General features: G+C 35.3%; 102 protein-coding genes and 9 pseudogenes (1 of these 111 only partly in view). 87 read left to right on the forward strand and 24 right to left on the reverse strand.

Annotated features, from left to right (window positions below):
* On the reverse strand, positions 1-1,030 hold the 5' portion of the coding sequence (gene gapN, locus ACUN26_RS01130) for an NADP-dependent glyceraldehyde-3-phosphate dehydrogenase (RefSeq protein WP_000213650.1). It extends 410 nt beyond the left edge of the window; 1,030 of the gene's 1,440 nt are visible here — the first part of the coding sequence; the start codon lies at positions 1,028-1,030; its stop codon lies off the left edge, out of view.
* A 645-nt stretch (positions 1,031-1,675) separates the two neighbouring features.
* On the opposite strand from gapN, the gene ACUN26_RS01135 reads away from it, so the two are divergent.
* From ACUN26_RS01135 to ACUN26_RS01155, 5 genes are all read left to right on the forward strand, one after another.
* The gene (locus ACUN26_RS01135; RefSeq protein WP_000493209.1) at positions 1,676-3,436 is read left to right on the forward strand and encodes an ABC transporter ATP-binding protein; all 1,761 of its coding nucleotides are present in this window, start codon (positions 1,676-1,678) and stop codon (positions 3,434-3,436) included.
* Positions 3,433-5,433 carry an ABC transporter ATP-binding protein gene (locus ACUN26_RS01140; protein ID WP_000116601.1) on the forward strand — a complete coding sequence of 667 codons (2,001 nt, stop codon included), beginning with the start codon at positions 3,433-3,435 and terminating at the stop codon, positions 5,431-5,433. Before ACUN26_RS01135 ends, ACUN26_RS01140 begins: the two co-directional genes overlap by 4 nt.
* Before the next feature lie 279 nt (positions 5,434-5,712).
* On the forward strand, positions 5,713-6,510 hold the full coding sequence (locus tag ACUN26_RS01145; RefSeq protein WP_000732848.1) for an amino acid ABC transporter substrate-binding protein: 798 nt from the start codon (positions 5,713-5,715) through the stop codon (positions 6,508-6,510).
* Positions 6,497-7,195: an amino acid ABC transporter permease gene (locus ACUN26_RS01150; protein ID WP_000281495.1), complete on the forward strand. Its 699-nt coding sequence runs from the start codon at positions 6,497-6,499 to the stop codon at positions 7,193-7,195. The genes ACUN26_RS01145 and ACUN26_RS01150 overlap by 14 nt, the downstream gene beginning before the upstream one ends.
* Before the next feature lie 28 nt (positions 7,196-7,223).
* On the forward strand, positions 7,224-7,958 hold the full coding sequence (locus tag ACUN26_RS01155; RefSeq protein WP_000623596.1) for an amino acid ABC transporter ATP-binding protein: 735 nt from the start codon (positions 7,224-7,226) through the stop codon (positions 7,956-7,958).
* A 50-nt stretch (positions 7,959-8,008) separates the two neighbouring features.
* On the opposite strand, the gene sasP is transcribed toward ACUN26_RS01155, so the two are convergent.
* The gene (sasP, locus tag ACUN26_RS01160) at positions 8,009-8,212 is read right to left on the reverse strand and encodes a small acid-soluble spore protein, SasP family (protein ID WP_000013349.1); all 204 of its coding nucleotides are present in this window, start codon (positions 8,210-8,212) and stop codon (positions 8,009-8,011) included.
* A 527-nt stretch (positions 8,213-8,739) separates the two neighbouring features.
* Here sasP and ACUN26_RS01165 point away from each other — a divergent pair.
* Positions 8,740-8,985, forward strand: coding sequence for a hypothetical protein (locus ACUN26_RS01165; RefSeq protein WP_000510453.1), 246 nt, complete (start codon positions 8,740-8,742; stop codon positions 8,983-8,985).
* A gap of 16 nt (positions 8,986-9,001) precedes the next feature.
* Here ACUN26_RS01165 and ACUN26_RS01170 read toward each other — a convergent pair whose 3' ends face one another.
* Positions 9,002-10,462 carry a YheC/YheD family endospore coat-associated protein gene (locus ACUN26_RS01170; RefSeq protein ID WP_000658085.1) on the reverse strand — a complete coding sequence of 487 codons (1,461 nt, stop codon included), beginning with the start codon at positions 10,460-10,462 and terminating at the stop codon, positions 9,002-9,004.
* Positions 10,463-10,482: 20 nt separating this feature from the next.
* Positions 10,483-11,535 carry a YheC/YheD family endospore coat-associated protein gene (locus ACUN26_RS01175; protein ID WP_000242729.1) on the reverse strand — a complete coding sequence of 351 codons (1,053 nt, stop codon included), beginning with the start codon at positions 11,533-11,535 and terminating at the stop codon, positions 10,483-10,485.
* Positions 11,536-11,669: 134 nt separating this feature from the next.
* On the opposite strand from ACUN26_RS01175, the gene ACUN26_RS01180 reads away from it, so the two are divergent.
* The 4 genes from ACUN26_RS01180 (at position 11,670) to alsD (ending at position 16,018) form a co-directional block, all read left to right on the forward strand.
* Entirely contained in the window at positions 11,670-12,806 is a 1,137-nt protein-coding gene (locus ACUN26_RS01180; RefSeq protein WP_023441161.1) for a DUF445 domain-containing protein, read from the forward strand.
* A 143-nt stretch (positions 12,807-12,949) separates the two neighbouring features.
* On the forward strand, positions 12,950-13,303 hold the full coding sequence (locus ACUN26_RS01185; protein ID WP_000164615.1) for a YlbF/YmcA family competence regulator: 354 nt from the start codon (positions 12,950-12,952) through the stop codon (positions 13,301-13,303).
* Between the two features lie 251 nt (positions 13,304-13,554).
* Entirely contained in the window at positions 13,555-15,243 is a 1,689-nt protein-coding gene (alsS, locus tag ACUN26_RS01190) for an acetolactate synthase AlsS (RefSeq protein WP_000103538.1), read from the forward strand.
* A 16-nt stretch (positions 15,244-15,259) separates the two neighbouring features.
* The gene (gene alsD / locus ACUN26_RS01195; protein ID WP_000215002.1) at positions 15,260-16,018 is read left to right on the forward strand and encodes an alpha-acetolactate decarboxylase; all 759 of its coding nucleotides are present in this window, start codon (positions 15,260-15,262) and stop codon (positions 16,016-16,018) included.
* 179 nt (positions 16,019-16,197) lie between these two features.
* Here alsD and ACUN26_RS01200 read toward each other — a convergent pair whose 3' ends face one another.
* Complete coding sequence (locus ACUN26_RS01200) at positions 16,198-16,815, reverse strand: DNA-3-methyladenine glycosylase (RefSeq protein ID WP_001148788.1); 618 nt, start codon at positions 16,813-16,815, stop codon at positions 16,198-16,200.
* Between the two features lie 134 nt (positions 16,816-16,949).
* On the opposite strand from ACUN26_RS01200, the gene ACUN26_RS01205 reads away from it, so the two are divergent.
* The 4 genes from ACUN26_RS01205 (at position 16,950) to ACUN26_RS01220 (ending at position 25,669) form a co-directional block, all read left to right on the forward strand.
* Entirely contained in the window at positions 16,950-17,822 is an 873-nt protein-coding gene (locus tag ACUN26_RS01205) for a Cof-type HAD-IIB family hydrolase (RefSeq protein ID WP_000640435.1), read from the forward strand.
* A 393-nt stretch (positions 17,823-18,215) separates the two neighbouring features.
* Complete coding sequence (locus ACUN26_RS01210; protein WP_041488054.1) at positions 18,216-22,097, forward strand: MSCRAMM family protein; 3,882 nt, start codon at positions 18,216-18,218, stop codon at positions 22,095-22,097.
* Positions 22,098-22,238: 141 nt separating this feature from the next.
* Complete coding sequence (locus tag ACUN26_RS01215) at positions 22,239-23,729, forward strand: coproporphyrinogen III oxidase (RefSeq protein ID WP_002007015.1); 1,491 nt, start codon at positions 22,239-22,241, stop codon at positions 23,727-23,729.
* 383 nt (positions 23,730-24,112) lie between these two features.
* Positions 24,113-25,669 carry a fatty acid--CoA ligase gene (locus ACUN26_RS01220; protein ID WP_000281986.1) on the forward strand — a complete coding sequence of 519 codons (1,557 nt, stop codon included), beginning with the start codon at positions 24,113-24,115 and terminating at the stop codon, positions 25,667-25,669.
* 35 nt (positions 25,670-25,704) lie between these two features.
* Here the strand turns inward: ACUN26_RS01220 and ACUN26_RS01225 are convergent, their stop codons facing one another.
* Complete coding sequence (locus ACUN26_RS01225) at positions 25,705-26,169, reverse strand: hypothetical protein (RefSeq protein ID WP_000955010.1); 465 nt, start codon at positions 26,167-26,169, stop codon at positions 25,705-25,707.
* 187 nt (positions 26,170-26,356) lie between these two features.
* On the opposite strand from ACUN26_RS01225, the gene ACUN26_RS01230 reads away from it, so the two are divergent.
* The gene (locus ACUN26_RS01230) at positions 26,357-27,826 is read left to right on the forward strand and encodes a SulP family inorganic anion transporter (RefSeq protein ID WP_000486661.1); all 1,470 of its coding nucleotides are present in this window, start codon (positions 26,357-26,359) and stop codon (positions 27,824-27,826) included.
* 115 nt (positions 27,827-27,941) lie between these two features.
* Here ACUN26_RS01230 and ACUN26_RS01235 read toward each other — a convergent pair whose 3' ends face one another.
* Complete coding sequence (locus tag ACUN26_RS01235; RefSeq protein ID WP_000247544.1) at positions 27,942-29,300, reverse strand: O-antigen ligase family protein; 1,359 nt, start codon at positions 29,298-29,300, stop codon at positions 27,942-27,944.
* Positions 29,301-29,720: 420 nt separating this feature from the next.
* Between ACUN26_RS01235 and ACUN26_RS01240 the strand changes: the two genes are divergently transcribed.
* The 3 genes from ACUN26_RS01240 (at position 29,721) to ACUN26_RS01250 (ending at position 31,458) form a co-directional block, all read left to right on the forward strand.
* Positions 29,721-30,509 (forward strand): enoyl-CoA hydratase, encoded by a 789-nt coding sequence (locus ACUN26_RS01240; protein ID WP_000454188.1) that lies wholly within the window; start codon positions 29,721-29,723, stop codon positions 30,507-30,509.
* A gap of 132 nt (positions 30,510-30,641) precedes the next feature.
* Positions 30,642-30,953, forward strand: a complete 312-nt coding sequence (locus ACUN26_RS01245; RefSeq protein ID WP_000720138.1) for a hypothetical protein — start codon at positions 30,642-30,644, stop codon at positions 30,951-30,953.
* A 178-nt stretch (positions 30,954-31,131) separates the two neighbouring features.
* On the forward strand, positions 31,132-31,458 hold the full coding sequence (locus ACUN26_RS01250; RefSeq protein WP_000109210.1) for a nucleoside triphosphate pyrophosphohydrolase: 327 nt from the start codon (positions 31,132-31,134) through the stop codon (positions 31,456-31,458).
* Between the two features lie 21 nt (positions 31,459-31,479).
* Here ACUN26_RS01250 and ACUN26_RS01255 read toward each other — a convergent pair whose 3' ends face one another.
* A complete protein-coding gene (locus tag ACUN26_RS01255) occupies positions 31,480-31,659 on the reverse strand; it encodes a hypothetical protein (RefSeq protein WP_001027088.1) in 180 nt (59 codons plus the stop codon).
* A 127-nt stretch (positions 31,660-31,786) separates the two neighbouring features.
* Here ACUN26_RS01255 and ACUN26_RS01260 point away from each other — a divergent pair, with 127 nt between their 5' ends.
* The 3 genes from ACUN26_RS01260 (at position 31,787) to ACUN26_RS01270 (ending at position 34,813) form a co-directional block, all read left to right on the forward strand.
* Complete coding sequence (locus ACUN26_RS01260; RefSeq protein WP_000930090.1) at positions 31,787-32,836, forward strand: M42 family metallopeptidase; 1,050 nt, start codon at positions 31,787-31,789, stop codon at positions 32,834-32,836.
* Between the two features lie 69 nt (positions 32,837-32,905).
* Positions 32,906-33,619 (forward strand): hypothetical protein, encoded by a 714-nt coding sequence (locus ACUN26_RS01265; RefSeq protein ID WP_000735161.1) that lies wholly within the window; start codon positions 32,906-32,908, stop codon positions 33,617-33,619.
* A 240-nt stretch (positions 33,620-33,859) separates the two neighbouring features.
* Positions 33,860-34,813 carry a TRM11 family SAM-dependent methyltransferase gene (locus ACUN26_RS01270; RefSeq protein ID WP_000064982.1) on the forward strand — a complete coding sequence of 318 codons (954 nt, stop codon included), beginning with the start codon at positions 33,860-33,862 and terminating at the stop codon, positions 34,811-34,813.
* Between the two features lie 125 nt (positions 34,814-34,938).
* On the opposite strand, the gene ACUN26_RS01275 is transcribed toward ACUN26_RS01270, so the two are convergent.
* Positions 34,939-35,160 (reverse strand): YflJ family protein, encoded by a 222-nt coding sequence (locus ACUN26_RS01275; RefSeq protein ID WP_002038052.1) that lies wholly within the window; start codon positions 35,158-35,160, stop codon positions 34,939-34,941.
* A gap of 234 nt (positions 35,161-35,394) precedes the next feature.
* On the opposite strand from ACUN26_RS01275, the gene ACUN26_RS01280 reads away from it, so the two are divergent.
* The 11 genes from ACUN26_RS01280 to ACUN26_RS01330 all read left to right on the forward strand — a co-directional run bounded on the left by ACUN26_RS01280 (position 35,395) and on the right by ACUN26_RS01330 (position 47,439).
* Complete coding sequence (locus tag ACUN26_RS01280) at positions 35,395-35,748, forward strand: DUF3870 domain-containing protein (protein WP_001225458.1); 354 nt, start codon at positions 35,395-35,397, stop codon at positions 35,746-35,748.
* Between the two features lie 503 nt (positions 35,749-36,251).
* Positions 36,252-37,190: a glutarate dioxygenase GlaH gene (gene glaH, locus ACUN26_RS01285; RefSeq protein WP_000022846.1), complete on the forward strand. Its 939-nt coding sequence runs from the start codon at positions 36,252-36,254 to the stop codon at positions 37,188-37,190.
* 211 nt (positions 37,191-37,401) lie between these two features.
* Positions 37,402-38,604 (forward strand): L-2-hydroxyglutarate oxidase, encoded by a 1,203-nt coding sequence (lhgO, locus tag ACUN26_RS01290; protein WP_000271848.1) that lies wholly within the window; start codon positions 37,402-37,404, stop codon positions 38,602-38,604.
* 317 nt (positions 38,605-38,921) lie between these two features.
* Complete coding sequence (locus ACUN26_RS01295; protein WP_445540867.1) at positions 38,922-39,974, forward strand: proline racemase family protein; 1,053 nt, start codon at positions 38,922-38,924, stop codon at positions 39,972-39,974.
* Positions 39,975-40,142: 168 nt separating this feature from the next.
* Positions 40,143-41,120, forward strand: coding sequence for an ornithine cyclodeaminase family protein (locus ACUN26_RS01300; RefSeq protein WP_000960269.1), 978 nt, complete (start codon positions 40,143-40,145; stop codon positions 41,118-41,120).
* Between the two features lie 183 nt (positions 41,121-41,303).
* The gene (locus tag ACUN26_RS01305) at positions 41,304-42,893 is read left to right on the forward strand and encodes an ABC transporter substrate-binding protein (protein ID WP_000823575.1); all 1,590 of its coding nucleotides are present in this window, start codon (positions 41,304-41,306) and stop codon (positions 42,891-42,893) included.
* 177 nt (positions 42,894-43,070) lie between these two features.
* Positions 43,071-44,021: an ABC transporter permease gene (locus tag ACUN26_RS01310; RefSeq protein WP_000278782.1), complete on the forward strand. Its 951-nt coding sequence runs from the start codon at positions 43,071-43,073 to the stop codon at positions 44,019-44,021.
* A 6-nt stretch (positions 44,022-44,027) separates the two neighbouring features.
* Complete coding sequence (locus ACUN26_RS01315) at positions 44,028-44,879, forward strand: ABC transporter permease (protein ID WP_001065314.1); 852 nt, start codon at positions 44,028-44,030, stop codon at positions 44,877-44,879.
* A 26-nt stretch (positions 44,880-44,905) separates the two neighbouring features.
* A complete protein-coding gene (locus ACUN26_RS01320) occupies positions 44,906-45,898 on the forward strand; it encodes an ABC transporter ATP-binding protein (protein WP_001291165.1) in 993 nt (330 codons plus the stop codon).
* A complete protein-coding gene (locus ACUN26_RS01325) occupies positions 45,891-46,862 on the forward strand; it encodes an ABC transporter ATP-binding protein (RefSeq protein WP_000544127.1) in 972 nt (323 codons plus the stop codon). Before ACUN26_RS01320 ends, ACUN26_RS01325 begins: the two co-directional genes overlap by 8 nt.
* Positions 46,863-47,058: 196 nt before the next feature.
* Positions 47,059-47,439 (forward strand): BA_1872 family lipoprotein, encoded by a 381-nt coding sequence (locus ACUN26_RS01330; RefSeq protein ID WP_000771813.1) that lies wholly within the window; start codon positions 47,059-47,061, stop codon positions 47,437-47,439.
* A 181-nt stretch (positions 47,440-47,620) separates the two neighbouring features.
* On the opposite strand, the gene ACUN26_RS01335 is transcribed toward ACUN26_RS01330, so the two are convergent.
* The gene (locus ACUN26_RS01335; RefSeq protein WP_000418483.1) at positions 47,621-48,406 is read right to left on the reverse strand and encodes a hypothetical protein; all 786 of its coding nucleotides are present in this window, start codon (positions 48,404-48,406) and stop codon (positions 47,621-47,623) included.
* Between the two features lie 300 nt (positions 48,407-48,706).
* Here ACUN26_RS01335 and ACUN26_RS01340 point away from each other — a divergent pair, with 300 nt between their 5' ends.
* The 23 genes and pseudogenes from ACUN26_RS01340 to ACUN26_RS01450 all read left to right on the forward strand — a co-directional run bounded on the left by ACUN26_RS01340 (position 48,707) and on the right by ACUN26_RS01450 (position 61,052).
* Positions 48,707-49,336 (forward strand): hypothetical protein, encoded by a 630-nt coding sequence (locus tag ACUN26_RS01340; RefSeq protein WP_000913413.1) that lies wholly within the window; start codon positions 48,707-48,709, stop codon positions 49,334-49,336.
* A gap of 250 nt (positions 49,337-49,586) precedes the next feature.
* Positions 49,587-49,883: a WXG100 family type VII secretion target gene (locus ACUN26_RS01345; RefSeq protein WP_000918602.1), complete on the forward strand. Its 297-nt coding sequence runs from the start codon at positions 49,587-49,589 to the stop codon at positions 49,881-49,883.
* A 160-nt stretch (positions 49,884-50,043) separates the two neighbouring features.
* On the forward strand, positions 50,044-50,319 hold the full coding sequence (locus ACUN26_RS01350) for a TIGR04197 family type VII secretion effector (protein ID WP_000529667.1): 276 nt from the start codon (positions 50,044-50,046) through the stop codon (positions 50,317-50,319).
* A 40-nt stretch (positions 50,320-50,359) separates the two neighbouring features.
* Positions 50,360-50,722 (forward strand): DUF3958 family protein, encoded by a 363-nt coding sequence (locus tag ACUN26_RS01355; RefSeq protein ID WP_000373345.1) that lies wholly within the window; start codon positions 50,360-50,362, stop codon positions 50,720-50,722.
* A complete protein-coding gene (locus ACUN26_RS01360; RefSeq protein WP_000056074.1) occupies positions 50,719-52,098 on the forward strand; it encodes a T7SS effector LXG polymorphic toxin in 1,380 nt (459 codons plus the stop codon). Before ACUN26_RS01355 ends, ACUN26_RS01360 begins: the two co-directional genes overlap by 4 nt.
* Position 52,099: 1 nt before the next feature.
* Positions 52,100-52,768: a hypothetical protein gene (locus ACUN26_RS01365; RefSeq protein WP_000742403.1), complete on the forward strand. Its 669-nt coding sequence runs from the start codon at positions 52,100-52,102 to the stop codon at positions 52,766-52,768.
* 129 nt (positions 52,769-52,897) lie between these two features.
* The gene (locus ACUN26_RS01370; RefSeq protein WP_001160635.1) at positions 52,898-53,161 is read left to right on the forward strand and encodes a DUF4176 domain-containing protein; all 264 of its coding nucleotides are present in this window, start codon (positions 52,898-52,900) and stop codon (positions 53,159-53,161) included.
* A gap of 36 nt (positions 53,162-53,197) precedes the next feature.
* Positions 53,198-53,379, forward strand: a pseudogene (locus ACUN26_RS01375) (ornithine cyclodeaminase family protein); the annotation flags it as partial.
* 150 nt (positions 53,380-53,529) lie between these two features.
* Positions 53,530-53,850, forward strand: coding sequence for a hypothetical protein (locus tag ACUN26_RS01380; protein WP_000675567.1), 321 nt, complete (start codon positions 53,530-53,532; stop codon positions 53,848-53,850).
* Positions 53,851-53,907: 57 nt separating this feature from the next.
* The gene (locus tag ACUN26_RS01385) at positions 53,908-54,579 is read left to right on the forward strand and encodes a hypothetical protein (protein WP_000748155.1); all 672 of its coding nucleotides are present in this window, start codon (positions 53,908-53,910) and stop codon (positions 54,577-54,579) included.
* Complete coding sequence (locus ACUN26_RS01390) at positions 54,580-54,735, forward strand: hypothetical protein (RefSeq protein ID WP_000412691.1); 156 nt, start codon at positions 54,580-54,582, stop codon at positions 54,733-54,735.
* A 36-nt stretch (positions 54,736-54,771) separates the two neighbouring features.
* Positions 54,772-55,110 carry a hypothetical protein gene (locus ACUN26_RS01395; RefSeq protein ID WP_000188068.1) on the forward strand — a complete coding sequence of 113 codons (339 nt, stop codon included), beginning with the start codon at positions 54,772-54,774 and terminating at the stop codon, positions 55,108-55,110.
* A 257-nt stretch (positions 55,111-55,367) separates the two neighbouring features.
* Positions 55,368-55,559, forward strand: coding sequence for a DUF4176 domain-containing protein (locus ACUN26_RS01400; protein ID WP_170959438.1), 192 nt, complete (start codon positions 55,368-55,370; stop codon positions 55,557-55,559).
* 117 nt (positions 55,560-55,676) lie between these two features.
* Positions 55,677-56,078 (forward strand): hypothetical protein, encoded by a 402-nt coding sequence (locus ACUN26_RS01405; protein ID WP_000238713.1) that lies wholly within the window; start codon positions 55,677-55,679, stop codon positions 56,076-56,078.
* 151 nt (positions 56,079-56,229) lie between these two features.
* Positions 56,230-56,397, forward strand: coding sequence for a hypothetical protein (locus ACUN26_RS01410; protein WP_000490950.1), 168 nt, complete (start codon positions 56,230-56,232; stop codon positions 56,395-56,397).
* A gap of 385 nt (positions 56,398-56,782) precedes the next feature.
* Positions 56,783-57,079 carry a WXG100 family type VII secretion target gene (locus ACUN26_RS01415; RefSeq protein WP_000918591.1) on the forward strand — a complete coding sequence of 99 codons (297 nt, stop codon included), beginning with the start codon at positions 56,783-56,785 and terminating at the stop codon, positions 57,077-57,079.
* A gap of 174 nt (positions 57,080-57,253) precedes the next feature.
* The gene (locus ACUN26_RS01420; RefSeq protein WP_000529651.1) at positions 57,254-57,529 is read left to right on the forward strand and encodes a TIGR04197 family type VII secretion effector; all 276 of its coding nucleotides are present in this window, start codon (positions 57,254-57,256) and stop codon (positions 57,527-57,529) included.
* Between the two features lie 41 nt (positions 57,530-57,570).
* On the forward strand, positions 57,571-57,933 hold the full coding sequence (locus tag ACUN26_RS01425) for a DUF3958 family protein (protein ID WP_000076124.1): 363 nt from the start codon (positions 57,571-57,573) through the stop codon (positions 57,931-57,933).
* A complete protein-coding gene (locus ACUN26_RS01430; RefSeq protein WP_000056139.1) occupies positions 57,930-59,567 on the forward strand; it encodes a ribonuclease in 1,638 nt (545 codons plus the stop codon). Before ACUN26_RS01425 ends, ACUN26_RS01430 begins: the two co-directional genes overlap by 4 nt.
* 33 nt (positions 59,568-59,600) lie before the next feature.
* Positions 59,601-59,942 carry a type II toxin-antitoxin system toxin gene (locus ACUN26_RS01435; protein WP_000877045.1) on the forward strand — a complete coding sequence of 114 codons (342 nt, stop codon included), beginning with the start codon at positions 59,601-59,603 and terminating at the stop codon, positions 59,940-59,942.
* Between the two features lie 113 nt (positions 59,943-60,055).
* A pseudogene (locus tag ACUN26_RS01440) lies at positions 60,056-60,286 on the forward strand (hypothetical protein); the annotation flags it as partial.
* A gap of 100 nt (positions 60,287-60,386) precedes the next feature.
* The gene (locus ACUN26_RS01445) at positions 60,387-60,563 is read left to right on the forward strand and encodes a hypothetical protein (protein ID WP_002038067.1); all 177 of its coding nucleotides are present in this window, start codon (positions 60,387-60,389) and stop codon (positions 60,561-60,563) included.
* Between the two features lie 18 nt (positions 60,564-60,581).
* Positions 60,582-61,052: an SMI1/KNR4 family protein gene (locus ACUN26_RS01450; RefSeq protein WP_000694781.1), complete on the forward strand. Its 471-nt coding sequence runs from the start codon at positions 60,582-60,584 to the stop codon at positions 61,050-61,052.
* A 152-nt stretch (positions 61,053-61,204) separates the two neighbouring features.
* Here the strand turns inward: ACUN26_RS01450 and ACUN26_RS01455 are convergent.
* A pseudogene (locus ACUN26_RS01455) lies at positions 61,205-61,347 on the reverse strand (tyrosine-type recombinase/integrase); the annotation flags it as partial.
* An 84-nt stretch (positions 61,348-61,431) separates the two neighbouring features.
* Positions 61,432-62,754 carry an MFS transporter gene (locus ACUN26_RS01460; protein WP_000079862.1) on the reverse strand — a complete coding sequence of 441 codons (1,323 nt, stop codon included), beginning with the start codon at positions 62,752-62,754 and terminating at the stop codon, positions 61,432-61,434.
* A gap of 225 nt (positions 62,755-62,979) precedes the next feature.
* Here ACUN26_RS01460 and ACUN26_RS01465 point away from each other — a divergent pair, with 225 nt between their 5' ends.
* The 20 genes and pseudogenes from ACUN26_RS01465 to dnaB all read left to right on the forward strand — a co-directional run bounded on the left by ACUN26_RS01465 (position 62,980) and on the right by dnaB (position 93,088).
* Positions 62,980-64,569, forward strand: a complete 1,590-nt coding sequence (locus ACUN26_RS01465; RefSeq protein ID WP_000749567.1) for an ATP-binding protein — start codon at positions 62,980-62,982, stop codon at positions 64,567-64,569.
* A 19-nt stretch (positions 64,570-64,588) separates the two neighbouring features.
* Positions 64,589-65,266, forward strand: coding sequence for a response regulator (locus ACUN26_RS01470; protein ID WP_000921506.1), 678 nt, complete (start codon positions 64,589-64,591; stop codon positions 65,264-65,266).
* Positions 65,263-66,231, forward strand: coding sequence for a tripartite tricarboxylate transporter substrate binding protein (locus tag ACUN26_RS01475; protein WP_000746638.1), 969 nt, complete (start codon positions 65,263-65,265; stop codon positions 66,229-66,231). The genes ACUN26_RS01470 and ACUN26_RS01475 overlap by 4 nt, the downstream gene beginning before the upstream one ends.
* 137 nt (positions 66,232-66,368) lie before the next feature.
* Positions 66,369-68,219, forward strand: a complete 1,851-nt coding sequence (locus ACUN26_RS01480; protein ID WP_000386138.1) for a PDDEXK-like family protein — start codon at positions 66,369-66,371, stop codon at positions 68,217-68,219.
* 69 nt (positions 68,220-68,288) lie between these two features.
* Positions 68,289-68,704 (forward strand): annotated as a pseudogene (locus ACUN26_RS01485) (hypothetical protein).
* 90 nt (positions 68,705-68,794) lie between these two features.
* Positions 68,795-69,739 carry a helix-turn-helix transcriptional regulator gene (locus ACUN26_RS01490; protein ID WP_002156268.1) on the forward strand — a complete coding sequence of 315 codons (945 nt, stop codon included), beginning with the start codon at positions 68,795-68,797 and terminating at the stop codon, positions 69,737-69,739.
* 210 nt (positions 69,740-69,949) lie between these two features.
* Positions 69,950-70,984: a hypothetical protein gene (locus ACUN26_RS01495; protein ID WP_001154400.1), complete on the forward strand. Its 1,035-nt coding sequence runs from the start codon at positions 69,950-69,952 to the stop codon at positions 70,982-70,984.
* 99 nt (positions 70,985-71,083) lie between these two features.
* Positions 71,084-73,624 (forward strand): MrcB family domain-containing protein, encoded by a 2,541-nt coding sequence (locus ACUN26_RS01500; protein ID WP_023441164.1) that lies wholly within the window; start codon positions 71,084-71,086, stop codon positions 73,622-73,624.
* Entirely contained in the window at positions 73,599-76,043 is a 2,445-nt protein-coding gene (locus ACUN26_RS01505) for a restriction endonuclease-like protein (protein ID WP_141546171.1), read from the forward strand. Before ACUN26_RS01500 ends, ACUN26_RS01505 begins: the two co-directional genes overlap by 26 nt.
* A 26-nt stretch (positions 76,044-76,069) precedes the next feature.
* Positions 76,070-77,059: pseudogene (locus ACUN26_RS01510) on the forward strand (PD-(D/E)XK nuclease family protein).
* 124 nt (positions 77,060-77,183) lie between these two features.
* Positions 77,184-77,728 (forward strand): annotated as a pseudogene (locus ACUN26_RS01515) (restriction endonuclease subunit S).
* A 25-nt stretch (positions 77,729-77,753) separates the two neighbouring features.
* A complete protein-coding gene (locus tag ACUN26_RS01520) occupies positions 77,754-79,346 on the forward strand; it encodes a type I restriction-modification system subunit M (RefSeq protein ID WP_023441168.1) in 1,593 nt (530 codons plus the stop codon).
* Positions 79,336-80,592: a restriction endonuclease subunit S gene (locus ACUN26_RS01525; RefSeq protein WP_023441169.1), complete on the forward strand. Its 1,257-nt coding sequence runs from the start codon at positions 79,336-79,338 to the stop codon at positions 80,590-80,592. Before ACUN26_RS01520 ends, ACUN26_RS01525 begins: the two co-directional genes overlap by 11 nt.
* Positions 80,593-80,613: 21 nt before the next feature.
* Positions 80,614-83,772 (forward strand): type I restriction endonuclease subunit R, encoded by a 3,159-nt coding sequence (locus tag ACUN26_RS01530; protein ID WP_023441170.1) that lies wholly within the window; start codon positions 80,614-80,616, stop codon positions 83,770-83,772.
* Positions 83,773-86,583 (forward strand): AbiH family protein, encoded by a 2,811-nt coding sequence (locus ACUN26_RS01535; protein WP_098853874.1) that lies wholly within the window; start codon positions 83,773-83,775, stop codon positions 86,581-86,583. It abuts the gene before it with no gap.
* 539 nt (positions 86,584-87,122) lie between these two features.
* Positions 87,123-88,073, forward strand: coding sequence for a HamA C-terminal domain-containing protein (locus tag ACUN26_RS01540; RefSeq protein WP_000085613.1), 951 nt, complete (start codon positions 87,123-87,125; stop codon positions 88,071-88,073).
* Positions 88,074-88,078: 5 nt separating this feature from the next.
* Positions 88,079-90,241 (forward strand): DEAD/DEAH box helicase, encoded by a 2,163-nt coding sequence (locus ACUN26_RS01545; RefSeq protein WP_000384032.1) that lies wholly within the window; start codon positions 88,079-88,081, stop codon positions 90,239-90,241.
* Between the two features lie 176 nt (positions 90,242-90,417).
* Positions 90,418-90,744: pseudogene (locus tag ACUN26_RS01550) on the forward strand (nucleoside triphosphate pyrophosphohydrolase).
* Between the two features lie 197 nt (positions 90,745-90,941).
* Complete coding sequence (locus ACUN26_RS01555; protein ID WP_000312039.1) at positions 90,942-91,802, forward strand: DnaD domain-containing protein; 861 nt, start codon at positions 90,942-90,944, stop codon at positions 91,800-91,802.
* Positions 91,799-93,088 carry a replicative DNA helicase gene (dnaB, locus tag ACUN26_RS01560; RefSeq protein ID WP_000027366.1) on the forward strand — a complete coding sequence of 430 codons (1,290 nt, stop codon included), beginning with the start codon at positions 91,799-91,801 and terminating at the stop codon, positions 93,086-93,088. The genes ACUN26_RS01555 and dnaB overlap by 4 nt, the downstream gene beginning before the upstream one ends.
* A 215-nt stretch (positions 93,089-93,303) precedes the next feature.
* On the opposite strand, the gene ACUN26_RS01565 is transcribed toward dnaB, so the two are convergent.
* On the reverse strand, positions 93,304-94,683 hold the full coding sequence (locus ACUN26_RS01565) for an aldehyde dehydrogenase (RefSeq protein WP_000227310.1): 1,380 nt from the start codon (positions 94,681-94,683) through the stop codon (positions 93,304-93,306).
* 473 nt (positions 94,684-95,156) lie between these two features.
* Entirely contained in the window at positions 95,157-96,044 is an 888-nt protein-coding gene (locus tag ACUN26_RS01570; RefSeq protein WP_000776051.1) for a DMT family transporter, read from the reverse strand.
* 303 nt (positions 96,045-96,347) lie between these two features.
* Here ACUN26_RS01570 and ACUN26_RS01575 point away from each other — a divergent pair, with 303 nt between their 5' ends.
* On the forward strand, positions 96,348-96,503 hold the full coding sequence (locus ACUN26_RS01575) for a hypothetical protein (RefSeq protein ID WP_000394779.1): 156 nt from the start codon (positions 96,348-96,350) through the stop codon (positions 96,501-96,503).
* Between the two features lie 172 nt (positions 96,504-96,675).
* On the opposite strand, the gene ACUN26_RS01580 is transcribed toward ACUN26_RS01575, so the two are convergent.
* Positions 96,676-97,251 carry a TetR/AcrR family transcriptional regulator gene (locus tag ACUN26_RS01580; RefSeq protein WP_000999303.1) on the reverse strand — a complete coding sequence of 192 codons (576 nt, stop codon included), beginning with the start codon at positions 97,249-97,251 and terminating at the stop codon, positions 96,676-96,678.
* A gap of 142 nt (positions 97,252-97,393) precedes the next feature.
* Here ACUN26_RS01580 and ACUN26_RS01585 point away from each other — a divergent pair, with 142 nt between their 5' ends.
* Entirely contained in the window at positions 97,394-98,869 is a 1,476-nt protein-coding gene (locus ACUN26_RS01585) for an MDR family MFS transporter (RefSeq protein ID WP_000367678.1), read from the forward strand.
* Positions 98,870-98,951: 82 nt separating this feature from the next.
* Here ACUN26_RS01585 and ACUN26_RS01590 read toward each other — a convergent pair whose 3' ends face one another.
* The 6 genes and pseudogenes from ACUN26_RS01590 to ACUN26_RS01615 form a co-directional block, all read right to left on the reverse strand.
* A complete protein-coding gene (locus ACUN26_RS01590) occupies positions 98,952-99,152 on the reverse strand; it encodes a hypothetical protein (RefSeq protein ID WP_000042278.1) in 201 nt (66 codons plus the stop codon).
* A gap of 95 nt (positions 99,153-99,247) precedes the next feature.
* Positions 99,248-99,448 (reverse strand): annotated as a pseudogene (locus tag ACUN26_RS01595) (sortase domain-containing protein); the annotation flags it as partial.
* On the reverse strand, positions 99,447-99,974 hold the full coding sequence (locus tag ACUN26_RS01600) for a permease (protein ID WP_001004194.1): 528 nt from the start codon (positions 99,972-99,974) through the stop codon (positions 99,447-99,449). The gene ACUN26_RS01600 and the pseudogene ACUN26_RS01595, both read right to left, overlap by 2 nt.
* Positions 99,971-100,453 (reverse strand): hypothetical protein, encoded by a 483-nt coding sequence (locus ACUN26_RS01605; RefSeq protein ID WP_000606980.1) that lies wholly within the window; start codon positions 100,451-100,453, stop codon positions 99,971-99,973. The genes ACUN26_RS01600 and ACUN26_RS01605 overlap by 4 nt, the downstream gene beginning before the upstream one ends.
* Positions 100,446-100,787 (reverse strand): PadR family transcriptional regulator, encoded by a 342-nt coding sequence (locus ACUN26_RS01610; RefSeq protein WP_000683179.1) that lies wholly within the window; start codon positions 100,785-100,787, stop codon positions 100,446-100,448. The genes ACUN26_RS01605 and ACUN26_RS01610 overlap by 8 nt, the downstream gene beginning before the upstream one ends.
* Positions 100,788-101,039: 252 nt before the next feature.
* A complete protein-coding gene (locus ACUN26_RS01615) occupies positions 101,040-101,165 on the reverse strand; it encodes a YjcZ family sporulation protein (protein WP_000540377.1) in 126 nt (41 codons plus the stop codon).
* 277 nt (positions 101,166-101,442) lie between these two features.
* Between ACUN26_RS01615 and ACUN26_RS01620 the strand changes: the two genes are divergently transcribed.
* From ACUN26_RS01620 to ACUN26_RS01660, 9 genes are all read left to right on the forward strand, one after another.
* The gene (locus ACUN26_RS01620) at positions 101,443-101,682 is read left to right on the forward strand and encodes a hypothetical protein (protein ID WP_000013684.1); all 240 of its coding nucleotides are present in this window, start codon (positions 101,443-101,445) and stop codon (positions 101,680-101,682) included.
* 813 nt (positions 101,683-102,495) lie between these two features.
* Positions 102,496-104,262 (forward strand): N-acetylmuramoyl-L-alanine amidase, encoded by a 1,767-nt coding sequence (locus ACUN26_RS01625; protein WP_002038078.1) that lies wholly within the window; start codon positions 102,496-102,498, stop codon positions 104,260-104,262.
* A gap of 419 nt (positions 104,263-104,681) precedes the next feature.
* On the forward strand, positions 104,682-105,038 hold the full coding sequence (locus ACUN26_RS01630) for a DUF4259 domain-containing protein (RefSeq protein ID WP_000501500.1): 357 nt from the start codon (positions 104,682-104,684) through the stop codon (positions 105,036-105,038).
* Positions 105,039-105,294: 256 nt separating this feature from the next.
* Positions 105,295-106,143, forward strand: coding sequence for a BglG family transcription antiterminator LicT (gene licT / locus ACUN26_RS01635; RefSeq protein WP_001219852.1), 849 nt, complete (start codon positions 105,295-105,297; stop codon positions 106,141-106,143).
* Between the two features lie 270 nt (positions 106,144-106,413).
* On the forward strand, positions 106,414-108,306 hold the full coding sequence (locus ACUN26_RS01640) for a beta-glucoside-specific PTS transporter subunit IIABC (RefSeq protein WP_000873021.1): 1,893 nt from the start codon (positions 106,414-106,416) through the stop codon (positions 108,304-108,306).
* 95 nt (positions 108,307-108,401) lie between these two features.
* The gene (locus ACUN26_RS01645) at positions 108,402-109,841 is read left to right on the forward strand and encodes a 6-phospho-beta-glucosidase (protein WP_000048727.1); all 1,440 of its coding nucleotides are present in this window, start codon (positions 108,402-108,404) and stop codon (positions 109,839-109,841) included.
* 159 nt (positions 109,842-110,000) lie between these two features.
* Positions 110,001-110,459, forward strand: coding sequence for a MarR family winged helix-turn-helix transcriptional regulator (locus ACUN26_RS01650; protein WP_000198621.1), 459 nt, complete (start codon positions 110,001-110,003; stop codon positions 110,457-110,459).
* The gene (gene pssA / locus ACUN26_RS01655) at positions 110,452-111,036 is read left to right on the forward strand and encodes a CDP-diacylglycerol--serine O-phosphatidyltransferase (protein WP_000042023.1); all 585 of its coding nucleotides are present in this window, start codon (positions 110,452-110,454) and stop codon (positions 111,034-111,036) included. Before ACUN26_RS01650 ends, pssA begins: the two co-directional genes overlap by 8 nt.
* 22 nt (positions 111,037-111,058) lie before the next feature.
* Positions 111,059-111,430 carry an ATP synthase subunit I gene (locus ACUN26_RS01660; RefSeq protein ID WP_000620622.1) on the forward strand — a complete coding sequence of 124 codons (372 nt, stop codon included), beginning with the start codon at positions 111,059-111,061 and terminating at the stop codon, positions 111,428-111,430.
* A gap of 520 nt (positions 111,431-111,950) precedes the next feature.
* Here ACUN26_RS01660 and ACUN26_RS01665 read toward each other — a convergent pair.
* Positions 111,951-112,058 (reverse strand): YjcZ family sporulation protein, encoded by a 108-nt coding sequence (locus ACUN26_RS01665; protein ID WP_000505673.1) that lies wholly within the window; start codon positions 112,056-112,058, stop codon positions 111,951-111,953.
* Between the two features lie 233 nt (positions 112,059-112,291).
* Positions 112,292-113,185 carry a helix-turn-helix domain-containing protein gene (locus ACUN26_RS01670; RefSeq protein WP_000393592.1) on the reverse strand — a complete coding sequence of 298 codons (894 nt, stop codon included), beginning with the start codon at positions 113,183-113,185 and terminating at the stop codon, positions 112,292-112,294.
* A 733-nt stretch (positions 113,186-113,918) separates the two neighbouring features.
* Between ACUN26_RS01670 and ACUN26_RS01675 the strand changes: the two genes are divergently transcribed.
* Positions 113,919-114,056 (forward strand): hypothetical protein, encoded by a 138-nt coding sequence (locus ACUN26_RS01675; protein ID WP_002038086.1) that lies wholly within the window; start codon positions 113,919-113,921, stop codon positions 114,054-114,056.
* 146 nt (positions 114,057-114,202) lie between these two features.
* Here ACUN26_RS01675 and ACUN26_RS01680 read toward each other — a convergent pair.
* A pseudogene (locus ACUN26_RS01680) lies at positions 114,203-114,666 on the reverse strand (Branched-chain amino acid permease); the annotation flags it as partial.
* Positions 114,667-115,343: the final 677 nt, after the last annotated feature.

A 115,343-nucleotide genomic window follows, 5' to 3' on the forward strand; every position in this document is an offset into this window, starting at 1 on the left:
CGTCAACTAAGCCTTGAACGAAGTCAGCAGATTTATCGTCAATTAATGGAACGATTGTGCTGTCTTGTTCTGGAGATCCAACTGATAGTTTAGCTACTTGCGCTTTTACTAATTCAACAAGCTCGTCCGCTACGTTTTCGTGTACAAGTACACGTTTAATAGCTGTACAACGTTGACCAGAGTAAGAGAATGCACCGCTTACGATATGGTTTGCAGCATCTTGTAAGTCAGCATCTTCACGAACGATACCAGGGTCTTTCCCACCAAGTTCTAGTACAAGTGGAATCATTGAAGCTTTTTTCGCTAAATGTTTACCTGTGTTTGTACCACCTGTGAACGATACCATATTGATACCTTCGTGTTCTACTAAGTAGTCACCAATTACAGAACCGCGTCCTGTAGCTACGTTTACAAGACCTTTTGGAAGGCCAGCTTTATGAAGTGCTTCAACCATTTTAATACCGCTAATTGCACCTTGAGTTGCTGGTTTGAAAATAACAGCGTTACCCATAATTAATGCTGGTGCAAGTTTTGCAGCAGATAAGTTTACTGGGTAGTTAAACGGTGCGATTGCTAATACAACACCAAGTGGTGCACGTTGGATAATCGCAAGTTTTGATTTTGTTCCGCCAGGGAAGCTATCGCCCATCATGCTTTCTCCGTGCATATGTAGAGCTTCTTCAATTGTGTAACGAATGAAATCAGCTGTACGAACAACTTCTTTCTTCGCATCTTTATATCCTTTACCGACTTCTTTCATAATAATATCGGCAATTTCATCTTGCATATTTACGAGCTCATCAGCCCATTTATATAAATATTTTGCGCGATCTTGTAGAGAAGCTTCAGCCCATGATTTTTGAGCTTCTTTTGCAGATGCAATTGCTTCATCTACTTCTCCGCGAGTAATTGCTTGTACTTGACCAATTACTTCGTGTAAGTATGGAGATGGAATGTCGATTGTTTGTCCTGAAGAGCTTTCTCTCCATTCTCCGTTTAAATAAAATTTGTACGTATTGCTAGTTGTCATGATTAGTCCTCCTAAAATAGCAACTTGTAAGAGTGAGTATAAGGTGATTGTAGGGGGTTTGATAATATTTTTCAAATGAAATGTTTGTGAAAACGATTTCTTATTCTTTTTTTATTTTGTATGCCCTTTCTTACAGAAGATTCCCTTATTTCAAACTGCTTTATCTCGTCATAAATCCTCTTCATTTTATCGTGATTGGTATCTATTTTCTTCAATTTGCAAAAAAAACAATTGACAGAATACTCAAAGAAGTTATAAGATTATAAATGGAAAATAAATGAAAGGGGTGTGCGTAATGATTGTAATCGTAAATGTAATGGGCTTAGCTCTGTTAAATAACGGAAAACATTCATATCATTACGCAACCCGTACGGATATATAGGGCATTTTTGTCTTATAAAAAGCGTACGTTGCGTATATCGTAACGTACGCTTTTATGCATTTTTGTGCATATCGTCAAGCGACGGTATGCTTTTTTTTGTCCAATTTGCTTGTTTCCATACTTTGTATGGTTACTATAAAACTGAAATTTGGAAGGTGGAAAAATGTGATGAGATTGTATGGGTTACGAAATGTAAATGTGATTGGTTTGGATAGCGGATAAAGAAATGAGAGTGGAACGAAAACGAGAAGGGAGAGGTTACATTGTTTTCAGTATTACTAAAGTTAAGATGGTTTTTTAAAGAGCATTGGAAGAGATATAGTATCGCAATTGGTGCGCTTTTAATTGTAAATATAGTTGAAGTCATTCCCCCAAAAGTACTAGGGGTTACGATTGATAATATAAAAACAGGAACGTTAACGAATGCAGCAATTATGGAGTCTATTCTTATTTTAATAGGAGTTACGATAGTTGGATATGGCCTTACTTTTGTTTGGCAGCATCAATTATTTGGAGGTGCGTTCGTACTTGAGAAGACGATGCGCTCGAAATTTATGGGGCATTTACTCAAGATGACACCGACGTTTTATCAAAAAAATCGTACTGGCGATTTAATGGCGAGAGCAACAAACGATTTAAAAGCAATCGCTATGACAGCTGGTTTTGGTATATTAACGCTTGTAGATTCTAGTTTATATATGCTTACAATCGTTTTTATGATGGGATTTACAATAAGTTGGGAGCTTACATTAGCGGCCCTTATACCGCTGCCAATTATGGCATATGCGATGAATATATATGGAAAGAAATTGCATGAAAGGTTTACAGTTGCGCAAGATGCGTTCGGTGATATGAATGATAAAGTACTTGAATCAATTGCTGGCGTGCGCGTGATTCGTGCATACGTACAAGAGAACGCAGATCAGGAAAGATTTCATCATTTAGGAGATGACGTCTACGAAAAGAATATGAAGGTAGCAAGAATCGATGCGTTATTCCAACCAACTGTGAAAATGCTTGTCGGTCTTAGTTATTTAATTGGTTTAGTGTACGGTGCATACCTTGTATTTCAATCAAAGGTGACACTTGGCGAACTAGTTTCCTTTAACGTGTATTTAGGGATGATGATTTGGCCGATGTTTGCAATTGGCGAATTAATTAATGTTATGCAAAGAGGAAATGCTTCGTTAGATCGTGTGAATGAAACGTTAGCATATGAACCAGATGTAAAGAATCCGAAAAATCCAAAGCTTGTACAAGATCCTGATTATATTCAGTTTGATGAAGTTTCTTTTTCCTATCCTTCATCAGCTGAAGAAAATTTAAAAAAGGTTTCTTTTACATTAAAACAAGGAGAAACGCTAGGGGTTGTCGGAAAAACAGGAAGCGGAAAAACGACGCTCGTACGTCAGCTTCTTCGTCAATATCCGCTTGGAGAAGGGGATATTGCAGTTTCTGATGTGACATTAGATAAAATGACGAGTGATAATGTACTCGGGTGGATTGGATATGTACCTCAGGAGCACATTTTATTCTCAAAAACAGCGAGGGAAAATATTTTATTCGGAAACAGGGAAGCGACTGAAGAAGAGCTCGAGAAAGCCATTGAAATTGCTGCGTTTACAAAAGACTTAGAGTTTTTACCAGAAGGATTAGAAACGCTCGTTGGAGAGAAAGGTGTTTCGTTATCAGGAGGGCAAAAGCAAAGGATTTCGATTGCGAGAGCGGTTATTCAAAATCCAGAAATATTAATTTTGGACGATTCGTTATCAGCTGTCGATGCTCGTACGGAAGCGGCGATCATTGAAAATATAAGAACGGAAAGAAGCGGAAAGACGACGATTATTACGACGCACCGTTTATCTGCCGTACAACATGCAGATTGGATTCTCGTTATGGATGACGGCGAAGTTATGGAAGAAGGCACGCATGACCAGTTACTTCGAAACGGAGGCTGGTATGCTGAGCAGTTTGAAAGACAACAAGGTGAAAATGAGAGTGCGGATAGTGGGGTGAAAATATGAGTGTTTCAAAACGATTGTTTCAATATGCGATGAAAGTAAAAGGGACGATTTTTGCAGCGATGGCGATGTTATTTATTTTCGTTATCGCTGAGCTTGCCGGTCCGTTCGTCGCTAAAACGATGATTGACGATCATATCGTCGCGATAGAAAAATCTTGGTATGAGACAGAAAAGAGTGAAGATGCTGTTGCATATAATGGCGCCTATTATAAGCGAAGTGATCGCTTTGAACAAGGTGAAAAAAAAGGAAAAGAAGTACGCGTGATGCAAGTCGGTTTTCAATATTACTTTGTACCAAATAAAGTAAATATTGAAGGGTCACGTTCTGTGAAAGGGGATATGATTACCATTCAAAATGGTAAGGCGGTGCAAGTGTATAAAGCGAAAGCATTAACGAAGGAAGAAGTGTTTGCGTTTTATAAGCCAGAAATAAACCCCCTACTGTTACTTGGTGGAGGCTATTTTGCTCTATTAGTAATTGTGTCATTATTTGCATATGGAAAGCAGTTTTTCTTACAGAAGGCAGCAAACAAAATTATTCAAATTATGAGGGAAGACGTCTTCTCTCATATTCAAACGTTACCGATTAGATACTTTGATCATTTACCAGCAGGGAAAATCGTTTCGCGTGTAACGAATGATACAGAGGCGATTCGGGATTTATACGTAACAGTGCTTGCGACATTCGTCTCTAGTTTCATTTATATTATCGGGATATTTGCAGCGCTATTTTTACTCGATGTGAAACTTGCGTCGTTCTGTTTATTAATTATCCCGATTTTAATTGTTTGGGCGATTTTATATAGAAAGTATGCATCTGTATACAATCATAAAATGCGTTCACGTTTATCCGATATTAACGGTACAGTGAATGAATCGATTCAAGGGATGCCAATTATTCAAACGTTCCGTCAAGAGCGTGAAACGAAAAAAGAGTTTGAAGAATTAAATGGCGATTATTTTAAGTATCAAAATAAAATTTTAAATTTAAATGCAGCAACTTCGCATAACTTAGTGTCTGTATTACGAAATATCGCTTTCACAGGTGTGATTTGGTATTTCGGGGGAGCTTCATTAAGTGCTTCAGGCATCATTTCTCTAGGGATACTGTATGCGTTCGTCGATTATTTAACGAGATTGTTCTCACCAATTACAAATATGGTAAATCAGCTTGCTAACTTAGAACAATCGCGCGTTGCATCAGAGCGTGTCTTCGAATTGCTAGAGGAAAAGGGAGAGGCAGTGGAAGAAGAGCGCATGCCTCGCTTACAAGGAAATGTGAAGTTTGATAATGTTTCGTTTTCTTATAATGGAAAAGATGAAGTGCTAAAAAATATTTCTTTTGAAGCGAAACAAGGCGAGACAGTAGCACTTGTCGGTCATACTGGATCAGGAAAAAGTTCCATTATGAATGTACTCTTTCAATTTTATGAGTTTGAAAAAGGGAAGCTTACGATAGACGGTCACGATGTAAAAGAAATGCCGAAACAAGCAACTCGTGAGCATATGGGAATCGTATTACAAGATCCGTTTTTATTTAGCGGGACGGTCGCTTCCAATGTAAGCTTAGAGAACGAAAAAATTTCAAAAGATCGCATCGTAAAAGCATTACGTGATGTGGGTGCGGAAAGGTTTGCGAACAATATAAACGAAGAAATTACGGAGAAAGGAAGTACACTTTCAACCGGAGAACGCCAGCTTATATCGTTTGCTAGGGCACTCGCTTTTGATCCAGCCATTTTAATTTTAGATGAAGCAACATCTAGTATTGATACAGAGACAGAGGCAATGATTCAACAAGCGCTAGAAGTTGTGAAAAAAGGGAGAACGACGTTTATTATTGCTCACCGTCTTTCAACAATTAAAAGTGCGGATCAAATTATTGTACTCGATAGAGGAACAATCTTAGAAAAAGGCTCTCATGATGAATTGATGAAAAAGCGTGGGCGTTATTACGATATGTACAAAACGCAAATGGAAGGAAACCAGAGCGCTTAATGCGGGGAAGAACTTGCGATTGTCGCAAGTTCTTTTTTGTTAGCAAAATGTCGGCGATAAAGGTACATAATAAGAAGTATTATTTTACCTTTCCTACAATTAATGCTATATTAAAAAATGTTACTTATTTTTTGTATGTAGCGTTATTTTTCCATTTTGTTTGATTATGAAGAAAAAGGATAAACTAAATAAGAACATTTTCATTGAAAAATTGTTCAAGATTGCATACAATCAATATAGTTTTTAAATTCCTATCAGAATACTTGGAGGATTACCATCATGAAAAAATTATTTTCAGTGCTTGCAGTAACTACATTAGCGATCGGGATTGTAGCCGGCTGCGGTAAAGAAGAGAAAAAAGATACAGCTAGTCAAGACGCATTACAAAAGATTAAACAAAGCGGTGAACTTGTAATTGGTACAGAAGGTACATACCCACCATTTACGTTCCACGATTCAAGCAATAAATTAACTGGATTTGACGTTGAATTAGCAGAAGAAGTTGCAAAACGTTTAGGTGTAAAACCTGTATTTAAAGAAACACAATGGGATAGCTTACTTGCTGGTTTAGATGCGAAGCGTTTCGATATGGTTGCGAACGAAGTTGGTATTCGTGAAGATCGTCAAAAGAAATATGATTTCTCTAAACCATACGTTTCATCTTCAGCAGTATTAGTTATTGCAAAAGATAAAGATAAACCTGCTACATTTGCTGATGTAAAAGGGTTAAAAGCAGCGCAATCTTTAACAAGTAACTATGCAGATATTGCTAAGAAAAATGGTGCGGAAATTACTAACGTAGAAGGCTTTAGCCAAGCGGCAGAATTGTTAAACACTGGCCGTGTTGATTTCACAATTAATGATAAGTTATCAGTATTAAACTACTTAGAAACGAAAAAAGATGCAAAAATTAAAATTGTAGATACAGAAAAAGAAGCTTCACAAAGTGGATTCTTATTCCGTAAAGGTAGCGATAAGCTTGTACAAGAAGTTGATAAAGCGTTAGAAGATATGAAAAAAGATGGTACGTACGACAAAATAGCGAAAAAATGGTTCGGTGAAAATGTATCTAAGTAGTGCATTGGTTTCAGATCGATTGTCTACTTGGATAGATATTATGCAGTCTTCCTTCATGCCTATGCTGAAGGAAGCTGTCTTTACGACAATTCCATTAACGCTTATTACATTCATTATCGGAATTATACTGGCGACGTTAACAGCGCTCGCGCGTATTTCAGGTAGTCGTATTTTACAATGGATTGCTCGTATCTATGTATCTATCATTCGCGGAACGCCACTTCTTGTACAGTTATTTATTATTTTCTATGGTCTTCCAACTCTTAATATTGAAGTTGAGCCGTATACAGCAGCAGTTATTGGATTTTCATTAAATGTTGGTGCGTATGCATCTGAAATTATTCGTGCTTCTATCCTTTCAATTCCGAAAGGACAGTGGGAAGCAGCTTATACAATTGGGATGACATATCCACAAGCATTAAAACGTGTTATTTTACCGCAAGCAACGCGCGTATCAATTCCGCCGCTTTCGAATACATTTATTAGCTTAGTGAAGGATACTTCATTAGCATCGTTAATTTTAGTAACAGAAATGTTCCGAAAAGCGCAGGAAATTGCGGCAATGAACTATGAGTTTTTAATTGTTTATTTTGAAGCAGGTCTTATTTATTGGGTTATTTGTTTCTTATTATCAATCGTACAACAGATGTTAGAAAAGCGTTCAGAACGCTACACATTAAAATAATCCTTTTACAAAAGGAGTTTTTGTTTTTATGATTTCAATTCAGCACTTACAAAAAAGTTTCGGAGATAATACCGTACTAAAGCATATAGATCTATCAGTTGAGAAGGGTGAAGTTGTTGTTATTATCGGACCTTCTGGATCTGGTAAAACGACGTTTCTACGTTGCCTAAACGTTCTAGAAACACCGAACGCTGGTAGCATTCGTATCGGCAATAAAGAGCTTGATTTCGCTCAAAAAGTATCGAAGAAAGATATTGTAAATCTTCGTACACAAACAGGAATGGTGTTCCAACATCATAACTTATTCCCGCATTTAACAGCCATTCAAAATGTAATGGAAGGGCTCGTTACAGTGAAAAAGATGGGGAAAGAAGAAGCGAAGAAAAAAGCAAACTATTTCCTTGAAAAAGTTGGTTTAGCAGATAAAGTGGATTTATATCCGTTCCAATTATCAGGCGGACAACAACAGCGCGTTGGAATTGCTCGCGCGCTTGCGATGGAGCCGGAAGTGTTACTATTTGATGAACCGACGTCAGCACTTGATCCTGAACTCGTTCAAGAAGTTCTAAAGGTAATGAAAGAACTTGCTAAAGAAGGCATGACGATGGTTATTGTAACGCATGAGATGCGTTTTGCTCATCAAATTGCGAATCGCGTTATTTTTATGGATGGCGGTGTCGTTGTCGAACAAGGTACACCAGAAGATGTATTTACAAATCCAAAAGAAGAACGCACGAAGAAATTTTTACAAATGCTTCAATAATTAAGAAAGGTCTCAAGGCATATGCCTTGAGACCTTTTTGCCATATATATTTATTTTTGGAATCCGCCAAGGCTTTGCTCAGCCATTGCAACTAGACGTTTTGTGATTTCTCCACCAACAGAACCGTTAGCACGAGCCGTAGAATCTGCTCCTAATTGTACACCAAATTCTTGAGCGATTTCGTACTTCATTTGATCGATTGCAGCTGTTGCTCCTGGTACTACTAATTGATTGTAAGAACTTTGGTTTGCCATAGGAATATATCCTCCTTAGAGTTATAAAAATTTTTTTGGTTGGACTAGCTGGATTTGAACCAGATATTATCGCCCCGTTTGGCGCTAATCCATCGGTAATTAAGTTTGTACTCATAGTATGGATGTTACCTAGAAAGATATACAAAATAATAATTTGTAAATTTTGTCAAAAAAACGTAGTGATTTCGTAAATTATGAAATAAGAGTAATCGTTGTATTTTTAAGAAAGAAGGCTAAACTAAGAGCGATATTAAATATGGTGTTCTCTTTGAACCCTACTATGTTAGGGCTAATAATTAGCTTTTTATTGATGGTTTATGAAAGTGAGATACATTACAATTGCAGCTTAGTAATATAAAAACTAAAAAGGCATTAACTTCTCATTTCTGGTTTAACTAGGGATGGGGCATGGAAAGGGAAAGGGAAAGAAAGGAACTGACCGTATCTACTCATGGCTAGATGCTTTCTTCAACCTAAAAAGAAAGAACTTTAAATGATGTTAAACGATAATGTATGGAGGAATCATGATGGGGATTTGCCCGCTTTGCAACGCATTCGAATCACAAACCTATTCTTGTCAAAATTGCCAAGGTATACTCCAAGATTATGGGAAAACTGTAGATTACATAGACGATTATAGTGCGTATATGGATCAGGAATTATTAAGTGAGGTAGATGGATTAACACATAATCATTCACAAGAATATTGCAATCATATTTTTTATTGCGGAGTATGTAACGTGGAAACTGAGGTTGTAGTAAAACTTGTGTAAATAGAAAACTTCCACCTTATGAATGAGGTGGAAGTTTTTGTTTTCGTATTTGTGAGTGAATCATAGGAGAAGGGATATGTTCGGTGTTTGATGAAGTCCCTAATTTCATTTGGGACATTTTTTCTTTTGCATCGCGCAAAGAATGTTCAGTTAAGTAGATAGCATATTCGTAAAATAATTGGCGCGTCAGTTCACTTTGTTCTTTTAACTTTTCATCTTGGAATACAGTTCGCCCAGGTTTTGAATTTGCTTCAAATAGCCACGGATTTTCCTGCATGTCTAAACCAATATCAAAACCGATTTCTCCAATGTTCCCAGTTACTTGCCCATCGAGCGCGTAACTTATTTGCAAGGCTGTTTGTTTTAATTTATTTTCAATTTGAACTTGTTTCGTTGAATCTGGAAAAAGTTCTTGTAGTAATTTTGTATCACCACCGCTATTTACATGTGTGGTTAAGCTACCTTTGCCAGCAATTTTGGCGACGATGGCACTGACGACCCAATTACCGAAATGGTTTTTATTTGTATGAATGCGAAAATCAACAGGTTGCCCGTCGAAGCGAAGTAAAGAAATACCTTGCTGTACGATAAACTTCTTTAAATCATGTCCTTTTAATACGTGGTTCAGAAGTGTTTCTAATGATTGATACTTTCTTAGTTTATTCTCTTCATTTTCGCGATAACGACAGTAGTAGCAATTCTCTGTTTGAGAATAAAATAGTTGATGAATATTTCTTCCGAAGCTACCGTGTATCGGTTTCATGTAAATTGATTTATATGTGCCAAGAAACCGTTCTACTTGTTCGAAGTGCTGAAATGTCTCTGTGTTTGGTAATAAAGGCACAATTGAATCGTCCTTCATGAGAAGTTGATGAACGTCCCATTTATTAAAAAATCCTGGGTTAAACCATGGAATGTTATAGTCATGTTCTAATTTCCTTTTTGCTCTAACGATTGGTTTATAATTTTCTGCTTTACGATTTGGTAGTCGATCGTAAATGACATTTGGCAAAGGAACTTTTTTCTTTAGCCATTTTCCTTCTTGAAAGAAATACCCATCAATCGTTTCTTCTTCCCAGTTTATATGTTGAACGCCAAAAACGAATACGAACGGTCGTAATGTAAATGGTGGTGTTAGCAACTCACTGAGAGATGTGGAACGGTTTCCTAAAGGAATAGGTGAGTCATCGTTAAAACCAGTTGTGAAAATACCGACTAATGGTCCGAAAATAATTGTTTCATTTTGTGTAAAGGCATGAATGGTAGTGGAATGAGGGAGTAAAAGTTTTTCTGCAATTCGTTTTCCAATCATAATTTCACGAGTAAAGGAATAATGAATTTTTACCTCTTCACTTGCAACATGGCGTCTGCCGAAGGAAAGGGATGTAATAGGTGGTGTAATAGAAAAAATGTAAGGTAAAGTAATACTATTTGGATGCTCATCTGAAATGTTTAATGTATATATGTGCTCTTTCAAAATGGGATTCCCTCCTTTCGTTATGGTGTAAAGCGGCTAAATTTTAGTGGTCCGTGAAAGATCTTTTCAGCTAACGAATCATTATGATGAATGTAACGTTCGTAAGGGGGAATCGTGTTGACATACATAAGCCAAATCGCCCCTTTTTGATCCATAATTGTGGAAAGTTCTAGTTCGAATAAAGAAGAATAAGATTGATCTAATGTTTGAAACACTTCATTTATAATGTCGTGTAAAGCGTCTTGTAATAGTTGCACACCGGTATTAGATAGTACATATTTAATTTTTGATAATGAATGCAGCGAGGAATCATCCGTTACGGAAAGTAAAAATTGATTCGGAAATGAGCTTTTTTGTATAAATTGACCGATAACGTTCCATTTTTGTTCTTTATTTTTTTGCAAAATGGTTCGAATGTGGAGTGGATACGTTAGTTGGTTCGGTGGTTGTAGCATCGTATGGGCGATATAACGTGTTGATTGTATGTTAGATTTGTACCAAGATATAAACTCATCTGTCCGTTTGATTGGAGTAGAAGTATGATATGCGTCATGTATTGTATCGATATGAAACGTTTTATTTTTATAAGCGATCCGGTACAGACTTTCATTGGAATGTGTATGAGTAGGACGTATAATAATATCTTTTGTTTTTAATAAAAGTTTGAAAATGTTGTGTATCGTTGCTATTTCAAATTTTGGTATATAAGGAAATAATTTTTTATTAGTAAGAAATAAATCATGTAGTTCGCTTAAGTCAATAAGTGTGTTATTTAAAAAGGTAGTGGAAGGACGGTTGTGTAATGAATGAATAATTGATTTAGCTTTTTCAAAGTCTGTATCCTCGTTAAAAGAAGAACGATCGTATATATAAGAAGGAATAGGGAATGTTTGCTCTTTCCATTTTCCTGTATCTGTATCATAAATAAGACCAGAAACAAGGTCTGTTTTAGGATCAATACAAAATGGTGTAAACTGGGCAACGACATTATGATAAAGCCGAGCGCGTTTGGCGATTTCGGTGTAATACGTTTGCTCATAATGAGGCCGGGAAGTTAAAATACCGAGAACCAACGAAATCACTCCTTTACTAACAAAGTGTTGGCATAATAGGCGAAGCTATATATTGCAAATACATTTTTATACCATTATACTTTTGTCCGTATGATGATATGCTATAGTTTTGGAGAAGCGAAAGGTTGATTGTAATGAATATATGGTTGAATATGTTAACGACGACAGGGCTCGGAGCGATTATTGGAGGATATACGAACCACTTAGCGATAAAAATGTTATTTCGTCCCCATCGTCCTATTTATATTGGAAAGTTTCAATTGCCATTTACACCTGGATTAATTCCGAAGCGACGTGATGAGCTTGCTGTTCAATTAGGGAAAATGGTAGTCGAGCATTTGTTAACGCCAGAAGGAATCGGAAAAAAGCTAACAAATGAAGAGTTTCAAAAAAGTTTAATTCACTGGGTGCAAGTGGAAGTGGATAAAGTCATTACGAATGAACAATCACTGCGACATATGTTAGAAAAATGGAATGTAGCACATGTAGAAGAAGAGGCGACCGGGAAAATCGAGCATGTGATTACAAAAAAAGTTCAGGAATTTTTAGCGGAGTACTATACATATACATGGGAACAAGCTTTACCTCATTCTGTACATGAAAAAATAGAGAATGCAATTCCAAATGTCTCGGCTTTTATTTTAGAGCGAGGAATTGAATTTTTTGAAAGTGAAGAAGGGAAAGCGCGCCTTTCAAAAATGATTGATGATTTCTTTGCTTCTCGTGGAACATTACTTAACTTAGTCGGGATGTTTCTAGGGAATGTAAGTGTAGTGGATCGTGTGCAGCCAGAGGTAATTAAATTTTTAGGTCAAGATGGTACGGAAAAGCTTTTAACTAATGTACTGCAAAAAGAGTGGGAAAAGTTAAAGGGAAGAGATGTAAAAGAATTAGAAACGTTTGTAGAAAAAGAAATGATTGTAAGCTCCATATTGTCTGCAGTTAAAGTTGAGGAAACAGTGAGTAAGTTTTTAAACCAATCTGTACAGCAAGTGTGTGCGCCAGTTCGAGAAACAATCATTGAAAAAGTGGTTCCAAGCGCAGTAACGAAAGGCTTGAAGTGGGGGACAGAAAATGTAGAGACCATACTAAATAATCTACATCTTGCGGAAATTGTCCAGCAAGAAGTGTCTACATTTTCAACAGAGAGACTAGAAGATTTAGTTCTGTCCATTACAAAAAATGAGCTGAAAATGATTACGTATTTAGGTGCCTTATTAGGCGGAATGATTGGACTCGTGCAAGGGTTGTTACTGTTGTTCCTTAGGTAGTAAAGATAAGTACATAGAAATAAGAGTGAAATTTCTTCACATCTCTTGCATAGTTTGATATGGTAAGAAGAGGTGCGTATGTAAATGCACTTAAAAGGCAGTGTGAGCGAAAAGCGCTAGCCTTCTAAAGGAGGAAAAATAAAATGACAAAAAACATTCATGATGTAGCATATGAATTACAAAAAGCAATCGCTGAAAACGAAGACTTCAAAACTTTAAAAGAGAGCTATGCGGCAGTACAAGGAGATGCAGCTTCAAAGAACTTATTTGAAGAGTTCCGTACGATGCAACTTAGCCTACAACAAAAAATGATGCAAGGCCAAGAAATCACTGAAGAAGACAACCAACAAGCACAAGAAGTTGTAGCTCGCATTCAACAAGATGCTAAAATCACAAAATTAATGGAAACTGAGCAACGCCTAAACGTTGTAATCGGTGACGTTAACAAAATTATCATGAAGCCACTTGAAGAATTATATAGCGCGCAACAAGCGTAATAGTGGAAGACGCTCCTTTATGGGGCGTCTTTTTTGTTTAGGGAATTAAGTTTAAAAGTAAATGTTATTTTAAAAAACAAATTAATTGTAAGCGTATTCTTTAAGGGTTGTCAAAATACTGTCAAATTCATATTGTTGGAAAAATAATGCATTTGTAATATAATGATACATGATACTTCACCATATTAATTAACTAGGTGAAATTAAAATCTTTATTACACACATTATGAAATAAAGGGATGATTAGTTTGATGAGTACAGGTGTAAAAGCAAACGACGTGAAGACAAAAACAAAAGGAGCAGATCTTGTTGTTGATTGTTTAATTAAACAAGGTGTTACACATGTTTTCGGTATTCCAGGAGCGAAGATTGACTCTGTATTTGATGTATTGCAAGAAAGAGGACCAGAGTTAATCGTTTGTCGTCATGAACAAAACGCAGCATTTATGGCAGCTGCTATTGGTAGATTAACAGGGAAACCGGGTGTGTGTCTTGTGACTTCAGGACCAGGGACATCAAATTTAGCGACAGGTCTTGTTACTGCGAATGCGGAGAGTGATCCCGTTGTTGCTTTAGCTGGTGCAGTTCCACGTACGGATCGATTAAAACGTACCCATCAATCTATGGATAATGCTGCACTATTCGAACCAATCACAAAATATAGCGTAGAAGTAGAGCATCCGGATAACGTACCAGAAGCACTATCAAATGCATTTCGAAGTGCTACCTCCACAAATCCGGGAGCAACTTTAGTAAGTCTTCCGCAAGATGTTATGACTGCGGAAACGACTGTAGAGTCTATCGGTGCGCTTTCTAAGCCACAGCTTGGAATCGCTCCCACATATGATATTACATATGTGGTAGAAAAAATAAAATCAGCGAAATTACCAGTTATTTTACTCGGTATGAGAGCGAGCACAAATGAAGTGACGAAAGCTGTTCGTGAATTAATTGCTGATACAGAACTTCCTGTCGTTGAAACGTATCAAGCAGCTGGTGCAATTTCACGTGAGTTAGAAGATCATTTCTTCGGCCGCGTTGGATTATTCCGTAATCAACCAGGTGATATTTTACTAGAAGAAGCGGATCTCGTTATTTCTATCGGTTATGATCCAATTGAGTACGATCCGAAATTTTGGAATAAACTTGGGGACAGAACGATCATTCATCTTGATGACCATCAAGCAGATATCGATCATGATTACCAACCAGAGCGTGAATTAATTGGCGATATCGCTTTAACTGTAAATAGCATTGCAGAAAAATTACCGAAACTTGTATTAAGCACGGAATCAGAAGCAGTGTTAGAACGATTACGCGCGAAGTTATCAGAGCAAGCAGAAGTTCCAAACCGCGCTTCTGAAGGTGTTACGCATCCGCTTCAAGTCATTCGCACACTTCGTTCTTTAATTAGTGACGATACAACTGTTACGTGTGACATCGGTTCCCATTCTATTTGGATGGCGAGATGTTTCCGTTCTTATGAACCACGTAGACTATTATTTAGTAACGGTATGCAAACGTTAGGTGTTGCACTACCTTGGGCAATTGCCGCTACTTTAGTTGAACCGGGAAAAAAAGTTGTTTCCGTGTCAGGTGATGGTGGTTTCTTATTCTCTTCGATGGAGTTAGAAACAGCGGTACGTTTAAATGCACCGGTTGTACATCTCGTTTGGAGAGACGGTACATATGATATGGTTGCGTTCCAACAAATGATGAAATACGGTAGAACATCAGCTACAGAGTTTGGCGATGTTGATCTTGTGAAATATGCAGAAAGTTTCGGAGCCATAGGTCTTCGTGTCAATACACCAGACGAATTAGAAGGTGTATTGAGAGAAGCATTAGAAGCAGAAGGTCCTGTCATTATTGATATTCCAATTGACTACCGTGACAACATTAAACTAAGTGAAAAACTATTACCAAACCAATTAAACTAATGGAGGCATGGTTGAGATGACTGTTGCGCAATTCATTGATATTGATGCAAAAAAAACAAAAATGAGTAATGAAGTATATCAAACATCTACAATGCTTGCGCTATTAGATGGTATATATGATGGTGTGATTAGCTTTGAGGAACTAAAAGAACATGGTGATTTTGGCATCGGCACATTTGATCAATTAGATGGTGAAATGATTGCATTTGATAATGAATTTTATCATTTACGTTCAGACGGTTCAGCGGAAAAAGTAGAGCCAGAAGAAACAACGCCATTTGCGACTGTAACGTTTTTTGAAAAAGAAATGAGTTATACGGTAGAGCGTCCGATGAATCGTGAAGAAGTTGAAGCGTTATTACATGAATTAATGCCGAGTAAAAACTTATTCTACGCTATTCGAATGGACGGTACGTTCCGTGAAGTAAGGACGAGAACTGTTCCAAGACAAGAAAAACCGTATACACCGCTCGTTGAAGTGACGAAATCACAACCAATCTTTTCGTTTAAAAATACAGAAGGTACACTAGCTGGATTTTGGACACCAGATTACGCGCAAGGCATTGGTGTAGCTGGGTTCCACTTACATTACATTGATGGTGAAATTCGCGGGGGCGGACATGTTTTCGACTATGTTATAGAAAACTGTACGATCCAAATTTGTCAAAAAGCTCATATGCATTTAGCACTTCCAGAAACAGCTGACTTTATGGCGGCTGAATTATCAAGAGAAAACTTAGAAAATGATATTGCGACTGCGGAAGGTGCAGAGTAAGAGGGAAAGACTGTTCCATTTTGGAACAGTCTTCTTTTATTCGTAATGTTATTATTTGTCGATAAATCGATATTTCTTGTCGAACCGTTGATATATTGTAAGTTACGATAGATATATTCGAAAAATCGTTGATATATTGTAAGTTACGATAGATATATTTGAAAAATCGTTGATATCGCTTATTTCTTTGAAACAAACCGATGCCCCTCATAATAAAACCGCCACGGATAATGCACAGCTTCTTCTGCATAGTCGATATTAATACGAGGTCCTGCTGTTATTTTATATTGTGATGACATATGTTCTTCTTCTGGAACGAGTTCAATATGTAACGTATCACTTTGTAATGATACGCCGCGTTCTTCTAAAGTAATTCCGAGTGCACGGCATAGTTTGCCAGGACCGTTTGTTAAATTTTTGTACTGTGCTTTCGTAATGTCTGTTTTGTTGTAGCGCGCTAGTTTTATTTCTTCAATCCCATCTACAGGTTCAAGCGCTCGAATGAGAACGCCTTGCGGGGTGCCAACTGGCGCTGTAATGACGTTAAAACAATGATACATACCGTAAATTAAATATACGTAAGCATGCCCCGGTGCGCCAAACATGACCTCTGTACGATCCGTTCGTCTGCCGCCATAACTATGTGCGGCCTTATCATCTGGGCCTTTATATGCTTCTACTTCCACAATGATGCCGCTTCGTTTTATTCCGTCTACAATATGAACGAGTTTTTGGCCGAGTAATTTCTTTGCGACTTCTAACGTGTCGCCTTCGTAAAAAGAAGGTGGTGCCTGCATTGTACTATCTCCTTTACTGAGTGTATATGTATATAGTAAACCAAATTTTCAGTAGTAATTCTAACTCGTTCTATTTGCTACATTTATTTCATAAATTATGGATAGAGTACAACAGCGAAGAGGGGGAGTGCGACATGATTTATCGCTTACTAGCTCTTAATATAGATGGGACACTACTATACAATAACGGAAAAATCGCAAAAGGATTACGAGAAACAATTGAATTTGTGAAAAGAAAAGATGTATACGTTACATTATTTACGAGTCGTAATTTTCAATCCGCTCATAAAGTAGCAAAGGCGTTAAAATTAGATTCTATATTAGTGACACATGGTGGTGCTTTCGTTTCAGCAACGTTAGATAAGCCTTACGTTCAAAGAAGATTATCTGAAGAGAAGACTTTTAACATTGTGCAAGTGTTAGAGCACTTTGATTGTAATGTACGCATTTCTCATGAGCGGTTTTCAATCGGAAACCGGGAGAGAAATACACCAAACTTAATTGCGCGTACTGTATTATCAAGCGCAGATCCGTTATTTTATCCAGTTCAATTTGTAGATTCGTTAGGCGATGCGCTTCGTGATCATCCGGTAGCGGCACCAAAAATTGATGTTGTTTTCCATAGTAAAGGTGAAAAGGAAAGAGGGCTAACTACGCTAAGAAAAGCATTCCAAGATATAGAGTATGTTGAATGTGACGCAAAACGAATAGAAATTTTGCCGCAAAATGTATCAAAGTTACGCGGATTACAGTTGCTTGGAGAGCATTTAAATATTTCGCTAAATGAAATGGTTGCGATTGGGGATAGCATGGAAGATTTAGAGGTCATTGAAAACGTTGGACTTGGGGTAGCGATGGGGAATTCGCCTGTAGAGTTAAAGCAAGCGGCAGATTGGATTACACGTTCAAATAGTGAGAACGGTGTAGAGTATATGATTAAAGAGCATTTCCGTAAGCAATTCCCACTTCCGTTTTTGAAAAACCATAAAAATACACCGAAACGATGAAAGAAAAACGTAGCTTTGTGGCTACGTTTTTTTGTTGAACTTACTAAAAGGAATGAAAGCGTTTTAGGTTGTGAATTGTGTATGAAATCTATACAATTCACTTGAATCCTTTAGAAAACTAATATAAAGTGGATGATGTTCCCAAAATAGTTACACCACATGAAATATTCTTCAGATAAATTTTATTGGGCTCCCGTATGTAAAACATTTCCGCATGATAGTGTAGTTCACGTATTATTTCAAAAATGAATTGTAGTAATTTTATTAATTAGTTGTAGCGTTTCTTTGTTTTATTTAAATGGATTATTTTAAGTTAATGTGAGTAAGATCTGGCACATATGAAATGTGTTTCTTTTTATGATTTTAGGAAGTTTAAAAGGGGGAATGAATTTCTTGAGGAAATCATTTAATCAAAAAATTAAAAAGTTAAGTAGTAGTTTAATAGTTGTATTACTAATATGTATGAATTTTTTAATCCATTTACCATTTAAAGCAGAGGCAGCTACAACAGAATTAAAAGGTTTAGGTGATGTATCTTATTACAACGCCATCATTTTTGGAGATCATAGTGCAACGAGTGCGGATATTGAAGGTGCGATGGCTGTTCAGAAAAATATGAACGCATCAAGTTATACAGTCGTAGCGGCTGCAACTGGAGCAAATAACTTAGCTGGAGCAACTTGGGTAGATGAAGGATATCCATCATTATTACTAGGCGGTCAATTTACGAAAGCGGGAGCAGGACAAGTAATTATTCAAGATGGAACAGTGGCGATGACAAAAGACGGTGACCCAGATGGCGCAATGAAAACGTCATATGACCGTATCTCTTATAAAGAGCAAGCGGAGATTGATGCTAAGTTTAAAGAATTTAGAAAAGACGTTGATGGTGTAATCGGGGATGCGGGCCAATTACACACTGATAAGCCAACACTTAATATGAGCTTTGGAATCGGTGAAGATGTAAACAACCCTAATATTTATGTCTCTTCAGGCCAAACGGGAAAGAAAACATTTGATGTAAAAGACGTTTATCTTCCAAATGTAGAGAATAAAGACTTCATTGTTATTTATTCAGATGCAGAAGAAGTGAGTTTTGGTGGCGGTGCAATTTTGTATGATACAAGAAATACTGGGATGGCAACAGACTTAATTAATACATCTCAAGCATACGACCCTAATTCATCTTTTACTGAGTTAGCTAGTAAGGTAATTTGGGTATTTCCTAATGCTACAAAGATAACAACTAAAGGTTATGGTGTAGTAGGTAGTGTGTTTGCACCTAACGCAGTTGTAAAAACAAAAGGTGGTTCTATTAATGGACAAGCCTATGTTGGAGGATTACACCAAAGAGATGGTTTTGAGGTTCATAACTTTAAATTTAACTGGCCAAAGTGGAATAAGCTAGCAGCTGAAAAAGGAAATTTACAAATTAAAAAAGTTGATGAAAACGATGAAAACATTGTTTTAAAAGACGCAAAATTTGATGTTATAGACAAAGATAATACTGTTGTGGCTACTGTTACAACAAACGAAAAGGGTATTGCGGAAGTAAAAGATTTACCACTTGGTGATTATTTTGTAAAAGAAATTAGTGCACCAGAAGGATATATAAAAGTTGATACACCAGTAAAAGTAACAATTGATAGTACAAACGTAATTGAACTTGTTATGAAGAATACGAAAAAAGTTGAAAATGGCCAATTTAAATTGTTGAAAAAAGATAATGAATCTGGTCAACTTCTACCAGGTGCAAAATTTGATGTTATCGATAAAGATGGGAAAGTTGTCGAAACAATTATTACAGACAGTAAAGGTGAAGCTTTATCAAAACAACTTCCAGTTGGAACATATACATTAAAAGAGGTAGAAGCCCCGAAAGGATATGAACTATCATCTAGTTCAGTTCCTGTAAATGTAGAGGCTAATAAAGTAATTACTGTAGATGTGTTGAATAAAAAAATCCCTGAAAAAGTAACAGGTCAATTCGAAATCGTGAAAGTAGATGCAAATGATAAAGAGAAACTATTATCAGGCGCAGAATTTGAAGTGTATAAAGATGGCAAGAAAGTAGATACGTTACGAACAGATAAAACAGGTAAAGTGATTTCTCAGAAATTAGAACCAGGGAAGTACACATTAAAAGAAACGAAAGCACCACAAGGATATAAGTTGTTAAAAGAAGAAATTGAAGTCGTTGTGGAAGCAAATAAAGTAGTACAAGTACAAGTGGAAAACGCGAAAGAACTGGGAAGCTTACAAATAATCAAAAAGGATGCAGAGAGTGGAAAAGTTCTAGCAGGCGCAGAATTTATACTGAAAAACGAAAGTGGTCAAGTAGTTGGAGAAACGAAAACAACAGATAAAGATGGCGTAGTGAAGTTCGAAAACGTAGTGCCAGGAAAATACACGTTAGAAGAAACGAAAGCGCCAGAAAGTTATAAAGCGCTGGAAGTGACAGTAGAAGTCAACATCGTAGCAAATGAAGTAGTAAAACAAGAAGTTACGAATGAAAAAGTAACAGGTCAATTCGAAATTGTGAAAGTAGATGCGAATGATAAAACGAAAGTATTATCAGGTGCAGAATTCGAAGTGTATAAAGATGGTGAAAAGGTAGCGGAACTGAAAACAGATGAGAGTGGAAAAGTGATGTCACCGAAATTACCATTAGGTGAATACACAGTGAAAGAGACGAAAGCACCAACGGGCTATAAACTTTCTAATAAAGAATGGAAAGTAACAATTCAAAACGAGAAAGAAGTAGTAAAAATAGAGGCAGAAAACGAAAAAATCTTAGGTTCTCTACAAATTATTAAAATGGATGATAAAGATCAAACGAAACGTTTAGCAGGCGCACAATTTACATTGAAAGATGCGAAAGGAAATGTTGTAAAAGAAGGAATTACAACAGATGAGTCCGGAACTGTAAAAGTAGACGGACTAGTGCCGGGGGAATATACGTTAGAAGAAACAAAAGCGCCAGAAGGTTATGAGTTAACAAAACAAGTAATTCATGTAACAGTTGACGGTGAAAAAGTTATTGATGTAAAAGTAACCAATAGTAAGAGCCTTGGTCAATTCGAAATCGTAAAAGTAGATGCGAATGATAAAGCGAAAGTATTATCAGACGCAGAATTCGAAGTGTATAAAGATGGTAAAAAAGTAGAGACATTACGAACAGATAAAACAGGTAAAGTAATCTCTCAGAAAGTAGAACCAGGGAAGTACACATTAAAAGAGACGAAAGCACCACAAGGATATAAGTTGTTAAAAGAAGAAATTGAAGTCGTTGTAGAAGCAAACAAAGTAGTACAAGTACAAGTAGAAAATGCGAAAGAACTAGGAAGCTTACAAGTAATCAAAAAGGATGCAGAGAGTGGAAAAGTTCTAGCAGGCGCAGAATTTATACTGAAAAACGAAAGTGGTCAAGTAGTTGGAGAAATGAAAACAACAGATAAAGATGGTGTTGTGAAATTCGAAAACGTAGTGCCAGGAAAATACACGTTAGAGGAAACGAAAGCGCCAGAAGGTTATAAGGCGCTGGAAGTGACAGTAGAAGTAAACATCGTAGCAAATGAATTAGTAAAACAAGAAGTATTGAATGAAAAAGTGAAAGAAAAAATAACAGGTCAAGTAGAAATTACAAAGGTAGATGCGAATGATACAAATAAAATATTAGCAGGCGCAGTTTTTGAAATTTTGAAAGACGGAACGAAAATAGACAAATTAACAACAGATAAAAATGGTAAAGCAACTTCCAAGAAACTTGAACCAGGAGATTACATTTTAAAAGAAGTACAGGCTCCAGAAGGATACACTTTATCTAATAAGGAAATTAAGTTTACGATTTCTAATCAAAAAATTGAAGTTATAAAACTTCAAATTACAAATCAAAAAGAGCCAGGTGGAGGAACAGAAACACCAGGTGGAGGAACAGAAACACCAGGTGGAGGAACAGAAACACCAGGTGGAGGAACAGAGACACCAGGTGGAGGAACAGAAACACCAGGTGAAGGAACGGAAACACCAGGTGGAGGAACAGAAACACCAGGTGAAGGAACGGAAACACCAGGTGGAGGAACAGAAACACCAGGTGGAGGAACAGAGACACCAGGTGAAGGAACAGAGAAGCCTAACTTACCCGAAAAAGGGGAAGGTTCTTCTAATAATCAACAACTTCCAGCCACAGGACATGATATGAACTATCTCCCATTCGTTGGTTTTGTTCTTGTGTTATTAGGAATACGTTTAAGATTTATGACTAAAAATAGTTAATAGATGTATAAAAGGCATAAGAGAAATGTTATCTCTTATGCCTTTAAGTTATTAATAGAAGGAATAAGATAAAACCTTCTGTATTGACCTGCAAACGCCCTTCAAGTAAACTAAAGAGAGTTTGCAAATGAAAAGGTGATAATGTTGTTAATTTCAATTAAAACGTTACAAGATGATCGTTTTTTACGTCCGCTACAAAATATTGGCGGCTTATTTTTTGAAGATAGTACGATTGGATTTGAACAAGAGGAAGCAAATCTTATCGTTGATATACACATTGAAGAGAATGTGAAAGCATCAGCTCGCTTAACAGATGTTGCTACTGGAAATGTGTATGAAGAAACATTCGCGAAAGATTTATCTGCTTTTACAGATGAAAAAGAGCGTATGAAGCAAGTGAAACATGTTGTTTCTTATGTATATCTTTCTGTTCTTCAGCAGTTAACAGGTCTTGAACAAAGCTGGGGTATTTTAACGGGAGTACGTCCGACGAAACTTCTTCATAAAATGCTTCAAAGTGGTATGTCAAAAGAAGAAGCACATCAAGAACTTCGTGAAAGCTATTTAATTCATGAAGAGAAAATTGAACTTCTTCAGCGTATTGTTGATTGTCAATTAGCAGTTGTTCCGGATTTATACCGTTTGAAAGAGGAAGTAAGTATTTATATCGGTATTCCATTCTGTCCGACGAAATGTGCATACTGTACATTCCCAGCTTACGCAATTAACGGACGCCAAGGATCTGTTGATTCGTTCTTAGGTGGTCTACATTATGAAGTTCGTGAAATTGGTAAGTTTTTAAAAGAAAAAGGTGTGACAGTTACGACAATTTATTACGGCGGCGGTACACCAACAAGTATTACAGCAGAAGAGATGGATATGCTGTATGAAGAAATGTATGAAGCATTCCCAGATGTGAAAAATGTGCGTGAAGTAACTGTTGAGGCAGGTCGTCCAGATACAATCACGCCAGCGAAACTAGAAGTGTTAAATAAATGGAATATTGACCGCATTAGTATTAATCCGCAGTCATACCATCAAGAAACACTAAAAGCAATTGGCCGTCATCATACTGTAGAAGAAACAATTGAGAAGTATCATTTAGCTCGTGAAATGGGAATGAACAATATTAATATGGACTTAATTATTGGTCTTCCTGGTGAAGGGTTAGATATCTTCAAGCATACGTTAGATGAAACAGAAAAGTTAATGCCAGAATCATTAACAGTTCATACGTTATCATTTAAACGTGCTTCTGAAATGACACAAAACAAACGTAAATATAAAGTAGCAGGTCGTGAAGAAATTACAGCGATGATGCACGAAGCAGAAGAGTGGACGCAAAAGCATAATTACGTACCATATTACCTATATCGTCAAAAGAATATTTTAGGTAACTTAGAGAACGTTGGTTATGCAATGCCTACGCAAGAAAGTATTTACAACATTGTCATAATGGAAGAAGTACAATCGATTATCGGGCTTGGCTGCGGTGCTTCAAGTAAGTTTGTTCATCCGAAGACGGGCGCAATTACGCATTTCGCGAATCCGAAAGATCCAAAATCATATAACGATGGCTTTGTAAAATATACAGAAGATAAACTGAAAATTTTAGAAGAGCTGTTTGTGTAAGCATAAGAGGACTGTTCCGATTTGGAACAGTCTCTTTTTTATCCGGCTATTTGCGGGGGGAAGGCTGCCTGTAAAAACCCGATTAAAGTTTCGTTTTATTTTGTCAGTTTTTGTCGGTAAGTCGATATATTCGAAAAATCGCTGATATATATTGAGTTGCGGTCGATATATTTTAAAAATCGCTGATATATTTCAAGTTGCGGTCGATATATTCAAAAAACCGCCGATATAATTTTATTTACTGAGAAGTGAATCAAAACATACCTTCATTTGTAAAACTATGTCGATAATAATCAGAAAAATTAGTCAATTTTATAGAGGACAATGTCTACTTATAGACGAAATGATAGATTTATGAAAGAGAAAAGGGGGAAATTGTTGGCATGTACATGACGATAGGGAGAATTTTTGATTTATCTGTTGGTAAGTATCCGAATAAAGAGGCGTTAGTGGAACCAGAAAAAAATATTCGCTGGACGTATAAACAGTGGGATGAACAAATAAATAAAACGGCGCACGCTCTATTAGAAGAGGGAGTAAGAAAGGGAGATTGTGTATCTGTTTACTTATATAACTGTCGTGAATTTGTAAACGTTTACTTAGCTTGTGCAAAAATTGGTGCAATCTTTAATCCAATTAATTTCCGCTTAAAAGCGAAAGAAGTATCTTATATTCTTCAGGACGCATCCTCGAAAGTAGTTGTCTTTGAAAAAGCAGTTGAGTCAACTGTTGCTATGATTGAAAGGGATTTTCCAAATACATCCTTTTGGTATGTAGAAGACGATAAACCTTCCTATGCAAGCTCCTACCATGAAAAAGTAAATGCAGCATCTTCTGAGAAAGTAGATATCGAAATTGATGAAATGGATTATTGCTCTATGCTTTATACGAGCGGTACGACAGGGCATCCGAAAGGCGTATTGCATCGTCATCGTGAAATGACTGAGCATAGTATGATTTGTACGTATTTCTTAAAATATAACAGGGATAGTGTCGGGCTTGTAGTAGCACCTTTATATCATTGTGGTGAGTTGAATGCTGGGATTATACCGCGCATTCAAGTTGGCGGAAAGAATGTTATTTTGCATCACTTTGATACTGAAACAGTATTACATACGATTCAAGAAGAGAAGATTACAACGTTCTTTGCAGCACCGACGATGTGGAATATGTTGCTGCAAAAAGATTTATCCCAATATGATTTAACTTCGATGAAAATTGGTATATATGGCGGAGCAGCAATGGCACCGGCTTTAGTGAAGGAATGTAAAGAACGTCTTTATATTGATCTCGTCCAAATATACGGAATGACAGAAATGGGGCCAGTTGTTGCGTTTCTCGTGGAAGAGGATCAAATTACGAAAGCTGGTTCAGCAGGGACGCCATGTTTTAGCCATGAAATTCGTATTGTAAAGCCGAACGAAGATGCACCTGCAGAGCCAGATGATGTATTACCTCCTTATGAAGTGGGAGAAATTATTTTGCGCGGTCCGACTATGATGGCTGGCTATCATAATCGTGAAGAAGCAAACACAAAATCGCTGTATAAAGGATGGTATCATTCAGGTGACTTAGGTTACTTTGATAAAGACGGCTATTTATTCGTTGCAGATCGCGTGGATGATATGGTAATTAGCGGTGGTGTAAATATTTATCCTCGTGAAATTGAAGATTACCTCCATAGTCACCCTGGTATATTAGATGTTGCAGTGCTTGGTGAACCTGATGAATTATGGGGAGAACGTGTTGTAGCCGTTATTGTAAAGAAAGATGAAGCGATCACAGAAGCTGATTTAGAAAAGTATTGTAAAGAAAGTGATGAATTAGCAGATTATAAACGCCCACGTCATTATTTATTTGTGGATGAACTTCCTCGTAATGCGAGTGGGAAACTGCAGAAATTTGTGTTGAGAGAGTCGTTAAAAGGTACGAAAAAATAATAAAAATGCCTTTCCAATTTGGAAAGGCATTTTTATTATTTACGTGAAAAACCTTCTTCATCAAGGTATTCCGCTGCTTCTGGATAAGAGTTGAATGTACCGTCTAAGTTTACGCCAGCATAAACGTTCCACATGTCATCCTCTGATATAAGAGTAAGAATATGACCATCTTCGTTATGCCATTCTTCTTCTTTCGCAGGTTCTGCAGGGATTACTACTTCTTCTTGTGATAATAGTTCAATTGATTGCTCAATTACTGAACGTAATTCTTCCGCTGAAAATTCACGGATGTTAATCATACCTTTATCGTCCGTTTTGTAACCTTTAATACCGCTTGCATATACAAATCCGTTTCCATTTGGGTGTAAATGATATACAACGTTCTTTTTATCTAAACGACTTTCTTCAAAGTGAAAGTTTACGCGTTTTAATGATACGTTCTTTCTTTCTAATTCAGGGAAAGATTCAATGATCGATAATTTTTCTTCAAAAGTTAGCATAGTGCCTCCAAGTATATAGTAAAAGATTTAATTTGTTCATTATAGCATAGTTGCAATTGTTTCCAAAGGTAAGGGGGAAACTTTTCATTGAATACGTTTACTTCACGAGACTGTAAAAAGTACGCTAACGAATAAATCTTTTTAGGTGTACAATGGAACGTGGACTTTATATGAAGGTGGTTATTTTATGTTTCAAAAAATTGCAAAGGAATGTTTAGCAGGATTTACGGTTGCGATTGTTGCGTTGCCACTTGCCATTGCGTTTGGTATTGCGGCAACGGGAACGTCTGAAGGAGCACTGGTCGGATTGTATGGTGCCATTTTTGCAGGTTTATTCGCAGCGTTATTTGGTGGTACACCTGGTCAGGTTACTGGGCCAACTGGACCGATTACGGTTATCGCGACAGGAGTTATTGCGACGCACGGGTTAGAGGCGAGTTTTATAGCATTTATGATGGCGGGACTTTTTCAAATTTTATTCGGGGTATGTAAGCTAGGCTCTTACGTTCGATATATTCCGTATCCTGTCGTTTCAGGATTTATGAACGGTATTGCACTGATTATTATTTTAGGTGAAATAAAACACGTGCAAAATAGTTTTCTGCTCGTAGTATTAACGATCATTGTAATGATTGTTTCTGGAAAATGGATTAAGGCCATTCCATCTAGTTTAGTTGCGTTAGTCGGTGTGACTGCGTTGTTGCCTTTATTTTCTTCATTGTTAGAAGGGCTTACAGTGAAGGTACCGATTATCGGAAATCTTTCACTAAATAAAGTAATTGAAAAGATTGGAACGATTCCAGAAGCGATGCCTACGCTTCATATTCCATCTTTAAGTGGAACAGGATTAGCAGAACTTATTTTACCAGCGCTTAGTATTGCTTTATTAGGTTCGATTGACTCTTTATTAACGTCAGTCGTAATGGATAATGTGACAGGTACACGTCATAAAAGTAATAAAGAACTTGTCGGACAAGGTATCGGTAATATGATGAGCGGATTGTTCGGCGGATTAGCAGGTGCAGGGGCGACTGTACGATCTATCGTTAATATAAGAAGTGGCGGTAAAACGGCGCTTTCGGCAAGTATGCATAGTGTTATATTGTTTATTTTCATTATGGGACTCGGTTCAGTCGTACAATACATTCCACTTGCTGTATTATCAGGTATTTTAATTTTAACGGGTATTGGAATGTTCGATTGGGAAAGCATGAAGAAAATGCATGTAGCGCCAAAAGGTGATGTTATTGTTATGCTCGTAACGATGATCGTTACAGTGAAGTTTGATTTAATGATCGCTGTTGCATTCGGGATTATTCTTTCCTTCATCCTATACATTGTGAAATGTAAAGAACGTAAAACTTCGATTGTAAAAGAAAGAGAAGCAACGTATACGATTCAAGGACCGCTCTCTTTCTTATCAGTAGATCGTATTTTTACTACTTTACAAGATGTGAAGTCACCGATTGTTTTACGTATGAAAGATGTGCGCTATATGGATGTGTCAGGAGCGATGGCATTATTAAATTTTGTTGAGCAGTCAAATAAAGCTGGAGCGAGTGTAACGCTTGAACAAGTACATCCAAGTATTAAAAAAACAATTGTAGTAATGGCGAACGACGAACAGAAAGAGAAATTGAAGTTTTTAGGTGTTTAGACGGTATAATAAAAATATCGCAAAAGAAAATTTAGAGTATGTAAAATACGAATGAAATAAAAAGAAGGTGCTCGAAAATCCAGTATAACGGACTTTTCAGAGTACCTTCTTTTTGTTATTCAATTCCCAAGTCAACAATCATATAAGCAAGTATAACAACGAAGAAAATACTTACGGCTGGTGCTGTTAATACGTGACCAGACATAAAGCCGATGCCGAGCGATAAGACGAGTGTGTTAGCTAGTAGCATATGTTTTACATTTAATAGTTTCTTGAAGTTAGTGATGATGCGAATGAATATTTTAATACCGAAATAAAGAAGCGGCAGCAAATACATAAGGAATCCAACAATGCCGAACGCAAAGAATAGGTCGTAGAAATCCATTTCGACTAATTTAGGTGTAGTTGTATAGTTACCAGCGTAGCCCATTCCAAATAGTTTTTGAGATAGTGGTGCGTCTTTATAGTATTGTTTGTATACGTTTAAAAACTTGTCACGATCACTGTAAATTAAACTCTTCATTTCAGAGTCTGTTAGTTCACCCTGCTCACGTTCTTCTTTCGTTACCTCTCCTTCTTGTACTGGATTTTTATATTTATATATTTGTAAATGGATGCTCATGTTTTTGGCGATAGGAGTATATGGTGTAAGTATGAGTATACCTCCTAATACGATAGCAACAACAATTGTATTTACAAGATATGTGAATCCTTTTCCTTCTTTTTTACGATGAATAATATATTCAATGAATAAGAAAAAAAGAGCGATACCAAGTGTAATAACAATGGCACCATAGCCTACTTTCGTTCCAATCATAATGCTTGCATACATCGCAAGTACAGTTGGAATCCAGTAATAGATTTTCGAGAAAGAAGTTGTTTTATGAATTGAGTACAAGACAACGATGGGGAACGTAATGGCGAAAATGGAACTTAACTCATTTCCAGCAAAGAACCATCCCCTTGAACCGATCTTTGAGTTCGGATAACTTGGGAAATCTGTACTAGTCAACATTGCCACAATAATTGAGATACTCAAAATTAACGTTGCATATAAGAAATAGATAATGATTTTATGAAACGCATATTCGTTATTTTTTAACTCTTTAAGAGCAATAATATACCCAAACAGTAGTACCATTGGATATACACTTTTTAAAATGAATTTCACTTCTTCTCCGAAAGAAACTGGAGATTTGACCATTAAATTATTAACAAGGCCGATTGTGAGTACAGTTCCAAGTAAGCATAAGTAGAGAATGTATTTTTTCGCACCTTGTTGTTTGTGATGAAGAAGTAGATACCCTGATGCAAGAAGCATAAAGGCGAAACGGACTACGATTCCGACTGTTGCGCTCATGTGTAATACATAGATTGAAAAAGATGTTAGTAAATCTAAAATTGGTTGAAACACAATGAATAGCAGTAGGAAATGTGGGAAGTAGTTATCCGTCTGTTTCAACTTATTAACCATATGTTCCTCCATTTCTTCATTCTTTTATTTCAGCACCCGAGTGAGGGGATAAATACCTTTTTATCCGGCTATTTACCGCGCAGTAAAACTCCCACCTCAAAATTCAGCTGGAGCAAAGAAGTTAGGTGGAAGCCCTGCGGACCGTAAAAGCCTTCACTTTATAGTAAGGCGAATGAATTTCAATATTTGTTTTTAAGCAGTACATGCAAGAAGACATTATTTCATTGTAATGATAGATAGATGAAAGGTATGGATAAAACGACTTTGATTGCTATATTTTTTAACGAAATGGTATGTTTTATACAGGATATATACAAATTGCGAGATTATTAGACAGAAAATTAAGAAAAAAGAAGGATTTTTTACCTGTTTTCTATAATTATATAAGTATAATCTTTATGTAGAAAAGAGGGGTATATGATGGAAGTAACGAGTAAAACAGAATCTGTGGTTGTGAAATATGAAGGAAGCGTAGCAACGGTGATGGTCAATCGCCCAGAAGTGTTAAATGCATTAGATGAGCCAACGTTAAAAGAGCTATTACAAAAGTTGAAAGAAGTAGCGGAGAGTTCTGCGCATATTGTTGTGCTATGCGGGAACGGCCGTGGTTTTTCTGCGGGTGGGGATATTAAATCGATGCTTTCAAGTAATGATGAAAGCAAGTTTGACGGTATTATGAATACCATTTCTGAAGTCGTTGTAACTTTATATACGATGCCGAAGCTTGTGATTAGTGCAATTCATGGACCAACTGCTGGTCTTGGATTAAGTATTGCATTAACTGCTGATTATGTGATGGCAGATATATCGTCAGTTATTGCGATGAACTTTATTGGAATCGCTTTAATTCCAGATGGTGGCGGTCATTTCTTCCTACAAAAGCGCGTCGGTGAAAATATGACGAAGCAAATTATTTGGGAAGGCAAGAAATTATCAGCAACAGAAGCGTTAGATATCGGCTTAATTGATGAAGTAATCAGCGAGGACTTCCAAACAGCTGTGAAACAAAAAATTAATGAATGGTTACAAAAACCGGTTAAGGCGATGATTCAAACGAAGCAAATTTTATGTGAAGTCAATCGCTCTAATTTAGAACAGACGCTGCAGCTTGAAAAACGCGGTCAATATGCGATGAGACAAACAGCTGACCATAAAGAAGGCATTGCTGCGTTTTTAGAAAAACGTCTACCAGCATTTAAAGGGGAATAAAGTAAAACTTTAATTAGTGAGGGATTTTGCTCACTTCCTACTGATTATTAGCCCGTTAATTCGGGATAAAAGGGAGAAAGTGCTAACACATTTTAGTATAATTGTGTTAGCACTTTTTTTTAGGAGTCATACATGAAAAAAATTATAGGTATTACCGGTATAATTTTGTTTGTATATTATGCTTTGCACAGTACACCATCTATGGCTGTACGAACTGCATTATTTTTTGAAGGGCATCCAAGTGTTGCGTTTTCTGGCGGGGTGACGAAAGAAAAAGATGTGAAAAAAGAAGCGATTCCAGATGAGTACCAAACTTTATATGGTAATAAAGAAGAAAAATCAGAGCACTATTTCTTCCCGCATGTAAGGGCGCACGGATCAGGAATTGATATGTTAAGTGCGTGTGTGAAAAAAGAGTGGTTTTTCTATAAAGTGAAACTTTAATCAGTGGGGGGTTTGTTCATCCCCCACTGATTATTAGTTGAACCAATCGGGCGTTTACGGGCAGTTGATCTCCCACCTAACTTCTTTGCCCCATCTGAATTTTGAGGTGGGAGTTTTACTGCCCGTTAATGCGGGATAAAGCAGAGCTCGGGTGTTATTGAACATAGGAGGATGAATGATGTCAACTTATAACAAGTTAGTAAGAGACCGTGTTCCAGAGAAAATATTAATGTCTGGAAAAACATATACAGCACAAAAATTAACAGGCCAAGCATACATACAAGCTTTAGCGAAAATTGGAACGGAAGAAGTTCGTGAATTTGCTTCTATGAAAGAGCGTGAACATGCGTTAGATTCTCTTGCGGATGCACTGGAAGTGATTATGTCATTAGCGCGTGCAGAAGGAGCAACAATTGAAGACGTAGAACGCCTTCGTAAGCAAAAAAAAGAAGAGCACGGTGGATTTGAAAGAGGGATTTATTTATTAGATGTTTCAGAAGAATAGTTTTATAGGAAAAGCATAGCGTTACTCACTAACGCTATGCTTTTTTGCTGCAATGAAGCTAATAATGAAGAAGATAGCCGTTAATCCCCAGCCGATTGTAATAGAAGTAGTAGTATGAACGGCATAAGAAACTTGTAAACAAAGTAATGATGCTAAAAACCAAATGAGTGCAATGTGTATATATTTTTTTGATATATTCATATTTTGTAGCTCCTTTTTACATACTAAAGAGAATTTTACTATAATTTAGAAAATTAGACCATATAAGTAGAGGTTTCATAGCAAATTTTGTATACTGAATAATAGAGAAAATGAGGAGGAAACGACAATGGCACATCATACGAAAGAAACGATGGAACTCATTAAGGAGCTTGTCTCTATTCCGAGTCCATCTGGAAATACGGCGAAAATTATTAATTTCATTGAAAACTATGTGAGTGAGTGGAACGTAGAGACGAAGCGTAATAATAAAGGCGCTCTTATTTTAACGGTAAAAGGGAAAAATGATGATCAACATCGTTTATTAACTGCTCATGTTGATACGTTAGGTGCGATGGTAAAAGAAATTAAATCTGACGGTCGTCTTCGTTTATCTATGATTGGCGGATTTCGCTGGAACTCTGTAGAAGGGGAATATTGCGAAATTGAAACGTCAAGCGGTAAGGCGTATACAGGAACGATTTTAATGCATCAAACATCTGTACACGTATATAAAGATGCAGGTGAAGCGAAACGCGATGAGAAAAATATTGAGGTTCGTATTGATGAGCGTGTTTCTTCTGCGAATGAAGTACGCGAATTAGGAATTGAAGTAGGAGACTTCGTTTCATTTGATCCACGCGTTCAAATTACAGAGAGTGGATACATAAAATCACGTCATTTAGATGATAAAGTAAGCGTAGCAATTCTATTAAAATTAATTAAAAGATTGCAAGATGAAAATGTAACATTACCATATACGACGCATTTCTTAATTTCTAATAATGAAGAGATTGGATACGGTGGAAACTCTAACATTCCAGAAGAAACTGTAGAATATTTAGCAGTTGATATGGGAGCGTTAGGTGATGGACAAACATCTGATGAATATACAGTATCTATTTGCGCAAAAGATTCTAGTGGTCCATACCATTATGCATTACGTAAACATTTAGTTGAACTTGCGAAAGCGAACAATATTGAATATAAAGTAGATATTTACCCGTACTACGGATCTGACGCATCAGCTGCGATTCGCGCTGGATTTGATGTGAAACATGCATTAATTGGAGCCGGTATTGATTCTTCTCACGCTTTTGAACGTACGCATGAGAGTTCCATTGCACATACAGAATCATTAGTATATGCGTATGTAATGTCTAATTTAATTGAAGACTAATTTCATAGAAAATAAAGTGGGCTGATTAAAAATATTATTTTTAATCAGCTTTTCATTTAGGGGGGCAAGATGAAAAAATTATTGATGGGGAGTATCGTTGTAAGTTTAATGTTAAGTGGATGTGCTCAAGAAGGTTCAGATGAAAAAGTAGTGACGAAGGTAGAGGATACCCAGGGGAATAAAAAAGAGAGTAGAAAAATACAAGGTTCACAAATAAATCCACAAGTGCAAAGTCGCTACACTGTTTTAATGAATTCTACTGAGGGAGAAGCGTATACTTTGCATGTTTTTTCGAATAATGAACAACATGAAACGCAAAAAGAACCTTGGGTTGGTGCACAAGAAGGGGATCAAATATATAAAGGTGAATATCAGCTTGCCTTACAATCTACAAGCGCGACATTATATTTGCAAGAGGCGAAAATTGGAGAGTTTGTATTTAATACGTCTAGAAAAAATGGATTTGTAAGTAAAGGTACACCAGATTTTTTCATAGCACTGCAACGTGAGTCTTCTAATTTTTCAACAGTGAAAGCTTTTTACATTCATAAAGGGAAAGTGCTCGAAGTGAAAATTGATGAAGATGATTTTGGTATTACAGGAACTTGTTTTAAAGCTTTAAATAAAGGGAAGTTTCTTATTGGGAATTATGATAATGGAGAAGGAATGTGGTATTTTTCAACTTTCCAAACCGATCTTGAAACGGGAAAAGCGAAACGGATTGATCAGAAAAAGCTTCCTTTGGAGGAAGGGAATGTATATGTTAAGGACAATTTCAAATGATACATTAGGAGAAGCAACTTATGGTAGTATGCTAGATTGCTATGAAGAACAAGATCAGAATGTATCTTCTTTCTGTTAATAAAAATAAAGGGATTGCCAATAGGCAGTCTCTTTTATTTGCGAAAGGATTTAGAAAGGTTTCTCTTTATTTCCGGCATATGATATCATTTAATTTTATATACAAAAATATTCGAGTAATTGTGATCATAACAATTTTAAACGATAAAGGATGATAATAGATTGAGTAATCATAGTAAAACACCTGCATGTATATATACGTATGCGTTTCGCGAAGAGGAGCGTGCTTTATGTTACTTGGAAATGCGCTCGTTCTTTGGGATGGAGTCTCACGTTAATATTTTGAAAAGTGAAGTCAAGATTGCTCCGAGTAGAAGTCCGTTTATTAAAGAGCGCGTTGAGGTTATGTATGAAGGGGACGACTTAGAAAGCATTTTAGAACAAGTGGAACAAATTGATTTAGCGGGAGCGACATTCAAAGTTATCTTCGTTAAAATCAATGATCTTGGTAAAGAAAATAAAATTGAATATGGGGAAAGACGCCTTATTGAACGAGACCTCGGTATGCATATTGAAGGAGAAGCAGACGTTCGTAATCCAGAGCGCGTATTCGGGATTGTTCCTCTTGGAGGACGTTGGTACTTCGGGCACTATGTAGAAAGTGATCCAGTTTGGTATCATCACATAAAAAAACCGCATAGCTATTCGACATCACTGAGCACACGTGTTGCTAGAGCTGTCGCAAATATCGCTGTACCAAACCCAGATGGAGTACGAGCAATTGACCCGTGCTGTGGCATTGGAACAGTAGTGGTAGAAGCACTTTCTATGGGGATTAACATCGTTGGTAGAGATATAAATCCACTTGTAGTTCTTGGAACGAGAAAAAACATCGCACATTTCGGGTTTGAAGGAACAGTAACAAAAGGCCCAATTGAAGAAATTACTGAGAACTACGACGTCGCAATTATCGATATGCCATACGACCTATTTACGCACGCAACACCAGAAGATCAACTCTCGATTCTTTCAAGTGCGCGCCGTATCGCAAAAAAAGTAGTCGTTGTCACGATGGAAACAATGGACGACATGATTCATGAAGCGGGATTTGAAATTACAGACCGCTGTATCACAAGAAAAGGATCATTTTCTAGACAAATTCTTGTTTGTGAATAAGAAAAAAGGTCACCCGTTAGGGTGGCCTTTTTGGTTTGTATGAATGTGTGATTGGTTGGTGGAATGGGGAGATGATTTGTCGATAAGTCGATATACTATGTTGAACCGCTAATATATTTCGAGAATCAATCGATGTTAGATTCCTCTTCTTTCGTTTTCTCTTGTTGTACGATTAATAAATTGCGCAATACGTGTCCGCGGTAACTTTCTAGTTTTCGTCCTTCATGATAGCGGACACCTAATTTTTTAAGTTCAGCTACGTACCAGCCTTTTGTTCCGTAATACATGAGACCACTTCCTTTTTTCTTTTGAACAGTATATGTTGTGGGGATTTGGAACTTTCTCATCAAATTAATATTGAATATTCAGTTTATTTATATTATGATTAATTTAGTATCGGATGGCAGTGAGTAGCCTCGCTGTAAGCCCGGATTTATATTTGAAAATGAAGAGAGTAGCTTCTTTCCACTTGAGCTTCTTTAGCAGGAGTACGAGCTAGAAGGATAAGGGGAGTAAATAAAATTCAATGCAGCTGTATACGATGCTTTTCTGGCTTTTAACATAGTAACGGAGGGTGAAATATGCGCAAAGGAACTTTTTTCATGGCTGGACATTCGAGACTTCCGAAAGGGATGGCGGTTCGCAGTATGTACGAAACGTTAACAATTACAATTGAAGCAGATCATAAATATCATGTCATTATTGAAGCGTCATGTACGCTTGCAACAGAGCACGGGAGAGGCTTCGTCGCCCAAATTTTAAGAGGACATAGTTTACGAGATGGTATTGAAGAAATTGTGCAAGATATTACAGATCATTATCAAGGAAAAGCGCAAAATGCTATCGTCAGTGCGGTCAAAGATTTGCATCGCCAATATGTAAGTTATTTAAATGATGAAAAGCCTGTGGAAGAGTACGAGGAAACAAATTTATAATCAATGTCTAGTTTATAACGATAAATGAGAGCCAGTTGTATTTCCTTTAAAGAGATGCGACTGGCTTATTTTATTTGGGAGTAAGTAAGATGAATACGTGAAAAGAAATTCAAGTTGTAAAACAAGAAGCGAAAAAAGGGGATTTATAAAATGTGTAAAGTATGTCGAGGAAATAATAAAAAACGAATTGACAGTTATAATATTTAGAATTATTATTTAATTAATAAGATCCATTCGAGAAATTAGCCTTCTCTAAATTCGATCTTGTTTTCCTGTTTACACATGTTTTCATATGAACTGTCTATTATTATTGTACTTTAAGAGATTAAAGACACTCGTAATGATAAGCCAGTTGTACGTTTCTACGATTTTCTGTCGTGGTGCGTATGACTGGCTTTTTGCTGTTAGGGCAGTAAGACCAAATCTCGGCATAAGAAGATAAGGATAACTGTCTGTAAAAAGCGTCAATACGTTCTTCATATTTCATTTAGGGAGGAATTGAAATGTCGATTATTACAGAACAAAGTACGAAGATGAAGTTTGCAAAAAAATATGAGGGTTATGAAATTATTCCTCATCCGGAGCATAAACGTTTATATCATATTATGTTAAATCAGCAATTGCTTAAGCAGTTTTTTGAAGAGGTAAAAGAGCATTCAGAGCAGTCATTACAATACATTCCGTATTCACGGTTTAATCTTGCTGATGGAATGAGAAAGATTTTTGGGCAATCATTTATGGATAACATTCGCGGCATTATTCATGACCGTGAAACGGGCGGATTTACAATTGGGGTGCAAGGTGAAACGGCAGATCCAGCAGATTACGTGAAATTTGCAACAGCAATAACACATTTAATTGGGGCACCAAACTTCGATGCAATGACAGGAACGTATTATGCAAGATTTAATGTGAAAGATACGGATAGTAGTGATTCTTACCTTCGTCAAGCGTACCGATTGTTTACACTTCATACGGACGGTACATTCGTTGATGAACCGACAGATTGGCTTCTTATGATGAAAATGGAAGAGCAAAATGCAGTAGGAGGAGAATCTCGTTTACTACATTTAGACGATTGGGAAGATCTTCAAAAATTTAGAAACCATTCACTCGCATCTGTTAAAATTACGTATAAAGCACCACCAAGTAAAAATGCGCAAGAAATCGTCTATCGTGAAACGTTTTTTGATATAAATAACGCACCATGTATTTGCTTTATTGATCAGTTCGCTTATCCAGATAATATGGAACAAGCAAACTATTTGAAAGACTTATCCTATTCAGTTGAAAACTCACAGGCAACACATGCATTAAAATTACCAGTTGGTGACTTAGTTCTTTTAAACAATTTATTTTGGATGCACGGAAGAGCTGCATTTGAGAAGAATAAAGATTTATATAGAGAACTCATGCGTCAGCGCGGTTGTTTTTCTAAATAATATGTACGGCAGGTCTTTTGAATAGACCTGCCTTTTATCCCGCTATTTGCCGGGCAGTAAAACTCCCACCTTAAAATTCGGCTGAAGCAAAGAAGTTAGGTGGAAGATTAACTGCCTGTAAACGCCCGATTGGTGAAGACTAATAATCAGTGGGGATGGACGAAACCCCACTGATTAAAGTTTCACTTTATACGATTAAGGGGGAATTAGAGTGTATGACTTTATAATTATTGGCGGAGGAATTGTTGGTCTATCAACTGGAATGGCTTTAACGAAAAAATTCCCTCGTGCGAAAGTCGCGATCATTGAAAAAGAAAAGGAACTTGCACACCATCAAACTGGACATAATAGCGGAGTAATTCATTCTGGCATTTATTATAAACCAGGGAGTTATAAAGCGAAGTTTGCCAAAGAAGGAAATGCAGCTATGGTTCAATTTTGTAAAGAAAATGACATCGCTTATGACATGTGCGGAAAAGTAATTGTCGCTACAGAAAGAGAAGAACTTCCTCTTTTACATAACTTATATGAGAGAGGCTTACAAAACGATTTACACATTTCAAAAATAGATAAGGAAGAATTAGCTGAAATTGAACCTCATGTAAAGGGACTAGGGGCCATCCGTGTTCCTTCTTGCGGGATTGCTGATTATAAAGGAGTCAGTTATGCATTTGCTCGCTTAATTCAAGAAAGCGGCGGTGAAGTACACTTAGGAACAACCGCAGAGCGTATTACTGAGAAAAAAGATGCTGTAACAATTGAGACAAACAAAGGCACATTTAAAACGAAATTTCTCATTAACTGCGCTGGCTTGCATAGTGATCGCATTGCGAAAAAGACAGGTATATTAACTGATATGAAAATTGTTCCGTTTCGTGGTGAATATTACGAACTTGTCCCAGAAAAACGCCATCTTGTAAAACATTTAATTTATCCAGTTCCAAACCCAGAATTCCCGTTTTTAGGTGTTCATTTTACAAGAATGATAAACGGAGACGTACATGCAGGACCAAACGCAGTAGTAAGCTTCAAGCGCGAAGGTTATACGAAAACGGACTTTAATATGAAAGACTTCATGGAAACAATGACATACACAGGCTTTTGGAAAATGGCGATGCCAAATATGAAAGAAGGCATAAAAGAGATGGTGCGCTCATTTAGTAAACAATCATTTTTAAAAAGCTTACAGCGCCTCATACCAGAACTAACAGAGAAAGATATCGTGCCAACACATGCAGGGGTAAGGGCACAAGCTATTTTATCAAACGGAAATATGGTTGATGACTTTTGCATTATTCCTGGCATCAATTCTCTACATATTTGTAATGCACCATCTCCAGCTGCAACGGCAAGTATAAAGATTGGTGAGGAAATTGCTAAGCAAGTGCCGGATGTGGTGGCGGTGAGGGTTTGATGGATCCCCCAGGGTTTTCGGGGGATTTTTTTGTTATGAGGTATGGTGAGTGTGGGGCTAAATTGGAGGCTAATAGTCACCAACTGTTTACTGTATAAAAAAGTAGACAGTAGTGTATGTTTTTTTGAAAAATGTATACAGATTTATTCCGCTATTCGCCGGGCAGTAAGACCCTCGCCTCAAAATTCAGCGAAAGCAAAGAAATTAGGTGGGGATCGGGCTGCACGTAAAAGCCCGATTGGTGTGGGCTAATAATCAGTCGGGGATGGACAAACTCCCTACTGATTAAAGTTTCACTTTATACTCTATCCGTTGGCATGATACTTGCAATGAAAATAGTATTAATATATAGGGGAGAGATAGAAATGAAGGTTAGCAAAATATACACAACTATTGATGCGCACGTAGCTGGGGAACCGCTTCGAATTATTACGGGCGGCGTGCCAGAGATAAAGGGAGAAACGCAACTAGAAAGACGCGCATACTGTATGGAACATTTGGATCACCTTCGTGAAATTCTTATGTATGAACCGAGAGGGCATCACGGGATGTATGGTTGTATCGTTACACCGCCTGCAAGTGCTCACGCTGATTTTGGTGTTTTATTTATGCACAATGAAGGCTGGAGTACGATGTGCGGCCACGGCATTATTGCTGTTATTACAGTAGGAATTGAAACAGGTATGTTTGAAGTGACTGGTGAAAAGCAAAAATTCATTATTGATAGCCCTGCCGGGGAAGTTATTGCGTACGCAAAGTTTAACGGGAGTGAAGTAGAGTCAGTATCATTTGAAAATGTTCCTTCGTTTGTATATAAAAAAGACGTTCCTATCAAAATAGATAACTATGAATTTCAAGTAGATATCGCGTTTGGTGGAGCCTTTTATGCTGTAGTGGATAGTAAAGAATTTGGTTTGAAAGTCGATTTCAAAGACTTACCTGCTATTCAAACGTGGGGCGGAAAAATTAAACATGATATTGAAAGTCAAATGGAAGTAAAACATCCATTGGAAGAAGGTTTAAAAGGAATATACGGTGTTATTTTCTCAGATGAACCGAAAGAAAAAGATGCTACTTTACGAAATATGACAATCTTTGCTGACGGGCAAGTAGACCGTTCTCCTTGCGGCACAGGAACTTCTGCGAGACTCGCAACTCTTTTTGAAAAAGGTGCCTTACAAAAGGGAGAAACTTTTATCCACGAATGTATCACAGATGGTCATTTTGTGGGAGAAGTATTATCTGTAACAGAGGTAGCTCAATATGAAGCAATCGTTCCGAAAGTAACCGGGCAGGCATTTATTACAGGATTTCATCAGTTTGTATTAGATCCGAGAGATGATTTGAATCGGGGATTTTTGTTAGGATAAAGTGAAACTTTAATCAGCGGAGGGGTTTATCCTCCATTGATTATTAGCCCACACCAATCGGGTTTTTACGGGCAGTTGATCTCCCATATAACTTCTTTGTCCAACCGAATTTTCAGATGGGAGTCTTACTGCCCGTTAATACGGGATAGAAGGAGGAGGTGGAAAGATATGCTAGTTATAAGCGCAGAAGAACAAAGAAATTTAGTAAATATGAACGAAGTCATTGCATACGCGGCGCTTGCTTTACAAGAATTTTCCGCAGAAAGAACAATCACACCAATACGTACTTCATTACCATTTGCAAGCGAACAAAATACGGCATTAATTATGCCTTCAGTAGCGGAAGGACTTGAGGCGCTCGGCTTAAAAGTAGTAACAGTCGCCCCGCAGAACAAAAAGATAGGAAAGAAAACGATAAACGGGATTGTAATGCTATCAGATTTTCAAACGGGAGAACCACTCGCACTTTTAGAAGGATCGTACTTAACGATGATCCGAACAGGTGCCTTATCAGGAGTAGCAACAAAACATTTAGCTCGTCATAACGCAAAAACTTTATGTATTATTGGAACCGGTGAACAGGCGAAAGGAATTGCAGAAGCAGTATTAGCGGTTAGAAATATTGAAAAGGTCATTTTATACAATCGAACGGAAGAAAAAGCGTATGCATTCGCGCAACATATACAAACGACATTCGGCAAACCTGCTTACGTTTATAGAAATCCAAATGAAGCGATAAGCGAAGCAGACATCATCGTCACAACAACAAATGCATCCACACCAGTCTTCTCAGAAAAACTACAAAAAGGTGTCCACATAAACGCCGTCGGTTCATTCAGACCGAGCATGCAAGAACTACCATCTCACGCCATCGCGAACGCAAACAAAGTAGTAGTCGAATCAAAAGAAGCAGCATTAGAAGAAACGGGCGATCTTCAAGTGCCAATAAAAGAAGGTTTATTTAAAGCTAGCGACATACACGCCGAACTTGGTCAAATTATAAGCGGTGAAAAAGCTGGTAGAGAGAATGAGGAAGAGATTACTATTTTCAAATCAGTTGGCTTGGCCGTAGTAGATATTATCGTTGCGAAGTATTTGTATGAGAAAGCGGTGGAGCATGGGATAGGGAATAGGATTGAGTTTTGAGGCTGCCTTTTGGTGGTCTTTTTTTGTGGGAGGTATTCGTTTCTATTAATAGATTTAAAACTTTCAACATTTACAAAAAAGTTTGACTTTATATACTGGTAGTGGTAATTTAAAACTTATAAGAAAACTCGGAATTAATTCCGAGTTTTCTTATGGGTATAAACAGTTCGAGGGGGCCGAAAGATGAAACGGAAGTTATTTGCATTACCATTTGTCCTAATACTACTTATTGCATTAGCGGCTTGTTCTGGGGAAAAAGATTCTTCGAAGCAAGCGGGCACTAGTAAGTCAGGGAATCCGAAAGATGGAGGGGCGTTAACGATTGGTGTTAGCGATAATCCAGATACGATGAATCCGCTTTATGCGAATGATCGTGTGTCATTAACTGTGCAGCAAGCTTTATATGCGCCGCTATATCACATGGAAGACGGTAAGAAAAAGTTTGTTCTTGCTGAGAGCTTTACGCCTTCAGAAGATCAATTAACGTGGACGTTGAAATTAAAAGATAATTTAAAATGGCATGATGGTAAGAAAATTACATCAGACGATATAGCATTTACATTCCAATCTATTTTAGATGAGAAGCAAAATAGCTCAAGTCGTGAAAACTTTATTTTTAAAGGAAAACCGCTTGAGGTGAAAAAAGTAGATGAGTTAACGACTCAATTTGTTTTACCGCAAGTAAGTGCATCTTTCGAAGGTGTAATGAATGATTTCTTCCCAATTCCGAAACATGTATTTGAAGGGGAAGCAGATTTAGCGAAGAGTACGAAAAACTTACAGCCTGTTGGATCAGGTCCGTTTAAGTTTAAAGAGTATAAATCAGATGAGTACGTTGCATTAGATCGATTCGATGATTATGTAGGTGGTAAAGCTAAATTAGACTCTATCGTATATCGTGTTGTAAAAGACCGTAATACAGCAAATGTTTCACTGCAAAATGGTCAAATCAACATGAAGATGATTGAGCCGCAAGACTTTAAGAAATTAGATAGCACTGGGAACTTCTCAATGGTGACATTCCCTGAAGGTAGATTATTCTACTTATCTTATAACATGAATACAGATTTGATGAAGAAAAAAGAAGTACGCCAAGCAATTGCGCATGCGTTAGATAAAAAAGAAATGATTAACTCAGCATTCGTTTCAGGTGAATTTGCAGAACCAGCAAATTCAATCTTAACGCCAGACGCTATGTATTATGCGAAAGATATTAAAGACTATAAGTATGATAAAAAAGAAGCGAAAGATTTATTAGCAAAAGCTGGTGTGAAAGATAAAGAAAAAGTACGAGTTATGTATGTAACGAATAATAAAATTATGGAAAGCTTAGCGCTATATACACAACAAAAATTACAAGAAGTTGGCTTACAAGTTGAACTAAATGCATTAGATGCTAGTGCGGCAAGCGAAAAAGGCTTAGATAAAGAGAATAAAGAATATGACATTACATTTGGTGGTTACATTATGGGACCTGAGCCAGATTCATATAAGAGCTTATTCTTAAGTAATGCGGAATACAATTATGCACGATATAAAAACGCTGATTTCGATAAGTTATGGGAAGAAGCTGCAGTTGAAACAGATAAAACAAAACGCGCAGAGCTATACCATAAAATTCAAGAGACAGCGAGAGAAGACGTACCTTATCTACCAATCGCATATCCGAAAGCAGTTATTGCAGTAGATAAAAAGTTTGATGGATTGAAAGAAGCGAAAGCAATTCCTGTCACAATGTTTGAAGATCTATCTAAGATTTATGAAGTGAAATAAGAAACAGTAAAGAAGCTGGTGGAAATCAGCTTCTTTATCCCGCTTAACGGGCAGTAAGGCTCCCGCCTCAAAACTCGATGAATGCGAGGAAGTAAGGCGGGAGTCGTCGGATTGTCCGTTAAAGCCTAATTGGTGCAGGCTGATTAAAGTTTCGCTTTATCCTGAGGGGGGAAGTTTGTGTATAAAGTAATTGCAAAGAGGCTTTTAAATGCAATTCCACTTTTATTTGTTATTTCTATTATTTCTTTTCTATTAATAAAATTAGCGCCAGGGGATCCGGTTCGAAACTTTGTCACGCCGAATATGAGTCCAATTGACGTGGAGCGTATTCGCAAAAGTTTAGGACTAGATCAACCCATTTACGTGCAGTATTTTTTATGGTTGAAAAACATTTTAACAGGAAACTTTGGTTACTCACTTCAAAATCATCGTCCTGTTTTGGAACTTATCACAGAAAGATTACCTGCAACAATTGGGTTAATGGGATCATCTTTACTCGTCTCATTCGTAATCGCAATACCACTTGGATTATTTACAGGTGTGAAAAAGAATTCATACTTTGACCGCATTATAAACTTTATTTCATACGTTGGTATTTCTATGCCGGTTTTCTGGTTTGCACTACTATTAGTCTACTTATTCTCTTTAAAATTGAACCTATTTCCGAGTATGGGTATGCGCACCGTAGGTAAAGATTCTGTCTGGGATATTGTGCAACACGGCATTTTACCTTGCATGGTGCTAGCGTTCCAAAACGTATCTGTTTATATGAGATATATTCGTTCAAGTACGATTCAGCAATTAGAAGAAGAATATGTACAAATTCAATATGCGTACGGTGCTTCAAAGAAAACAGTGTTATTTAATCACGTGCTTCGAAATGTATTAATACCGATCATTACAATTTTCGGATTATCGATTCCAAGTTTAGTAGGCGGAGCGTTTATTACGGAGACAGTATTCTCATGGCCAGGACTTGGTTCACTTGGGGTAAATGCTATTTTTAGATTTGATTATCCGATTATCATGGCAATTACATTACTATCATCATTCATGTTAATTCTCGGTAACTTAATTGCTGATATTTTATATGGCGTAGTAGATCCGCGCATTCGCATGAGGGGGTGATTTGGAATGAATAATAGGAGATTTCAAACGATAAAAAGTAGTTTTACGAAAAATAAGTTTGTAGTAATGGGAGTTATTATACTTTCGGTTTTAACGATCGCATCAATTTTTGCATTCGTATCGCCATACGATCCTAGTAAAATGTCGATTCCAGATCGTTTACAAGAACCGAGTTTAAGTCATCCTTTCGGAACGGATGATTATGGAAGGGATTACTTAACGAGGGCGTTATATGGCGGACGCGTTTCACTTGCAGTCGGTTTCCTTGCGATGGTTGTTTCTATTACAATCGGCACTGCAGTTGGAACAATTAGCGGATATTTTGGCGGAAAGTTAGACAACTTTTTAATGCGAGTTGTTGAAGTACTTATGTCAATTCCATCATTCTTTTTAATGCTACTATTAAATGCGTATTTAAAACCAGGAATTACGACGTTAGTTCTTATTATTGGATTACTAACGTGGATGGACACTGCGCGTATCGTAAGGGCAGAAACGTTATCTGTAAAAGAGCGAGAGTACGTTTTATACGCAAAAGTATCAGGACAAAAATCACTCATGATAATTGTAAGACATATCATTCCTAACATTTTATCAACCATTATAATCGCCGCGACATTAACTATTGCGACATCGATTTTAATGGAATCATCACTTAGCTTCTTAGGATTAGGTATTAGAGAACCAGATTCTTCTTGGGGCAGCATGCTAAACAATGCGCAAGGATATATTGGTGAAGCTTGGTATTTAACACTCTTCCCAGGATTTCTTATCCTTTTAACGGTACTTAGTTTTAACGTAATTGGTGAAGCGCTTAAGAAAGCTTTCGCGCCAAAAGGAGCTGGACATGAAAACTAACGTGTTAAGTGAAAGGAGTGAGAAACGTGTCTGAAAAACTACTAGAAGTGAAAAATTTAAAGACTTCTTTTTTCATAGAAAGTGGCGAAGTTGAAGCAGTTCGCGGCGTTACATTCCGCTTAAATAAAGGAGAAGTAGTCGGTATCGTTGGGGAGTCTGGAAGCGGAAAGAGTGTAATGGCAAAGTCCGTTATGTCTCTCGTTACGTCGCCAGGGAAAGTGAAAGAAGGAGAGATTCTTTTTCATAATGAAAACATCCTTTCTAAATCTGAAAAAGAATTGCGTTCTATTCGAGGAAATCAAATTTCACTTATCTCTCAAGATCCAATGTCGGCGCTAAATCCAGTCGTGAAAATTGGGAAGCAAATGACGGAAGTAATTATACGACATCAAAAAGTGAAAAAGAAAGAAGCAGAGCAAATCGCGGTCAACTTGTTAAAACAAGTCGGTCTTTCTTCACCAGAAGAAAGGGTGAAACAATATCCGCATGAACTAAGCGGAGGTATGAAGCAGCGAGTTATGATCGCAATGGCGATGTCTTGTAACCCTGACCTTCTCATTGCGGACGAACCGACGACAGCACTTGATGTAACGATACAAGCACAAATACTAGATTTAATGAAAAACTTAAAAAACGAAACGAACATGGCGTTACTTCTTATTACGCATGACTTAGGAATAGTCGCACAAAACTGTACACGCGTTATCGTTATGTATGGCGGACTTATTATGGAAGAAGGACCTGTACTTGATATTTTCCAATCGCCGAATCATCCATATACGAAAGGGCTATTAAACTCTCTGCCAAAAATAGCGAACGGCGTAAAAGAAAGACTCGCTCCGATTCAAGGTGTAACACCAAACTTATTAAACCCACCACAAGGTTGCCCGTTCGCAGAGCGTTGCCCGCATGCGATGGACATTTGTGAAAAAGAACGTCCACCATATTTTGAAATCGGAAACGAAAGACGTTCCATGTGCTGGCTAAACGATAGGGCGGTAGGTGATTTTCATGCATGAAGAAAACTTAATTGAAGTTCGGAACTTAAAAAAGTATTTTCCTATTAAAAAAGGACTATTCGGCAGAAAAACAGAGCAATTAAAAGCAGTCGATGACTTAAGCTTCACTATTAAAAAGGGTGAAACATTCGGGTTAGTAGGAGAATCTGGATGCGGAAAATCAACGACAGGAAGAAGTATCATTCGCTTACACGATGTCACTTCAGGTAACGTTTTATTTGATGGAAAAGATATCGCAAGTTTAAAGGAAAGTGAACTAAAAGAATATCGAAAACGAATGCAAATCATTTTCCAAGATCCATACGCATCATTAAACCCGGCAATGAATGTATTCCAAATTATTAGCGAGCCAATGAACATTCACGGCTCTTACGAAAAAGAAGAACAAAAAGAAATCATATTAGACCTGCTCAAAAAGGTAGGATTAAAAGAAGAACACTTATATCGCTACCCGCACGAATTTAGTGGAGGCCAGCGCCAGCGCATCAGCATCGCGCGTGCACTATCTGTAAAACCGGACTTCATTTTATGCGACGAACCAATCTCAGCACTAGATGTCTCAGTCCAAGCGCAAGTCGTAAACATGCTGCAAGACATCCAAGAAGAAACAGGCGTCACATACTTATTCATCGCACATGACCTATCCATGGTAAGACACATATCAGACCGAATCGGAGTCATGTACTTAGGAAACATAGTAGAAATTGCCGACAGCGAAGACCTATACACAAAACCGGCACATCCATACACACAAGCACTACTCTCATCCATGCCAGAACCAGACCCAACAAACGCAGGAAAAGAACGAATCATTCTGCAAGGTGAAGTTCCAAGCCCGCTCAACTCACCATCCGGCTGCAAATTCAGAACGCGCTGCAAATTCGCCACTGAAAAATGCGCACAGGAAGTACCGAAAATGGTTGAGATTGCGAAAGGGCATCAGGTGGCCTGTCATTTGTTTTAGAGGGAGAGCACTAGGGGGGACCTGGTGCTTTTTTCTTTTGTGCTGGGGTGTGGGATTGGTTGTAGACTAATGGTCAGTGATTGTTTATAGTTGCATTTCCTGTTATATAATTTTCCTTATTTTTCAACTATAATTGTAATGATATGTTAGATTGTATATTTTATCTTTAATATATTTAATGGAAGGGGGACTCTCTATGAAATTGCTTCGTTTATTTCTCATTTTCACTCTTGTTGTATTGTTAAGCGCATGTAATACAGCAACAAAAGTCACAAAGGTTCAAAAAAATGGCGAAACGACTTTAACAATTGGTTCTTTGCAGGGGTATTACGATGTACAAACGCTTAAAGCTGAAAAAGGAAATGTGGAAATTCCTTATGAGGCAGCAGTTGAAGAAGGTACGATTTTATTGCAAGTCACAAAAGACGATAAGGTCATTTATGAAGAAGAAGTCACTTCTCAAAAAGAAGGTCTGCTTTCTTTTGAAGCGCCAAAATCCGGATCATATGATTTAATTGTACGTGTGAAGGGTGAAGAAGAGAAAGCGAAAGGAATTCAAATACATACGAAGCTATGAAAAAACGGCAAGCGGAGTATACTCGCTTGCCGTTTCCATTTCCAGTTGGTTCTGGCATAACAAATGCTCATCAATTTCAAGAAGTGAACGTAAAGTAATTCTAAAATATACAATATTTCACTTTCGGCGATGTAATCTCTAATAAAAGATTCAATAAATTTCATAATATAAATATTTAATTCTAATCATTAAAAATCCTACTTTTTCTTACTTTAATTGTTTCTAAAATATAAAGAAGAATACCTAAACCAAATATTTTTTCAGTATTAGAAATATTATTACCTAATTTAATAATAGGTACATTTAAGCTAAATCTTTCACTCCATTCTAAAGGCATATATCCCCTCTTGCAGTTTATTAATATACGATCATCCATTGTACGAAAAGACGTTTCGAAAAAATCAAATTCCACTTCTATCTCAGAAATTTTTATCTCTTTTTCACTCATCAAAGAACCACGTACCATTCCAAATCCTTGTATCATATTTTCTTTAAACATACCTACACAATTATAATTGGAATCATAAATAGCCCAATCATAATTTTCAACTTCACTATGAAAATATGCAAGAATTTCTCCATCACTTGCTTCCAATCCAAAACCTTCTTTATTTTTTAAAATAGGTAATGTTGAAGAAATCATCTTTGTTCCTGCTACATATCTTCCATCAGGAGTATATAAACCTAAATGTTTATTATTGCCGGGTAATTCTAACAAAACATAAGTATCAATATCCCAAAATGTTAAATCATTTTTAACTATATTTTTTTCTAGTAAATTTCCTTTTCTTAATTGCCAAAATCCAATACTAAAAAATACAAGAGAAGCTATAATAATTAAGATTACTGGTCCCCAATTAATATTACCCCAAGTATTATACATACCAATTAATCCATAAAGAAAAAGCCCAGTTCCAATTAAACACTTAAACTTCCCCTTTTTTTTATAATACTCAAATAATTCCACGCAAACACCTCTATCAGTTGGTCTTAATATTTCAATTATCCTTCAAATAGGGGGCACATTACCGAAAGTTAAAAATTGTACACTAAGGGTGTAAAAACCTATTATATCAGGTTTTATAGAGCATATAAGTCTATGTTGATGCTACCCCAATATAGACTTATATTTACCTTTATAATAAAAGAGGACGTGGAGTAACTTGATTATTCTTAATCATTCGACAAGATGCAACAATTTAAGATCGTGTTTTTTGCTATGATAAGTAAGAAATTTACATATCGTGTTATTGGGGGATAAAAAAAGATGTTGAAAAAATTTACTACATGTATTTTAGGTGGCGCTTTAGTATTCAATTTATCTGGTTGCGGCAATACATCCGACAAAACTTCTTCAGAATCTAAAGAAACCAATTCTAAACAAGAAGAAAAGAAAGTGCAAACAACTGATGAGACGAAAACGAAAGAGAATACAAAGCAGAAAAATACAGAACAAACAAAAGAGAAATCAAAAATAAAAGAAAAAGAGTATGCTGTAAACAAGGATTTTCATACACCTAAATTTGATGTAACTGTAAAAAGAGTTGTAGAAAGAGATAAGGTTGGTAAAGAGAGTATAGGATTCCAAAAACCTGAAGATGGACATGTCTTTATTGTTGTAGAAGCAGAAGGGAAAAATATCACAAACGAACCGATGAAATTAGCCGTTTTACCATCAGTGGATTTAGTGGATGAAAATGATAATGCTTACCAAAGTGATGTGTTGGCAGCTAGTAGTTATGCGGTTGAAAAAGCCGAGACCTCTACTATTACTAAGGGATTAAAACCAGGGGAGGTAATGAGAGAAAGTAAAGTTTACGTGATTAATAAAGAAAAATTTGATACAGGAAAATGGTATGTACTTGTTAACCATGAGTATAAGGAACAAATTAAATAGTGTTTATTTATGAAGAGGAGATGGCTCCTCTTTTTTGTTATAAGTTAACACAGAATTTCGTTATGAGGGACTGCCTTTTGGTGGTCTTTTTTGCATAAAATCTTGTAAAGCAAGAAAAAGTAGAATATTAATATTCTAATATTCAATAGAAAGATAAAACGTTTAAAAGTTCAGAATAATACTTTATAATATATTTAGTAAAATTAACCAATGTATATTTTGCTCATTATGTATTAAAGGGGAAATGAAAATGGCTGGACAAATTCGTATGTCACCAGAGGAGCTTAAATCAAAAGCGACTCGATATGGACAAGGTGCAAATCAAATTGAGGATATTTTAAGTCAATTACAAAACTTACAAAATGAATTAAGAGGAGAATGGGAAGGTCGTGCTTTCGAAGGTTTTGATCAACAGTTCAATGAATTAAAGCCAAAAGTACAAAACTTTGCACAGCTATTGCAAGAAATTAATATGCAGCTGAATAAAACTGCAGAGGCCGTTGCTTCTCATGATGAAGAATTATCACGTAATTTCGGTTTGAAATAAAAATTGTCATACTCTATATAACAAGCATTTCAAATGAGCCATACAGCTTATATTGTATGGCTCATTTGATTGCATGCCCAGCGAGTGATATTGATAGGGATATATATTTTATGAGATTTCTTTGATGCATTTGGAGAACTTATAGAAAGGGTTTGAAAGAATGGGACAATTTCAAAGTAATTTACAAACAGCAACGCAAATTGCTACGAAAATGGGATCAGCCTCTGATAGGATTCAAAGTGCAACCAGTCGTTCTATAACAAAGGCGACGCGTACAACATTATCTGTTAACTTCAAAGCACAAGAAGCGAATCAGCAAGTTTTAGACTTGACGAAACAATTTTCCGCTGCCTTTCAACAAGCGGTTGATAATATTCATTCGGTATCTAATGAATTTGAGAGAATGGATAACGAACTTCACAACACTTTTCGCTAATGTGACAACCTACGTAAAGTAAAATAGTAGGAGGAAAAAGATGGATCGGGATATTGAAAATCAAATTAAAGAGTTAAATCTAAAGTTACGAAGTGTATTTGAAGAACAGGACCGAAATCAATCTGCGATTCAAGCTCAAGAACAAGCGGAAGCAGATTTTTATGAATGTAGAAGTCGAAATCGTCGTTTGTTTGATCGAATTTTAGGAACTTGGCATGGTGATAGAGAAATGTCTCAGTTTTTTATGAATACGTATCAAGATGCACAACATATTGAACGAAAAGTCACATTTGAATTGGAAAACAAAAAAGAAACATTGTTTAAAGAGAAACGAGATCTTAGTGATTTAGAAAACGACCTTTCATATCAGCAACAACAATTAGTAAAGGAGGCTAATTCATGAGTTTAAATATGTATTTGGGAGAAGTACAGAACCAAACTCAAAGTATGAACGCTGTATGTACGGCCACCATTCAAGGTATGGAACAAGCCATTCAGTCGATTGATGCTTTTGCAACTGATACTGTGTTACAAGGGCAAACATATAGCAGTGCAAAAGCATTTTTTGTACAAACCTTTCGTCCTCTAGCGCAAGGAATAATTTACTTATGTGAAGAGCTAATCCGACAAAACAATGCCTTTCCAAGTCAATTTCAATCACAGGTAGCTCAGGCAGATGTTATTGAACACGAGATATTAGAACAAATTCGAGAAATTGACCGAATGAAAACAAGTATGGAAGCTGTTAATCAAGCTATGCCAATGCCGGGTATGGATGCCATGGTAAATCTTTTTATTGTTATGAGGCAAAAACTGCAAGAAAAGCTGGATCATTTGTATCAATTCAATCAGACCTCTAGTAATAATTATAGTACAGCAATTCAATTAGCAGCGAGTATTGCTACAGGTCTTGCGGAAGTCCAAAGTGGGAAAGGGTTTAGTGGCGTCAGCGGTACATTTAATACACAAGGATTGAATATGGATTGGACGGGGCCTATTCAAAAAATTACAGAAGATAAAGCTCGTGAAGTTGAAAGATTAAATAAGGATTCTGAATCTGGTGAAGTAGACAAAAAAGAGTCATTTTTAGGTATGACTGGCTTTGATCCGATGGTACCATTAGATGGAATGGGGAATATATTCGGAACGCTTTCAGGTGCAGCTGCAGTAGGAAATACAGTTTATAAAGTAAGGAATGGTTATGAGGTAAAAAAAGAATTTGATAGAAAAAACAAACGAGTTCTTATAAGAGAGAATTATGATTCTGTTAAAGATAATAAAAAAGTTAATGGACGGCATAGAGATCATAAGATTTACTATGTAAATGATATCGAAAAGAAAATCGAAAATGGAACAGCTACTCCTAAGATAAAAGAAATAGAAGCGATGATAAAAAAAGGAAGCGCAGCTAAAATGGCCTTAAAGGATAAGCTTGGATGGGCTAGTGTAGCTATAGATTCATATACGGATACAAGTGAAAATATCAAAAATAATGCCTCGAATGATAAAATTGCAGGAGATATTATTGGTAATGTTGTAGTGGGAGGAGCAACAACTGTAGGGGCTGCGGTTCTGACTGTTGCAGTTCTTCCTGCTGCTACGCCAGTTTTGGCAGTTGCAGCAGCAGGATTCGGTATTTCAGTAGGATTAACATACTTAACAGAAGGTGTAAAATGGGATGTTGATTTAGATGGTGATGGTGAAGATGATAGTATTAAGGATATGGTGAAAACGGGTGCGAAAAAAACTTGGTCAACAGTAGCAGGGTGGTTTAATTAACATGAAAAAAAATACAGATTTTAATAAAAAAGTTTTTGAATATTATATGGCTCTTTATGCTGTAAATGATATAAGATCGACTATAATTACTCTTGTGATTGGGATAGCAGATATATTTGTGCTTTTACCTGCTTTTGCGAGTCCTGTTCAACCGATATATATGTACATAATAGTTCCACCAGTTGCTTTTTTAAATTTATGGGCAATATGGATTGTTATAAATCCTAGGAAGCGGCAATTACAATACACTCTATTTCGTGGGGTATTTGGCATCGTATGTTCAGTAGGTTTATTAGTTATAACCCAAAAGTTTGCATATGGAATGTTAGGATTACAAACTCCCATCTATTTTATTTTTTCGGTTGGTTTGTATATTTTTGCTTTGAATTATTATTATAAAAATCATATTAAAAAACTTCAGGAACCAATCAAAAAATCAAAATCATCGAAAAAAAACTCGGGTTTCGGAGTAGTGGCTTTTATAGGATTGGGTCAACTCGTTGCTAATATCAGTCTTGGTTTTGCAACACAAAAGATGGTAGCAATTGTATTAATGTGTGTATACTCCATGCTTTCGTTTATTTTGTTTCATTTCATTATGGAACTCCATAGGTACTATTATTTAAGGAAGCATATAGAAGATGGGGGTAGAACACATGAAACCTTTTAAAGAGTCTGTATTGAATATTAAGTATATAATCGCGGTTCTCCTATAGCCAGTAAAGACTGCGGAAAAGAAAAGGGAGAAGCAAAATCATAAATATAGAATTATATTTAGATAAAGGAAGGATGGGGAATTATGCAATTTTCTAAAGAAAAGTTTTTACCAAATGGTTCTATTGTTCTATTAAAAGGTGGGACGAAGAAAATTGTGATTTATGGAAGAAAACAAAAACTTATGGTTAAAGAACCTGTGATGTATGACTATATTGGCTGTTTTTATCCAGAAGGATACATTAATCCTGAGTATACATTTGTATTTAATCATGAGGATATTGAAGAAATTATATTTGTAGGTTTTATAGATGAGGAAGAAGAGGCATTTGTAGGATTGCTTAATTGAATGTGATTTAGAAACAGGTGACCTTCAAATTCTGATAAAACTAGCAATCTCCACGCCGAACTTGGACAAATTATAAGCGGGGAAAAGCTGGACACGAAAATGATGAAGAGATTACTATTTTCAAATCATTTGGTTTGGCAGTAGTAGATATTATCGTCGCGAAGTATTTGTATGAGAAAGCGGTGGAGTGCGGGATGGGGAATAGGATTGAGTTTTGAGACTGCCTTTTGGTGGTCTTTTTTGCATAAAATCTTGTAAAGCAAGTAAAAGTAGAATATTCAATAGAAAGATAAAGTGTTTGAAAGTTCGGAATAATATATTATAATGCGTTTGGTGAAATTAACCAATATATATTTTGCTCATTATGTATGAAAGGTGAAATTATAATAGGCGGGTATGTTTATAGATTCCGCGCAGGTGAAGAATCAGGGTTTCCGCAACTTCACCTAACGGTTATGGCGGGGGAGTTTCATTTAAATTTGAGAAGGAATCGAGATAATAGAATGCGAAAATTTTCAAAAATAGTTATATGTGTTGGTGCGTTAATAATGATTATACTGGGCATGATTGTACATGATACATGGAAGGATAGGATTTATTTTTCTTTAGCTGTACTTTTTGTTACCGTACTTTCTTTACTATGGAATATAGTTGCTCATAATATTATGGATAAATTTAAGAAAAAGTAGAATAAATAGCTATGAAACTTTTACCGATTGGAACAGTAGCGGGGTGGTTTAATTAATATGAAAAAAAGTATAGATTTTAATAAGAAAGCTTTTGCACATTATATGGCTCTTTATCCTGTAAATGAAATAAGAGTTCACGTAATTGGTCTTGTCCTTTTGGGGGCAGATGTGTTTGTTCTTTTGCCTGCGTTTGCGAATCCTTTTCAATTACTCTATGTATATATAGTAACTCCTCCAGTTATTTTTTTAAATTTGTGGGCGATATGGATTGCTATCAATCCTCGGAAACGACAGTTACAATACACTCTATTTCGAGGAGTATATGGCGCCATATGTTCAGTCGGATTATTGGTTATAACTCAAAAATATGCTTATGAAGTGTTACAATTACAAACTCCCATCTATTTTATTCTTTCATTTGGTTTGTATGGTTTTGCTTTGTATTATTTTTATAAAAATCATATTGAAAAACTTCAGGAACCAAGAAAAAAATCAAAGTCGTCGAAAGGATCTGGTGGTGTAAAAGTAGCAGCTATTGCAGCGGGATTGGGGCAGTTAATTGCTAATATAATTCTTAGCATTGCAACACAACAGATGGGGGCAATTGTATTTATGTCTGCATGCACAGTGATTTCGTTTGTTTTGTTTTATATGATTATAGAACTCCATAAGTATTATTATTTACGGAAGCATATAGAAGATGGAGGGAAAATACGTATAGGCTTTTAAATGGAAAAAAAGAGCAGCTTCTCTAATGGTGATGAGCTTTCAACAAAGGCTATAGCTGGGAAATTGGATGTGAATATACCCTATGATTGGAAGAGTTTAAAAGAAGATGTATTTGTTAGTAAAGTTATTGGCGTAAAAGGGGCAGCAGGTATTTGAGATAACTCATATAAATTTAAATCCACAATTCCTTTAATGACACCTTTAGGTATTATACAATTAAAAGATAGAGAGGTTACAGTTACTCAAAAAAATTTTTCAGGAGAAGTTATAGCGGGTATTGACGATTACTCCTTAAAAGCAGGATCGGAAGCTTCTACACTTAAGTATGAAGTAGAAGTAAGTATGCTACATTTTTCAGATCAGTTTCCAATTTTTGGAGGTGTAGACCTGGAAATTAAAGGTGATTTGGGATTAGGCGCAATAGGTTTGAAAGGTAGCGTTGGAAAAGAAACTGGTATAACGGTTCCTGCTTTAGAGGGTTTTACTGTGGGAAGTAGTTTAAAATTTGAAAAACCTGAGGAGAAAAAATGATATGAAAACTCCATCGTATAAACCATTATATATTTTAGTTTATGTCGTAATATCTGTATCTATTATAGGATTAATGATTACTCCATCCAACAATTTGTGGGAAAAATTGTTAGGAACTATCGTTCTCATTCTTTTGGGTGTAGGTTTAATATGTTTTTAAAAATTCGGACGGTGGGCGCAAGAGAAATTTTATAATAAATTTACAAAAAAACGGGATTAATATAAGACTGGAGTAATTTAAAACGTGGGAGCAACCTTTGATGATATATGGTAGAAAACAGGAAGATTCAAAAACTAAGGAAACTTGGGATTATGTGGCTTGTTATTATCCTATTGGAAATGTTTCAACTGAATATAATATGTTTTTTAACCATGAATACATATCAGAAGTTATTTTTACTGGTTACATAAATGGGGATGAAATTAAGTTGCGTGAAGATTTGAAATAATAATTTGAAATTTATAACTATAATAAAATATATATATCTTAATGGATATAATTTTTTATTATAGTTATTTTTATAAGTTTAATGGTGAAAATTTTATTGGGAATAGAAGGGGTAATGATGGTAAAAATTTTTAAAAATACAATTTTATTTGTTTTGTGTTTAGTAATTCTTAGTGGTTGTTTTACAAGAGAGGGAACTATTGTTGGTGGTAAAGTTCATGGTTCTTCAGATAGTGTATCAGGTAGTATATCTGGAGATTATAGAAAATTTACTGGATCTGCAACTCAAGATAGGAAAGTTAAAAAAGGTGAGAATTGGATTTTTTCTTTTGATGATAAAACTAAACAAGGAACTATAATTGCTTATGTTGTGGATTCAAATGATAATACAATACTAGAGTTTAATAGTGGCGAAGGCGAAAAAAATATTAAAGTGCCTAAGGATGATACATATAAGGTTAAAATTAAAACGGAAGAACATGGTGGGAAATTTCGAATATCATGGAAAAAAGAAAAATAGTTTTTTGATTGAAAAAAGCATCTAAAGAATACAATGTATTTTTTAATCATAATTAAATCGATAGTTTATTTTTTTAAGGTTTTGAAACAGTTGAAGAGTTAGAGTTAAGAAATAAACTAGCAAAATTTTAATGAAAAGGTAGATTAATTATATGTTTTCCGGATTTCAATGGTTTCCTAAAAAATGGGGAAAAAGAAAAGTTTCAGAACAGTTTCATCAATCAAAGTTTGCTGATGAAGGTAAAGGTATTTTGATTACTATTTATGCTATAGATTTGTATTTTATATCTATTCCTTTAAAGGTAAAAAAATATAATTAGTTTTAATCATAAATATATTCTTTATTTGAAGGTTGGGGTAGAACACAGGAAACCTTTTAAAGAGTTTGTATTGAATATTAAGTATATAATCGCGGTTCTCCTATAGTCAGTAAAGACTATGGAAAAGAAAAGAGAGAAGCAACATCATGAATATAGAATTACATTTAAATAGAGGAAGGATGGGGAATAGGATTAAGTTTTGAGACTGCCTTTTGGCGGTCTTTTTTGCATAAAATCTTGTGAAGCAAGAAAAAGTAGAATATTAATATTTTAATATTCAATAGAAAGATAAAACGTTTAAAAGTTCAGAATAATACTTTATAATATATTTAGTAAAATTAACCAATCTATATTTTGCTCATTATGTATTAAAGGGGAAATGAAAATGGCTGGACAAATTCGTATGTCACCAGAGGAGCTTAAATCGAAAGCAGCTCGATATGGACAAGGTGCAAATCAAATTGAGGACATTTTAAGTCAACTACAAAACTTACAAAATGAATTAAGAGGAGAATGGGAAGGTCGTGCTTTCGAAGGTTTTGATCAACAGTTCAATCAATTAAAGCCAAAAGTACAAAACTTCGCACAGCTATTACAAGAAATTAATATGCAGCTTAATAAAACTGCAGAGGCTGTTGCTTCTCATGATGAAGAATTATCACGTAATTTCGGTTTGAAATAAAAATTGTCATACTCTATATAACAAGTATTTCAAATGAGCCATACAGCTTATATTGTATGGCTCATTTGATTGTGTTGGACACACGTTTAAAAAGAGCGATATTGATAGAGAAATTTCAGATGTTTATTGGGATTTCTTTGACATGTTCTGAAAATTAGAGAAAGGATTTGAGTGATGGGACAATTTCAAAGTAATTTTCAAACGGCACAACAAATTGCTACGCAGATGAGAACAGCTTCGGATATAATCCAGAGTGCAACAAATCGTTCTATAACAAAGGCGACGCGTACAACACTATCTGTTAACTCTAAAGCACAAGAAGCGAATCAACAAATGTTAGATTTTACGAAACAATTTTCCACTGCCTTTCAACAAGCGGTCGATAATATTCATTCAGTAGCCCAAGAGTTTGAGAAAATGGATAACGAACTTCACAATACTTTTCGCTAATGTGACAACCTACGTAAAGGTAAAATGGTAGGAGGAATATGATGAGTCAAGATATTGAAAAACAAATTAATCAAGTAAATCAAAAGTTACGAAGTGTATTTGAAGAACAAGACCGAAATCAATCCGCGATTCACATTCAGGAGCAAGCGGAAGCAGATTTTTATGAATGGAGAGGTCGAAGCCATCGTTTGTTTGATCGAATTTTAGGAACTTGGCATGGTGATAGAGAAATGTCTCAGTTTTTTATGAATACATATCAAGATGCACAACATATTGAAAGAAAAGTCACATTTGAATTGGAAAACAAAAAAGAAACGTTGCTTAAAGAAAGACGAGACCTTAGTAATTTAGAAAACGACCTTTCCTATCAACAACAACAATTAGCAAGGGAGGTCAATGCATGAGTTTAAATATGTATTTAGGAGAAGTACAAAGCCAAACTCAAAGCATGAATGCTGTATGTACTGCTACCATTCAAGGTATGGAACAAGCCATTCAGTCGATTGACACTTTTGCAGTTGATACTGTTTTACAAGGGCAAACATATAGTAGTGCAAAATCATTTTTTGTACAAACCTTTCGTCCTTTAGCGCAAGGAATCATTTGCTTATGTGAAGAGCTAATCCGACAAAACAATGCTTTTCCAAGTCAATTTCAGTCACAGGTAGCTTCAACTGATGTAATTGAACAAGAGATATTAGAACAAATTCGGGAAATTGACCGAATGATAGCAAGTACAGAAGCACTCAATCAAACTATGCCAATCCCAGGTATGGACGCTATGGTAAATCTTTTTACTGTCATGAGGCAAAAACTGCAAGAAAAATTAGAACATCTATATGAATTTAATTATACTTCTAGTAGTAATTATGATACGGTACTCCAACTAGCCGCTAGTATTGCGACGGGTTTGGCGGAAGTTCAAAGTGGAAAAGGCTTTAGTCCTGCAAGTGGTACATTTAGTACACAAGGGTTGAATATGGAATGGACAACTTCAATTCAAGCGATTACAGAAGAGAGGGCACGACAAGCTGCCGATTCAATTGAAGAAGGTGAAATGTGTGGTAAGCTACCTGAAAAATCTACTGGTGAAAAAATTTGGGACGGTATTGTAGATGGTACGGGACAAGCAGTTAGCGATACAATAGACGGAATAAAAGCTTTAGGAGATTGGGAAACATGGGAAAACATGGGGAACGCTGCTTTGCACCCTATTGATACCCTTAGTACCATGTATAATGCATTGTCGGATTCATTTATTAATGATGTAATAAATGGAGATGCAGAAAGTCGGGCAAAGTGGGGAAGTTATGCTTTAACACAAGTTGGATTAGGACTTATTGGTGATAAAGGATTAAGTAAAGCAAGTAAATTAGGGCAAGCGGGTAAAGTGACCAAACTAGCAAAAAATAAGATTCCGCAAGCTATTTCACATATTACAAGTAATTTACAATTGGGAGATCGTTTTGCTCTTGCTGGTGGAAATAGTTTGCGATTTAGATTTGATACGCCTGATTTTAAAAAAGCTGAAGAAAAGCTGTCGACCTATCAGTTTGCTAGAGGTGAAAGTAATTCTGGTGGGAGTAATTTTGTTAATGAAAATCATAGATCTTCACTTTCTAATAGGGAAATTATATCTAATTTACAACATACAGAAAAATTTAGACCAAATACACTCAAACATATCCTAGAGGGTGAAATAAATTGGCGTGGTGACGCAATGGGTTATCATACTGAAGTATTGGAGAATACACCTGGAAAAATAATTAGCGGAACAGAAGAGATATTAAATGATCAAGGCATTTATAAAGCTAGGGTAGAAGTGAATAGAATCCCTAAAACTGGAAATAGAGGATTCTCTACATTTTTCCCTAAAGATTGGAGCCCACAAAAGATTGTAGATAATATAAATGAAGCATATAATAATAGAACGTATGAATTTGGTAACACATATTCTGGAATAGGTTTAGAGGGTATAAGGATTAGCATGTATATAGATGGGAATGGGAAAATTATCTCTGCTTTCCCAGCGGAATAAATTTTATCTTTAGTATAAAGGAGTACAATAGTAATGAAATATCCATATAGCTTTGAAGTACTTACCAATGGAAAACTAGTTATGAGGCTTCCTCAAGAAATTAAACTTATGGAGACTTTTTTAGGCGTTGAAGTTTCTGCGTTTGGAGATTGGATTTTAGAAGAAATACATAGTGTTTTAAATGGGAAAGAAAATTACGTAGTAGTAAATGGAAACATTTGTGGTTTAGAAATTCGGAAAGATACAACTACTGTCCTAGACAATTTGGCTGAAGATGGTAAGGGAGATTTTTGTGAGATAGAAACGATTGAATTAGTAGATTTAATTCATATTTGGCAAGATAAACAAAAAGAATTTAAAAAAGGAAAAAATTGAAATAATAGATAGAGCTGACTTCTATAAGAAGTCAGCTCTATCTATTATTTCATATTTCTCCATTATCTCAGGTTTTAAAGTCTTTTTTCCTAAATAATTATCAGCAATAGTCATTGCAAAAGAATCTAAAGGTATTTAGATATAATGATGGGTGGAGAGATAGTTCACATGAATTTTGGTGTGATCCATTTAGTAGATTAAGAATTCGTTTATAGGAAGAGATTGCTATTGTATCTGATTTTATAGAAAATTTATATGAAGTGGATGAATATATAAAGATTTTAGATGATGTTGTAGAAGGAAAATATCTCAATTTTGAATTAGAATATAATGATGCAGTAGTAAATTCTAATAGTCCGTGGAAATGGAGAAAAATTAACAGCTCCCCCAAAAGCTATTATTAAGTAGGTTGCTATTGAGAAAGGTTTAATACCTGATGTTCCTATGAAATTAGGTACACAATATCCTGATTTTAAGAAAGCTGATTTAATTATTAAATCGGATGAGTTACCAGAGGAAATGTGGTTGGCAAGTGACAAACAACAATTTAAATGGTTAGATGATAGAATACCAGGTGGACGGAGTGAAAGGCATTGGTCTTATAGATCTAAAGGTAGGTAAAGAAATGGAGGAACTAAAATGAAGATTAAAAATGGTAGTGAACTTCAATCACCAAATGATGAATTAATTGAATCATTTGAGGAATATTGTGAGATAAAATTACCAAATGATTTTATAGATTTTTTGAAAAAATATAATGGCTCTATTCCAATTACTAATGTTTTTTCACATGAAAAAAACGAACTTTTAATTGAACGTTTCTTATGTTTGTTGGAGGACCCAGAAGATGATGATGAAAATGGTTGGTATGATATAGAGGTTGTATTATCTGATATCGATACTCGTTTAACGGATGATGAAGATTTAACAGGGATAAATGTTATTCCGTTTGCTGTTTTATTCGCAGGTGATTTTCTTTGTTTAGATTTTAGAGAAAAAGAAATACCATCTGTTGTGGTATGGTATCATGAAGAATCAGAAGAGTTGAATCCGGTAACTAGTGAAGTTGCAGATAATTTTAGTGAGTTTTTAAGTATGTTAAAAGAATAATGTAAGAAAAGTAATTAAATTTTATTTATGGGTTTGAATTTGTATTAAAGTTTTTTGTTTTAATATTTTAATTAAAAAAGAAGACTAATATTTGCTTTTTAGTCTTCTTTTATTTGCTTTTTAATAGGTTGATATATATATTTTAAAAGAAATTAAAGGAGAAATGTATCAAGGATATTATCCTTTTCTTCTTTATTAATACCAATGTATTTAAGTGTAATTTGTGGTGTATGATGATTAAGGATTTCTTGCAACATCGCCACATCTTTTGTTCATAGAACCAATATCCGAAGGTTTTTAAATTATATATTAATGAATTATGCTTTTTTAGATAAAGCAAATCGAGTTCAGATAAACGAAGAACATAGAATACATACTTTTAACTAGATTTATTATTAGCTAGTGTATCCCCACCACCAAGCTCCGCCTCAATCTGCGAAGTCTTCGATGACTCATCCATACGCCAATACGTAATAAAGCTGATCGCGATACATCCAGCTACGTAGAAGTAGAATAATGATTCCATTCCGATACTCTTTAGCCATAATGCGATGAACTCAGCTGTTCCGCCGAATATCGCAACTGTTAGTGCATATGGTAAACCTACGCCTAGTGCGCGAATTTCTGTTGGGAAGAGTTCTGCTTTTACAATTGCGTTAATTGATGTGTAACCAGTAACGATAATCAGACCGACCATCATGAGTAAAAATGCTACGATTGGTTCTGTCGTTTTTTCCATAAAGAAGAAGATTGGTGCTGTTAGTAATGTTCCGAGAATACCGAATGCCATTAATAGTGGACGGCGTCCGATTTTATCGGATAGTAGTCCTGCAATCGGTTGAAGTACGACGAATATAAGTAGTGCGACAAAGTTAATCCAGCTTACAACTTCTTTCGGAAGGCCGACTGTGTTTACCATGAACTTTTGTAAATATGTTGTGTACGTATAAAATGCAACAGTGCCTCCTAGTGTTAGACCGACTACTGTTAATACTGCTTTCGGATGTTTCATAAGAGCGCTAATGGTTCCTGCGCTTTCGCGTTTTTGCGATTTTATGTTTGAGAACTGCTCCGATTCATCCATCGTGCGGCGAAGCCATAATACAGCTACTGCGCCCATCGCTCCAATAATGAATGGAATACGCCATCCCCAAGCTTTCATATCTGGTTCGCTTAGTAATTGCTGAAGAACAATTTGAACGCCTAACGCAACCATCTGTCCAGCAACGAGCGTTACATATTGGAAACTTGAATAAAAACCGCGGCGGCCACTACTAGCCATTTCAGATAAATACGTTGCGGAAGTCCCATACTCTCCGCCGAGTGATAATCCTTGCAGTAAACGGGCAAGAACTAAGATGATCGGTGCCATAATCCCAATGCTTTCGTAACTAGGTGTACAGGCGATAATTAAAGAACCACCCGCCATAACCGTAATCGAAAGCGTTAATGCTGCCCGGCGTCCGTGCCGATCTGCATATCGTCCCATTAATAAACTTCCGATAGGGCGCATTAAAAATCCAACTGCGAAAATAGCTGCTGTGTTCAGTAACTGACTCGTTGGATCTCCTTTAGGAAAGAACTCTGCTGAAAAATAAACAGCGAAAGCAGAGTAAACGTACCAGTCGTACCATTCAATTAAATTACCGACTGAACCTTTGAAAATATTGCCGGCGACTCGGTTTGATTTTACTTGAGCCATACTAATTCCTCCTCTTGCTTATAAATAAAATGATAATTATGAAAGCGTGTTCATTGTAGTTGAATTGTACTGTTTTTTAACTGAAATCTCAATATTATGACAATTTTATTCTTTTTGTACTTTATGAACATGGATATTTTTAATAGTTGCTTCATTTTCAGTTTTGTCATAATAATAGAAAAAGGAGATTGATAGTTTTGAATATTTTATCAAAGGATATGGAGTATGAAAAAATCACAAAAAGTGTCGTTACAAACGAAAATAGTATGCTTAATTATTACGTTAATTTTATTTGTCGTTCTCCTATTAGCGGGAATATTTGTGTACATTCAGTCCGTTGATACGAAGCGCCAAGTGGAGCAACTAGCACTGCAAACGGCGAAGTCACTTTCTTTTATGCCAGCTATAAAAGAGGCCTTTCAATATAACGACCATAAAAGTACCATTCAATCTATTGCGGAACAAGTTCGTGAGCAAGCTGGTGCAGATTATGTAATTGTGGAAGATCGTTATGGGTTTATGTATTCCCATTCTAATTCGGAATTGATTGGGACAAAGAGTAACAATCCATATAACTATGAAGCACTCACTTTTGGAGGGTACTATACGCTTGAAGGAAATGGTGTAAGCGGTCCTGCTTTAATGGCGAAGGCACCTATTATTGTTCATAACGGAGACTACGATCAAGTTGTAGGCGTTGTGACAGTAGAGTTTTTAATACAAGGTATTGAATCTAACATATTGAGCAGAACGAAAGAAATTATCCTCTTTTCCTTAGCGGTATTATTAGCCGGAATTGTTGGTGGCATTCTTTTAGCGCGTAGCATTCGTAAAGATACACTCGGTTTAGAGCCCAATGAAATCGCAGCGTTATACCGGGAACGAAGTGCGATACTACTATCTATAAAAGAAGGAATCATCGCCATTGATCAAAACGGTTTTATTACGATGATGAACACCTCGGCAGAAGAAATGCTTCAGGTAAATGATGATTATATGCAGCAGCACATTTCAAAAGTTTTACCTGATTTTAATATGGAAAGAGTGCTAGAAACCGATCAAGAAATCGCATTTCAAGATAAAGTGTTTATTTTAAACATGACGCCGATAATCGAAAATAACAGTACGGTAGGAGTTGTATGTAGTTTTAGAGATAAAACAGAACTGCAAAACCTTGTGAACACAATATCTGAGGTAAGAAAGTATTCAGAGGACTTGCGTGCTCAAACGCATGAATTTACAAATAAGCTGTTCGTCTTATCTGGCTTATTGCAGTTAGGGCATTACAAAGAAGCGATTGAATTTATCCAACAAGAATCTACTATTCATCAAAGCCAAAATCATATTTTATTTCATCAAATTCACGATGCGAAAGTACAAGCTATTTTATTAGGAAAAATCGGAACAGCGTCTGAAAAGAAAATTGATTTTCATATTGAAGGAGATAGTGCGCTTCATCCGTTACCAGACCATATAAAAGTTTCGCACCTTATTACGATACTTGGAAACATAATCGACAATGCATTTGATGCGGTGAATGAACGAGAGGAAAGGAATGTTTCCTTCTTTGTTACGGATATTGGGCACGATATTGTGTTTGAAGTAATAGATAGCGGGATAGGAGTACCAGCAGAAAAAATCACGACCATTTTTCAAAAAGGATTTTCAACGAAAGGAAATGATCGCGGTTACGGACTAGCAAACGTGAAAGAAATGGTAGATCTACTAGAAGGAACAATTGAAATTCAAAACGAGAAAAATGGGGGAGCTATTTTTACAATTTACCTTCCGAAAACATTGAGAGAAAGTACATAACAAACAGGGGGATGGGCATATGTTGAAGGTTGCAATTGCAGAAGATGATTTCCGCGTCGCGCAAATTCAAGAGGAGTTTTTATTAAAAATAAAGGACGTAAAAGTGATTGGAAAAGCATTGAACGCGAAAGAAACGATAGAACTACTACAAAAGGAAGAAATCGATTTGCTTCTATTAGATAATTACTTACCAGATGGAATTGGAACCGACTTATTACCACAAATTCATGCTGACTTTCCAAACGTTGACGTCATTATGGTAACGGCGGCGAATGAAAACTATATGCTAGAAAAGGCAATTCGAAACGGCGTAAGCAACTACCTTATAAAACCGGTCACGTTAGAAAAATTCATTCGCACAATTGAAGACTATAAAAGAAAGAAGCAATTATTACATAGTAACAATGAAGTAAATCAAGCACTCATCGATAACTTCTTCGGCACTTCGCAAATACAAGATATGAAAAACTTACCGACTGGTGTTGATCCGTTAACACTGCAAAAAGTGAAAGGAATTATAAAAGGATTCGAAGAGGGAATTACAATAGAAGAAATGGGAGAACAAATGGGAGCTTCCAGAACAACCGCAAGAAGATATTTAGAATATTTAGTAGCGACAAATGAATGCACAGTAGAATACACATATGGCATTATCGGAAGACCAGAACGAAAGTATCGAATAGGACGAGGACTATGAAAAAACGATTATTACTATGTATATGGATTATGACAGGAGTAATAGCTGGTTGTTCCTCGGAAAAATCCCATACGAATACAGTGAACATCGACAAAGTAGAAATCGTTGCGCCGAACGTTCAAGGAGCAGGATGGGATTTAACAGCGCGAGCGATGCAAAAAACGCTGACAGAAGAAAAAATCTTCACAAAACCAATCACAGTCACAAACAAAGTAGGAGGAAGCGGTGATGTCGGATGGAAATATACGAAACAAAAAGGCGGTCATATACTAGCGATTAACTCCAGCTTACTCATAACGAACAACCTACTAGGCCACAGTAAACTAACATATAAAGACTTCACCCCGCTCGCAACACTCGCATCGGACTGGGAAGTTGTTGTTGTATCAAAAGACTCAAACATAGACAACGCAAACGAATTAATGGAACAACTAAAACAAGACAAGAAAAACTTCAAAATCGGCGTTGCCCCCGGCTTAGGAAACGACGATCACCTATCCTTCGTACAAGTAAGCAAAGCATTCGGCATAAACCCTGCCGAACTACAATTCTTCGTCTACGAAAACAAAGAAAAAATCATAAACGCCCTAACGAACAAACAAATAGGCGCCGCAACCATGACCCTATCCGAAGCCGAAAAACAATACAAAGCCGGCAAAATAAAAATATTGGTCGTATCCGCACCAAAACGGCTAGACCGACTACCAGAAATCCCAACTTGGAAAGAACAAGGAATCAACGTCATCTTCCAGCACTGGAAAGGGATTATGGGCCCGAAAGATATGACAGAGGAAGAGGTTGCTTATTGGGATGGTGTGATTAAGAGGATGGTGGAGAGTGATAGTTGGAAGGGGATTTTGAGGGAGCGGGGTTGGAATTCTTATTATAAGGATAGTGGGGAGAGTAAAATCTTTTTGGAGGAGAGTTATGGTTGGTATGGGGGGATGGTTGAGTTTAGTAATTAATGCATGTTTATTTGTAAGAAATAGGATATGTGACATAAATAATGCCACATTATGAGTTATGATTAATTTATAACGACTTATTAAAATGATTATTAAAGAGTATTGATTCACAAATTTATAAACGGCGGGTGTGGGGAATGGATTATAATTTTGAGATTTTATCACTTTTAGATAATTCAATGGAGTTCGAGAAGCTACATAGTAAGTTTAATCGTTTTAACCCTTTTAAAATATTGAAGGTAGATAAGTTTGAGATTAGACATTCTAATATGATTGCTTGGTTACTTGATCCTATGGAAAATCATCACTTAGGTTCTATGTTTGTAAATAAGGTCCTTTCTAGAACGTTTGTAAAAGCGGAGAATGAGGAGTTAATTGGTCAATATAATTTTATTAAGTTACATAAGCAGTCTCTTCAAGATTTAGAAGTGTTTCGCGAAGTACAAGCGAAAAATAATAAACGAATTGATATTTTGGCAATATCAGAGGCACAAAAGGTTGCTATTCTGATTGAAAATAAATATAAGTCATTGGAATCGGATGGCCAATTACAAAATTACATAAATTTTGTTAGCGAGAAATATGAAGGGTATACGATCATTCCAATTTTTTTAAGTTTAGATGGTAGCGCTCCAAGTCATAAATCGTATCTTACTTTAGATTATGGGGATATATTAAATATCCTAAAAGGGCAATTGGAGATTTATAGTGAGTATACGTCTAGTACGATAAAAGATTTCCTTTCCTACTATATTGATATATTAGAGGGAGAACTTGTTCGTGATGAAGAAGACATTGAACTAGCGTTAACAGTGTATAAGAGCCATAAGGCCGCTGTTGATTTTCTATGCTTAAATGGTAACGGAAAAGTAGTTGGAAAGTTTGTTAATAAAGAGTTGTTAAGGGCTGTAAAGAAATTGAGTGCTGAAGAAAAAGAAGATCTTCGCAAAATTTATAAGAAGTATGCTGAAACGCTCCACTTTATACATGGAGCTGGAAATAGCGTCATGAGAGAAGCATTTTTACAATTTGTAGAGAAAAATCAAATACCAGAAGATTGTTACCATGAACACATTCGCATTCCATCTTTCATTTTCGAAGAATGGAAACAACTTGATGAGATTGTTGGAGTTCCAAATCATGAGTGGTGGCTAAATAATGCTCTTATAACTTGGTTCGAAAGAAAAGTAGATGGGCGTATGAAGCTTATTGTTGAAGTTGGGCCATTGGAATACAAGCAGAGATTAAGGTTATTATACAAGTTAGAGGAAAATGGAATTACTATTAAAGAAAAATCAAAAGAAGCTGGATCCATGTATACAAGAATTTATGCTGGATATGAAAATATAAGTGATTGGGCAGATCAAGATGAAATTCTCCGTGTGATGAATGATATGTATAACAATGCTGATTTTAATCAAGTGGTGGCGGCTATAGGCGATACTATAAAAGGGCTTGTATACGGAGAAGAAGATTCTTCTTCTGAAATTGTTGCGGTAGAGAGTAGTCAAACAGACGCGGATACTTTAGCAAATGCTTTTCAATTATTCGCCCATGAACAAAAGTGCCAAGAAGGTTTTTATAATATTCATCACCGATTACCATCATTTATTATGCCGGAGTTTCGCAAACTAGAAGAACAATTTGGAACACCGAAATGGAATTGGTGGTTAAATAACTGTGCAATTATGTGGTTTGAACGTTTGAAGGATAATAGATTAAAACTGACGCTAGAAATTGGACCACTAGAATCACAAAAGAGATTAGCGCTATTAACAAGGATTGAAAGTAAAGGGAGAAAAATAAGCGCGGCAGCGAAAAGGCCAGAAGCGTCGTATACAAGAATTTACACAAATACAAGTAATATAAGTAATTGGTCGGATGAAGACATTGTTATACAGGCTATGAACGAGTTATTTAATGATACGGACTGTCAAAATGTTATTCAAATGTTAACAGATATCGCTAAAGAGGAAGTTCATATTTAAAAAGAATTGCGAAGTGCAGAGGGATGTACTTCGCAATTCTTTTAATGTAATAAAGGAGGTGGCTCATTAATGAAATTAGCAAAAACACAGTTACAACAATTTATATTAAAACAATTGAAAGTCTGCGAGTTGAAAGAAATAAACGTCGAGTTCGCAGTTCGAGGGCTGGATTTTGATCCGAACATGTTTATTCGTGCCGGAGAGATGGGATTAGAAATAGGGTTTCATAGATTGGTATGGAATAGTCCTGTCGTACCAGATATGACACGGTTACACATCATATATTATTATGGGAACATCTAGAGGAATTAAGTGACAGTGAGAAAGCGGTAGAGATTAAAGAGAGTATTATTATCGTGGCTGATTTTAGAAAAAGGCGGTATCAGCAGTGTCAGTTTTGTGATACAAAGACTTTGCCAGAACAACTTGATAGGGATGGTGTATGTCAGGGGTGTGCTAGTGTGCATTTTGGGGTAATATATTGATTTTTTAGAAGTAATTATAGAAATAATTTAAAAGATAGTTCTATTCTTTTATACTTAAATGAGGATGGATGAATAGAAACGAGGAATTATATGAGTAAATTAAGTAATTGTCTGTACATGATTGAGCTCCTGCACGCGAGAGGCAAGATGAAGATTAGTGAATTAGCGGAGTTATTAGAAGTAAAAGAGCGGATGGTCCGCATTTATCGTGATGATATTGAAATGGCTGGTATTAAAATTGATACAACTAAAGGAAGGGACGGTGGTTATTCTCTTTCAAATACATCGTTATTTCCTATTAAAAATATGTCTCAGCAAGAGATGGATGCGTTAACATTCTCTATTCAAAAACTAGTTTCAAAAGGTAATGATATTTATTCAAAGGACGCACAAGTAGCGTTAGATAAATTGAATGCAGTTCGGAAAGTTGAAACGAATAAAGATCGTCATATTTATTTTGTTCAAAGATCTAAGCCAAATTATGAGTTTTCTAATGAAAATCAAAAATATGTACAACTACAAGAAGCGTTATTTACAAGGCGTAAGGTGAAAATTCAATATGAAAAACGATTTGGTGAAAGATCAGAACGAATTATTGATCCGTACGGCTTTGTACACTACAACGAATTCTTTTATTGCTTAGCTATGTGTAATGATAAAAAGGAAAAACGTATGTTTAAACTATCTCGAATGAAAGATATTAGAATTTTGTATGATACATATAAAATACCCGATAATTTCGATATTCGAGAAGAATTTCCGAAATTCGGACTTATGAAAGAACCATTAGAAGTAGAGTTGCTCATCTATCCACCTTTTGCTGTATCTGTGCCAGAGTCTATCTGGGGAGAGAATCAAAAGATAGAACATAATGATGATGGGAGTATCCTCTTCCGTGCAACGATGAGCGGGAAAGAGTCAATTAAGAAATGGATTTTGGGAATGGGGGCGGCTGTAGAAGTAATAAAGCCTGATAGTTTCAGGGATGACATGATTAAAGAAGGAAGAAAATTGTTAAAGTTATACGAAAAGTAAACTGAAATATGTTTAAGAAAAATTTTTAAAAATATTAATAGATTTTATAGAACTCCAATTACCTAGTGATAACTTTAGGTGATTGGAGTTTTTGTATAAGAAAAAATCCATTAATAAGAAATTTTGTAATTATGTGACGTTATAATTACCGGATATGTTGTTAATATGGAGATGTATTAATGATTATATTAAGAAAAGGAGAGTAGGATTATGCAGGATGTGAAGTTATTTTTGTTTTATTTATTTTTAATTGTATTAGGAGGGGTGATATCTTACTTTCTTATAAATAAAGTGATCCTTCCGTGTTTAGAGAAAATTGGGGAAATAAGCGCAAAAAGATTAATGAGGAAGTCAAAGCGAATAATTAAACATGTTTTGCTGGTGTTTGAAGTGTTGGTTATCATAGTGACAATGGCACTAATCTATTTTGCTTTCCAGGTTATTATTGGGGCGGATATAGAAAAAATGAAATGGTCAATGTTAAGTGTAGTATGTGTTTATCCAATATTTATTGTAATAATTAGTCGGATTAAGTTGGACGTAGAAAAAGAGTTAGGTACTTTTAACAGTATTATCAAAAAAATAGTAGCAAAGATTAATAAAGAGAATTATTTAATAAATAGATTGGACATCCTATTTGGGAAAACAACACTTAGTTTAATGATTCATATCACAATAATATATGTTTTGTTCGTTGGTGCAATTAATTTTGAACATATGCCATATCAAATTTATTATATAGTAATTATTATATTGCCAGTTTCTTTAATAACTTTTATTTATTTTACCGATCGTGATTTAGTCTCACAAAATATGAGAAGAATCCTTAGTTATTTTTTATTAATGATGATAGCGCTTGGAAAAGGCTATAATGATTTTAAAATTTTGATGGGAATAGATACTCCCAATCAATTTAACGATTATTTAGTATTTCTTTTTTTAACAGTATTTATTGCAATGGATAGGTTGATAAAAAGTATTGTGGATGATTATATTGCTTATCATAAACCTGAGGGAAATACAGATTTTATTGCAATGGATAGATTGATAAAAAGTATTGTAGATGATTATATTGCTCATATTGATTTCACCAATTCAAATGAGATGAAAATTTCACATGTAGAAAGTTACTCAAAAGACCATTCAGAAGCTTCACCACTATTGTACGAGAATGGAAAATTCCGAATGGATGTTAGGCCGATTGAATTTAAAAATGAAAAGGATTATCAGAAGTATTTTAAATAATAGAGCAGAAAATCATACATCATATTGTATGATTTTTCTTTTATACATAGTTTGGTAAAATAGTAGTAATTGTAATTAATTGTAACGGTGGGGATGAAAATGTTAGAGCAACTCATAATTGAATTGGCTAAAACAATGAAGCAGGTTGAAGATATAAAAGGTGAAAAAACTTATTTAGTTATAAACAAGGATGATGAAGGATTAGAAGTTGAAACTAAATTTTCACGTGAGCAATTTGAAAAGGGAAAAGAAGCGCCAACTTATTTTAAAGTGGGCTTTGAACTTCTTAAGAATGCTTGGGGAAAATTTATCGCTATGCGTACGGTAAAGAGTGAGGATTTTGGACAAGCAAGTGAATGTAATGCTTTCTTGTTAGCTTTCTTTTCGCAGCTTCCATTTGTGTATGTAACGGAATCAGGAGCTATTACATTTAAAGAATTCCAAACTGATAATTTGCCATGTGAGCAGTATCATAAAGTTGTTGGATTTTTGGAAGAGGTAATAAACAATACATACGATCCGAAAAATCTAAGTGATCAAACCAATGGTAATTTGTATAGAGTTAAATCTAAAGGAAGGCAAGATTTAAGGTTACTGGGATTTTTAAAGAATAATCATAATATTAATACATCTTTATTAATTGAATATATTGAGGCAAAAAGTAAGAATGATGTTATTCGAAAGCTAGTTTTAAAGCAGGAATACTTTCACATTGTTATGTTTGTGCTTAATCTTTTAAGAGCATATCAGAGAAGGGACAAGAAAGCGGCTTTAGTACATTTAGCGATGACGATTGTCCGGAACTCTAGAGGGGATAATTTAATGCTAGAATCATTAGCAAAAGAGCGCACCCATAACCTCTTAATGTGGTCTGAGAAATTGGAAATAATTAATGCTGAATGGATTCCAGCCGAACAATACATAAAAAAGAGTGAAGAAAAGGGCGGTAATATGAGTAGTAGTTTACGTGAAGGCTTTTTAAAGGTAATGAAAGAATATTTGGATGCAAAAACAGAAAAATTTGCAGGACATAAATTAGGATTAACAGTCCGAAATGATATAGCAACAGAGATCATTCGTTTACCATTTATAAATGAGAAGCGGTACAGTGTGATAGGGTCAGTTGGAAAAGGGAATTGGGCAACAGTTCCGTGGATTGCGCTAATGCATAGAGATATTACAACATCGACACAGAGAGGGTATTATATCGTCTATTTATTTAGTGAAGATATGCAACGATTATATTTGACCATTGGACAAGGTGTAACAGAAACGACTAAAGAAGAGATGCAAAAAATTAAAGAAGAGATTCGTGAGCAAATACACATGTCCCAAAGGGTAAAAAAAGACGATGACATTTTCCTAGGTACAAGTCCAAAAGCAAAAGGATATGCGAATTCAACAGCGGCTTATATTGCGTATGATGCTAATAAAATGCCAAGTGAAAAAGAGCTAGTAGAGGATCTAGAAGAAATGCTTCGCTATTATGAGGGATTCATAGCTTATAAAGAGAAAGGAACGAAATATGAAATGATCTATGAGAGGAAAGAAGTGTATTTAGATCAGCAATCAATTATTGATCATGTGTCTTCTTATATTCAAAGTAAAGGTTTCTTTTATGAGAAAAAGGATCTTATTAATTTCTTCCTTTCATTAAAAACAAAGCCATTTGTAATTTTATCAGGTATTTCAGGTACAGGAAAAACGAAAATTGTGCAGTGGTTTGCAGAGAGTTTAGGGGCTACGGAAGAGAATGGGCAATTTACGCTTATTCCGGTTCGACCTGATTGGAGTGATAGCTCTGATTTACTTGGTTATGTGAATCTTCAAGGAGAGTTTCAAGAAAGACCGTTAATTAAAGTTCTTGCAAATGCAGATGCAAATCCAAATAGGCCGTATTTTGTAGTGTTGGACGAGATGAACTTGGCTCGAGTGGAATACTACTTTAGTGACTTTTTAAGTGTAATTGAAAGTCGTAAATGGAGAGATGGGAAAATTGTTACGTCACCAGTGCTTCCAGAATCAATTACGAATAAGCATATTACGATTCCATCAAATGTATATATTATCGGAACTGTAAATATGGATGAAACGACACATCCTTTAAGTAAGAAAGTGTTAGATCGTGCGAATACAATTGAGTTTAATACCGTTAACTTAGATTATTTTAATTTCTTAATGGATGTAGAAGAGAAGGAAGCTGAAATTGTTTCTGATAGCTCTTTAGCGACCAAGTATCTTCATTTAAAAGAATGCTTTAAAGAAAACGAAGATCTTGTGAGAAATATATCGAACGTTTTAATAAAAATAAATAAAATACTTGAATCAGTTGGAGCTCAAGTTGGGTATCGTATACGAGATGAAATTTGCTTCTATATGGCATATAACGAACAAGGGAAGTTATTATCGTTCGATGAAGCACTTGATTATCAAATATATCAAAAGATTTTACCACGTCTTGCAGGGAGCGATGGACGAACGGAAGAGGTATTAAAGCAGTTGTATGTATTATGTGCAAATGAAGAATACGATAGTGGCAATAATGATGCTTCCTATGCTAAGTATCCTCGTTCAGCTAATAAGCTGTCTCATATGTTAAGGAGGTTCGAGTATGATGGTTTCACCTCTTTCTGGATCTAGTAATGAGATAGGGCTAGTTAAGATTGAAACAGAGGAGCTATCATTGACGATTAAAGGAAATCCTTATCATGAAAAATATGAGAGTTTAAAAGAATATCACGCTATGAACGCAGATGAAATGATGTATTTTCATGTAGATGGTAAGACAGAATCCGTTTCTGTATTTGATGCGAGACTGCAGAGATTAGATGAATGGAACGAACATCCGCCAATCTTTTTTGAAAATAGAAGTTATCAGCTTGTTGTTGTTCCGAAAAATAACAAGCAGCTGTCTTTTTATCATGAACATCCGGGGTTTCGAAAGCAAGTTAGCTCCATTCAAATGGGCTCGCTTCACGTGTTAATGGGGAGCCTTTCATTTCCGAATGAAGTAGGAAATACAATGTTTGAAATTAAAGATAATCAAGATACTTTATTAACTGTTACATTTGAAGTTTTCCCGGCAAAACTTAATTATAAGGATGATTACAGATCTTTATTAGATGAAGTAAATGATGAAATTTATAATTTAGCGTTTCATTTACTAAAGAGAACTTACTTAGGAGCATCTGCAATTTACGCTACAAATCCATCGAAGAGTGAGTTTTATCGTATTTTAAATGATTCCTTTGAGCGGTTTATGAAGTCGATCTCTCACATTAAAAGACAACCGCATCATACGCTTATGACTAGGCATCAACTAGTACGTGGAGAGAAAATTCGTAAGTTGGATTCTGTCGGAATGAACTATTTGCGAAAGCGACCACACTTGCTACAAGGAGAAAACAATATACCGACTAAAGGCATTACAGCTTATAAGGAAGTTTCTTATGATACGCTGGAAAATCGATTTGTTAAATGGATGATTCAAAGAGTTGTACATAAAATAGATGATTTAATTAAGGTACTAGAGAAAAAGTCTAGATATACACGTGGTGAAACTGATGAAGATTTGCTGGAACGTGTAAAAAATATGAAGTATCGAATGAAAAATGAATTGAACGATCCATTTTGGAGAGGAATCGGAAAATTGGATCGCTCAGTCTTTTCACTTGTTATCCAGATGGCGGCAGGCTATAGAGATGCGTATCAAATTTTCTTAATGCTATCGCGAGGATTAACATTACGAGGACAAATTTTCAAAATGTCGGTAAAAGATGTCGCAAGGTTATACGAATACTGGACGTATTTAAAACTTGGACAAATTCTATCTAAAAAATATATACCGCTCCATCAAGATGTTATTCAAGTGAAGCAAGATGGTTTATATGTAACGCTAGATGAAAGTAAAACTGCGAAAAGGACGTTCAAACATCCAGAAACAGACGAGGTAATCGAGCTATACTTCCAAAAACGAAACGGTCGACTGCCAACAGTTACACAAAAACCAGATACAATGCTCGCTATTGAGAAAAAGGGAAAGAACTATCAATATCAATACATTTTTGATGCAAAATATCGAATTGATTTTGCTGAAAGATCTCATTATAAAAGGAAGTATGGCACCCCTGGTCCAATGGAAGAAGATATTAACACAATGCATCGTTACAGAGACGCACTAGTAGTAGAACAAGAAGGTCCATTTGAACGAACAGCTTACGGAGCATACGTACTATTCCCGTGGAACCAAGAGGAAGAATACGAGAATCATCCATTTTATAAAAGTATAGAAAAAGTAAATATCGGTGGTTTCCCGTTCTTACCAAACGCCACAAGACTAGTCGAACAATTTCTAGATCACCTCATTGAAAAAAGCCCAGAAGAAATTATAAAAGAAGGCATCCTTCCAAGAGGCACAAAAGAAGAATGGCACTCTTCATTAGAAGAAAAAGTATTAGTAGGCAGCGTGAAAACTGAAAACGACTATGAAACGTATCGAAAGAATGGCGTATATCAATTACCAATCAAACAGCTAAAACCAGGATGGCAAGAAGCAAAGTACATAGCATTATATGCACCGAAAAAATGGCACGGAGAAAAAGGTGGAATTCAATACGTCGCCAAAATCAAGCATATTCAAATGCAACAAAACGATGAGTATGTACATTTCGAACTAGAGCCATGGAAAAAACTAGACCACCTCATTCGCCCGGTAGGATATGGTATTCAAACATACACAATAACAACTATGTCATTATTAAAAGAAGTACAAGAACTCCCAGAACTCTTCATGAACTCAAAAGAAGAACGAATTCTTTGGAAAACGCTGCGTCGTTTTACGAAGCAAGTTAAGGTTGAGCTGGATCATAACAACTTAGATGAGGCTTCTTCTATTAAGAGTTATTATGTGCAGGATGTTCAGATTTGGGTTGATTATGAGAATGAGGTTGTTATGGTTGGGAGAGCTGGACGTGTTAAGGAAGTTGCTTTGGAGTTGGTTGTTGGTAGGGGATCGGTGTTGTTTAGGGAAGTTTTAGAAGTATTAAATGTTGGGGAATAGCACTTAGATAAAAAGGGGATTAGGTAATGGGCAAGAGACCGAATTTATTTTCATATGGAACAAGTGAGTTGTCACAAGATGCTTTTATTTGTTGGTTAACAGAGTGGGCGAACCCACACTATAAAGAAACCGATGAATGCTTACATGCAGCTAGTATAGATTTTATTAGAAGAATATATGACTTACGTAAAAAGAACTTTCCAGCTGCTATTAAAGAAATTAAGATTACGAAACAATTTAAAGGTTTAGATATACTTATTGAAATTAACGGTAATCAGGCTATTTTAATTGAAGATAAAACGTATACAAAAGAACATTCTAATCAATTGAAGCGTTATTATGAAGAAGTGGTTAAATTAGAAAAATACAAAGAGAGCGACCTATTACCCATCTACTATAAAATAGGTAATCAAAGTGATTATTCAGCAGTAATTGACGCAAAATATATGTTGTTTACAAGAAGAGATATGCTTGAATTTTTACAAGAGAATATAGATAGAGGAGTTCAAGATCAAATATTTTTAGATTACTATTTTTATTTAAGAGAAATAGAGAAAAAATATGATTCGTATAAGAGTCTTCCATTAAGCGAATGGAACGGTGAAGCTTGGGAAGGGTTTTATGAGGAGTTAAAGCAACGCGGGATCAAAGGTCAATATGGGTATGTAGCTAATCCGAATGGTGGGTTCTATGCCTTATGGTGGAATGAACAAGAAGATAATAATTGTAAGCAGTATTTGTAGTTAGAAGAAGGACGTTTATGTTTTAAAATACATGTTGCTGATAAGGATAGAAGAAAAGAACTTAGGGATAAGTGGAGTAAAGCGTTAATCGAACAAAGTCATAATTATTCTTTCAATGTGGAGAAACCTAGATTTGGTAATGGGCAATATATGACTGTTGCTGTGGTGAGGGATTATAGAGTGGGAGATGGAAAAGAGGGAATTGATGTTTCAAAAACAATGAAAACTTTAAGGGAAGGAGAAAGGCTTTTAAACGAGTCAGGTGTTCAATAGTAGATGGATTAGGTCATTTTTTTTCAGTGTATTAAAATTGACGGAGTATTTTCAAGGTGCTATCATTTTATCGCCATAGCGATGATATAATTTTAAAGAATTACTTTTTTAAAGAGGACGATATATGAAATTTGAAGATATCGTAACAGTTAGAATCGGAAGAAACCTTTCTAGAGGAAATGAGCGAAGTAATCTAACTTTAGTTGCTTATTCGTTTGAGAATTTAACGAATGATTTAGATGGATCATCTCTAGATTCACAAGCTAATTCTTATAGTGGAAATTCAAAGCATAAATACAGTTATTTGAGCGGTGCTAGAAATGCTATTTTCAGCTTTGTTAGCTCCAAAGCCGGGATGGTAAGTGAGTTAAACAAAGAGAAGATTATAAACCAAAACTTTACGAAACTTATTATTGAACATAATTATACGCATAGTAGCTATTTATGTTATATATTGAATGAATTATAATCAATGAAAAAGCAAATGACAATTTCTACGTAAGAAAGTACTATGCCAGAATTAGCTCTATCAATTTTGAAAGAATTTGAAATTGAGTTGCCAAGTATTGAGAAACAACGGGCGATTGAAAAAAGCGTCAAGCTTTTGCAAAGAAACAAATAGAACTTGAAGAGCGACTTTATTTAAAAGTATTGAAGCAGTTAGACTAATAATAGAAAAAGTGAGGAACGCAACATGGCTGAATTAAACTCAAAGTTATTTAGTGCTGCAGACAACTTGCGAAGCAAAATGGATGCATCAGAATACAAAAATTACTTATTAGGATTGATCTTTTACAAGTACCTATCTGATAAGTTATTAGAAAAGGTAGTTGAAATAGCAGATGAGTCGCTAGAAGAATACAATACACAAGAAAAACAAGCTCAATTGTATAGAGATTTACTAGCAGATGAAGATATAAAAAGTGATTTGATTGAAACGCTAGTGGATACATTAGGTTATGATATTGAACCAGATTATTTATTCAACGTATTAACTAAGCAAGCTAAACAAAACACGTTTGAGTTAAACAAATTGAATAAAGCCTTTATCGATCTGTCTACAAAATATGATCAATTTAATGGATTGTTTGATGATGTGGATTTGAGATCAAAAAAGCTGGGATCAGAAGATCAACAACGAAATATTACCATTACAGAAGTACTGAAGAAACTAAATGATGTTGATGTAATGGGATATAATGGTGATGTAATTGGGGATGCTTATGAGTTCTTGATTGGTCAATTTGCCTCAGAAGCTGGTAAGAAAGCTGGAGAATTCTATACACCTCATGAAGTATCTGATATGATGGCTCGTATTGCCGCAATTGGTCAAGAAGACAAAAAATTATTTAGTGTATTTGACCCAACTATGGGATCAGGTTCCTTAATGTTGAATATTCGGAACTATATTAACCATCCATATAATGTAAAGTATCATGGACAAGAACTAAATACAACGACCTATAATTTAGCGAAGATGAACTTGATCTTACATGGTGTTGATAAAGAAGATATACGTTTACGCAATGGGGATACGTTGAACAAAGATTGGCCAACGGATGAGCCTTATACCTTTGATTCTGTCCTTATGAACCCTCCATACTCTGCAAAATGGTCTTCAGATGATACGTTCTTAGATGATTCTCGTTTCAACCGTTACGGGAAGTTAGCGCCAAAATCAAAAGCAGACTTTGCATTTCTTTTACATGGATTCTATCATTTGAAAGATTCAGGAACAATGGCAATCGTCTTACCGCATGGGGTACTGTTCCGTGGAGCGGCAGAAGGTGTGATTCGTAAGAAACTATTAGAAGATGGCAGTATTGATGCTGTTATTGGTATGCCAGCAAACTTATTCTTTGGGACATCAATTCCAACAACAGTTATAATCTTGAAAAAGAATCGTACTACTCGAGATGTGTTATTTATTGATGCAAGTAATGAGTTTACGAAGGGGAAAAACCAGAATAAACTTTCTAACGAAAATATTGATAAAATTGTCGAAACGTATAAGAATCGTGAAGGTGTGGACAAATATGCCCATGTTGCTACCTTTGATGAAATCAAAGAAAATGATTTCAATTTGAACATCCCCCGATACGTAGCTACCTTTGAAGAAGAAGCGCCTGTTGATATGGCATCAGTTGGCTCAGTAATCAAAGACATTAGAAAAGAAAAAGAAGAACTAGAATCTAGCTTATATGATATGATTTCTTCACTACAATTTGATGAAGAAAACGCCGAATGGATCAAGGGTGCATTAGAGGTGTTTAATCGTGAAAAATAAACGTACACCAGACATTCGCTTCCAGGAAAGCACTGAAAATTGGAAGCAGTGTAAGATTGTAGATTTATCAGAAGAGACTTTTGGGGGGGGAACTCCAAAGACCACAATTAAAGAATATTGGAATGGTGAAATACCATGGATTCAAAGTTCTGATTTACATGAACATCAAGTTTCAGATGTTTTTGCAAAGAAAAAAATAGCTGAAAAGGGTTTGCAAAATTCGGCTACTAAATTAATTCCTAAAAATTCAATAGCTATAGTGACAAGAGTCGGGGTTGGGAAAATTGCATTAATGCAATTTGAATACGCAACAAGTCAAGATTTTCTCTCATTAAGTAACCTTAAAGTAAATGAATGGTTTGGAGTTTATTCATTATATAACAAATTGCAAAAAGAGTTACATAATGTTCAGGGAACTTCTATAAAAGGAATTACTAAAAACGAACTTTTAGATAAGAAAATTAATATTCCGACTAATTTGGAAGAACAAAACAAAATAGGTATTTTTTTCAAAAATCTCGACCAGACTATCACTCTTCATCACCAAGAACTAGACGTCCTCAAACAAACAAAACAGGGATTCTTGCAAAAAATGTTTCCAAAGGAAGGAAAGTCGGTGCCGGAGATTCGGTTCCCTGGATTTACTGGAGAATGGGAACAGCGTAATTTGGGAGATTGTATAAGCTATATAAAAGGTTTTGCATTTAAATCAGAAGACTATAAAAGTGAGGGTGTCAGATTAGTTAGGGTTTCTGACTTGTCTTCTAATGAAATAAAATTTGACAATGAAAAAATTTTTTTAGATAGAGAATATGAAAATGATTATACAAAGTATAAGTTGAACATAGGGGACATTATTATTACTACAGTAGGATCAAAAATTGAATTGAAGGAGTCTGCTGTTGGAAGACCTATAATTGTTAATAACGAAAATGAAGGTTTATTGAATCAAAATTTAGTGAAAATCTCTCCACTAAATGGATATAATAGTTATTTTATTTATCAGAATCTATTGCAAAAAAGATATATGAACTATATAGGATCCATAGAGAGAGGAAATGCAAATCAAGCTAATATAGCAATAAGTGACTTATGGCTATATAAAGTTTATTTAACTTCTAATGAGGAACAAAAACAAATCGGTAACTTTTTCAAACAATTAGACGACACTATTACTCTGCGACAGCGTGAATTAGATGCCTTAAAAGAAATGAAAAAAGCATTCCTACAAAAAATGTTTGTATAGGTAGTTAAAGGGGGGAGAAACATGACAAAGATACCACATAATGATGAAGCTGAAGTGGAACGACGCTTGATTGAAGTGTTAGGAGAAGGACATAATCAGTGGGATTATCGTCCTGATTTAAAATCTGAAGAAGACCTATGGAAGAACTTGCGGCAAAAAATTACGCAGAATAACTTATCAGAAATTGGGGAATATCCAATTTCTGATAAAGAATTTGATAATATTAAAACAGAATTGCTATTAAAAACACAGACACCCTTTGATGCAGCAAAATGGCTTAAAGGGGAGAATGGAATCTCCCGAATTACAATTGAACGTGAAGATGTTTCACTGGGTTCAATGTCATTGATGTTGTATTCCAATCAAGATATTGGTGGCGGAATTTCTACTTATGAAGTCGTTCATCAGATTGCGAAACAAAAGGCAAACGTTGATGGTCGTGATCGCCGATTTGACGTGACACTTTTAATCAATGGGTTGCCAATTGTTCAAATTGAATTGAAACAGGTCAGTGCCAAAGACGGCGTATTCCAAGCTTATAATCAAATCAAGAAATACGCAGAAGAAGGGATGTTTAGAAATAATATCTTTTCTACTCTTCAGTTATTTGTCATTTCCAACGAACAAACGACACGCTATTTTGCCAATGCGATGCCAAAAGACATGCATAAGAAATTTGTATTTAGTTGGCGAACAACAGACAATCGAAAAGTAGAAAATCTCTATGAATTCGTGAAACAAGTCTTAAATATTCCAGATGCACATCGCTTGATTGCTAATTATACGATTGTGAGTGAGGATCAAGACAACAAAGCCTTAATGGTCTTACACCCTTATCAAATTCACGCAATTGAAGCCTTGTTTACTTCTGCTATGAAACATGAATCAGGATATGTTTGGCATGCGACTGGTTCAGGAAAAACGTTGACAAGTTTTGTTTCTACGAAATTATTAGCTCGTAAACCAGGTGTAGATCGTACAATTATGCTTATTGATCGAAAAGACTTGGATAATCAAACTACAATAGAATTTACCAAATTTGCTTCCGAGTTTAATACTGGTATTACTTCTGGTAATGCCAAGTCTAATAGCTTGATTGTTGGAACCGGAAGTGCAAAAGAGCTAAGTGATACTCTACTATCTGATGCTAATTCCAATACAGTGATTATTACCACTCGTCAAAAGTTAGAAGCTGCCTTGCGCTATGCACAAAGACAAGAGGAACAAAAAGGAACCCAACGTTTTAAGAAACTACTTGGTCAACATATTGTTTTTGTCGTAGATGAATGCCATCGAGCGTTAAGCGCAGAAGGAATGGAAGAGATTAAAAAAAATTTCCCTAATTCTACATGGTTTGGATTTACAGGTACACCGATATTTAATGAAAACAAGAAACAAGCTAAAGGTCGATTAGCTCGAACCACGCGTGATCAATATGGAGAAGTCTTGCATACATATACCATTAAGAATGCGTTAGATGATGGGGCCGTTTTAGGATTTCAAGTAGAACACGAAGATACGATTGAACCAACAACATTTAATAATTATATTTTTGATAAACTGCGTCAAGATGAAAAATACGCTCATTTTAGTAATGATGAAATTAACGACATTATTGATAAAATGGATGGTATGGAAAAGGAAGCATATCTTGAACCATCTTCTTTCGAAAGGGATGAACATATTCAAAAAGTCATTCGTAAGATTTTCCGTCCAGATAATGCCTATACCAAATTTGATTTCCAAAATGGCCGCCCGCAAAAGTCTGCAATTTTAACAACGAGTTCCATTGATATGGCGAAACGTTACTATCAGGCAATCAAGGAAATGATCAAGGATCCAGAATGGTTGACGAAAGAATTTGCTGGACATCCGATTCGAACGGGGCGTGCAATTGAAGATCCAAATTTTCCGCGGATTGCTATCACCTATTCGATACAAGAAAATGAGGACAATTCCAAACAACTTCAAGATGAAATGAACGACATTATTAAGGACTATAACGATTATTATCACACTGCCTGGTCGATAGAAGATATTGAACGATATAATGGCGATATTAATAACCGCTTAGCTCGTAAGAGAGCGGAGTTCAAAGAATTTGGAAAACAAATTGACTTAGTCATTGTTGTAGACCGCTTATTAACTGGATTCGATGCACCAACGATTCAAACGTTATTTGTGGATCGAAATTTAAGTTATGCCAATTTAATCCAAGCCTTTTCTCGTACCAATCGTACCTATCCAGGAAAAACAAAAGGATTGATTGTGACATTCCGGAAACCTTCGATAATGGAACAAAACGTAAAGGAAGCTACGAGGGTATATTCTGAAGAAAAAGAGGAATCTAATCTTGTTTATCCAACTTACGATGAATCGAAGAAGCGTTTTAAAAAGGCTCACAAGTCGTTAACAGCGTTAGTTCCAAATCCAACCGATATTAACGAGCACTCACCTTTTGAAACCCGGATTGAATTTGTGAAAGCTTTCCAAGAGTTAAACAATGCTTATGAAGCTTTAGTTACATATGATGATTACAATGATGATATGGAGAAATCAACAGCACTTCAAGAACAGGTGAATACCTTAGAAGAATATATTGGTGTATACAACACGGTTAAAGGTTCACTAGTAGATGAAGAGGGCCAGGATGGAACGAGCCCAGATTTCTCAGACATTGAATTCTATGGAGAAAATGCAATTAAGATCTATGATATTGACTCAACCTATATTGACCGACTATTAGGAAGGTACTCAGCCAATAATCAGAATATCCGTGACGAGATCGAAAAAATGCTTCAAAAACTGAAGAAATCAGAAGTTGTAAAAGAAATATATCGTAATATTTTGAGTGCTATTGATAACAAAGAAATTGATCCAGATAAAGATATTTTTGAAGTGAAACGAGGCTGCTTCACTACAGCACGAAACCATGTAATAACCCGATTTGCAAATACTTGGTTTGTAGATGAGGGCGAGCTGTATACATCTGCAATGCAATATATAATAGGTGCCGATCCTATTCCTAATATCGGAGGAATCATCGACAGTAAGCGATTTGATCATTATAAAATCGCACACCCAGATGCGAAACCTCTAAAATACGGACCAGAAATGAAACGCCAATGGAGAAAAATACTTGATGAATTTGTTGTACCATTGGGTGAGGAGTTACGTTAAGTGGATAATTTAAATGAAATTGAAGAATTTATTATGAATGAAGAATTTATTATGAATGAAGAATTTATTATGAATAAAGAATCTATTATGAATAAAGAATCTATTATGAATAAAGAATCTAATAATAGAAACATAGTAGTAATTGGGAATGGTTTTGATATGGGCCTGGGACTGAAAAGTTCATATCAAAACTTTATTGAATATATTAAACATAAAAAAAAGTTCGATAAAGATTATGATTTATATAATTATAATCGGCTTTTTCTAAGAAAATATGAAAATTTTCATTTGAATTGGTCAGATTTTGAAAGTTTATATGAAGAAACCATTAGAAAAATAAATAATAGATCTCAAAAAAATGAAGAACCGCACGATATTTTAGATATCGCGTCTATAAATAATGCCATTAAAAGATTAGAAGAAGATTTTAACGAGTACCTTTTAGAAGAATATCCTAAATGGGTTGAGCAAAGAACAATTCCAACTGGAACTCCTGGGGTAAAAAAATTCACAGAAAAAGTAAATCCTTTTTTTGAAAAATTAATCAAAGATGAAAATACATATTTTGTTAACTTTAATTATACGAATTCACTGGAAGATTTGTGTGGAAGTGTACTTTATGATTCTAATGAAATACCACAATCTATGTTAAGTTTGAAGAAAGCGAAAGACAGAATTTTTCATATACATGGAAGTCTAGAAGAAAAAAATATTTTATTCGGAGGTGGTTTCACGGATAGTGAGGATATTAGTAAGATTCACTATTCACAGTCTCTAATAAATGATAAGTTATTTAGGATTAAGAAAGATGAGATATTAAATACGACAAGAAATCAAATAATGTCTACTATTAATCTAAATAGTGATGAAGTTCAGAATGATTTGTTTATTATAGGGCATTCTCTTCAAGGGAGTGACTTTTTATTCTTATCGAAACTAATTAAAAAAGCCAATAAAGTATTTATATTTTATTATGAAGATGATTATATATTAAAGATGGAAGAAATTTTAAGGAAGCTTGGTTCTGCTATTGCTGAAAAAATTATATTGGTTCCATTTTTAGAAATTCTATTACAACTGGATAAATCAATAGTATCTAATTATAAAGAATATCAGAAAATAGATTCTTTTTTTCCTAATAAATTTCCAAATGAAGATATATTATCCGAGCTAACATTAACAATAGACCATTTTAGTTTTCGTAATATTAACGAATTAAGAATAAGTTCTGATAATGTAGAGAAGGTACTTCATATTGCAAAAAATTTAGTAAACAATAAAAATAATTCTAGAATCTCTCAAATTTATTTTGAAAAATCAATTGATGTAGCTGAATTTAATAAACTCAGTGATTCTGATGATTTTGAATTTAATAAACTCAGTGATTCTGATGATTTTCTAATATTACTAAAAAGGGTAGAAAAGATCTTTTTTTCTAATACAGAAATAGATAGTAATTTTCTCATCAAAATTTTAGAAAATGGTAGTAACTTGGTTTATATTAAAATGGAAGACTGTACATTGGTGAATGGAAACAATGAGAGTGCGGATGTATCTGTATGTGAGTCATTGAAAAGGCTCGAAATTATTAATTGTTTTTTTACATCTAAAAGGAAAAGTAGGTTCTATATTAAATCAGATAAACAAAATAATATAGAAAAATTAACATTATTAGGAAATACTGATATTGTAATTGAGAAAGATGTTTTAGAAAAATCAACAAATTTAACAGAACTTAATATCTATATAGTTGATGAAAAAAATGTTTATCTAGAGGAACTTCACCTGGAAAATTTAGGTGTTTTGCAAATTGATTATTCTTCCGGTTTAGTCCCTCCTTTGACAGTAGGAAATAAAATTGAAGAAATAATGTTATTAGGCTATCCTGATGAATCTATTAAGCTCTCATCATTTATGAAGGGTAATGAAGAGTCAGTAGGTTTTCCTAATCTTAGACTTTTTCATTTGAAGCTTCCAGATGTAATGAATTCATGTCAGGATCTTATTGTTGATGTTATTTTAGATGTTTTTTCAAATCATACAAAACTGATTGTAGATAAAGATATAAAATCAATTAAAGAATATTATTTGGAACATCAAGAGCAGCATATTCAAATTTTTAATAATTACAAAGAATTAGTTGATGATAATATTTTACTTGAGTTTGAAGATTTGTCTTTAGAACTATCGCGGTTAAAAAAATACTCAGTTTTAGAAGAGCTTTTAGAAGAAATGAATATGAAGCTAAAAGAAGAAATTCGAAATTTTGGCCAGATGGAATCAAAAGATATAAATGATTCAAATATGAAAAATGAAAGTGATTTGGAACAAGAAGCCATTACTAATGAAATAGATACGCCTATTAATAGCTTGTTGTATGCCCACTTAGTGGGAGATAAAGCTGCATCTTTAGAACTTATTAAGGCTTTAGAGGGACAGAATAAAACTAAGACTGTAATAGATGTTTATCGTAAAATTTTGACTGAAATTGAGAATGCAAAATCGATTTCCAAAAAAGATATACCGATCTTAAAAAATGAATTTTTCATACAGGCTCGAAATGAAATTATTAAAGATTTTTCAGAAAAATGGTCTGTTTCAGAAGAAGAACTCGTTCTATCAGCTATACAGTATGTTGATGGCGCTAAGGATATTCCAAATATCGGGAATATTATCGATAGTAAAGATTTTAAAAGCTACAGAGTTAAACATTCAGGAGCTAATCCAATTAAGTATGCTCAAGCAATTAAGCAGGGTTGGCAGAAAGAACTGGATGAAAAAATAGTATATTTGAATGATGAATTGAAGTAGATTTTCTATTAAGAGTAGTCAACCGTGTCGTTTAGCTGCAAAAAGCCATTACAAAGACTGTAATTAAAGCAATATAAAGAAGACGGGTTTGAATCCCAACGTCCCCACCATACATAACTGTTTGGTGGTTTTTTTATGTGAATTTCTTGATTATTCAGGATTAGGGCTTTTTTAGATTTCATTAAATTTTAATTAATTTCATGTAGAAGTATTCAAAAGTGTAGTCATATTTGCAGGGAGGTTTCAAATTTTTTGATAGCTTCTTCTGTTGTTTTTTGTGTAATGTGTGTAGATGTCCATCGCAGTTTTTCTATCTGTGTGACCTAAATGATTAGGAGCTTTAATACTAGCTCCTGCTTCAAACAGTGGTAAACAATGTGTATGACACAAAACGTGTATTGTAAGTTCTTTTAAATATTTTTATATTCTTCAATCCTTTTTATGGTTAATGCTTTATGAGGTGTATAATATGTATATTATAATAAATTAAAATACGTTATAATTATTATAAAATTAAAATTATTTAGGGTGGTTGTAAATTGAGTAGAGCCGTAGAAGTTAGAAGTGTATTAACTTGTAAAATTAATGATACTAATTTACATTCGTATTTTATAGATTTTGACATTAATGATGATGGGAATCTTGAGCAAATGCTTAAAGAATTTGTAACACTTTTAACTGAAGAGGTACCTAGTTTTGCTTTAGGATATCATCAAGGAGTGATGGTTGCACAAGAGAATATATTACGTGTATTGATAGAGGCTGCAAATTCGATTTATAAAATTGATGCATATGAAAAGGCGGCAACAACATATTTAAATAATGAATGTTGGAGTGATGACCTACAGGATAAATATTTAAAAAGAGGTGAATTTGGAGAATTAATACTTCATTTTATCTTAAAATATTTTTTTAATACATTACCTCTCGTTGCAAAGATTTATTTTAAAGATTCATATGGACATGCTGTACATGGATTTGACTCAGTTCATATCGATCCTACAGAAAATACTTTATGGCTAGGCGAATCTAAAATATATACTGATGGTGGACGAGGAATAGATGCTTTAGTCGAAGACTTATTTGAGCATTTTAATAGTGACTATTTTGAAAGCGAATTTACTATTATATCTAAAAGAATAAAAGATACAAAGCAAAATTTAGTTGATGCAGGAACAGATCCCGAACATTGGGTTAATCTATTAAACAAATATACTAGATTAGCAGAGAAATTAAATAACATAATAGTACCTATGTTTTGTGCATATGAAACTAAAGTTTTTTCTAAGTATGGTGACCCTACAGAGTTTGAAAGTGAATATATAAAAGAAATATCTAAATTAAATAAACGATTTATGAAAAAAAAAGGGAGTCACCCGTGGAATGCCCATTTGAATATTGTAGTTATTTTAGTTCCTTTGGAAAGCAAGAAAAAATTAATTGCTGCATTGCATCGTAAATTAAAAAATCTGCAAATGTTGGGAGATTGATTTAAGTGGATTGGAATCAAGTAGATATATCTAATATAGAAAGTTTAAATTTTGAGGAAAGTTTTTCTTTGGCGAAATATATATCGCAAAAAGATGTAGTCACAGAAGAAATCGCTAATAATATTATTATAAAAGTATTAGATATATGGGAGAATGTTGACGATTCGACAAAAGATTTATGGGTAGATTTAATAGAAAGTGCAGGTTTTTATCCATACCTACTTAGAATAATTGAAGCCAATAATCAGCTAGATACTACATCTGAAATCCGCTCAGCATACCATTCTTCTAAAAAATTAGAGAATATTACTTTTCACAAAGAACAAAAAATTTTAGCGAATTTAATTGCAGAAGAAAAGAATTTAATAGTAAGCGCTCCAACCAGTTTTGGAAAGAGTTTATTGATACAAGAAATCATATCTTTGAATAAGTATAAAAATATACTGATAATACAGCCTACGCTAGCTTTAATTAATGAAACTAGGGTAAGCTTAAGAAAGTTTAGTAATAATTATAATATTATTGTAAACACTTCTCAGGAAATGGAGTCTAAAAATATTTTTATATTAACTGCGGAGAGGGTTTTAGAGTATGAAGGTCTTCCGGAGATAGATTATTGTATTTTAGACGAATTTTATAAATTGAGTTCCTTTAGAGATGATGAAAGATCGGATGTATTAAATATTGCCTTAAGAAAAGTTTTGAAATCTGATCCTATTTTTTACTTTATAGGTCCTAATATTGATAATATACCTGAAGGATTTAAAGAAAGGTATAATGCAATATTTTTTAAAACTCAATATTCATTGGTTAATACTGAAATTGTTAAAGTAGATTTAGAATATCAAACTACAGGAGTACGAAGGCAAGCAAAAGAAAAAGAACAAAAGTTGTTTGAATTATTGTATACGCAGCGGCATGAGCAATCTATTGTATATGTTTCTTCACCGCAAAGAGCATATAATTTAGCCGTGAAATATTATGATTATCTAAATGAAAATGGACTTGTGAAAGAAGAGCAATGTTTGCCCGTAAGTGAATGGATTCAAGAAAACTTAAGTGAGGATTGGGGGTTTAATAACCTTATAAAGAATTATATTGGTGTTCATTCGGGAATTATACCGAAACATTTAGTACATTCTATGATTGAATATTTTAATGAAGGAAAGCTGGATGTGTTATTTTGTACTTCTACGATTATAGAGGGAGTAAATACTTCTGCCAAAAATGTATTTATTTTTGATAATAAAAAAGGACCTAATCTACTGGACTTCTTTGATTTTTCGAACATTAAGGGTAGAGCGGGAAGAATGTTAAAACATTACACTGGGAAGGTATACATATTTAATAGTGTTCCTCAAAGAGAAGATATTAATTTAGATATACCTTATCATGATCAAAAATATATTAATGATGAAATATTAGTTAATTTAGACAGGGATGAAGTCCATACATCACATTTAGAAAGATATGATGAATTACATGACTACAACGAAGAACTGTTAAAAGTTATTAAAAAGAATGCAGTTTCAGTAGCGGGACAAAAAGAAATCATTAAACAACTAAGACAAAAGTTAAAAAGTAATCCAGAGTTAATTGTGTGGGATAAATTTCCTAATAAATATCAACTTAATTTTTTAATTTCTTTGTCTTGGAATTATCTTCTAAAGCCAACTGAGACAACAAGGCCAATGACTATAAATAAGTTGCCTGTAACCATTAGAAAGCACATTTCAAACAGTTTATACGTCTTAATTATGGAAGAGCAAAAATATCTAAAACAACAAAATCCAAAATGGACAGAAAAAAGAGTTATTGATACTGCGATTGAAAATGTTTTTCGAGAAAAACGTCATTGGATTTCATATAAAGTTCCAAAATGGTTAAATGTAGTTAATTTACTACAAAAGGTGCTTTGTAAGAACGAAGGATTAGCTACAAGTGGGGATTATTCCTTTTTTGCTTCATACTTAGAAAATGAAGGTGTGGAAGAAAGGTTTTCATTATTAATTGATATGGGTATTCCTTCATCGGTAATTAATAAAATAGATCATCTTATTCCTGATGATTTAAAGGGGCAAGAATTAATTTATTTTATTAAGAATTTGAAGAGAGATGATGTATCTTCTTTAATGGCATATGAAATTGATAAAATCGGACAGCTGTAATCTTATTTCCATCTTGATAATGTATTACTGCATTTATCTTGTCTCTTGAAGTAAGTTTATTCATAAAAAAACTATACCCCTAATTCTTAGACACAGTCAAAGAATTAGGGGTATAGTTCATTAGTTAAACTGCTTTTCCATTATAATAGAAGAAAAACAAAACGGAGGAAACACACATGCCCCCCTACAACAAACTAATCCGAAACAAAATCCCACAAATAATAAAAACCAACGGAAAAACACCCACAACAAGAATCCTACCCGAAGACGAATACATAAAAGAACTCTGCAAAAAAACACAAGAAGAACTAACCGGATATCTAGAAGCAAACACAAATGAACATAAACTATAAGAACTATCCGACCTACTAAAACTAATAAACCCCCTAGCCAAACATGAAGGCACAACACTAGAAGAAATTAACAACATTCGTAAAAAGAAAGCAAAAGAACGAGGCGGCTTTTCAAATCGAGTCTTCCTAATCGAAGTAACCGATAACTAGCCCCTCCTAAGCCCCTTACAAGCCCCTTACAAGTAATAAATCACTAAGAAAAAACATAACAAAACAAAAACACCAACAAACACCGTAGTAGTAGTCAAAAAAATTTTTGAAATAACACGACAAAAACCTGGCCCTCCTTCCTATATATAGTACAAAGAGGGATTTTTCATTTTTGAATGGAGACAGGAGGAATTAGGATGGCGGTGTATCGTAATGTGCAGGTGAATTTTTGGCAGGATGATTTTGTTTTGGATTTGACGCCGGAGGAGCGGTATTTTTATATTTATTTGTTAACTTGTTCGAAGACGACGCAATGTGGGATTTTTCCTTTTCCGAAGCGGTTAGCTGAGATGGAGACGGGTTATAACCGGGAGACTGTTGATAAGCTCTTGCAGCGCTTCATTGATTATGGAAAGATCCTTTATGATGCGGACACGCGGGAGTTATTCATTTTAAATTGGCTTCGTTATAATCCTGTGACGAATACAAATGTGGAGAAGTGTGTGCTCCGTGAGCTGAAGGGTGTGAAGAATAAGGAGTTTGTACATATGTTTTTGCAGAAGTGCGTAGAGGAGGAGCTGAATGTTCCGATGCTTTTAGCACATTTCGGTATGCCTAGTGATATGACTATGGATGATGTTGATCCAGTTTGCGAGGAGGCAGAGAAAGAAGAGGATATAGAGGAAGAAACGGGAAGTAAGGTGTTCACGTTTTATGAACAACATTTTGGTAGTTTGTCTCCGTATACGGTAGAGGAATTGAATGCGTGGATGAATGATTTGTCAGAGGAGCTTGTGCTGAAGGCCCTTCAAATTTCGTATGAGAATAAAAACCGGAAGATGGCTTATGTGAAGGGGATTTTGCGGGGGTGGCACGGGAAAGGATTTACGAAAGTGTCTGAGGTTGAGGCGGATACGGAAAGGTTTCGAAAGAAGGAGTCGTCTGTTAGTAGCGGAGAGACGGAGAATTTTTTGGCAAGGTGTGAGGAGTGGGAGAAGAATACGCCGTCAGAGGAAGAGTTGCAGCGCTTTTTAGCGGAACGCGGGTGGCGGCCATGAGTATTCAAAATGTAGAGGCGGAAAAGACGGTGCTAGGTTCTCTATTACTTGATGGAGAGCTTATGAAGGAGTGCCGTTTGACGGAGTACTATTTTTCTATGCCTGTGCACAAGTCTATATTTCAGTTAATGCGAAAAATGGAAGAGGAGGGGCAACCGATTGATCTTGTGACGTTCATTTCTAGAGTAGATCCGAATTTTTTGAAGGGGATCGGGGGAATGGAGTATTTTATAGGATTAATGGATGGTGTGCCTGCGACTAGTAACTTTTCTTATTATGAGGGGCTTGTTCGGGGTGCCTGGAAAATGTATCAGGCGGGTGTTCTCGGGCACAAGATGGGAGAGCGTCTTATTGCGGAGAAGAATGAGAAAGTTATTGGTGAGACGATTACGGCACTTTGTGAGTTAGAGGAAAAGGACTGCGTATGTGAGTTTGATTTGAAGGATGCGTTAGTTGGTTTGTATGAAGAGCTTCATCAAGATACGAAAGAGAATACTGGTATTGAGACTGGTTATATATCGCTAAATAAAATGACGTGCGGATTGCAGGAAGGTGATTTTATTGTCCTTGGTGCGCGCCCTTCTATGGGAAAGACTGCGTTTGCGTTAAATGTTGGACTGCATGCGGCGAAGTCTGGAGCGGCGGTTGGATTGTTTTCGTTAGAGATGAGTAGTAAGCAATTGTTAAAAAGAATGGCTTCTTGCGTAGGTGAAGTGTCAGGTGGTAGGCTGAAAAATCCGAAGCACCGTTTTGCGATGGAAGACTGGGAAAAGGTGAGTAAGGCGTTTGCGGAAATTGGGGAATTACCACTTGAGATTTATGATCATGCAGGCGTTACGGTGCAAGATATTTGGATGCAAACTCGTAAGTTAAAGCGGAAGTATGATGATAAGAAGCTTTTAGTCATTGTAGATTATTTGCAGCTTATTACGGGAGATCCGAAGCATAAGGGCAATCGATTTCAGGAGATTAGCGAAATTTCACGTAAGCTCAAGTTGTTAGCGCGTGATTTAAATGTTTGTGTAGTAGCGTTGTCGCAATTATCTCGTTCTGTAGAGTCGCGTCAAGATAAGCGCCCTCTTTTATCTGACCTAAGAGAGACAGGACAAATTGAGCAAGATGCGGATGTTATTATGCTTATGTATCGTGAAGATTATTACGATAAGGAAACGATGCAGAAAGAGATGACGGAGATTCATGTGGCGAAGCATCGGAATGGACCTGTGGGGAGTTTTAAATTGAGATTTATGAAGGAGTTTGGGCGGTTTGTGGAGAGGGTGAATTAGTGGGAGGGAGAAGCTTGTGTTTTGAAGAACGGAGTAGAAGCGGCTTCAATTATGATAAGCTAGAACATTGTTAACGCGTATCCCTATCCCGTTTAAAGCAGGGAGAACCATCGCTAAAAATAGATTAGGTTATTACAAGGTAAAGGGAGTCCATTCTACTGGATTCCCTTTATTATTTCTTCTTTAATATCAACATGAATGTTTAACAAATCGTATTACTTAAAAATCTTTCGCAAAATATTAATTTTGTTCCTATACGGTGGAAATAAAAACCCTAAATCTATCCTTGAGCTTTTCTTTAAAATGCTTTTACGATGTGTAAAAGCATCAAAACTATGTTTCCCATGATAGGAGCCAAATCCTGCAGTTCCTACTCCGCCAAAAGGTAGGTGGAGATTAGCCATATGTGACATTGTATCGTTGACGCATCCTCCTCCAAAAGAAATTCGTCCTAATACCTGCTTTTCAACATTTTTGTTTTCAGTAAACACATACAAAGCTAACGGTTTGGGATGGGTGTTAATCGTATGAATGACTTCATCTAAATCATTGTAATCCATAATTGGTAAAATTGGTCCGAAAATTTCTTCTTGCATAGCTGCATCATCCCATGATTTTACTTCAAGAAGTGTTGGTTCAATATATAAATGGCTTCTAGATGAATTTCCACCAAATACTATATAATTTTTGTCTTGCTCTAATATAGAAAGAAGTCTATCGAATTGCCTCTCATTAACAATTCGACCATAATCATTGCTTTTTAATACATCTGATCCATAAAAGTTTGTAATGATTTCTTTCATTTTCGAAATCAGTTTTACTTTGATAGATTTGTGTGCAATAACATAATCAGGTGCAATACAGGATTGGCCAGCATTTATGAATTTTCCCCAGATAATGCGCTTGGCTGCTATATCGAGGTTAGCGGTTTCATCGACAATAGCGGGGCCTTTTCCACCAAGTTCTAATGTTACTGGTACAAGATTTTTCGCCGCAGCCTCCATGACAATTTTTCCAACTTGAACGCTACCAGTAAAAAAGATGTGGTCAAAAGGTGCATGAATCAATAAAGAAGTTATTTCACTGCCTCCTTCAATTACACGAATGTATTGCTTATCAAACGTTTCACTTATTATTTTGTTCATTACAGCTGAAACATTTGGTGCATTTTCTGAAGGCTTGAGAACTACACAATTTCCTGCTGCAATTGCCCCAATGAGAGGTTCAATTAATGATTGAAATGGATAATTAAAAGGACCGATAATTAGCACGGTACCATATGGCTCTTTTATTATGTAGCTTTTGGATGGTGCAAAATGAATAGGGGTTTTTACTTTTTGAGGTTTCATCCACTGTTTTAGATATTTCATTATAAAATTGATACTGTTAAATGCGAAACCAACTTCTGCAGCGTATGCTTCAAACTCGCTTTTGTGTAAATCTTGATATAATGCGCTCAGCACTTGACTTTCATATTTTTGAATAGAATTTTTTAGCTTTTCTAACTGTTTAAGCCGAAATTGAAGACTTCTTGTATGATCATGATTGAAAAATTGTCTATGTTCTTGAATAAGTTGTTGTATATCATCAACCATTAGGAAATCCCTCCAATAGTAAGAAAATATTCACATACCATGTCCATCAATTGTATAAAGCATTTCATCCACATATCCTATTTACTAATGCATCCGTTTGTTGATAAAAGTTACTGTTAAACTAAGGGTGATAATCTTTGAAAATTTCTCCTGTAGATCTGACGTTTTTTTGTTTACGTAAGTGGGATGTATTGGACTATAAATTATTATTAATTATCAGTTTTTGATGAATTAGAATTGTTTTCTAAAAAAATAGGGGAGCATTATTTTTAATCAAACTTTATTCTAAACTAATATCAACAACAGGAAATAAAATTCCTGTCGCTGAATAAAAGGCATAGCACAGTGTGCTTCAGTCACCTGAATATTCTTCTGAGGGACAGATATTCACTTAGAAGTACACTTAGATTAAGAGAATAATACAAACGAATCTTCTTAATGTGGATGTGTAGTTATTTATTTTGGTAAAATATTTATTCCATATTTTTCTTGTAATTTACCTTTAGCAAACTCTTAAAATCCATCTCAGCAATCAACACACTTACTAATATAAGCGTCGCTCCTAAGTATCCTTTTCCGGTAAGTGTTTCACCTGTGAAAACGAAAGCAAAGCCTGCTGAAAAAACAGGTTCTAATGAAAAGATAAGGCCTGTATGTGTAGGCGTCGTGTATTGCTGGGCGATCACTTGCACGATGAATGCGACTGCGGTACAAAATATGCTTAAGGCTAAGATAATTAACCATGAGTTGGTTGTGCTAGGCAGTTTTGGCGTTTCTATAATGAATGAAAATATAAGACTAAATAGACCGACGAAACCGAGTTGTATGACTCCAAGTGCAATGGAGTTCACATGTTTCGTTACGCTTCCGGTAATGATGACGTGAATGGCATAAAATAAGGCTGACAGTATGCAAAATATATCGCCGTTACCGATTTTGAATTCGCTCGTTAATGTTAATAAGCCGATTCCTATTATCGTTAAAATGATTCCTACTATAACTTTCTTTTCTGGAATGTGTTTTAAAAATATAGCTGATAATATCGGAATGAAAATGACTGTGAGACATAGTAAGAAACCAGCATTAGAAACACTCGTATACTTTGTGCCGAAAGTAGCGAAAATGTAAACGATAAATAAGACAGAAGCGAGTATAAATGCATATTTTACCGTTTTAAAATTGATTTTGAATACATGTTTGTAAAATATTAAACCTGATAAAAGAAAGGCAATAATAAATCGTAATGCGATTAAATTGTATTCTTCTATGCCTTCGAGTCCAACTTTTGTAAGTAAGATAGATGCACCCCAAAAGAATGTAACTAGTAGTAGCCCTAAATCTGCTTTTAATTGTAGTTTCATTTCTATTCCCTCGTTATGTATAAATTTTATAATTCCATACCCCTATCCCCATTTTATATTTTAATATTAATTCTGAATATTTAAAACATAAATTTATCGACGGTTTTTTCTTTTCCGCATAATTGGGAAGTAATAGTATGTATAAAGAAAGCCCAGTTTAGAAGGGCTTTCTTTATATGTAAAATTTCATTTGTTTTGTTTACATAATATCTTTACAATCATTTGATAGAATAAAGTTAACTGCATATTGTGATGGTGGGTGGTTATCCCTTCTTTCTATTTGGAAGGAAAGGAGGTGATAATATGGAGTTTTTGTTTGAACTTGTAAGAGAGTTTGTCAAAGCGACTGTGCGCGAAGTTTCAGCGCATTTTTTGCGGAAGCAACTTCTGGATAAGGACAACAAAAAACCCACTCCGCGCCGTAGGAAGCAGAAGGGTGGGTTTCGTAAAAAGAAATAACGTATAATAACCACCACCCTATACGGTAGCAGTTAGAGAAGAGATGTTAGCGCATCTCTTCTTTTATTATATGCCATTTTATTTGATGTCACACTTATATAGTATTCTACCGAAAATATATCATATTCCTATTTTGTGGTCAATTTGATTACAAAATAGGAAATTTGTAATACTATTCCTTTTCAAACTGAAAAATATCCCGATTAATGAGTTGGTGGAAATGTTGATCCATTTCTGCTGCAGAAACTTTTCTTTCATTTTGAAACCACCACGAACTTAATGCGGTGATTACTCCTGAATAAAATTCCGTTATTAAATCGTGTGGCATCGTATGATTTTTGCAAAGGCGATTTAGTGCTTCTGTTTCTTGTTTTCTTGTTTCGTGGCTTAAATAGTGCATGCGGCTAGTGAATTGTTCATCAGACATTTGTATCTCTAATATTTTACCGATTTCTTCATGATGTAGAAATTGTTCCATTACTTGAAATGGTTTACTTAATCGATCTGAAACCGGTATTTCAGCAATCATCTTGCTGTATCGTTTAAATCCAAATGCTAATAAAGCATCTTTATCTTCGAAGTGTTTATAAAAGGTTGTTCGGTGTACCATAGCGCGGTCACATATTTGGTTAATCGTGATCGTACTATATTTCTGTTTTGATTGCGTCATTAATTCAAATAAGGAATCCCACAGTAATTTATGTGTACGTCTAATACGTAAATCAAGCTGTTTTTCATTATCGTTCATCTACAATTCTCCTTTTCTGTAGATTAAGTATACAATGGCTGAAAATTGATTCTCCCTTTTTAATCTACATATGTATATTATATTACATGTGTTCCGGTATATTTAAAGCTTTTTAAGTAAGAAAGAGGAGGAGAATTTGCAAATGGATATGACAACTAAGAGCCCTGTAAGTGGCAAAGTTGATACTTCTAATATGAAACATACCCCGATTTTAATTGCATTACTTTTAGGGGCAATGGTTGCGTTATTAAACGAAACGTTACTTGGTAATGCGTTAACTGTATTAATGAAAGAATTTGGCGTAACAGCTTCAACAATCCAATGGCTTTCTACAGCATACATGCTAGTGGTTGGTGTTTTAGTACCGATTACAGCGCTACTTCAGCAATGGCTCACAACGAGACAAATGTTTTTGATTGCTATGGTAACGTTTTTAGTAGGTACATTAATTGCGGGATTCGCACCGACATTTTCCGTTTTATTAGTTGGCCGTATCGTCCAAGCTGTAGCGACGGGATTAATTACACCGTTATTAATGAATACGATTTTACTCATTTGTCCCCCTGAAAAACGTGGTGCGACAATGGGGTTAATCGCACTCGTTATGATGTCAGCTCCAGCAATTGGTCCTACATTATCTGGAGTAATTGTGGATTCATTAAATTGGCGCTGGTTATTCTATATTGTTATTCCTATCGTGATCATTTCAATTATGATTGGAATGAAGTACATTCAAAATGTTTCAGAGTTAACAAGGCCAAAAGTGGATTATCCATCTATCCTTTTATCGACATTAGGATTTGGCGGGCTTGTGTATAGCTTTAGTGCATCGGGTGATTTAGGATGGTCCGATGCGAAAGTGTATGGCACTTTAATTGTTGGGCTTATCTCATTATGTATTTTTGTCGTTCGACAATTGAAAATTGAGAATCCAATTTTAGAATTACGAGCATTTAAAGTTCCGATGTTTACATTATCAGTTGGATTAATTGTCATTGTGATGATGTCGCTATTTTCAACGATGACTTTATTACCGATGTTCCTGCAAACAGTTTTACTCGTTACAGCCTTTAAATCAGGAATCATTATGCTTCCAGGAAGTATTATTAGCGCTATAATGGGACCAATCGCAGGTAAACTATTTGATAAATTTAGTCCGAAAGTTATTATCGTTCCTGGTATTGTGTTAGTGGGGATTGCAATGTTCTTATTTAAAGGCATTACTCCTGATACATCAATGGTACAAATTATTGTGATGCATAGCGTATTAATGGTTGGACTCATGTTTGTCATGACAGCACAAACATACGGTTTAAATCAATTAACACCAGATTTATATCCGCACGGAACAGCACTGTTTAGTACGTTACAGCAAGTAGCGGGCGCAATTGGTACGGCTATCTTTATTTCAAAAATGTCTTCAGGAACAACTCAGTATATGGAAAGCTCCGCAAATCCAATGGACCCAGTAGAGAAGTTAAACGGTTTAACGTCAGGGTTCCAAGGTGCATTTGCACTTGGGTTAATCTTTATTATTGTTGCATTTATCGTATCGTTATTCTTAAAAGAAGAGAAAAAGGGAGTAGAAGTAAAGGGGGTTTTACAGAACGAAAATTAAGTTTTATATTTCTTTCGTAATAATAGTTCAAACAGCCGAGGGAAATGTGGTGTATGTATTGTCAGTTTTTTAGTAAGAAGAACTATTGAGAATAACGATGTAAAGCTTTACTAATAACTAAAAGTCCAATAATGAGGGAAAGTGTTCTTATAATAAGTTCGGCAACTAATAAGTCACCCATCGTTTTAGTGACATCATACATAGTCCCTGTAATGAGAATAGGTGCGATCATAATGATAATTCCAATTACTATTTGAAGAAGTAAATTCACGTTTTTACTCAAGATAATCACCTCTAAAAATATTATAATACAAAATATGAAATTTTCTGTATTATACATTTATTATACTGTATCGAATTAAGATTATGGTAATGTTTCTAAAGTAAAAAAAGAGGTGTCACATAGTTATAAGGTGACACCTCTTTGTAGCTAGTAGAAATTAAAGATGCTTCAATAATATAGCGATCTGGGGCATCACCGATGTAGTTAAAGGGGTAACAAGTTGTTAATGTTAGTTTCTCTTTTTTTACAATGACAGTTCGATCTTCTGCATCTGTTATCCAATGGGTGTTAACCTTACATTTCCTCCGTAACATCATACCGCAACAATTGCCCCTGATCATAAAACTTCTCAAAAATAAGGCCCATTACATAGAAGAATACTAAACCGAAGCAAATGTGAATAAGTGTGAACGTAGCTCCAAATGAAGAAAATTCATATACGATAATTGGTAATTTTGCAGTTGTCCAAACGCCTAAGAAAAATACGATGTATTTAATGCTCGCTCCTTTTTTCAAAAGTAATGCGGCGATTGGAAAGGCGACGTAGAGGGGGCCAGCTGCAATTCCGCCTAATAATAGAGAGAATAAGATACCATATATGCCCGATTTTTCGCCCATATATTTCATTAACGTTTCTTTCTTCACCCATTGATCAAGTAATCCTACAAATAGTAGGACAGGAGGAAGGAGAAACAGCATATCTAAAATGCTATTCCCTGTTAGTTGTAATGCCGCCTTGCCTAAAGATTGATTTATAAAAGTTAATACAAAGAGCCCCAGTAGTAAAATGAAAAAGAAGCGATATCTTTTTAATTCGTTCATACCATCACCACCCAAATGATATAGGAGAATAGGAGAGACATGAGCAGAGCAGATGCATTACGTGCGTAAGCGAAGCTTCGCCCAAATATCTTTTGTTCCATCGGCATAGTTGTAAGCCCTACTGACATGAGTGTAGACATAAGTGCCGCAACTTGAGGAAGACCTGCACCATGTTGAACTAATGTATTTCCAAGAGGGAATACGACAAAGCTTGGGATGAGTGCCACAGAACCGAGGATTGCAGAATAAATAATACCTAACAATCCAGACTGCTCTCCAATGATGGAAGAGATGAAGGACGGCGTTAATATGGAAAGTGATAAGCCAACGAAAAGCATGATGGAAAGCATGGCAGGTAGAAGATTTCGAAACATTTTCCATGACTTAAATAGAGCATTTTTCGTTTTATTACGATCTTTCATAAAAGAAATTCCCGTAAGGACAATGGCTAAAGTGTAAAGGATCATACCGTTAATCATGATCGGATTCCTTTAAGTCTTTATATTTGTCTAGGAAAAAGGATAAGTTCTTCATTTTTTCTTCAATATCCATCTGAAAATCTACCAATTGTTCCTTTCCAGCAGGCGTAATTTTGTACATCTTTCTCGGTTTGTCTTGATGAGCTGTACTTACATAAGATTCAATTGCACCTTCGTTTTCTAATTTCTTTAGTGTGCGGTATAGGATGGCACTATCGATTGGATTGACCGGAAGTTCTTCTTCGCACTTTTGCAATAGTTGCCCGCCATAGTGATCCCCCTCGGCTAGAAATAATAAAAGGAATGCCCCTGTGTGTCTTCCTGTATGTTTCATAAATAGACCTCCTAAAATAGATTATGTTACTGTTAATGACAGTATACTGTTGTTAACAGTATATGGTGAATGAAATGCTATGTCAATTTTAAAATGTGCAATTTTTGAGAGGGAACATAACAATAAATATGAAACAAAAAATACAATGGGGGTGCACTTCATTGTGAAAGTAGCCTTTAGTGCTGGGAAATTACTATATGAAGTAATATGTATGTAGAACATAAAAAAAGACACTCTCAAGAGTGCCTCTCCTTAGCAGCCGAATCCGCCGCCCCAACAGCTAGCTCCAACGATGATTAATAAAATAAAGAGTACAACAAGTAGGGCGAATCCGCCGCCGAAACCACAGCCTCCACCACAACTACCGCCATAACCCATATTAACTCCTCCTTCCGTAATGGATTTAATTCACTTTATGTTTTTACGGATAAACTTGAGCAGGTCCTTTTGAAAAATAAAAGTACTTGGGATTTTATCCCGCATTAATGTGCAGTAAAACTCCCACCTCAAAATTTGGCTGGAGCAAAGGAGTTAGGTGGGAGTCGGGCTGATTAAAGTTTCACTTTATAAGAGTTGACAAACTTATTTTTGTCACCGGTATTTCGTCGTTTACATATTGTATTTTATTCTGTGTATTGGGAGAAGGAGGATCTTTATGGCTAATTCTGAGATGATTTTACGTTTACTTACAGATTTAAAGATTGAACAGCAAGCTTTAAGAGAACAGCTGGAGAAAATGCAAACAGCTTTGACTATTCTTGAAGAAAAACCAAATACTCCTGAAGAGAAATCAACTATTATTGAAGAAAAACCAGCTGTTACAAAGCAAAGAGCTTATTCTGGACGCCCAACATCTTTTCGTGATTGGAGAGCATCAACTCAAAAGAATTCATAAAAATATAAGAAAAGAAGACACCCATTAAGGTGTCTTCTTTCCCTTGTACAATCCAAATGCGATTAGAAGGTATATCCATATTGCTTTAAAACTAAGAAGAAAATAACAATTATCGACTCCAGTTTTAGTATAGCATGTAATAATAAATAATTTTATGTAATGTTGCATATATATAGATTAAAGAATGTTTATTCGTATATATTTTAGTTGTCTGTTATTTCTTTTAATTCATTTACTTATATTATTTTTTGAGCGCTCCAGTAATGGGGCCTTTTTTTAGTTATTATTCATGCAGTTCGATTGCTTTACATTGAAAATTTTATGGTAGTTTTATTAAGAAATAGATTCATATCTTTTAGGGCAGAAATGAGAACTACTCAAATGCGGAATGATATACTTGAGTGGTTTTGTGTATGTAATATTATTTATAAAAGTTTACAACAATATAAATATATGACCTTTTACTTTTCTCCTATATCATATATGATATAGTCTGGGACGCCACTGCACTTATGTATATTTAGGAGAACTAGAACGAATAGGAATGATTACACTCAAAGGTTACTATTTAACGAACCTATTGTTTGAATATAAATCTAGTGTGTTGAATATTTGGAATATAGAATGTATAAAACAAGAGAGAAGTTAATTTTACTAATGCATTGTAGTAAGTTTCCGAAAAATCTGTTCTTTAATTTTGGTGGTATCAGATGCATGAAATGAATGTTCTATTTCATAAATCTGGAAGTGAAAAAATCATGTATAGGGGAGGAAGGTATTACTACTAATCTAGTAAAATATACCGTAATAACTATGACAAGAAATCTAGGAAAATACGTAATTACTTTAACAACAGGACTAACTTTATTATCAACTGTGCCATTAACAACTTTAGCAGAAGAAGGTGTTAATCAGCCGAATCAATTGTCAATTGCAGACGGAGAAAAAGACGCACATGTTCATGGTGATATAGAGACCGTTAAAGAAGCTAAGACAGGAAAAGTCACGGAAGCGGAAGCTTTAAAAAATATTGAAAATGCGTTTAAAGATGTAGATGGTAAAGGAGATGGAAGCTCTCGCTCTATGCAACCCAAAATGCGTAGTTCTAACCGTATAGGGTATTCAGCAGCAGACCCATCAGCAACGAAGAAACGTGGAACAATTAGTGGAATTCCGTTTGTAGAGTGGATTATACCAGCTGGTAACACAGATATTCGACCTGCAAACCCAATGAAAGCAAAGTATATTACGATTCATGAAACAGCAAATACGGCACCGGGTGCGAATGCTGAGAGTCATGCAAAGTATTTATACAATCAAGCAACAAGCGGTACTGTTAGAACTGCTTCTTGGCATTTTACTGTAGATGATAAAGAAATTTATCAGCATCTACCAACAAATGAAAATGGCTGGCATGCAGGTGATGGTGGTACAGGTACAGGAAACAGAGAATCAATCGGTATTGAGATAGCGGTTAATCAAGATGGCGACTACAATAAAGCGGTAGAAAACGCGAAAAAATTAGTAGCGCATTTAATGAAACAAGAAGGAATCAGCGCGAGTAATTTAAGACGCCATGAACAATGGAGTGGAAAGAAGTGCCCTGATATTATTATCACAAGGGGGACTTGGAATTCATTTGTAGAAGGCGCTAATGGATATCTGAATGGGGGTACTGGAACGAATCCTCCGTTAGTAGACGAAAAAGAAGATGTAGATGGTAACGAAACAAACCCAGCTGAGCCAAATATTGAGTTAGAAATCACTGGTACAAGCGTGAATGTTCGTAGTGGTGCAGGAGTGAATTATGGAGTTGTCCGCATTGCTAAGAAGGGTGAAAAATACAAAGTGTTATCTATTAAAGATGGCTGGTATGAAATCAAGAAAGGTGAGTGGGTGAAATACGATCCAAGCTGGAGTAAGCTCACTAACAATGCTCAAGATAAAGACCCTAATACAACAAAAGAAGGTTGGGTATTTAAAAATAACAATTGGTATTATACAAACAGTGATGGCAAAATGGCTACCGGTTGGAAAAATGTTGGTGGTGCATGGTATTACTTAAATAGTAGTGGTGCAATGGTAACAGGTTGGCAATCAATAGGTGGTGCATGGTATTACTTAAATAGTAGTGGTGCAATGGTAACGGGTTGGCAATCAATAGGTGGTGCATGGTATTACTTACATAGTGAAGGTGCAATGGTAACGGGTTGGCAATCAATAGGTGGTAAATGGTACTACTTAAATGGTGAAGGTGTAATGTTAACTGGCTGGCAATCAATAGGTGGTAAATGGTACTACTTAAATGGTGAAGGTGCAATGTTAACAGGCTGGCAATCAATAGGTGGTAAATGGTACTACTTAAATGGTGAAGGTGCAATGTTAACAGGTTGGCAATCAATAGGTGGTAAATGGTACTACTTAAACGGTGAAGGTGCAATGTTAACAGGCTGGCAATCAATAGGTGGTAAATGGTACTACTTAAATGGTGAAGGTGCAATGTTAACGGGTTGGCAATCAATTGGTGGTAACAAATACTATTTTGACCAATCGGGTAGTTGGATTGAAGGGAAACTCTAAATAAGTATAGGTCGATAAGGGAACTTGAAAGATAGTCGAGCTCAAGTTTGATATATTTTGTGTATAAAAGAGATAACTTCTATGAAAAAATAATGAATAGAATGTAAATAAAAAAGACACTGTAAAGTGTCTTTTTTATTTAAGTTATGCGCATTGCTTAATAAGACGCTAGTTCCTCAGTCTGACTATGAGTAACTATGTAGGGTGATTTAATTATAACATTTTAACCAGTAATGGGTCTATATGGAATTTTATCGATAATTTTGTTTGATTATTCAGAATGATACATGTGGTAAAATATACATATTACCTATAGTAATTGTAAAATATAATGATGTATATAACTAGCCTTGTAATGAATTTCTATTATATTTAAGATTGAAATATAATAGAAAAGTACAAAGAAGGGGCTGTGGAATATGGGCGCTTGGGGAACTGGGTTATTTGATGATGATACAACTTGTGATGTGAAAGAACAGTTTATTGAGTACTTAGAAGAAGATAATAGTGTAGAAGAAGCAACTAAGCTCGTTTTAGAAGAGTATTTAGATGAGTTTGATATAGATGAAGATTTAGAGGTTATGTCTTTAGTATATATTGGTCTTGCGGCAATACAATTGGAGAAAGGGTGTCTTCAGGATGAGGTTCGCAACAATGCGATTGTATTAATTGAGAGAGGGGCTGATCTTGAACTTTGGGAAGAAGCTGATGCAGAAGATTATGAAGAGAGAAAGAAAGTTTTAAATACATTAAAACAACAGCTGATAAACTATTAGTATATCGAAAAAGGAAAAATACTTTTTGAAATGATTAGTCTTTGTTTTCTCTTGTAAAAAAATGTTCAATAATTTATTATTGCAAACGCTTACTTGTTGTGTATAATAAAAGTAAGTTAATAAGTAAAAGGATTGTTACTGTTCGGCAGGCAAAACCTAAATTGATCTAGAGGCTACGGGTGTAGTGTAGCTTTTGGAATCAGTTTAGGTTTTTTTATTACCTTTTGTGACTTTAAGAAGAAGAAGGCGGAACAATATGAGAATCCATAAAATCTTAAATAACAATGTTGTTTGTACGATGAAGGATAATGAGATAGAAGTTGTACTTATGGGCAGAGGTTTGGGGTTTCAGAAAAAAGTAGGCGATGCGATTGATGAATCTAAGATAGAAAAGACCTTTGTACTAGAAACAAGAGAATTATCAGAGAAACTCGCTAGGTTACTAACTGAAATTCCTGTAGAAAATTTAGAGATTACAGAGAGAATTATTCAGTTTGCTAAGACAGTTTTGCCGGGGACTTTAAGTGATTATATTTATCTTACATTAACGGATCACTTAAGTTTCGCCTTAACTCGGCATAAAGAAGGAATGGATCTGAAAAATACTTTGCTTTGGGAGATTAAGAGATTTTATCAGAAAGAGTTTGAAATTGGTCTACAAGCTTTGAACATAATTGAAGAGGAGACTGGCTTTAGACTTTCTGAAGATGAAGCAGGGTCAATTGCCTTGCATTTCGTGAATGCGCAGCAAGGAGAGCCGGCAATGCAGCAAACGGTGGCGATGACGAAAATCGTCCAAGATATTTTAAATGTTGTAAAGTACCACTATAAGATGAACTTAGATGAAAATTCATTTAATTATAGTCGGTTCGTAACGCATTTACGATACTTTGCCCAGCGTTTAATGCAGAAGGAATTGCATTCGGCAGAGGATGATTTTTTATACGAGCAAGTGAAAAGTAAGTATGAAGAGGCATATTGTTGTACAGAAAAAATTGAAGCATACTTACAAAAAGCACATAATAGTCATCTTTCAAAAGATGAAAAAGTGTATGTAACGTTGCACATTCACCGTGTAACGAAACGCAATGAATTATGTAATTGAATAAACAGGATTGTTACTGTTTGGCAGGCAAAACCTAAATTGACTTGTAATGGAGTGATTCGTATGTATCACGTCGTTACGGTTAGTTTAGGTTTTTTCTTTTACCCACCTCAAAATTCGGCTGAGGCCAAGAAGTTATGTGGGAGTCGGGCTGCCGTAAATGCCCGATTGGTGAAGGCTAGTAATCAGTGGGGGATGAATACCCCCACTGATTACAGTTTCACTTTATAAAAATGATAAATGGAATGATTGTAGGGAGGAGAAATAACTATGAAGTATGAAAAATTAGCAAAGGACATACTGAAACATGTTGGCGGGAGAGAAAATATAAATAGCGTTGTACATTGTATAACTCGCTTACGATTTCAGTTAAAAGATGAGGGGAAAGCAAATACAGAAGTACTGAAAAGTATGGAAGATGTTGTGACTGTTATGAAAAGTGGCGGACAATATCAAGTTGTAATTGGTAACCATGTATCCGACGTATATAAAGCGGTTATTGCTGCTGGAGGGTTTCAAGAAACAGAGGAAGAAAGTGCGAGTGAGAAGAAAAAGAGTAGTCTTATAGATATTCTTTCTAGCATTTTCACTCCCATTTTAGGAGTACTAGCTGCAACTGGGATGATTAAAGGATTTAATGCACTATTTGTAGCGCTAGGCTGGTTAAGTACGCAGTCAGGAACGTATCAAATATTAAATGCAGTTGGCGATTCATTATTTTATTTCTTCCCAATCTTCTTAGGATATACAGCAAGTAAGAAATTTGGAGGATCACCATTCATTGGTATGGCAATTGGGGGAGCGTTAGTGTATCCGGCTCTATCCGGTTTAAAAGCAAGTGAGCCATTATATACGCTATTTGCAGGAACGATGTTTGAATCACCAATTCATATTACGTTTTTAGGAATTCCAGTTATTTTAATGAACTATGCATCATCTGTTATTCCAATTATTCTTGCTACTTATTTTGGAGCGAAAGTAGAAAAGTCTTTAAAGAAAGTCATTCCAGATGTTGTGAAAACATTTGTACTACCATTCTTAACGTTACTAATCGTTGTACCAGTTACATTTCTTGTTATTGGTCCGATTGCGACGTGGGCAGGTCAATTTTTAGGACAGGCTACACTTTGGGTTTATCATTTAAGTCCATTAGTAGCAGGGATAGTACTTGGTGCTTTCTGGCAAGTGCTCGTTATTTTCGGACTTCATTGGGGAATTGTCCCGATTGGCTATAACAATTTAGCAGTGCACGGTATTGATCCTATATTAGCGCTTATATTCGCTACTTCATTTGCTCAAATTGGGGCTGTTCTTGGAGTTTGGATGAAAACGAAAGATCGGAAATTAAAAACACTTAGTATTCCAGCTTTTATTTCGGGTATTTTCGGTGTTACAGAGCCGGCGATTTATGGTGTTACACTTCCTCTTAAAAAACCGTTTATTATGAGTTGTATTGCGGGAGGAATTGGCGGCGGAATACTTGGCGTATTCGGTACGCAAGCTTATATGACAGGTGGACTTGGTATATTTGCGCTGCCAACATTCATTAGTCCGAAAGAAGGGATTACAGCTGGATTTTGGGGCGCGATTATTGCGATAGTTGTCTCTTTAATAGTAGGTTTTGTTCTTACTTATTTATTTGGTTTTACTAAAAAGAAAGATTCTACAGAACCAGCTGAAACAATTGATAAAATTGCTGCATCAAACGATGATGAAGCAATTCTGAGTCCATTTCATGGCGCCGTTATGCCACTTCAAAATATTGACGATGCTGCATTTGCATCAGGTGCGTTAGGTGAAGGGGTTGCGATTGAGCCTTCAGAAGGAAAGTTGTTTTCACCAGTTTCAGGTACGATTTCTGCACTTTTCCCGACGAATCATGCAGTAGGAATTACGGCGGATTCAGGTGCTGAAATTTTAATCCATATTGGAATGGATACTGTGAAATTAAATGGCGAATTTTTCTCCTCTCATATTGAACAAGGAGCGAGAGTAGAAAAAGGGCAATTACTTATTGAGTTTAATATAGCTGAAATTCAAAAGGCGGGTTATGTTGTGACAACACCAGTTGTTGTTACAAATTATAATAAATATAGTATTAAAAAAACTGAAGTAGAAAAGATTCAAGCTGGAGATTCCTTACTAGAGTTAGGAGTTAAATAGTAGTTACATTTCATACAGGTTCACACGAAGAAAGGTATTCTTTAAAACTTACAATGCCTTTCCTCGTTAATTCTTATATAAAGGAGTTTTTCTATATGTCTAAAGTTATTTTTCCTAAAGGATTTTTATGGGGTGGAGCAATCGCAGCCAATCAAGTTGAAGGAGCATATTTAGAAGATGGAAAAGGATTGACGGTAGTTGATCTATTGCCAATTGGTGAAAAACGTTGGGATATTATGAAGGGGAATATTCATTCCTTTACACCGGCAGAAGGGGAGTTTTATCCATCACACGAAGCGATTGATTTTTATCATCGTTATAAAGAAGATATCGCGCTGTTTGCAGAAATGGGATTTAAAGCGCTACGTGTATCTATCGCTTGGACACGTATTTTCCCAAATGGTGAAGATGAAAAGCCGAATGAAGCAGGATTACAGTTTTATGATAATTTATTTGATGAACTGTTAAAGCAGGGCATTGAACCAGTCGTTACGATGGCTCATTTTGATGTTCCTATTCATTTAGTAGAAAAGTATGGAAGCTGGAGAAGTAGAAAACTTGTCACTTTCTTTGAGACGTATGCAAAAACGATTTTTAATAGATATAAAGATAAAGTGAAATATTGGATGACATTTAACGAAATTAATATGCTTTTACATTTACCTTTCATGGGTGCAGGGCTAGCATTTAAAGAAGGTGAGAACAAAAAACAAATTCAGTATCAAGCAGCGCATCACCAACTTGTCGCAAGTGCGTTAGCTGTAAAAGCGTGTCATGAAATGATTCCAGACGCAAAAATCGGTTGTATGCTTGCTGCTGGTGCAACGTATCCATACACATGTAATCCAGACGATGTTTTTCGTGCGATGGAACAAGACCGTGAATCATTCTTCTTCATTGATGTACAAGCAAGAGGACAATATCCTGGATACGCAAAACGCTTCTTTAAAGATAACAATGTAACAATTGAAATGGAAAAAGAAGACGAGGAAATTTTAAAAGAGCATACAGTTGATTATATTGGATTTAGCTACTATTCAAGCCGAGCAACAAGTACAGATCCAGAAGTGTTAAAAAGCATAACGAGCGGGAATGTATTCGGTTCTGTTGAAAATCCATATTTGGAAAAATCAGAGTGGGGATGGACGATTGATCCGAAAGGCTTCCGTATTACAGCGAACCAACTTTACGATCGTTACCAAAAACCTTTATTTGTTGTTGAAAATGGTCTCGGTGCAATCGATCAATTAAATGGTGAAGACGAAGTGAATGATGAATACCGTATTGATTACTTGCAAAAACATATGATCGAAATGTCAGAAGCAATTCAAGATGGAGTAGATATTATCGGGTATACAAGCTGGGGCCCAATTGACCTTGTAAGTGCTTCTACTGGAGAAATGAAAAAACGTTATGGATATATATACGTTGATAAAGATAATGAAGGAAAAGGTTCATTAAAAAGATCGAAGAAAAACAGTTTCAATTGGTATAAAGAAGTAATTGAGACGAATGGTGAGAGTTTGGAGTCTTAAGTATGGAAAGGAGACATCTTAAATGATGTCTTCTTTTTTCATTGTAAATAAAGGATAGAGCTATATTTCCCTTTACACGAACATAACGGTATTATATAGTTAAGTTAAGTGAACTTAACTATATAACGAAACGAAATAACAGCATGGAGGAAGAATGCTATGACTAGATCGTATAAAGAAGTAATTAATGAAATGAACCGGGCTTATAATGAATTTTACATTTTACTATTTCAGGAGCTAAAAGATGAGTACGGTCTTACAGGACAGCAAGAGAGCATGCTATTTCATATTAATTTAAATGAAAATACGACAGCGAATCACATTGCGACTACTTTTAATATATCGAAAAGTGCTGTGAGCCAAGTTTTATCGAAATTGGAAAAACAGAAGATGATTTCGAAACAAGTAAACCCTAATAATAAACGGGAGTATTTCCTTACAATTGGTCCAAACGGTAGTAAGTATATAGAGCGGTTGTCTGATTTAGATGATGTATTAATTGAGAAGTACTTTTCGAAAATCGATATACATGCTTTAGAGCAAATGACCGATACGTTAACGAAAATAAATAAAGTTATATTAGAAGAAAAACAGAAGGATCTTGATTGTAATGAGTAAGAATTTAGATGAAGCAATTAGTAGAAAGGAGGAGAAGCATGTTATGAGTTACATACCAAATATGATTACGATAGCAAATTTTGTATGTGGGCTTTTGGCTATTTACGCTGTTTTCGTTCACGATATTTATTTAGGAGCAGTTTTTATTATTACAGGTATGTTATTTGATTTTTTTGATGGTATGGTCGCTCGGAAACTTGATGCTGTTTCGGAAATTGGCGGAGAGTTGGACTCGTTTGCGGATTTAGTTACTTTTGGTGTGGCACCGTCTATTCTTGCATATAGTGTCGCATTGAAAGAATTACAGTCTATCGGGATGATATGTGCGCTTGCTTACAGTATTTGTGGCATGCTTCGGCTTGCGAGATTTAACACGCAGCAAAGCAAACTCCCGACATTTATCGGAATGCCAATACCATTCGCGGCAATGTGTCTCCTCATTTTATGCTTTTTGAATAATCCAGTTTCCGTGGCGTTTGGCACATGCGTACTCGCTTATTTAATGGTGAGCAAAATCAAATTTCCTCATTTTAAAAAAGATATATCGGAAAGCTTGAACTCCGAAAGATGGGACTAATGAGAAAGGTAAGGAGCATTGCATGATTCGTATGGCATTAAGATCATTTAACATACAAATGTATTGTTTGCTAGGGGTGATGGTATTAGGATGGCTTATGACACCTTTTTCAGCCCAGTTTGTAGGAATAAGCATTGGCCTTTTAGTGAGTATGTATTGCGTCTGGATTTTAGGCAGGCGTATTGAAAAGTTCGGAGACAGCATTGTGAAAAAAGAAAAAGCGCCGATGCTTGGAATGATAAATCGGTTTGCAGCCGCAATACTCGGCGCGATTATTATGTATGAAATTGAACATCATGATTTCATGTGGACATTTGCTGCTGGAATTATGGGTGGGTATTTCTTAATTATTATTAATTTAGGATATTACAGCATGAAAGATGTGAAGGAATAAAGAGTTGTGTGAATCACTAATTTGGATGACTTACATGTATAAACGTAAAAGCTTTCCTGTATGGAGAGCTTTTTATTATAAAGAAAAGACACCCTAAGGTGCCTTTCTCCGACTTGAACCATTTTCATTTCATACGAATCTATCCGTATTACCCCTTTGTTATAAATGTAAACACAACCTATAAAACAGAATCGTTTATATACACCAGATTGTTAGTTCATAAAATAAAAGAGATTTGAGATCAGTATCGGAGTAACGCCACATCCCCTATAATGATTGATATGTTACGCCTGTCAAAAGAATCTGCTTTATAGAACGTGTCCACAATTTATATTTTACTATATTTAATATTCATTAAGTGTATTTTTTCACTAATATGTATAATTACATAAAGTTTACGGGGAAAAGAGAGTATACTTTAATATTGTGTAATAAAGATAAAGGCCACCTACGGAAATAGGGGGCCTTTTAACGTAAAAAGAAAAGACACCCATATATGAGTGTCTTTTCCGATAGTTTTTTAGCAGAAGCAAGAAGCTCCAACGATGATTAATAAAATAAATAATACAACTAATAAAGCAAAGCCTCCAGAAAATCCACAGCCGCCACAACTACCACCAAATCCCATAATAGTTCCTCCTTTTAATAAGAGGGGAAAACAAAAGGTCACTCATGTATTTTAACGGATTCAATTTACTTTATGTTTTTTATGCAATAATTGAGCAGGTCCTTTTGAAAATAAAAAAAGACACTCTAAGGTACCTTCCTCCAACTTGAACTACTTTCATTTTAATAATATCGTTCTAAGTTTAAAAACTATAGAGATTTTTCCTGTGGGCTTTGTAAGTAGTTTTTACGAAATTATGAGTGTTTTTTATTTTGTATTTCAATCAATTCATCTTTAATCATTTGTATATAATGTTCTTTTTCTGTTAGTTCAAATATAAATAATGCTTTTTTCATGTTATTCACAACATCTTCTTCATCATGTTGTTTAATCTTTAATAAATACTGACCTTTTAAATAGAATAGTTCACCTAATAGGTATAAAGTGTTTAGATTAATAGCTAATTTGATGCCCTTATCAAGGTGTTTTATTGCTTCTTCATGTTGATAGGTGAAGTCTAAACATTTTGCTAAATTTAAAATAATTTTTAATTTAATTTCTTTATCTCTAGGAAAATCTAACTTATTAAAATTAGTTAAACATTTTTTTAACATATTAATACTTTTTTCGTATTCTTTGTTTTCTGCATACAATATAGCAGTTGATTGCATAATATCTATTTCTCTTTCTGATAAACAATCAACATTGGTTAAAGTTAGTTTTAATGCATTATTAAGAAGAGTTAAAGCCGCTTTTGTTGAGTTATTCACACGATATATAGCAATTGCTTCATACCATATTAGAAATTGTTTATCTTCTGTTGATTGGAAATTGTTTTCGTTTTTCTCTTTTTTTACTATTTCATAAAGTTCTTTATATTGTTTTTGCTTTACACAATCTCTCATTACATATTTTACATTTTTTACGTATTTTAATTTTTTGTTTTGAGTTAGTGCAAATATATTATTTGGATCAACACCAAGTCTTTCTGATAATTGATATAACAATATGCTAGATGGATAAATCATACCTTTTTCTATCTTGCTAATTTGACTTTGTGAACATATGCCATGACATAATTCGGATTGTGATATATTTTTTTTAATTCGAAGTTCTTTAATGGTAATACCCAAATCACAAAATTCCATTTTTCCCCCTACTATTTAACGCTTTATTAGTATAATAATATTCTCCATCCTTAATGTAATGTAAAATTAATATAGTTGCAATTATTGTTTTTTAAGGCCTTTTTATAAAATTTCATTATAAAAGGCTCCTTCTTCCGAATCGAACCATCATGCATAAGTGTAAAATTACATAAAGCCCACCTACGGAAATAGATGGGCCTTACTATTAGGTGTTACTCCTTCATTGTACAAAAGGGAATTTGCTAGCATATCCTTAAAGTTCTTACATTGAGAAATAAAGAAAAGACACCCTAAGGTGCCTTTCTTCGACTTGAACCATCTTAATTTTAATAATATTGGGATTCTCATCCCAATATTATTTTACCATGTTAAGTTATTTTATTCATTGAGAAATATGTTTCAAATCTATATTTTATTGGAATTTTTTTGTATAAGAGGCTATATTTAAATTGTATGTAAGTTTTTAATAATAATATCTTATGAAATTCCGTTTCTCACCTTTAAATGTAACAATTTATGAGTATAAGAATATTTTTCAGCTTTTAATATAATGTAAAATGAGTACGGAACTTATTTTTATGAAAAAACGTTAACCGAAAGAGAGTTTGAATTGTCTATTTGAAGAAATTAATAATATCATGTGTGTTGGCTACATTCTGTCTAAATATGGTAGGATGTTCTAATAGTATGGGTACACTAAGGGATAAGTCTAAAAATTCAACAACTGTGAAGTGTGAACGTATCAACAAAGCGTGGTACAAACATATGTAATAGTTTAAAGAAATTTGAAACGGTTGATGTTAAAGGGCATAAGGAAAAATTAATTAGGCCGATAGTAGATGCTGATAATTGGAATAATGATAGTACTTAGAAATCCAATGAAAGCTTTTCTATTCATATTGTTTATTCCTCTCTTTTGTTGATCTACATAGTAAAAGCACTCATCTGAGTGCTATCACTTACTTCACTACTTTGTTCATAATTCCCTTATAAAGGTAATATGAACTTTAAAAATGTTTATTGTTGATTTTTTGTTTTCATCTGTTCTTCATAAACAAACTTAGCTGTCATAAAATCGTTAGGAAAATCTTTTAATGTGTTTTTCATCATGTTCAATTCTTCTTGTGATTTTATTTCAATGCCATATAAGAAATCGTACGCTTTCGTTTGCTCACTAGCAACAAAGTTTTGAGTCATGTAATCATCTTTGAAGTCTTGCTTCGCTTTTTCCTTCACTCTATTTATTGCTTCGGTTTTGTTGATATCCTTCACTGGATTTGCAAATGAACCTGTAGATTGTTGTTGTTTAGCTTCTTCTTTCTTTTCCGGTTGAACAGCAGGTTGTTGCGTTTCTCGTTTTGATTCTTCTTTTTTAGGTTGTTCTTTCTTTGCTAATTCTTCTTTTAATCTTTTAATCTTTTCACTTTAGCATCTAGCGTTTTATTTTGCGTTTCCAATAGTGATATATCCCCTTTTAATTTATCCCGCTATTTGCCGGGCAGTAAGACCCCCACTTCAAAATTCAGCGGAAGCAAAGAAGTTAGGTGGGGGTCGGGCTGCTCGTAAACGCCCGATTGGTGAAGGCTAATAATCAGTGGGGGATGAACAAAACCCCTACTGATTAAAGTTTCACTTTATCAATCTCTTTAGATTTATCATCAGTTTCTTTATAAACGGTATTTAATTTTGGGAGTAAAGTAGTATGTTGATCTTTCGCATAAAAATTAGAGTCAATACCATTCCTGTTATGATTAGTAAAATGAAAGATATAGCTGCTACTCCAAATACAGCCAACGGTCGTAGAAAGGGTTTTTTAACATATTTAAAAAACCCCTCAAGTATGGAACGATATACTTGAGGGAGGGGATGGGTGATTACAATCATGCTATTAATAAGAACCCCATAAATGATAAACCATTCCACTAACAAAAAACACTAATCCTAAAACCAAAACAATTATAGCAAGTATTCCATTTTGATTATGCTCCATAAAGTAGTAGCTCCTTTGAGATTTATTTTTATCCCGCATTAACTGTCCGTAAAAACCTGATTAGTAAAGGCTAATAATCAGTGAGGGGATGAACAAAGCCCCGGCTGATTAAAGTTTCACTTTATATACAAAAAAGCCTTTAGTCGTAATTATGGCTAAAGGCTTTGA

This window comes from Bacillus sp. WC2503 (genome assembly GCF_052682895.1).

What these genes read in the sequence shown, in the direction of transcription:
- ACUN26_RS01140 (WP_000116601.1), top strand. Translation starts at nt 3,433, where the DNA reads ATGAGTGTTTCAAAACGATTGTTTCAATATGCGATGAAAGTAAAAGGG.
- ACUN26_RS01145 (WP_000732848.1), top strand. Translation starts at nt 5,713, where the DNA reads ATGAAAAAATTATTTTCAGTGCTTGCAGTAACTACATTAGCGATCGGG.
- ACUN26_RS01150 (WP_000281495.1), top strand. Translation starts at nt 6,497, where the DNA reads ATGTATCTAAGTAGTGCATTGGTTTCAGATCGATTGTCTACTTGGATA.
- ACUN26_RS01155 (WP_000623596.1), top strand. Translation starts at nt 7,224, where the DNA reads ATGATTTCAATTCAGCACTTACAAAAAAGTTTCGGAGATAATACCGTA.
- sasP (WP_000013349.1), bottom strand. Translation starts at nt 8,212, where the DNA reads ATGGCAAACCAAAGTTCTTACAATCAATTAGTAGTACCAGGAGCAACA.
- ACUN26_RS01165 (WP_000510453.1), top strand. Translation starts at nt 8,740, where the DNA reads ATGGGGATTTGCCCGCTTTGCAACGCATTCGAATCACAAACCTATTCT.
- ACUN26_RS01180 (WP_023441161.1), top strand. Translation starts at nt 11,670, where the DNA reads ATGAATATATGGTTGAATATGTTAACGACGACAGGGCTCGGAGCGATT.
- ACUN26_RS01185 (WP_000164615.1), top strand. Translation starts at nt 12,950, where the DNA reads ATGACAAAAAACATTCATGATGTAGCATATGAATTACAAAAAGCAATC.
- alsS (WP_000103538.1), top strand. Translation starts at nt 13,555, where the DNA reads ATGAGTACAGGTGTAAAAGCAAACGACGTGAAGACAAAAACAAAAGGA.
- alsD (WP_000215002.1), top strand. Translation starts at nt 15,260, where the DNA reads ATGACTGTTGCGCAATTCATTGATATTGATGCAAAAAAAACAAAAATG.
- ACUN26_RS01200 (WP_001148788.1), bottom strand. Translation starts at nt 16,815, where the DNA reads ATGCAGGCACCACCTTCTTTTTACGAAGGCGACACGTTAGAAGTCGCA.
- ACUN26_RS01205 (WP_000640435.1), top strand. Translation starts at nt 16,950, where the DNA reads ATGATTTATCGCTTACTAGCTCTTAATATAGATGGGACACTACTATAC.
- ACUN26_RS01215 (WP_002007015.1), top strand. Translation starts at nt 22,239, where the DNA reads ATGTTGTTAATTTCAATTAAAACGTTACAAGATGATCGTTTTTTACGT.
- ACUN26_RS01220 (WP_000281986.1), top strand. Translation starts at nt 24,113, where the DNA reads ATGTACATGACGATAGGGAGAATTTTTGATTTATCTGTTGGTAAGTAT.
- ACUN26_RS01225 (WP_000955010.1), bottom strand. Translation starts at nt 26,169, where the DNA reads ATGCTAACTTTTGAAGAAAAATTATCGATCATTGAATCTTTCCCTGAA.
- ACUN26_RS01230 (WP_000486661.1), top strand. Translation starts at nt 26,357, where the DNA reads ATGTTTCAAAAAATTGCAAAGGAATGTTTAGCAGGATTTACGGTTGCG.
- ACUN26_RS01235 (WP_000247544.1), bottom strand. Translation starts at nt 29,300, where the DNA reads ATGGTTAATAAGTTGAAACAGACGGATAACTACTTCCCACATTTCCTA.
- ACUN26_RS01240 (WP_000454188.1), top strand. Translation starts at nt 29,721, where the DNA reads ATGGAAGTAACGAGTAAAACAGAATCTGTGGTTGTGAAATATGAAGGA.
- ACUN26_RS01245 (WP_000720138.1), top strand. Translation starts at nt 30,642, where the DNA reads ATGAAAAAAATTATAGGTATTACCGGTATAATTTTGTTTGTATATTAT.
- ACUN26_RS01250 (WP_000109210.1), top strand. Translation starts at nt 31,132, where the DNA reads ATGTCAACTTATAACAAGTTAGTAAGAGACCGTGTTCCAGAGAAAATA.
- ACUN26_RS01255 (WP_001027088.1), bottom strand. Translation starts at nt 31,659, where the DNA reads ATGAATATATCAAAAAAATATATACACATTGCACTCATTTGGTTTTTA.
- ACUN26_RS01260 (WP_000930090.1), top strand. Translation starts at nt 31,787, where the DNA reads ATGGCACATCATACGAAAGAAACGATGGAACTCATTAAGGAGCTTGTC.
- ACUN26_RS01265 (WP_000735161.1), top strand. Translation starts at nt 32,906, where the DNA reads ATGAAAAAATTATTGATGGGGAGTATCGTTGTAAGTTTAATGTTAAGT.
- ACUN26_RS01275 (WP_002038052.1), bottom strand. Translation starts at nt 35,160, where the DNA reads ATGAGAAAGTTCCAAATCCCCACAACATATACTGTTCAAAAGAAAAAA.
- ACUN26_RS01280 (WP_001225458.1), top strand. Translation starts at nt 35,395, where the DNA reads ATGCGCAAAGGAACTTTTTTCATGGCTGGACATTCGAGACTTCCGAAA.
- glaH (WP_000022846.1), top strand. Translation starts at nt 36,252, where the DNA reads ATGTCGATTATTACAGAACAAAGTACGAAGATGAAGTTTGCAAAAAAA.
- ACUN26_RS01295 (WP_445540867.1), top strand. Translation starts at nt 38,922, where the DNA reads ATGATACTTGCAATGAAAATAGTATTAATATATAGGGGAGAGATAGAA.
- ACUN26_RS01300 (WP_000960269.1), top strand. Translation starts at nt 40,143, where the DNA reads ATGCTAGTTATAAGCGCAGAAGAACAAAGAAATTTAGTAAATATGAAC.
- ACUN26_RS01305 (WP_000823575.1), top strand. Translation starts at nt 41,304, where the DNA reads ATGAAACGGAAGTTATTTGCATTACCATTTGTCCTAATACTACTTATT.
- ACUN26_RS01315 (WP_001065314.1), top strand. Translation starts at nt 44,028, where the DNA reads ATGAATAATAGGAGATTTCAAACGATAAAAAGTAGTTTTACGAAAAAT.
- ACUN26_RS01325 (WP_000544127.1), top strand. Translation starts at nt 45,891, where the DNA reads ATGCATGAAGAAAACTTAATTGAAGTTCGGAACTTAAAAAAGTATTTT.
- ACUN26_RS01330 (WP_000771813.1), top strand. Translation starts at nt 47,059, where the DNA reads ATGAAATTGCTTCGTTTATTTCTCATTTTCACTCTTGTTGTATTGTTA.
- ACUN26_RS01340 (WP_000913413.1), top strand. Translation starts at nt 48,707, where the DNA reads ATGTTGAAAAAATTTACTACATGTATTTTAGGTGGCGCTTTAGTATTC.
- ACUN26_RS01345 (WP_000918602.1), top strand. Translation starts at nt 49,587, where the DNA reads ATGGCTGGACAAATTCGTATGTCACCAGAGGAGCTTAAATCAAAAGCG.
- ACUN26_RS01350 (WP_000529667.1), top strand. Translation starts at nt 50,044, where the DNA reads ATGGGACAATTTCAAAGTAATTTACAAACAGCAACGCAAATTGCTACG.
- ACUN26_RS01355 (WP_000373345.1), top strand. Translation starts at nt 50,360, where the DNA reads ATGGATCGGGATATTGAAAATCAAATTAAAGAGTTAAATCTAAAGTTA.
- ACUN26_RS01360 (WP_000056074.1), top strand. Translation starts at nt 50,719, where the DNA reads ATGAGTTTAAATATGTATTTGGGAGAAGTACAGAACCAAACTCAAAGT.
- ACUN26_RS01365 (WP_000742403.1), top strand. Translation starts at nt 52,100, where the DNA reads ATGAAAAAAAATACAGATTTTAATAAAAAAGTTTTTGAATATTATATG.
- ACUN26_RS01370 (WP_001160635.1), top strand. Translation starts at nt 52,898, where the DNA reads ATGCAATTTTCTAAAGAAAAGTTTTTACCAAATGGTTCTATTGTTCTA.
- ACUN26_RS01380 (WP_000675567.1), top strand. Translation starts at nt 53,530, where the DNA reads ATGAAAGGTGAAATTATAATAGGCGGGTATGTTTATAGATTCCGCGCA.
- ACUN26_RS01385 (WP_000748155.1), top strand. Translation starts at nt 53,908, where the DNA reads ATGAAAAAAAGTATAGATTTTAATAAGAAAGCTTTTGCACATTATATG.
- ACUN26_RS01390 (WP_000412691.1), top strand. Translation starts at nt 54,580, where the DNA reads ATGGAAAAAAAGAGCAGCTTCTCTAATGGTGATGAGCTTTCAACAAAG.
- ACUN26_RS01395 (WP_000188068.1), top strand. Translation starts at nt 54,772, where the DNA reads ATGACACCTTTAGGTATTATACAATTAAAAGATAGAGAGGTTACAGTT.
- ACUN26_RS01405 (WP_000238713.1), top strand. Translation starts at nt 55,677, where the DNA reads ATGGTAAAAATTTTTAAAAATACAATTTTATTTGTTTTGTGTTTAGTA.
- ACUN26_RS01410 (WP_000490950.1), top strand. Translation starts at nt 56,230, where the DNA reads ATGTTTTCCGGATTTCAATGGTTTCCTAAAAAATGGGGAAAAAGAAAA.
- ACUN26_RS01415 (WP_000918591.1), top strand. Translation starts at nt 56,783, where the DNA reads ATGGCTGGACAAATTCGTATGTCACCAGAGGAGCTTAAATCGAAAGCA.
- ACUN26_RS01420 (WP_000529651.1), top strand. Translation starts at nt 57,254, where the DNA reads ATGGGACAATTTCAAAGTAATTTTCAAACGGCACAACAAATTGCTACG.
- ACUN26_RS01425 (WP_000076124.1), top strand. Translation starts at nt 57,571, where the DNA reads ATGAGTCAAGATATTGAAAAACAAATTAATCAAGTAAATCAAAAGTTA.
- ACUN26_RS01430 (WP_000056139.1), top strand. Translation starts at nt 57,930, where the DNA reads ATGAGTTTAAATATGTATTTAGGAGAAGTACAAAGCCAAACTCAAAGC.
- ACUN26_RS01435 (WP_000877045.1), top strand. Translation starts at nt 59,601, where the DNA reads ATGAAATATCCATATAGCTTTGAAGTACTTACCAATGGAAAACTAGTT.
- ACUN26_RS01445 (WP_002038067.1), top strand. Translation starts at nt 60,387, where the DNA reads ATGAAATTAGGTACACAATATCCTGATTTTAAGAAAGCTGATTTAATT.
- ACUN26_RS01450 (WP_000694781.1), top strand. Translation starts at nt 60,582, where the DNA reads ATGAAGATTAAAAATGGTAGTGAACTTCAATCACCAAATGATGAATTA.
- ACUN26_RS01460 (WP_000079862.1), bottom strand. Translation starts at nt 62,754, where the DNA reads ATGGCTCAAGTAAAATCAAACCGAGTCGCCGGCAATATTTTCAAAGGT.
- ACUN26_RS01465 (WP_000749567.1), top strand. Translation starts at nt 62,980, where the DNA reads ATGAAAAAATCACAAAAAGTGTCGTTACAAACGAAAATAGTATGCTTA.
- ACUN26_RS01470 (WP_000921506.1), top strand. Translation starts at nt 64,589, where the DNA reads ATGTTGAAGGTTGCAATTGCAGAAGATGATTTCCGCGTCGCGCAAATT.
- ACUN26_RS01475 (WP_000746638.1), top strand. Translation starts at nt 65,263, where the DNA reads ATGAAAAAACGATTATTACTATGTATATGGATTATGACAGGAGTAATA.
- ACUN26_RS01480 (WP_000386138.1), top strand. Translation starts at nt 66,369, where the DNA reads ATGGATTATAATTTTGAGATTTTATCACTTTTAGATAATTCAATGGAG.
- ACUN26_RS01490 (WP_002156268.1), top strand. Translation starts at nt 68,795, where the DNA reads ATGAGTAAATTAAGTAATTGTCTGTACATGATTGAGCTCCTGCACGCG.
- ACUN26_RS01495 (WP_001154400.1), top strand. Translation starts at nt 69,950, where the DNA reads ATGCAGGATGTGAAGTTATTTTTGTTTTATTTATTTTTAATTGTATTA.
- ACUN26_RS01500 (WP_023441164.1), top strand. Translation starts at nt 71,084, where the DNA reads ATGTTAGAGCAACTCATAATTGAATTGGCTAAAACAATGAAGCAGGTT.
- ACUN26_RS01505 (WP_141546171.1), top strand. Translation starts at nt 73,599, where the DNA reads ATGGTTTCACCTCTTTCTGGATCTAGTAATGAGATAGGGCTAGTTAAG.
- ACUN26_RS01520 (WP_023441168.1), top strand. Translation starts at nt 77,754, where the DNA reads ATGGCTGAATTAAACTCAAAGTTATTTAGTGCTGCAGACAACTTGCGA.
- ACUN26_RS01530 (WP_023441170.1), top strand. Translation starts at nt 80,614, where the DNA reads ATGACAAAGATACCACATAATGATGAAGCTGAAGTGGAACGACGCTTG.
- ACUN26_RS01555 (WP_000312039.1), top strand. Translation starts at nt 90,942, where the DNA reads ATGGCGGTGTATCGTAATGTGCAGGTGAATTTTTGGCAGGATGATTTT.
- dnaB (WP_000027366.1), top strand. Translation starts at nt 91,799, where the DNA reads ATGAGTATTCAAAATGTAGAGGCGGAAAAGACGGTGCTAGGTTCTCTA.
- ACUN26_RS01565 (WP_000227310.1), bottom strand. Translation starts at nt 94,683, where the DNA reads ATGGTTGATGATATACAACAACTTATTCAAGAACATAGACAATTTTTC.
- ACUN26_RS01570 (WP_000776051.1), bottom strand. Translation starts at nt 96,044, where the DNA reads ATGAAACTACAATTAAAAGCAGATTTAGGGCTACTACTAGTTACATTC.
- ACUN26_RS01575 (WP_000394779.1), top strand. Translation starts at nt 96,348, where the DNA reads ATGGAGTTTTTGTTTGAACTTGTAAGAGAGTTTGTCAAAGCGACTGTG.
- ACUN26_RS01580 (WP_000999303.1), bottom strand. Translation starts at nt 97,251, where the DNA reads ATGAACGATAATGAAAAACAGCTTGATTTACGTATTAGACGTACACAT.
- ACUN26_RS01585 (WP_000367678.1), top strand. Translation starts at nt 97,394, where the DNA reads ATGGATATGACAACTAAGAGCCCTGTAAGTGGCAAAGTTGATACTTCT.
- ACUN26_RS01600 (WP_001004194.1), bottom strand. Translation starts at nt 99,974, where the DNA reads ATGAACGAATTAAAAAGATATCGCTTCTTTTTCATTTTACTACTGGGG.
- ACUN26_RS01605 (WP_000606980.1), bottom strand. Translation starts at nt 100,453, where the DNA reads ATGATTAACGGTATGATCCTTTACACTTTAGCCATTGTCCTTACGGGA.
- ACUN26_RS01610 (WP_000683179.1), bottom strand. Translation starts at nt 100,787, where the DNA reads ATGAAACATACAGGAAGACACACAGGGGCATTCCTTTTATTATTTCTA.
- ACUN26_RS01615 (WP_000540377.1), bottom strand. Translation starts at nt 101,165, where the DNA reads ATGGGTTATGGCGGTAGTTGTGGTGGAGGCTGTGGTTTCGGCGGCGGA.
- ACUN26_RS01620 (WP_000013684.1), top strand. Translation starts at nt 101,443, where the DNA reads ATGGCTAATTCTGAGATGATTTTACGTTTACTTACAGATTTAAAGATT.
- ACUN26_RS01625 (WP_002038078.1), top strand. Translation starts at nt 102,496, where the DNA reads ATGACAAGAAATCTAGGAAAATACGTAATTACTTTAACAACAGGACTA.
- ACUN26_RS01630 (WP_000501500.1), top strand. Translation starts at nt 104,682, where the DNA reads ATGGGCGCTTGGGGAACTGGGTTATTTGATGATGATACAACTTGTGAT.
- licT (WP_001219852.1), top strand. Translation starts at nt 105,295, where the DNA reads ATGAGAATCCATAAAATCTTAAATAACAATGTTGTTTGTACGATGAAG.
- ACUN26_RS01640 (WP_000873021.1), top strand. Translation starts at nt 106,414, where the DNA reads ATGAAGTATGAAAAATTAGCAAAGGACATACTGAAACATGTTGGCGGG.
- ACUN26_RS01645 (WP_000048727.1), top strand. Translation starts at nt 108,402, where the DNA reads ATGTCTAAAGTTATTTTTCCTAAAGGATTTTTATGGGGTGGAGCAATC.
- ACUN26_RS01650 (WP_000198621.1), top strand. Translation starts at nt 110,001, where the DNA reads ATGACTAGATCGTATAAAGAAGTAATTAATGAAATGAACCGGGCTTAT.
- pssA (WP_000042023.1), top strand. Translation starts at nt 110,452, where the DNA reads ATGAGTAAGAATTTAGATGAAGCAATTAGTAGAAAGGAGGAGAAGCAT.
- ACUN26_RS01660 (WP_000620622.1), top strand. Translation starts at nt 111,059, where the DNA reads ATGATTCGTATGGCATTAAGATCATTTAACATACAAATGTATTGTTTG.
- ACUN26_RS01665 (WP_000505673.1), bottom strand. Translation starts at nt 112,058, where the DNA reads ATGGGATTTGGTGGTAGTTGTGGCGGCTGTGGATTTTCTGGAGGCTTT.
- ACUN26_RS01670 (WP_000393592.1), bottom strand. Translation starts at nt 113,185, where the DNA reads ATGGAATTTTGTGATTTGGGTATTACCATTAAAGAACTTCGAATTAAA.